Genomic DNA, 115343 nt, shown 5'->3' on the forward strand with positions numbered 1-115343 from the left:
GCGCAACTGCACTACTGCTAGCAACCGGCATACACTAACCTCTTTCCTTGGTTAATGTCAAATCAAGTTTTAACTATTACACATCAACAAAGTCGCGCGGCACACCGAAGAACCTCGCGTGCCCAGATTGAAAGGTGTAAGCCACACCGTACGAAAGAACTGTTCCGACGGGAATCAGAAGCAGCTTTGCGATGTCTCGGTTGCTGTCAGCCATTGGCGATATCTGCTTATTACACTGCACAGCGCAGCTTTAACGCCGCCCAGTTCACACAAACAGCCAACCACTAGCCATCGCTGTACAGTTTCGCGGCTGCTGAAATCATGTGGTCCCGATGCTTATCCAAATGCCCGTATACGCGGCTCACCATCGTCACATCTGAATGGCCAAGCAGCTCTGCAACCTCGGCGATCGACAATCCTTTCAACAGCCCATTCGTCGCAAACGTATGCCGATACGAATAGGCAACTACTGTCGACGGCAAGCCCAGATTTGTTCGCAGTCTCCTAATTTGACCAGACACGGAATCTTTTGTCCACGCACCGCCACGGGTATTTCGGAACAGCGGCCCTTTCGCATGCCTCGCAATCATCATCTTTGTTAAAGATTGTAGGCAGGGCGACAAATACACCACCAAGGGGCGGTTCGTCTTGGCTTTGGTCTTATGATCCTTGAAAATCCAGCAGCGACCATCAGCCGACACCTCCCTGGCGGTGACCTCTCGAATCTGCCTTGGCCGAGCCCCGCAGCGAGACGCGATCAAATACATCCGCAGCGCTGGACTGGCCGCCTGAACTAACATCTTGTGCTGTTCATCCGAAATCGTTTCGGTGCGAACATTAGCCGCCGGGCACTTCAGGTCATCCAATGGATTCGTTGCGATCTTCCCGCGTTTCTTTGCCCAATTGAACACAGTCTTAACCGCACGAATAGCATCCTTGCGAGTCGTTGGAGACCACTGCTTGACCTTCGTTTTTTCCTCTTCTGACCACTTCACCACGTCGACCGGCAACAAATGCTGAACCTGCTTACCCCCTAGCGCTGCCGAGAACTGATTCAAATACGACCAGTTGATCTTAAACTTAGCCTCAGCCTTTCGATGTTCATGTGACTGCAAGTACACCCTGACCAGCGTCCGTACATTTACCATTGGGCCTTCAGCAAACTTGCCGCCAAGCATTTGTCGCCAAATCTCAAATGCCGTTTTCTTGACTGAATCGAGGCGAATGAATTGCCCGTGATCGCCCTTCACATACCAGCACTTGCACGACTTTCTGTAGAACGGTTGGCGCATGAATCGACTCACCGAGACACTCTTGGGCAACGTGAGCCAGTGACTAAACCAGCTCGAATTGCCAGACTGTATTGAGTCCGATTCAGGTATTCAACGGAGTCGACTTCCGAAGAAACGGTGCAATTTTGGTGCAAACAACCCGCCAGGGGTGTTTTTCTCAAAACGCGATGTCGCCCTAACTCCTTACCTCCAAAAGAATTAGAAAATCGGGCCGGCGGGATTCGAACCCACGACCTCTACCACCCCAAGGTAGCGCGCTAGCCAGGCTGCGCTACGGCCCGATTTTTTATTCGTTCGAGGTTAATTCTCAAACGACGATACAAACGGTAGACAAATTGTGTGGCCTCGGACGACTAGCTGGAACACTCAGTTTTGCTGACGCAGTAGATGTGACTACACTACGGGCGACAGCCTGTCATACCAACCAAAATCGCTTCCGTTGCCGAAGAGCCTGTATTTTACTGGCAATAATTACCCTGGATAGTGCCCTGGCGATGGCCGACCGCGATCTTGGATAGCGATGGACGGCATAGTAGAATGCTTCTGAATAATCGACCGCGCTCGGCCGTAGCGTTAATTCTCGGTTGTTCTCACTTGTTTGTCCTGCTACTTGGCCGTCCCATTTGAGGTACTTCGTTATGCTTGCGTCAGGCTTTAAGCTACTGGCTGCGTTTGTCGGCGCAACCTGCTTTTCGTGCTTTGCCGTTGCTCAGGAGAGACAAGTGGACAACTTTAGCGATTCATCAACTCGCTCGGCCGAAGATGGCACCGCCGCTGACAGCCAGGGCGAGTTGGCTCGGGCTACCTTTGGCAATGGATGTTTCTGGTGCACGGAGGCCGTCTTCCAGAGAGTCAAAGGCGTTTCCGAGGTCGTCAGCGGATATATGGGTGGCAAGGTACCCAACCCTACCTATGAGCAGGTATCCACTAAAAAGACAGGCCATGCCGAGGTGCTTCACTTGCGCTATGACCCTAAAGTTGTGTCCTACGAAAAGCTGCTGGAGATTTTCTGGAAGACGCACGACCCGACGACTCCCAATCGCCAGGGGAACGACGTGGGGCCGCAATACCGAAGCGTCATTTTTTACCACGACGACAGTCAGCGCGAATTGGCCGAAAAATACAAAAAGCTACTGGACCAATCCAAGGCGTTTTCAAAACCGATCGTTACCGAAATCTCCCCTGCAGCGACCTTTTATCCTGCCGAAGACTATCACCAGAACTACTACAACTTGAACAAGAACGCCAATCCGTATTGCCGTATGATCCAGTACAAGCTGGAAAAGTTTCGCGAAGTCTTTCCAGATCAGGTAGATCCGGAAAAGGATCGCGTCAAATAGTCGATTCATGGCGCTGGAGAGAGACTTATTGTGGCTTGACGTCTAGCCACAAAGTGTCGTGCACCACGAATTGCCACTCGCCCTTGTAGACTTGCAACTCGCCGATAAAGTTCATAGCGTCGCCGACTTGGAACTTGCGGTACATTTTCAAGCGCAAGTCTTTGTCATGAGACCAGACGTCATATTGGTGATCAAACAGTCTGACTCGAAACGGCTTCTCGCCCGAAACTGTCGCTTGCACCAACAAAATCTGACCTAGGTAGTCTGCTGTTTGCAAAGCTGCATCCGAGCCAAGACTGTTGGCTAATTTCAATCCGTTGACGGTAACGGCTTGGTAGTTGACAGGCAGTGGCTGCGACGGGTTACCCTCGGTGGGACTGCCAGGGTTCTCCAGCTTCATGAACTGCTCAGTTGCACCTGGGGGAACAATTCGAAACCTGGCGTAGATTGGCAAGTGATCGGAAAAACCTCCGGCGGTACCATCCATCATCCGCCAGGGCAGGGGCGCCCGGGTGCCTGGCTGAGCATTTAAGTTCTCGAAAGCCGCGACCGTGAAGCTATTGTCGACGTACTGTAATCCCGTCGAGTCGTACATGCCGGATGAAATAATCATCTGCATCAGGGTTCCCCAATAGCCGCGATAGACATCGCTGCCGCGCCGATCTGTGGGTAGCTCGTACCACAAATTGTATAGCTTGGGAGCCGACCGCGATTGAACGGCCAACTCATCGCCCTGGCTACCCAGAACATCGTTCATTGCGGTTTGTGGCATGTCGTGGTAGCGTTCCGATTGATTGTAGTGACTGTTAAAGTCACCGCCGATGATCACGTCAGCCAGCGGTTCAGAAACAAATACTTGATCCAATCTCCGACGCAATACTTGGGCATTGTTCACACGAATTTTCTCGGACTCGGGGTCATCGGCACCCGACTTCCAGTGGTTGTTGAAGGTGTGCAGAAGCTGTGGACCAACCTGATGAACAGCCTCAAGAATCCCTCGAGCGCCATCGGTGTGATGCGTCTGTGAATGGACGATGGGAAATCGCGAAAAAGTCGCATTGACATGGGCGACGGTTCGTCCGGTGGGATCAGGACGATACTGGCCTACAACGACATGATACGGCCCGAGGCCAGCATCATGTAGCGTTTTAAGCAGGAAGGCCTCAACCGGCAAATCGCGGATTTCCTTGCCGGCCGATTCAGTCAGTACTTGGCGGATATTCTGGTTGGCAAACTGCTTGAGTACTGCTTGATAATCTGTTGGTTGGGACGAAGGTGTTTGGTCCGCCTCCAGCTCTTGAAACAGAATGATATCCGGTCCGCGCCCAGCCTGCACCTTAGACAGTACCTGCGCAATGTTTTCCAGCTTCTTCAGCAGGTGCTTGGGACCGTAACTCTCAGGTTTGTAGTCATCAAATAGTGCGACGCCATCGATGTCGAATAGATTCTCCACGTTGTAGCACAGGACCGTGAAGGTATCGTCCTGGGCTACCAGCAGACTCGTGCTGCCACCGAGTGTCACCATCGATGCTAGAAAAGCTAGCCAAGTACGTCGAATCATTTTGTTTTGTTTCCGTAAAGCACGCCAAGAATCGATCAGCCGCTGTGCGCTCGCACGCGGCTAGTGCAAACACGATCCCAGAATCGAAGGCTAACGCGTACCGGCTGATACGGCCTCCACAGCGCCTGCCGATTCCAACTTGGGATGTAGCCTATTGGACTCCAGAAATTTCAGCAGCACGGTTCTGAACTGTGGGTTGACAAAGGCACTCATGTGATCGGCACCTTCGATGGGCACTAATTGCAGCTTAGGCAGTACACCGACTAACGGATCGACGCTGGTTTTCAGCGGGTCTTGATCGCCGATCAAGGCCAGGACCGGCAAACGGCTTTTGCGCAAATCTGTTTCCGGTACCAGCAATCCATCGCGCCCGCGCATCAAGGCCGCCAAAGCCAAGTGATCGTTGACCATCATCGTTACGAAACTGGTCGACCGAAGTTGCTCGTCGGTAGGAACGGGTTTCCCTGGCGGCGTTAGCGCCTTGAGCAGCGGACCAACGCTGCGATCCTTTTCCAGCGCTTCCGCCAATTCATCCAAGGTAGCTTGGCGAGGATCCTCGGCACGCGGCCAGCCAGCACCACCCAGCGTTACGGAGATTAAACGCTCGGGTGCCGTGGTCAAAAGTTTGCAGGTAATAAAAGCTCCCATTGAATACCCGACGACATGAGCGCGAGCAATCTGCAAGTGATCCATCAGTCGTGTGACATCATGAACCAGCTCGATGCCGTATTGATTGGAATCGTGAGGCTTGTCGCTGCGGCCATGTCCGCGCATATCCAGCGCGATCACGCGAAAGTTATCGTCCAAAGCGTCGACAACTCCCGGCAATACCCAATTTAGCCGAGAGTTCGCGGTAAAGCCGTGGATCAAGATCACCGGCTCACCCTGACCCTGCTCGAGGTAGCATATTCGAACGCCATTGGAGTCGAAAAATCTCTCCTCTGCCGCGCACGCCGCACCGGTTGCAAGAATCACAAACATCAACATCAACCAGCGCGAAAGCATTTTTAATTCTCCTGTTGGGTCGCAATACGACGAACGGTCCAGAGCCACTTCAAGCAAGCTGACTATCAAGGCTCGCGTACGAGAATGAGTCATGATCGTTGACGCGACGCGCAATGTCAACAAGCGAATAAGGCGAGAGTTGTAGTCGTAGACGAAACTATCCACCGCTGAAGTTGATGACATTGGGCGGGGGAGTCGCAGGGAGTCTACCTGGATTCGTGACTCTGGACGCCGACGGCTGTGACTGCCGTCGGCTGCGCCTCTACTTGTCAGCATTTCCGGCCTCTATGGGATACTACGGCTTGCCGTTCAAGAAGTTGGGGAGCCAGAGACTGATTTGAGGTAAGTATGTAATCAACAGCAGCGTGATGGTTAGCGGGATCCAAAATCTGAATGTTCCGCGAATCACCACAGCTAGTGGGGCTCCGCAGACGGAACTGAGTACATACAGTACCAGACCCACTGGCGGCGTTAGAAGTCCGATGACGAGATTCAATATCATAATCATGCCCAGGTGCAGTGGACTGATTCCGTATTGTACGGCGGTTGGCAACAGGATGGGGACGGTAATCAGCAAGGCCGAAACGGGCTCGAGCAACATGCCGACGACTAGCAGTATCAAGTTCAGCAGTAGCAAGAAAACCCAGCGGTCGTCGGTTAGACTGGTTAAAGCAGCAGCAACCAGTTGCGGACCCTGCTCGCGTGCAATTACCCACCCGAATAATCCAGCGGCAGCGACAATCAGCATGATGGTGCCAGTGGTTTGTGTCGTGCGGTGCATGATTTCCAGTAAGCTGGCAAATGTCAGCGTGCGGTAACATAATCCGAGCAACATCACATATAGCACGGCAGCGGCAGCTGCCTCGGTGGGCGTAAAGACTCCACCCAAGATGCCTCCAAGAATAATCACTGGCGTCAGCAACACGGGGAGCGCTTGCAGCACCGCTGACCCGGTCGCAATCGAGTCTTCTGGTAACCGATCACATTCGGGATGTCTACGAGCGTAGCGAAAGACCGAAAGACATAATATGGCAGCTAACAACAGAGCTGGAATGATGCCGGCAACGAACAGAGCACCAACGGGGACTCCAGCCGTGACGGCGTAAATAATGGCTGGAATGCTGGGCGGCATGATTGGACCGATTAGCGACGAGGCTCCGGTTAGCCCCAGCGAGAACCCTTCGTCGTAACCGCGTTTCTTCATGGCTGGGACCATCACGCTGCCCAGTCCAGCGGCATCCGCTACTGCAGCGCCGCTCATCCACGAGAACATCACGCTGCTGAGCACGTTGACATAGGCCAAACTACCTGGCAGCCCGCGCAATACCGCTTGCAGCAAGCGAAATAGTCGGTCGGCCAGTCCGGCTGCGTTGCTGACGTAGCCCGTCATGATAAACAACGGCACAGACAACAATGGAAAGGAATTTATAGCCGCCAACGTCCGCTGCAAGGCGACTCCCAAGGTGATGTCCGGCGAAATCACGACATACAAGAGGCAAGGCAGCAGCATGCTGATCGCCACGGGAACGCGAATCAAGAGTAGCAGCAAAACGCAGCCCACCAACAAAGTCAAAGTCATGTCGGCTTGGCTCCAGTCGTCCGAGTGTGGATGTCCGTCCGCGTTTGGATGTCTACTGTGGCGGAAATCTGACGGTCTCTGCTTGACCGATCCGCCGACGCGCCAAGTTGATCCAGCGGTTGGCGAACACAAGAGAGCCACACCAAATTGAGGATATTATGCAACGTCATCAATAGCAGTCCGACACTTAAGGCACCGTACCAGATGCTCTTGGGAATCCCCAGGGCTGGTGAGGCAACCGGATGCACATACCACACAAAGCGCAAGCCACCTACACATAACGCTCCGCACGTTGCAGCCACAACAATGCAGGCCAATGCGTCCCACCATTGCCGGGCGTTTTGACGTAGACGACTGGACCAAAGATCGACGGTAATATGCCGGCCCTCGGCCATGACTCTTGAGGCTGCTAAGAATGTGAGCCAAATCATGCTCAGCCGGGCAGCTTCTTCACTCCACGAAAACGGCGCACGAAACATATAGCGAGCGATCACTTGAGACCCCATCACTATGAGCAAGACTCCCAGCATGGTTGTAGCCAGCCACCTTTCGACATCCATCACAATTTGCGTTACCCGCCGCAGCTGCTTCGCCATCCCGGCTCGTTTAATCTGGTCATCAGCCACGGCCGTTCGATTTCCTGAAAGCTGACTCCCTAGCCGAGTGTCGTTGGGGTCATGAGGATTTGCGCGTGGTTCGGATGGCTGGTTCATCGCGGTCTCCCTTGGGCAGTTGCCGATGTTTCCTTCTTTATCGGCTCGATACCCGCAATTTGGCAGTACAGCTCACTAAATGGAAAGCCCGTGGCGAAATGTCGATGTGCAAGCTGCCGGAAAGCGTCTACATCAACATCTTCGATAATCTGCATTGTGCCTTCACGGCGCCATTGGTCCATCAGCTCCTGTTCCCGTGCCTCGGAGCCGCGATAAACATCCCGTCCCAACTGAGAAATGCTCTCCTGCAGAGTTGTCTGCTGAGCAGCCGTTAATCGCTGCCAGACACGTTCGTTGACTAGTATCTGGATGGAGGATTGAATATGGCCGGTCAGACACAAACATTTTTGAACTTCGTGAAAGCCCATCGCCTGGATCACCGGCACCGGATTTTCTTGACCGTCGGCGATCCCTTGCTGTAAAGCCAGATAAACTTCTGCGAAAGGAATCGGCAGCGGGCTGGCCCCGAGTGCTCGACCGGACTCTTGCCACACCCGGGCGCCTGGCAGCCGCAGTCGGAAGCCTTGCAAATCCTGTGGCGTGCGGATGGGACGATTGGCGGTAATGTGCCGAGCGCCGTAGATCCAGGTATCGAGCACACGCACGCCATATTTCAGCTTCAGTTGTTGCCAGTGTTGCGCCAATAGCGGACCGCGCGCCACCTCCAGCATGTGATCCAAGTCGCGAAAGACATAGGCCGCGTCAAACACACCTAGCGGCGGATGCCACATCGCCAAGAACGACGGCCCGGCAATGGCCAATTCCAGTTCACCGGCTACCAATTGCTCTAGCAACTCTTCTTCGTTGCCCAATTGAGCTGACGGGAATACGGCCACACGTAAATCGCTACCAGCTGTTCGCAGTCGCTGCTCTAATTGAGCGGCCCCGAAGTGATGCGTGGGCGAGAGTACTTCGTATACATGCGCCATTTGCAATCGCGGCGGTACTTCAGACGCAACGTTCGCCCCGCACCCGCTCACATGACCTAGCAACAGGAGAAAACCCAGCAGGCGAGCTGTATCGAACACAATCGCAGATGCGCTCATTAGTTCACCGCGCCGCTGAGTTCTGAATTCTTAGTTGACGTAGTATGATGACGGTCTACGCGACCACCAGCCAACAACAGAGCCAGAGCCAATCCGCTGGAGCACATACAGGCCACCAACATAGATGCCGCCGAGTAGTGTTCAATCAACCAACCACCAACGGCTCCACCCACGATGACCGTAAAGCTCAAGAACACCGCATCCATGACTGTCATTGCCGATGTTTGCACATGGGTATCAACAACCGTAAAGATGTAATTTCTAAGCGCGGTCAGTAGCAATCCAAAGGCCAAGCCCTCGAGAATCGCCGTTGCCATGATAATCCCTGGCGTCTGAAAATAGATGATCAGGCCGTATCGCAACATGTATAGACAGCCGGAGATTACCATCAATTTGCGCGGGGCCATTCGCGACAGTAACCATACCGACGCAAACATCGCGGGAATTTCCGCCATCACTCCGACAAAAAACGTCCACCCCAAATCGCGGACTCCCCCACCAGTGTCTTTGATTAGTAAGCCTTGGAAATTGAAAGTCGTCTGCACTCCCAAATACATGAAGAAGATAACGATCAGGATATACAGGTATGCACCGTTGCCGAACAGGTATTTGATCGCCCGAATGATCGTCAAACGCGGCACTACCGCAGATGATGTGGGTGATGTTGCCTCCGGCTGAGACTCGATCGCATCGGGGATGATCAGTGACGTCAGACACAGCAGGATGGCGGCAACTTGAGCGACGATGAACATCATATTCCATGACACAAATTCGACCAAATAGGCAGTCATGAGTGCGGTCGAGGCCCAGCCCAACGATCCAAATCCGCGAATGCGCCCAAACAACGGCTGCTGGTGGTGATGGCCTAAGTGCTTGAGCGTCCACGAATCCAGCATCGGGCCGATGGGTTGTTGCAAGAACCCGACGACAGCCATGCAGGGATAGACCCAGCGCAAACTATCGACTAATGGAAAACTGCCCAGCACGATGACCAGCAAGCCCGCAGCGATAGCTACAGGAATGCGTAGGCTGGTGAGCTTGTCCGACAGGTATCCAAATACGTTCTGACCAATCAGAGCTGACAGCGTGTAGACCGACATCATCAGACCGATATTCGATTCCGAGATAGCGCGCTGGTCCTGAAAATAGAGAGTCCAGTACCCTAAAAAGGCCGCAGACATCGCCCAGTACAGGTAGATCGCCAAGCGAAATCGCCAAAATATCTGCGACAGACTCAGCATATTATGCAGCTTGATGCGAGTAGTCAGGGTCGAATTCACTACGCAGCGTCTCGATTGCCTGTTGAATGAAATCCTCTGTAATCGGACGCTCGTTCAAAATGGAATAGCTGTACCCTTTTTCTTCGACGTAGGCATTGCAGGCCCGCAACGCCCGGCAAACATCATCGTAGCTGATATCCATCGAGGCGGGATGGATGGGGACACCAGCTTGTTTAATCAGCGATTTTATGGCGGCGACATCGTTGTCTTGCAGGAGGCTCATCAGCAAAATCCCGAGGTTAATCACCTTGCCGTGCAGAAAGTGTTTGCGCGTGAGTGCCTCCAGGCAATAGTAGAAGAAGTGCTCAGACCCTTCTTCGTATTGACAGTGACCGACGCGATAATTTTCGACGGCTACGAAACGAAAACCCTCCATCAACATGCGGATGCCGCGCTGGCTGACAGCGTAGACTTCTGGCATGTTATTTTTGACATCCTGTAGGATGCCGGCTGTCTGCTGATACAACGTTTCGTCCATTTGGCTGCGCCCCTGGGCTACCGCCAATCGCCAATCAAATAACGCGGTATGGCAACTAAGTAGATCGCATACTCCAGAGCGATTCATGACAGGTGGGGCTGACTGAAGGATGTCAAAGTCACAGTAAATCTTGTGCGGAAACATCTGACCCACATACTGCACTTTGCCGTCGATGCGCAACGCGATGGGATACGAGAACATTGCATCTACCGAAATCGCCGTGGGAACTTGGAAAAGCGGGCGCTGCGATTTCCAGGCATGGTACTTGGCAATGTCCATGGCCATGCCACCCCCCAGGCCGATAGCCACGTCAAAAGGTTCTAACGCAGCGTGCTCGTTCTCCAGTTTGCTGGCTTCCATCGTTTGAGCCATAACTAACTGAGGCTGCAAGGGTTCCATACGGCTGCCGTACAGTTCCCACAATCTTGGGTCGGTAACCAACAATACACGCTTACCCCGGGCAAGTTCGAGCAGCTCACCTGAGCAGTTTTGCCCATACACCACGTCGTACTCAATTGAGTTCTTGCTTGTCATCTGTGAGCCTGTACGGTAATTCTTGGGGGGCTAGTCGCCAGTCGCCTGCCGCCAGTGGCGTGCTCTGCTATGATTGAGCAAGTTACTCAGGCACGCAACCGTCCGCGAATGAAATCCGCCTGATTTTTCGAGAGGTCTCTATGGAAATCAGCTCATCTTTCGTTGGAACCCAGCTTCGACCGCTGTCGATCGAAATCACTTCGCGCCAAGCCATGAATTATGCGGCCAGCGTTTTCGACGATAATCGAGTCTATTTTGATGATGTTCATGCCAGTGGAATTGTGGCGCATCCCATGATCGCCTGCGCGATCACCTGGGCTATCTCGCGCGACTTCGAGCAGTTTCTAACGTCGGGCAGCTTTCCGCACCACGTTCGCCGCCAACAAGTTCATTACAGTGAGAGCTTGACTTGGCATCGCCCGCTGCGTCCAGGAGATCGCCTGGAGGTGACAGGAGATATTGTAGCCATCGTACCGCACCGCGCGGGAACGCATTTTGTCGTGCGCTATCGGGCGGTAGACCAGCAGGGGCAACCGGTATTTACCGAGTACGCCGGAGCAATCTTGCGCGGCGTGCAGTGCTGTGATGAAGGTCGTGGAGAGGAAAATTTGCCGGCAGTTCCCCGATTTGCCAAGTCTCCAGAGATGTGGTCGGCTGAACTGAAGATTCACCCTCTGGCTGCGCATATCTACGATGGCTGTGCCGACATGCACTTTCCTATCCACAGTTCCCAGGCGTTTGCATTGTCGGTCGGTTTGCCAGGTATCATCCTGCACGGGACCGCCACATTGTCCTATGCCGTTAGCGAGTTGCTGCGACGTGAAGTTGGCAATGACCCAACACGGCTGCAACAACTGGATTGTCGATTTACAGGCATGGTAGCGCCCGGCTCAAGCGTATATTTGCAGTTGCTAGGCAACGAACCGAATCAGAAACACGCCGATTTGTTTTGGCAGGTTGTAGGAACTGATGGTCGACCGGTGATTAGCAACGGCAGATTGCGTGTTCAAATCGACTAGTTGGCGAACACTCACTATTGACAACCAAAGCAAAAGAATGGGGGCTCAATGATTGATCAGTCGACCGCTGTACTGCCGTCGGTAACCCGGATTTTTGAGTGTGTCCAGCATTGGGCGCGCGTTACACCGGATTCGGAAGCTATTGTTTTCCAAGACCGGCGGCTGACCTATGCCGAACTGCAAGCAGCCATCGATAGAGCAGCTCGAGCGTTGCTGGCCGCCGGCACTCGGCCTGGCGATCGGGTGGCCATGCTGGCAATGGCATGTCCAGAATTCATGATTACGTTTTTGGCCGCCAGTCAAGTCGGTGCGATGTGGTTGGGATTGAATCCCAAGCTGAGCGCTCGCGAGTTGAGTTACATCCTGAACGATTGTCGCCCCAAGCTGTTGTTCACAGTGGATAGCTATGGCGGCAAGTCCATGGCGGAGGAGTTGGCGCGAGTCGATTTGAAAGGCGCTGGCGTCGACGCGACAGTTGTCATGGGCCAGCCGTGGGCAGGTGTTCGGTCGTATCATGAATTCACAGCCGCAAGTGTCCACGACCTGACGTCTGAACTGGCAGCACGTGCTGCCCAGGTACAACCAGACGATGATGTGTTACTGATGTATACGTCGGGCTCGACGGGACAACCCAAAGGTGTAATTCAGACGCATCACAGTATTTTGGTTAATGTTCAACAACAGGCGCGCTGCTTTTACATGGATCGCTCCACGCGGTCTCTGCTGCACTTTCCCATCAATCACGTGGCCGCCGATGTTGAAATTGGCTATGCGACGATGTTCATCGGCGAGCGCTGGTCATGATGGATCGCTTTGATCCGGCGGCGACCTGAAATACTGGGCCGTGAAAGACACGATGCTGGGCAGATTCCGGCCATGTTCTTGATGCAGCCACTTTTGCCCCAGTTTCGCGAACACGGACTTCAGTGGCCTGAAAGGCAATTATGTGGGGAGGTGCGCAGCCCCCATGAAACTGTTGCCCGGACTCAAGCAAATCAGTCAAGCGACGGTGCTATGCTGATGACTGGGTATGGTTCGACTGAGGCGTGCGGTTTCATTACCTATACAACCAACTGACGATTTGGAGCAGTTGGCTACCAGCGTGGGCCGCGCCTGAAGTTTGAGCTGGCAGTTGACGACCAGCGACAGCCACTGCCAACCGGACACTGGAGCTCGCGATTCGCGGACCGTTTCTGTTTAGGAGTATCTCAATAAACCCGAAGCGACAGCTCAGGGCCAAAAAGATGCCGATGGCTGGTTTTTACACTGGCGACCTGGGCTATCTGGACGGCGCGGTGCTGTATCTAAACGGCCGCAAATCAGAGATGTATAAGACAGGTGGCGAGAATGTCTTTCCGCGCGAGATCGAAGATGTATTGTGTGAACATCCAGCGGTGGCATTGGCAGCCGTGATCGGCGTGTCCGACCCGTTGTATCAGGAGGTTGGTTATGCACTGGTTATGCTGCGTCCTGGCGCGTCCATTACGCCTGACCAGCTCAAAGAGCATTGCCAGTCGCACCTAGTGAACTTCAAAGTCCCCAAGACGATTGAAATCCGCCCGATGTTGCCGCTGCTGGCCAATGGCAAAGTGAACAAGTTAGAACTCAAACGCGAAATTGCAGCCACGACTACGAGCCATGGTGCTACGCCGTAGGGGTGGGACGCGCCACGCTGCTGCACTGTATAATATTTGAATCACAACAGTTATCAAGACAGGACAGCACGATGACACCCATGTTAATTTATGGTGCCAATGGTTACACCGGTGAACTCATTACGCGACTGTCCGTCGAGCGCGGCATGCGTCCGCTGCTAGAGCAGACCTCGAATTGATGTAGCGTCGGATGTAGCGGATTTGCTTTAATACATTTTGCCCAAGGAGGTGGCCAAATGCGTGCTTATTCGATGGATTTGAGAATTCGTGTACTCAAGGCCTGTGATTCAGGGTTGGGAACGACGGAAGTTGCCGAATTGTTTGACGTGTCGACCGCTTGGATTCGAAGGCTCAAGCAACGCCGTCGTGAAACAGGTCAAATCGGTGCTCGTGAGCAAAGACACGGCCCGCTTCCCAAACTACACGGACACGAAGAGGAGCTCGTGAGAATTGTCGAGGAACAGCCGGATCGAACGGCCAAAGGAAATCGCGGCATTACTTCCGCTTTGCATCGCATCAAACCGTCGACCGCTTTGTTCGTCGTTTGAACTATCGATTTAAAAAAAGACATTGACGGCGGCCGAGCAGCAGCGGCCTGATGTAGCAGAGAAGCGGCTGCGATGGCGTCGTTGGTGCCACACCTGGACGCAAGGCGATTTGTCTTTCTCGATGAGATCTTGGCAAAAACAAATATGTCACGCTTAGAGGTAGAGCCCTCCCGGGCAAGCGAATCATCGGAAATGATCCCCCACGGCCATTGGAAAACCACGACTGTATTGATGGGACTACGATCCGAAGGAATCGTATCTCCATTGGTCATTGATGGGCCGGTGAACGGTTTCGGTCTTTCTAGCTTGGATAAAACAGCAGTTCTGCAAAGAGCTTCGCTATAAAGACATTGTCGTCATGGACAATCTCTCGGGCACTTTCAAAGTCGCCGGAGTCGTCGAAAGCCTTATCGAGTCGGTTGGCGTTCGCTACCTTCCCTGCCCGCCCGACCCTGGGAACCCGATCGAAAATCTCTGCAGTAAACTAAAGTGGCTGATTCGAAGCGAGGCGACCCGGACCGTCCAAGCCCTCTGGAACGCAGTTGGCAAACTGGTCGACCGATTCCATCCGAAGGAATGCCTCAACTACATTATCCATGCCGGATATCGCCTGAAGAATACAGCCGCTACAACTACTTGAGGTCTGCTCTAGGTTGGTATTGAAGAGGTGGCGGAACGAACGCCGGTATCTCAATGGCCTCGTTGCAGGTTGGGCAGTTGCCTGACATGCCCGAATGAGACTGCTCTACAAGTATGTGTTGCCCACAGTGGGCGCACTCAAGTTTAAGAGTTTGATTGGTAGCTTCCATTTTTAGTGTGCGCGTGAAATGTCGCCGAACGACCCGGATCACCGGGCCGGGAGTTATCTATCCATTGTCAACTCGGCTTTTCCGGCTCCGGTGCATCCGTTGGTTAGGACTTCTTTCTGCGGATCCGTTGGATTTGGTTCCGGCGTGAAATTCATCCGCACCTTCCTTGACCGAATCATGACCTTCTTTACCGGTCTCGATTTTGTCGGCGCGTCGATTTTGATCGGTGTGAGCTTTTGGATCGTGGTTTTCATTTGGGGGCTCAGTTTTTGGTTTGGGTAGGGCGAACTTGATTTTAACGAGCAAATCAGTCTGCGTGAAGTCTCTCAAAAAATCTCCACCGAGCGTTTTGGCGTTACCGGATAGTAGGTTCTCAAAGAGTTTTTCTTCGATTGGATGTGGTCTGCGTACGCATTTGAACAGCTTATCCGCCTCACGGTAATCGATTACGAAGGAGTGTGACGGATACTCTTCAATTAATGATCGCAAAGACGATTCCGACATTCCTAGTCGAATTCCGTATTGCATTGCAATATCTATCGACCGTTGAAGCTCGCCGATCCAAATCGGGTCGATTTTCTCAGTAATGGGTGCAAATAGTCCAATTGCTAGCTGATTCGCGATCTCAGACGCGGTTTTTGTCGTGATGATACCACCACTGCTAGTTCGCACTCTCAAAAAGTTCTCTTCCCACGCTTCAAATGCTTGCTTTGATACAAACTTGATGGCCTGAGAAATCGATAGTCCTGAACTTCGGCGAACAAATTCATCTGGGCTAAATACTTGAACATCCAGAGGCCCTAATTCACCGCATGGAGCTATCACCAATTCGGTGGCTCCAATTGCCATAAGAGTCCCAGCGCTCTTGCAAGCTCCCCACACGCCAACGACGAAGTCGTCATACGATACTTGAAAATGTCTCGCGACCCGATACGCAGCATCGGCGTCGCCACCGGGAGTCGTGAGCAGCAGGAAAGCGCGTTTATTTCCAGAAACGCCGATATGTGGTCGCAGAAGTTTGTGCAGTACGGGGTGTATGTCACCGTTGTAGATGAACACGTCGCTATTGAGCAATTTGGCATCTGCCAACTGGTCTAGTTCGTCTTGGTCGTCGTCGGCAAAGGCTACTTCGACTTCGGCGAAATTCATGTTCATGGTCTTTCAATGTCCTAACACCTGAATTAAGCCGCGCCGCGAAGCGGCGTCGGCTTGAATGAATTGTTAGATGCCAGCCCGATCAATGTGCGCTGACCTTGGATAGCAGATTTAGAACGGCGACGCCACTAACGATAAGTCCCATGCCAACGAACGCCCACAAGTCTAGTTTCTGGCCATGGAAGATCCAAGCGATAGCTGCCACAAGTACGATGCCGAGGCCAGCCCAAACAGCATAAGCAATGCCGACCGGGATGGACTTGAGTGCGAGAGAGAGGAAATAGAACGCAAGCCCGTAGCCAGCCACAACTACAACAGAAGGAACTAACTTGGTGAATCCATGGCTGGACTTCAGTGCGGAAGTTGCGACGACCTCACCAAATATTGCAATAGCCAGAAAGAGCCAGTTCTTCACGTGCAATCTCCTCTACGGTATGAAGGAGAAATAGTGGTGGCTATGAGTTGCCAAAAACAGTCTTGCGGCTGTCGATTTTCTGTGAGCATACGCAACGCCAAATCTGGCATCTAACTTATTATTAGGCTGATCAGCCTACTACCTGTAGGCCGCAAATTTGCAGCCTACCACACAGGCGTTGTTGTTTTGTAAGTCATATTGTAACAATCACTTAAGTATTTGTCACGCTAGTCTGTGCGTGATAGGCTGTTTCAGCCTAGCGCTCAGCGGGCCGGCGAACCAGAACGTCGGCGGGGCTACGAACGCCTCGCCCACCTCGGTTCAAGACATGGGTGTAAATCATGGTCGTACGAACGTCGCTATGGCCAAGCAACTCCTGCACGGTGCGAATGTCATAGCCGTCTGCGAGCAGGTGTGTGGCGAATGAATGCCGGAATGTGTGGCTGGTGACCCGCTTGGTGAGTCCCGCCTGTCGGACAGCGGACGCCACCGCCCTCTGAACCAGAGACTCATCGACGTGATGACGGCCCTGTTCGCCAGTCTGACGATTGCGCCAGCGATGCTCCTGCGGGAACACGAACTGCCAGCGCCACTCGCGATTGGCGTTCGGGTACTTGCGAGCGAGGGCATGCGGCAACTCCACACGACCGAATCCATCGGCCGCGTCCTGCCGGTGAACCGCCTCGACGCGCCGGAGATGCTCCTGCAAGGGGTGGATGATCGCATGCGGCAACATCGTGATACGATCTTTATCGCCTTTTCCCTCGCGAACGGTGATTTCACCGCGTTCAAAATCCAGATCCTTTACTCGCAAGCGGAGTGCTTCAAGCAGTCGCAGCCCGCCGCCATACAGCAGCATCGCGATCAACCATTTGTCTCCTCTAAAGTACATCATCACCCGCGACACTTCGTCCACCGTCAGCACGACCGGTAGTCGCCTCGGCCGACGGGCTCGAACGACGCCTTCGATGCGGTCGAGCGGCTTTTCCAGGGCATGCTGGTAGAGAAACAAAACGGCGGACAGAGCTTGGTTCTGCGTCGAGGCGGCAACGTGTTCCTTGACGGCCAGATGGGTCAGGAAGCGGTTGACATCACCCTCCGCCAGTAGTCGGGGATGATTGTGATCATGGAACTCGATGTAGCGGCGAATCCAGTGGAGGTAGGCCTCTTCAGTGCGGCGGCTGTAATGGCGAACTCGCAAAACTTCGACGATGCGGTCGTAGAGACGAGGCACGGGCTTATCGGCATACAAACCCAAGGGCGTTCGGTGTTGCTCCGTTGCTGTCGTCATGGTTCAATCCTCGCCAGAAAGCCAGTACTCACCAATAATTAGAGCGGCCACGAGACGTGAAAACAATCCTCGGATTCCGTCTGAGACACTTTTTTCAGGAAGTTCTTACGAATCGTCCCTGCCGCAGGATATAAGGGGTAAGACGGGCATGATACTTTCCAATGGATTCAAGATACGAGGGAGAAACGAATGGCGATTGGACTGACTTTCGAAGAGTACGTTGAACTCAAACTGATGCCGCCTAAGTATGCGGATCGGGCGTTTGTAACGGCTGCCGAGCACATGCGGGATGAAGCGTTCCCAATGTCGCTCTCCCAGGCGGCTTGGCATGTGCGGACGCGTGGCTACGACTGCCGACCGGAAAGCCTCGAACTGCTGGTCAACCAGCAAACGGTTGAACCAGTGGATGTGGACGCCTGGACGCGAACCGATGTCGATGCCGTCTGCGACTACTTCGAACAGCACGGCTTCTACGTGCCCTACGCCGAAGAGTGTCGCGTTCTTGGATGCAGCTATGCATCTTTCCTGCGAGCGTTGAAGGACGCCGCAGAACGCGAGACTGCGAAGTATGGCATCCAAGTACGGGCAGACGACCAACAGTTTGTGATGCATCGTGTTCCGCCTCGCGACGACAAGGAAGCAGTCATCACAGCATTTTGGTTAATGTTCAACAACAGGCGCGCTGCTTTTACATGGATCGCTCCACGCGGTCTCTGCTGCACTTTCCCATCAATCACGTGGCCGCCGATGTTGAAATTGGCTATGCGACGATGTTCATCGGCGGTGCGCTGGTTATGATGGATCGCTTTGATCCGGCGGCGACCCTGGAAATACTGGGCCGTGAAAAGATCACGATGCTGGGCCAGATTCCGGCCATGTTCTTGATGCAAGCCACTTTGCCCAGTTTCGCGAACACGGACTTCAGTGGCCTGAAGGCAATTATGTGGGGAGGTGCAGCAGCCCCCATGAAACTGTTGCGCGGACTCAAGCAAATCAGTCAAGCGACCGGTGCTATGCTGATGACTGGGTATGGTTCGACTGAGGCGTGCGGTTTCATTACCTATACACAACCGACTGACGATTTGGAGCAGTTGGCTACCAGCGTGGGCCGTGCGCCTGAAGGATTTGAGCTGCGCATAGTTGACGACCAGCGACAGCCACTGCCAACCGGACAATTGGGCGAGCTCGCGATTCGCGGACCGTTTCTGTTTAAGGAGTATCTCAATAAACCCGAAGCGACAGCTCAGGCCAAAGATGCCGATGGCTGGTTTTACACTGGCGACCTGGGCTATCTCGACGAGCGCGGGGTGCTGTATCTAAACGGCCGCAAATCAGAGATGTATAAGACAGGTGGCGAGAATGTCTTTCCGCGCGAGATCGAAGATGTATTGTGTGAACATCCAGCGGTGGCATTGGCAGCCGTGATCGGCGTGTCCGACCCGTTGTATCAGGAGGTTGGTTATGCACTGGTTATGCTGCGTCCTGGCGCGTCCATTACGCCTGACCAGCTCAAAGAGCATTGCCAGTCGCACCTAGTGAACTTCAAAGTCCCCAAGACGATTGAAATCCGCCCGATGTTGCCGCTGCTAGCCAATGGCAAAGTGAACAAGTTAGAACTCAAACGCGAAATTGCAGCCACGACGACGAGCCATGGTGCTGCGCCGTAGGGGTGGGACGTCCCAGCCTGCTGCACTGTATAATATTTGAATCACAACAGTTATCAAGACAGGACAGCACGATGACACCCATGTTAATTTATGGTGCCAATGGTTACACCGGTGAACTCATTACGCGACTGTCCGTCGAGCGCGGCATGCGTCCGCTGCTCGCGGGCCGCAATGAAGCGGCGGTTGGAGCTTTGGCGAAGCGATTCGACCTGCCGTATCGCGTTTGCGGCTTGGACATACCACAGAAGCTGGACGCGGTCCTGAACGAAGTTGCCATGGTCATACACTGTGCCGGTCCATTTAGTGTGACCTGGAAGTCTATGGTCGATGCCTGCCTGAGGACGCGCAAGCACTATACTGATATTACCGGAGAGATCGCTGTGTTCGAGTCCTGTGCGCAGACCGATGCCAAGGCGTGCCAGGCCGGAATCATGGTCATGCCAGGCGTTGGCTTTGACGTGGTGCCCAGCGACTGTTTAGCCTTGCATCTGAAAAACCGCTTGCCGTCGGCTACCGAACTGTGGCTGGCGTTTCATGGCATCGGACGACTTTCGCACGGAACACAAGCCACGATGACCAAGAATATTGGGCACGGGGGAGCCGTTCGTCGAGACGGAAAAATCACCCCGGTGCCTGCCGCCTGGAAGTTTCGAAATATCGACTTTGGCACTGGTAGCCAGTCAGCGGTCACAATTCCTTGGGGGGACGTTTCTACCGCCTATTATTCGACAGGCATTCCAAACATCGAAGTCTATTCAGTAATGCCCAGGTCGGTCGTCCAGGGCATGAAACTGACACGTTACCTGGGATGGCTGCTGGCCAGCGGCCCGGTGCAAAAGTACTTGCAGAAGCAGATCCCGGCCGGAGGACCTTCAGACAAGCAGCGTAGCGAAGGAAAATCGCTTCTCTGGGGCTTGGCTCGTGATGCGAGTGGCCGCGAGGTAGAATCGCGACTTCAAGGACCGGAAGGATATACTCTGACTGCGCTGACGGCGTTGCTGGTTGCCGAAAAAATTCTAGCCGGGCAATTTCAAGCTGGTTTTCGCACACCAGCACAGGCTTACGGTGCCGACTTGATTATGGAGATTGATTCTGTGCAACGCCAGGATGTACGCTAGTGGCAGGCAGGACGAGTGACTCAGTGGAACAAGCCCATTGCCGCCGACTGGCGGCGGCAGCTACCCAAGCGCAGCTTGACTTAGTGAATGGTGGGCTTCAGCAGTTGTGACCGGGCGGCAACCTCTGCCGCCAGCGGACTATCTGCCGAAGACACCGCGATAGAAAACCAGCCGTCACGCAATTCCAACTGCGAAACAGCCAGTCCCGCGGCGCGTGGATCATCACTCCATTGCTGGGCGATCAGCGACATCTCTGGATTGGAAACGAAGACCTTGGCGAAGATCACTCGCAGTGCCAAACGGTCGCGCATCGGCAAGTGCTTGCCTTGAATCTCGATCGCTGCTTCTGGATGGCGCACAAAACCGGCGCTCAAACCATCGGCGATTGGAACATAGGTTGATGTGACTGCAAAGTTCTTGATATGCATACCTTCAGTCCGGCGAAATTCAGCGAACCTCAGGTGAAGCCGCAACTGTCCATCTCTCAGTTCCACCGTGATCGGGTTACGGGCTGCAAAGCGCAGGCTGATATCATTGGGCACATCCTCGGGTGGCGTCAGCGATGTCTGAAAAATGTCGCCTAGGCGCTGATACAGTTCAGCTAACGTCCAGCTTCGCTCGCTCAAGCCCGTTTTTTCGATAGTATTGTTGATGACCGATTGGTGGACTTGGAAACTAGTCAGGCATTCAGTCGGTGCGCGCGGCCGGGGAGTGTGAGCAGTTAGCTGCGACTGTGCCGCCAGGCGATAGCGAATGGTCAGGCGATCCTGCGTCGTGCTCATCGATACCACCATTGGCTCGAGTGTTAACCGCTCCAACGGACCCAAAATCCGCTGGCGCAAATCGCGTTCTAAACTGGTAAGACTGTCTTCAATTCTCTTGTCGATCCCCTGGTCGACTTCCTGCGCGATTTTGCGCTGGGTAATGCGTTTCGCCAAGCCGCGCTTTTGATTGAATTGTTCACGAACGATTAAGCGCGCGAAATCGCCGATTACGGGCAGCCCATCAAAGTCGGTACTCATTTTGTGCAAATAGTCCTGCGAGGCGACTTGAGTGGGTTGCTTGGTTGAGACGTCATAACCGGTTGGCCCCATGCGCAGATACCGCTGGCTGTGTATCTGTGCCGTACTTGTATTGTGAAATACCGCCGGACCTTTGCTGCTCTGCGTTTTGCTGGCCATATCGCCATCGACACCCAGTTCGATATTCCAAGCCTGAGGATCAGGCTGCAGCCGCACTGACAAGCGCGTCTGAATGGCGCTGTCACCTGAGGTCTGGGCTCCCAGGATATTCTGGCGAACGGGACGAACTTCGTGCTGGTCTTCAGGCAAAAACCGCTGGATCATGTCTTGTGAAATCGTTAGTCGTAAATTGGCGTTGCGATAGTGGGTGTTAAGTGTATCTGCCAATTGTCGTTGATTGATGCTGGGTGAGTTTCTCAATATTTGAATGGTCTCCGCCACATTTGCAGCCAACCGTGAGTTTTCATCGATCTCCGATTGTTCGACCGAAGTTAGCAGATGTCGGTAATCCACGGGACTGCGGCTCCACGAGGTCAGGCTATCGGCAACTTCGCGCACGGCGTCTTGCTCCAGGAATTTACTTTGACGGCTGTCCAATCGCACCCAGCTGATGCGCGACAGAAAATTCTTGGCAATTCGATGGCCGTCGCGCCAGTCGTCACTGCTTTCGTTTGTCCAAGCCGTCAATTCATCCAGCAGCAAATAGCGACGCCAAGCATCTCGGTCGGTAGTTTCAGAAAGCAGCGCTTCGAGTTTCGCCACGCTCAGGGCAATTTGACTCCTGGCGACTTGAGACGCTTGTGGGCTGGAAAGCTGGATTGAAGTTTCGTCAAGGCAACTACGAATGGCGCTCCACGTGTCGACTCGTCGCTTGAGCGAATAGCCGGTGCGAATTAGCATTTGAGCCAAGTTGTAGTCTGTGCACTGTTGTCCAAGCTGTTCGCCGGCAAGACTGAGTTCTGTCAGTTCGTCCAAGATGGGACGACACTCGGGATGTTCCAGTCCGCGCTGCGAAATGAGCAGACGCACTTGAGTCTGCACGGCATCAGACCACTGTGACATCACAGCCATTCCGACGGATTCAGCCCCAGAGTTTGTCGAGACGTATTTTTGTCCGGTCGGTGGAAAAGCTGCTCCAGATTGCTCAGTGGATACGGCATCTGATCTTTGATTGGAACCGCGTGCAGCGAAATCCAGGGGCGCGCCATCGCCATTTTCAGCCAGATATTTGTTCAGTTCAGCAAGCTCGCCTAGCAGACTGGTGGGCTCCGGAATCATGTTGGCGGTTGCCGCTGGCGATCGCGAAGCTTCCAGGCGTTGACTGTCGTTGCTATCCAATGACTCGTACACGGGCGCCGAGGCCAATGACACGGTTTGAATCGGGGCCTGCAGCGCTCGATCCATACTGTGCATCAATAGTTCAGCACTTGAGTGTCCACGTGTTAGCGGAAGACTCACAAAATCATCAGACGTCAGCGGTTCTCGCAACACAGCATTGGCTGCCGGATCGGGTGGGCGGCGCAGTAGACTAGCCGGTCCAGCGCTGATCTGTTGGCGGCGATGCAGGCCTGCGCTGCGATTGGGAGTCCAGCGTTGGCTTGACTCCAGATTCGTGTCTACTCGCAGAACGATGCTAGAACCTCCCAAGGATTCGGGTTCAACCGACCGACTGGCAAACCGCCATAGCTTGGAACTGGTCAGTTGCAAATGTTTTTCGACTACCAAGCAAGTGACGGTCAGCATGACGGCCAAGGTGCCAGCAGCTAGCCAACCTCGGGTATTGATTACACGATTCATTTTGCGGTTCATTCCAATGCCTTGCCCGACGCCTACGACTTCTGCCAATGAGATTTCGTCGCCCGATGTACCTTGCGTTGCGACACCCTCACAGATGTCAATCGGTTGAATTACGCTGCCACCGGCAGATACTTTGTGGCGAACGACTGCAATAGAACTGTCGGCGATTGGAAAGTTTAGTCTACGCTGACTCTAGGGCCGCAGCTTTGCCAGCATTGAGGCGGCAGTTGACCATCTGCGGGGAGCCTAAACGTACGTTTTAATTCAGTGGGTTGACAGCGAAACCAACTGGCAATCAGCGCTAGCGTTTCCGGGCGAGCGGAAAAGACCGAACCCACTAAATTGGGCTCGGTCCACCATCGCTGTAGCAGGGGAGCCAACTGGCTGGCCTCGGCCTCGCTTCTGGGAGCTGTGACGGCGCCCTCGATCATGCCGCGACGAATCAAATACCAGATTCCGTGCGCCCCTTTTACTGATGGCGGCAGGGCATACACAAACGTATATCGCTGGCTCGCTCGAGCGATTTCCGCAGCTCGATGCGACAACCACTTGACAGCCCGCAGGTCCTCTCGAATTCTGGCAGCTTGTTCAAACTGATGGTTTTGGGCAGCTCGCAGCATCTGCGTTTCCATTTCCGCCAGAACCGAATCATCTCGACCAGCCAAGAACTGGCTGGCAGCGGAGACTTGTTTGCTGTATTGACCTCGCGAGCAGGCCGAGATGCATGGACCGAGGCACGAACCAATCTCCAGCCGAATACATCCTGGCCGCAATTCGATGTCAAACAGTTGCATCTGTTCGCTGAAGCTGCATGGCTGCGATGTCGAGCAGTCGCGCAATCGGAAATGGCGGTTCAGCACTTCGACCGCGCGAGCGGCTCGTTGCGCACCGAACAGAGGCCCCAACTGCACAACTGCGGAACTCTCTGAGCGGCGTGACACAAACAGCTGTTCTGCTGGCGGACGCCCCAAGCCAACGAACACCGGTTGTTGACGGCGAGGCATGCCCTGCACGTTCAGCCGTGGTTGGAATTGGCGAATCAGGGCCTGCTCGCGAATGAGCGCCGCGAATTCGCTGGGCTGCGTCTCCCAGACGATTGCCCGAGTCGATTGAACGATTCGCCCCGATTTATCCTCTTCGTTGCCTGGCAGAAAATAGCTCAGCAGGCGATTGCGAAGTGCCTTGGATTTCCCGACATAGATCAGTCGTCCCAAAACATCGACCATGCCGTAGACACCCGGCAGACGCGGCACCAGTCGGCGTACTTGGTCACGCAGTTCCGGTGCATGCTCGGCTTCAATCCGGCGCAGCACCACAGGCTGAAGCGGATTCAGCGCGTCGGCACCAAAATCGGCAAAGCAATGCTCAATCATACCTTGCGGTCGTGTTTTCCGCATTGAGTGAACTCAGGGCAGGAATGGTCGAGGCCACACTATGCGCTGAACTGCTTCAAGCTACTGGACATCATGTTACCCAACTCCGCCGACCGGCGGCCCACTAGCATCCATCGAGCTGCGTTCGAGCGCTCACTTCGCAACTTCGTGGATGAATCCGTGATATCGCCCCATATAGTAAGGTAACAAAAAGACCGTACCGCTGGCTAACTGTCGCCCATCGCCGGAATAGTCCAGCCGCCATGGGTCGGTGTTCCAATGATTGAAGTGGCGATTCTCCACCGGCAGCACTTTGCCATCAACCAAGTAACCGCGGCCACGGCGAGGCCGCTCACCAGGTTCAACGCGACTTTGGATGGGCAGATCGACCAAATCCAGTCGATGGCTGTTGCGGTGCGACCAATTCAATCGATCCAGCGAGAACCCGGTCAACGTTTGCATTGAATCCTCCAGCCAACCACCCCACGGATTCAAGTCAAGCCGGCCGTGGGTGCCTTGAAACGACTGCCCCAATCCGTGGGCCGCGTACGCAAAGTTAAAAAACGGATTGCGCTCGGGTTGCATTAGCCGCCAGTAGGTGTACATCGACAGCAACATCGTCTGGCGCAGTTGTGGATTGGGCGTGTACTTGATCAACGAGTAAAAGCTCATGAAGGCCATCTCATCGTCCGACTGGTTCCCGGAACCGATACCATATTGGACCTTGGCATTCATAGCGTTGGCATCGTAGCTGTGCTTCTTGCATAATTCCTCCAGCGCCTGGCCGTACTTTTTATCGCCGGTGACGTGCTGAGCTACGGTCAAATAGGCCAGCATGCTCAAGCTATTCAGGCCGCGACCAATCCACCAATCGGGGTTTTGATTTAAGTTTTCTGGATTAAAAATGGCCCAGCGCGTGGCGGTCCCGTCGACGTCGATCATTTGATAGTTGTGGTGCATTAGGTGGTCAGTCATGTCGCGCACCACCTCACGCACGCGCTCGCGTTCAGCGTCCGTATCGGCCACTAGGTCATAATACAACGGCAGGAAAAAATAGTGGCCATCAAGTTCGTCGGAGCTGGTATCGCTCTTCCAATACCACTTGCCGTCGGCGCTGGTGGGCCAGCGCGGCTCGTAGACTTTCCACAGCCGATCATTTCGGGCTTGAAACCGTCGATCACTTTCCAAACGGCCAACGTTCGGATCGTGACCCGAAGTTGGCAGGATCGTGCGCGCGATGTAGCCAACAGGTGGTGAAGGCGACCCACCTTGGGTGACCTTTTGCAAGAACCGAATAGCCTCAAAAGCCTGTCGGGCAGCGGCCTTATGCTGATCGGAACCAGTGACTGCCACTGCGAAACATTGCGAGGCACCGTACATGGCCGTCCACAGACCGTCGTTGTCGCTATCGCTGTAAATGATATGCGAAAAATCACCAGGTGCCTTTAATGTTACTTCGGACGTGTATCCATATTCGGTGCGTTTAATGTATTGGTCAATCTGCTGTTCATAAAATCGTGCCTTGTCCGACAATGTCATCGGCTGGCTGCCCAGTCCGGCGACACCGCCGTCGGTAGCCATCCACACCGTGCCATCTGCTGTAACAGCGATGCTTCGTACGTGGTCACCAGGAATGTACCTTGGACCTTGGCGGTACAGCCACTGATTGTCGCGATATCCCACGCAGCCAAGCTTGGTGCCGAACCAGACGCTGCCATCTGAACCTGCAGCGGCACAGGTAAAGTCGGCGTACGGCACGCCATCGCGACCTTCGTAAAATCGCCAGCCATCGAGTTCGCGACAGGCAATGCCGGCGGGTTGACCTACCCACAATCGTCCACGCGTATCGTACACTGCGGCGCGCACGTCGCGAGCAGCCCACTGACGGCCGCCGGGATCATGAACGTCCACTTTGTTCCATTGCATCAAATCATGCGACTCGAACAGCCCTTCAGCTGAGGCCGCGACCCAAACACCAGTGGAGGAACGGCACAGACTGTTGACTTTGATGCCCTCGAGTCCCAGCGGCTGAGTCTGGCCGAACTGAAATCCTGCAACTCCAGCATCCGTGGCCAAGACTTTCCGGTCGCCATCCTGGAGCATTTGATTGGCCAGAGGGAATTGATTCACACTTGCGACTTGCCAACTGCCATTCGCATCCATGACCAGATGATTTTCGGCAGTACGCACATGCAAGGCCCCCTTGTCATCAACCAACAGGCCGCGAGCATCAACCAGCGAAATACCGGCGGCCTCAGTTAGTTGCCGGGAGACCTCTTGCGGATATCGCCCGATTTCTATGCTAGACACTTCTGCCCAACATGTACTGGTTAGCACACCGCTGAACCACAATGCAGTGCTCATAAGAGTCACATTCGTCCGCCCCGTCACATTACCCGCCAGCGCGCACCAAATGGCATAAAGTATCGAAATCGGGCGTCTTGAACCCTCAATTTGTAGTGTCGGTGTTGTCATCGGTGTATTCCGCAAGAATTGATCGTGCCAGACATTGGGCCGTCCCCAAAAATCGTGCGTCACTGTGCGCACTAGGCAATGGTTACCTTACCATAGAATTGTCGAAGTACCACCGGACGTCAGGTAATTCAAGAATACGTACTCACAGTGCTGTCGTCCCCAAAAGATGACCGCAGGCTTTCGCAATACCCTAAGACATGCGGTCCAATTTGATCATTCCGATAAAACTTGCGACACTGACTAGCATCGCAGGCCCCCGAACGATGCGTAATCGCGCCGACTTCGTCAAGCCAATTACGGACTGGTTGTTGGAGGCAATGCCTTTTCCGCTTCAATGCGTTGGATGGCCACTTGTTGCTCTTGCGCTTGAATCTCGTTACCTAATGCACGGTGCAAATGCATCAGCTTCTGTCGACCGCTGACACGCGCGGGATCAACGCTCAACAGCCGGTTTAGCACCTCCACCGCTTTCGTCTGGCGATTCGTTTGTTCGTAGATTTCAGCCAGCAATTCCAGCAAGTCGCCGCAATAACGTTCTGTGAGTAGTTTTTTGGCTTCCAGCAGATCGAGTGTCACGGTGGCAACTTGTTCGGCCTCCTCCCAGCGGAACTCTTTAGCGTATGATCGTGTCAGCAACCAAGCGTATTTAATGGCCGAGGGAAATAGCGCATGTACTTGCTCCAAATGCACCGTGGCATCTTTTTCGCGATCCAGAAACAGATGCAGTTCTGCCATCAGTGTATGTGTGACCATCGTCGCCTCGCCAGATATCAATATGCGGTCGAGGGAGGACTTGAATTGAGGCGAGGACTTGTTGGCTTTGACGACGAGATCACTCATCACGTCTGCCACAAGTGGATTGGTTGGATCAGCCGCAAACGCCTTGTCTAGAATCTTGAGGTTGATGACCTTGGTTTGTGGATTGGTCATCTGTTGCAAGAAGTCAATACGGTGAACCTCTGACAGTGCCCGAGAAAGAATTCTGCTAGGGCCAATTTTGAGGCCTTCGCGCAATAATTGTTCAGCTCGCTTGAGCTCCTCTGGATCGGTCCCCATCAACATGGCTGCCTCGGCGCGCAGCAGCGCGTTTTTAGGATTGTCGGCTAGCAATCTGAGTAGCGTTTGTAGTGCCGTATTGCGAGCTGTGGACACCAATCGAGGATCGCCGATGTCAGCGGCTCGCTTTACCAAGCGGAGACTGGCCGCTGCAGACTTCTGAGAGGCAACTTCCAGGAGTTCCATGGCCGTCTGCCGACGCCCGGCCTTCCAGTGCAATTCACTGGCGATCAACATCACTTCGGCAGGCGTGTTTGGCATCAGCGCCGAAATATTGGCGTGATGTTCAAACAGCGGCAGCAGTCTCTGATCATACGTCACCAAGTACTCCTCCAAATAACTGGCGGCCAGCATCGCGTGCCCTTTGTCCATTCCAACCGCATTGTCCGGCGAAACCCGGCGCAACATTCGGCGACCAGCATCAACAGATCCATTCTGAATCAGCGCCGCGCCGATAATGTAGGTGCTTTGTTTTTGAGGCATCAACAATTGTGCTCGACGAAAAAGCAATTCAGCGTACGGCGAAATCTTTCTGTTCTGCGTGCTTCGAATCGCCGGATGATCGACTGACGCTAAGTTCTCCCCGCCTATCTCAAACGCATTTGGAGGGGACGATGAGCCTGCAGAGCTATTGGAGTTGCTGATGCCAACCGCTATTTGCCGGGCCTGAGGCGATAGTTCAAATGCCTGCTCCCAGTCGGCCAGCTCACTCAATCCCAAATCAATGTAGCGGCGAGCTAGCCGGGTGCGATCGGCATCACCGGCAAACGCAATAATCATCGCAGCCAAGGCTACAATGAATGAGGGTACTGCCCACGCAGAAAGCCGTAACCAAGGCCGCGACACGAACCAGATGTGAATCGCCCCAGCCAACTCCAATGTCAGTCGAATCGGCTCAAACCAGGAGGGATCCTCGCTGGCTTTCTCCGTCACGCCGGTAGCGTCCTGGGAACTTGTCGCTGGCACCGGCGGGTGTAGTTCATCCTCGGTTGGAACCGACTCCTCGATCGTTGGCACTAGCCCGGTGAAAAATTCGTACACCCATTCCCATACCGCATCGATAGCTCCAATTGTTACCCAGAATGGCACTTTTACAGCCCAGCCCAGCCAATGCAGGCCGTCGACCAGACGATTCCATAGTTTCTGGAGTTCAAAATCGCGCATGTCAGTCCTGGAGGCGTGTCGTTGAAGCTCAAGTGGCATTAGCGTCGGCGCATCAAATAGTACCAATTCATGTTAGCCGAGTCATGCTGTTCTTGTGTAGATTTCCATCGATTGCAGGTTGGAAAGTCATATTCGCTTGGGTCGATAAGCGTAAAATGTAGTTTTATTGAGTTTGTAACAAGCCGGTATTGTGCTGTGTCCCCGTTGCCCCTTTGGATATTTTCTCGATGACACATCTTCCAGCCATCGCATTAACTATGGGGGATCCCGCTGGCGTCGGGCCTGAATTGGTTCTACGAGCCCTGGCGGAGGAGCAGATTGGGCGGTGCTGTAGATTGATTGTGTTTGGCGACAGGGCTGTATTGCGACGCTGTTGTGAGATTACGGGACTACCCCTGCCGAATTGCCTGGTAATTCCCCTGCGGCAGTTCCGCCAATCGGGACCAGGTGCGCCATCAAGTCCAGTGACCATCGTAGACGATCCTCACATCGACCTAAGCAGCTTTCAGCCAGGACGACTTGATCGCACATGTGGTCAGGCTGCTTTTGAGTTCATCCAGACTTCGATCGATGCGGCACTGGCGGGTCAAGTCGATGCGGTGGTGACGCTGCCGATCAACAAGGAGGCTTTGCAATTGGCCGGGCACAATTATCCGGGACATACCGAGATGTTTGCCGAGCGGTCGGCGGCCAGCGATCGTTGGTGCATGATGCAGTATTCAGAAAAGATCACCTGCACCTTTGTGACCGTGCATTGCGGATACAGCCAAGTCCCCCAGCTACTGTCGGTACAGCGGATACTGGACACGATCATGCTGACCGACCAGGCGCTGCGGCAGATTCGCAATAGGCCACCGCGTCTGTTGGTCTGTGGTTTGAATCCACACGCTGGCGAACATGGACTATTCGGCAATGGCGAAGAAGAACAGTTGATTGTGCCCGCCATTGAGCTGGCTCGACAACAGGGCGTAATCCTGGAAGGTCCCTTGCCGCCCGATACTGCGTTCTTGCCTAACAAACTGGCTGGCTGCGATGCGGTGGTCTGCATGTATCACGATCAAGGACACATACCGGTCAAGGCTCTGGCCTTCGATTCTGCCGTCAATACTACCCTCGGACTGTCAATTGTCCGAACATCGGTCGATCATGGAACCGCCTTCGATATCGCTTGGCAGGGACAGGCGCAGCCCAACAGCCTGTTTGCAGCGATACGACTGGCCGCACAATTGTCAAAGCCGGCAGTGGAGAGTGAAATATGACAGTTCGCCAACATGCACCGTTAGTTGTGTTATGGATCGGAATCATGGTCTCACAGGCGATGACCTTTGGGGCTTACGAGCAGGGTGAAACCGGCGAACGTCGTCCGCACTTTCTGATCATTGTTGCCGACGATCAGTCGCCGCTGGACCTGAAGGTTTATGATCCCAAGTCGCAGCTAGATACACCACACATCGATCGCATCGCCACAACTGGCATGGTGATCGACGCTGCTTATCACCTGGGTTCATATAGCGGTGCCGTGTGCTTGCCATCGCGGTACATGATTATGAGTGGTCGTAGCCTCTGGCGACTGCCGGGCGCGCCTGGAGGTAAAGACCGCTGCCCGCCAGACCTTCATGAGCATACGCTACCCGCTGTATTGAATCGTGCCGGCTACATCACCATGCGGACCTGTAAGCAGGGCAACAGTTACGAAGCGGCCAACCGGCAGTTTGCGGTGCGGCATGATCAAACCAAACGCGGCAGCACACACTCAACGGGCAGCCCCTGGCACGTTGATCGCGTGATTGAGTTCTTACAGTCGCGAGCCGCCGAGGCGGATATGCGCCCATTTTTGATCTACTTGGGGTTTTCGCATCCGCACGACCCTCGCGACGGGCCGAAGGATCTGCTGAACAAGTACGGTGCGATCAATCATACCGATCCCCATCATCCACCGGCCGCCAATACACAGGCTCCGCGATTGCCCGTGAATTATCTTCCCGCACATCCGTTCAGCACCACCCACGACGATGTGCGCGATGAAATCGACGTGAGCGGTGTCTGGCGTCGGCGAGACCAGGCCACGGTTCGTAACGAGATTGGCCGTCAGTTCGCTTGCTGCGAGTATCTCGACCAGCAAGTGGGGCGCGTGCTTGACCATTTGGAGTCCATGGGCGAATTGGACAATACCTACGTGGTTTATACGGCTGACCACGGCATCGCCATTGGCCGGCACGGCCTGATGGGCAAGCAGAATCTGTACCAACACACCTGGCGGGTGCCAATGATCGTATCGGGTCCGGGCATTGCCCCTGGCAGTCGCGCGACGGGCAATGTCTATCTCATGGACCTGCTGGCCACGGTTTGCGACTGGGCCGGCATCGCCGCGCCAGAGTCCAACGAAGGGCAGAGCTTTCGCGCTGTCGTCGAGGGCCAAGCACCACAGTTGCGCGACGTCATGTATGGTGCCTACAGCGGTGGCGCCAAGCCTGGCATTCGCTGTGTTCAACACGGAGATTGGAAGTTGATCCAGTACGCCGCAAGCGACCACAACCAGCATCAGCTACAACTGTTCAATTTAGCAGAAAATCCCTATGAATTGCTCGTCGAACATCACGACTCGCAATTCGCCAAGTTGCTCGACTCAGCTGTCGATTCACAACACCGCAATTTGGCCAATGATCCGCAGTATGCCAGGCAGCTTGAAGCCATGCGGCAGTTGTTAGACGCACAGATGCAAACTTGGGACGATCCTTACCGTACACAGTATTAAAGTTCCGTGAGGGGCTTGAGCAGTGCGCGGACACTGCCGCTGGATCGTTTTTTCCAAGGCAGGACCATCCACAGGGTTACGTTGCCAGTTTCTTGTACCGAAACTTTTGCACTTCGCCTTCGGATAGTCCCAAGCGTTCGCGGCGCTGTTGTTCGTAGGTATCGAAATTGCCTTCGCACCAATGCACGTAACCATCGCCTTCAAAGGCCAAGATGTGCGTGGCGATTCGATCCAGGAACCAGCGATCGTGCGTAATGACCACGACGCAGCCAGCGTAATTGAGTATGGCCTCCTCCAGCGCGCGCAACGTGTCAACATCCAAATCATTGGTGGGCTCGTCCAGCAGCAAGACATTCGAGCCCCGTCGCAGCAATTTGGCTAGGTGCACACGATTTCGCTCACCGCCTGACAACACTCCGACTTTCTTTTCCTGGTCGGTTCCGCGAAAATTGAACTTGGAAACGTAAGCCCGAGAATTCATTTTTCGCTTGCCCATTTCCAAGATTTCATGGCCACCACTGATCTCTTGATACACAGTATTGTCTGCATTCAGAGCATCGCGATTCTGGTCGACGTAGCCAAGTTCAACTGTCGGACCGACTCGTAAACTGCCGCCATCGGGTTGTTCTTGTCCGGTCAACATGCGAAACAGGGTGGTCTTACCGGCACCGTTAGGGCCGATCACTCCTACAATGCCACCTGGCGGCAGGCTAAAGTTCAGTTTGTCGATCAACAGGCGATCCCCGTAGGCTTTGGAAAGGTTCTTGGCTTCGATAACCAATTCGCCCAGATGCTTACCCGGTGGAATCTGAATTTCCAATTCGTCTGGCCGATCTTCAAAGTCTTCTGCGGCCAGCTTTTCGTATGCCGCAATGCGTGCCTTGCTCTTGGTTTGACGAGCGCGCGGTGAGGATCGAATCCATTCTAACTCGCGAGCCAACGTTTTTTGACGGCTGAGCTGTTGTCGCTGTTCGCGTTCCAGCCGGGCCTGCTTTTGCTCCAACCAGGCGGTATAATTGCCCTCGAAGGGGTGCCCTTCACCGCGATCCAATTCCAGTATCCATTTGGCGACGTTGTCCAAAAAATAGCGATCGTGCGTTACCGCCACGACCGTGCCTGGATATTGATCCAAGTGGTGTTCCAACCAGTGAATGGACTCGGCGTCTAAGTGGTTGGTCGGCTCATCCAGTAGCAGCAAATCGGGCTGTTCAATCAACAGTTTGCACAGGGCCACGCGCCGTCGCTCGCCACCGGACAATTTGGTAACGTCGGCATCGCCGGGCGGCAGATTCATCACGGTCATCGACAGTTCCACTTGGCGATCCAATTCCCACAGGTTGTTCGCATCGATCACATCCTGCAAACGCTCCATTTCGTCGTACAGCTTTTGCAGCTTGTCGTCATCGGTCACTTCGCCCAACATTCCGGTGATCTCGTTGTAGCGATCGAGAATCGCTCGCCGTTTGGCAACCGCTTCTTCGACGTTGCCCTGTACGTCCTTGTTCGGGTTGAGTTGCGGTTCTTGAGGCAAGTATCCAGCCGTGAATCCATCGGTCAGCCGGGCCTCGCCATCGATTTCTCGATCAACACCCGCCATGATTTTCAGCAGCGTGCTCTTGCCTGCGCCGTTGGAGCCCAACACCCCAATTTTGGCACCCGGATAGAAAGACAGCCAAATGTCCTTCAGAACCTCCTTAGTCCCGTGCTTCTTGGTCATCGACTTCATGGTGAAAATGTACTGGCGACCCATGGCTAACTAAACGACTTCATTCTCGAGTAATAGAATACGACCAGCCTGGACTTGGCAGGCAGAATTCTAACGCTGGTCACGACTAGCGACCAGCCACAGTTTGGCGCAGAATTTGACGGACGAGCGGAACAGATTGAAGTACCAGCTGTGATATGATGGCGTTTTGGGGTTTCAATCCGACACCCTGCCGGATTGTGAGAGCCGAAGAACATGGAGACAGATAGACCATGAGCGATGCGGTGGTCATGCGCGTCATCGAGCTTCTAACAGCGTCCAATATCCAATTCAAGCACCTTCAGCACGAGCCAACTTTGACGTCGGAAGATTCGGCGCGCGAGCGCGGTGAGTCTCTGGAAGTGGGGGCCAAAGCATTGCTATTGAAGGCGGAGACCGATTATCTGATCGCAGTTCTTCCCGCGCATCGCAAGTTGGATTCGGGCCTGTTCAAACGGTGGCTGGGGATTAAGAATCTACGGTTTGCATCGGCGGAGGAACTGTGGCAATTGGCAGGTGTGCTGCCGGGGGCGCTGCCACCATTTGGCGAACCCATTTTCCCGGTCCCCTTATATGCAGATTCAACCGTGGGAGCTGTGGAAAATCGTGTTGCCTTTAACGCAGGCTGCCGTACGCAGTCGATCATCATGGCACTGGGCGATTGGCTAAGCGTCGCCAAGCCTATCGTGTCTAATATTTGTGCGGAAGGCCAATAGTGCATGGGCAGACTGGTGTGGTTCCTGAACATCTTGTTAACACTGTCAATCGGCGCAGCGGCATGGGCCGGCGAGCCATTGCCCGAAGGATTAACGTTGATTCCCGGCGGACAACATGCCAGAATCATTACCGATTTGCCACTGGACAACGAACTGCGACAATTGCCCGAACTGTTTGATCAGGCAATGCCGCAGTGGTGTCAGGCTTTCGATGTCAAATCCGAACAGGCACGCCACTGGCAAGTGACGGTCTACATCATGCTGGATCGCGGGCGTTTTCGGCAAGCGGGGCTGATTGCAGATGACTTGCCACAGTTCAATCACGGTTGGCAAGCGGGAGATAAGATATGGGTCGTCGATCAACCCAGCCCGTACTACCGGCGGCATTTGTTATTGCATGAGGGAACTCACTGGTTCATGTTTCGGCGCTACGGCCAGTACCACGCTCCGTGGCTGATGGAGGGGCTAGCCGAATTCCACGGTACTCACCGAATTGTCGATGCAAGACTAACTCTAGGCATCATTCCCCAAACGCGCGATGAGGTACCATTTTGGGGGCGCGTCAAACTAATTCGCCAACAGTCTGAGCAATACCCTGCGCCGTCGCTGGATGCAATTCTGCGTTACAGTTCCTCGGCGCATCAACAGGTCGAAGCCTATGCTTGGAGCTGGGCGCTGGTTTTGTTCTTGAAGCAGCACCCTGAAACAAGCCAGCTATTTGCCACCATGCTCAAACAACCGGCCATGGATAGTACCCAGCTTCAACGTTGGCTGCGCTCTCGCTTGGCCGCTAAATTGCCTCGCTTGCGCGCGGAGTGGATCGCCTTCATCGATGAACTCGACTACGGTTTTACAGACTCCAATGGATGGCTAACCCTTTCGGAGCAGACGCGACAGGTCAGCGCTCCGGAACAGATACTGGTGCGGGCCGATCGTAACTGGCAGGCAACAGGCTTAAGCGTCGAGGCCGGCCAGCAATTGACGTTTTCGGCCACCGGAGAATTCGTCGTGGGACAGCAGCCCGGACCATGGATCTGCCAGCCACAAGGCGTCACGCTGGAATATCATCGTGGTCAGCCACTAGGCACGCTAATGCTGGCCGTGGCTGGGCCGATCGACTCTGAACCGGAACACACGGATGGGTTGGCGCAATGGCCAGTTGGCAGACAGGCAACGATCACCGTCCCGCATTCCGGCGAGTTGTTCTTGCGAATCAACGAAGCCGTAGCGGGACTGGGTGATAATTCTGGATCGTTGCAGGTAACAATTATTCCGTAATGGGAGCTTGAGTTACAGGGGTCGCGGCCGACTCCACAGCATCTTGCGGTGAGTTCCCCAAGAAGAAGATGCTAGCTGGATTAAAGGCTGCTTGAGGCTGGTTGTAGATATATTGAGCCTCCAATGCCTTGCCCATGCGCTTGCTGGACTCCAACAAGTGAGCCTTAGAATAGGTATCCAGGTTGTCACCGGCCACCAAGAGCTGCTTCTCGATCCTGCCCTTCAGTTCTTGCAACTGCAGCACCGCCAAATTGGTAATTGCTTTGGCAGCCGCCGACTTGCTTGAACTTGGCAATATCAGGTCGATTAAGCGTTCCATGTGTTCGTGCTGTAAATTGCGGCGCAGGCTACTGATCTTAGGTGCACGATCTGAAGCTTTTTCACCCGCTTCGCCACTTAATTCGCTCCAGATTTCAGTGCTCACTGAGCCCAACAGTTCAGGCAGCGTCAATGCATCTTGGTCGGCTGGCACGCGGAATTCATTGTCGTAAACCCTGCGCAGCGTAGTTGGATTCATCAATTGCGTCAATGCAGACGATTGCATTGACAGGATGCGATCGTGCACGGGCCAGGTAGGATCGGTGCCAAAGTTGACATCCATAAAATCTTTAGTCAGCCGCGAAAGCAGATCGGGAGATAGCGCGTACGCCGAGTCGCGGAAAGTCGATTCCAAGACGAATTTCAGCGCGTCACGTTGATCTTGAGCGGGAACAACGGTGATAGGCAAGCGTTCGTTGGGATCGCCCTTCTTGTCGCGATTGACAAAGGCACCGCCCAGCCAATTACTCATCATGCTGGTGTTGCGAATCTGCAAGCCTAGCGTCAGCTCGTAGCCTTCGCGAGCCTTAGTCCAACTGTCGCCCTTTTTAACATAGTTCTCCATCAGTCGCTTGCGGAAACGCTCAATCAGCAGCGCTTGCTCCTTGGCATATTCCAGCGGATTACGACTAAAGTCGTATCGTCGCGCCAGTGGGTCTGGTCCAAGGGTGTCTTCGTCGGTCGCATACTGCAATTCAGGCTCAATCGAACGCGCCAGGATCGGCTCTAAGTTCTTCTCGAAGGTATAGCCATATTCAATTGCCCAGAAATCGTATGGTCCGATACCGATCATGCCGTAATCACCCTGTAGCTCGCCAGATTCCATCCGCAGGTTGATCGGCAGATAGTCCATCACCGAGCTAGCTAGCGACTTTTTGTTTTTGATCGCATCGCTGTTGATTTCGCTGAGCGTATATAAGCTACTGGCTTTGAAATTGTGGCGCAATCCAAGCGTATGGCCAACTTCGTGCGCAACTAAGTCAGACAGCAAGGGACCGACGAAGCTCTCAGGCATGCCATCCAACAATGATTCTTCAGATTGCTTGGGTTCGTCCTTCTTGGGTTCATCCGACTTTGGCTCGCCAGACTTCGGATCTTTCGGTTCTTCTGTGGCCTCAGGTTTTTCGGATGGCTTGCCAGAGTCAACTGCCGGTTGATCGCTCTTGGAAGTTGGCTTGCTGGTTCGAGTTCCTGAGAAGGTCCCCGACATTTGAGCGCTGTCGACTGAAATGGCCCATTGTCCACTAATCGACTCTCCATCAACCACGCCTGCTAGAGTGCCCTTGCTGCCAGGGGGAGCCGTGGGCGGCGCGAATTCCAGTTCTAGCTTGCGGTTCTTTGCATCCCAGGTACCCGATCGTATGTCTACGTCTTGTCCGACGACAGTCAGTTTGCCGGACACGCTGCCGTTGGATTCTGCTTGAATATTCATGGTTCCATCGGCATCGCCAAGTTCCGGAACGCCTGAAATCTTCAGATCCCAAGCGCCGCTCACGCCATCGTCTGCATCAGCAGCACCCTCCTGTAGTTCAGCCTGCATCGCATGTTGGCCGATTTCCAGATACATCTGCATCAGGGCCGTGTCGATTCGTTTACCTTCAGGGGCCATGCAAAACCCATTGACCTGACTGGTTCGACCCACTAGGCCATCCAGCACGTCAGCTCCCATCAGTCGCGATCGCATTTGATTGGGATCCTGGGCAGACTTGGATTGAATTTCGGCCACCAACTGCTTACGACGATTGGCCTCCGCGAATCGAACGCGCGGGTCCCAGCGCGGATTATCGGCCAGCCAAGCCAGCGTCTCACTGTCCATACCTTCCATGGCCAACAGTGGAATGAAATTGTCAAAGCTACTGTGGTAGTGCCGTATCCAACCGTCGGTCAAGATGATGTCGGCGTCCAAAATCTGTCCGGTCTCGGGATGTACGCGACTAGGTCCAATCGCCGTACCGACGTTATTGTTCAGCCAGCGAACGAAATTGTAACGTACATCTTCGGGGTCTTTCTCCATGTGCGCACCGGTGGATTTATCCTGATAATGAACCACGATGGCATCCGACAAGCCAATCTTCTCAAAGGCCTTATTCCAATTCTCGATGCCCTGTTTGACCCACCGCCGATATCGTACCGGCGTAGTGTGCTCGATGTAGAACGTAATTGGCTCAACAGGCGGTGACACCTTCAGCGACGAATCGCGCTTCTTCAAGTGCCAGCGATTGACGTAATTCACGACAATTTCATCACGTTTGTACTTGCCATAGTCCGAATACCGCGTGGTAAAGTAACCGACGCGCTGGTCGGCGACGCGCGGATGATAATCGCTGGCTTCTGGAATTTCACTTATCGAGTAATACAGCGTTTGCAAATTGCCGAAGGAGTTGGGCAGCTCGAACGCTAGTTCAATGTTCTTGGGGAAGACTTTGGTCTTAACAATCTTGGCTAGTGCCGGATTTTTGCTGCGCCCTGAGGAACCAAAAAAGACGCTGGCGTTGTTGACCAGCAAGGCTCGACCATCAATCACTGGGCCACCTGAAGGCGACAGCGTGATAATCGGCAAATCCAAGAGCACGCTGCCGGTAAACAAACGATTAACCGAGTCCTTAGACTCGTTGTCACCGCCGGAGCGAATGGTAACATTCGGTTCGATCAGCGCTAGTCGCTTGTTATACTCGCGCCACTGAACGTAGAAATCTCCAGCCTGCAAGCCGGCAAAAATCTGTCCGCTGGCTACCGTTAGCCCGATAAAGTACTTCTTGGTTGCAAAGTTCTTAGGCAACTCCAACAACAGTTCACTCGTATCCGCTTTGACATGGACGGTGTACATCGATCCGGGTTCGCTCGAGGGTGGTTCGATCTTCTTGAACCCTTCAGTGACCTTGTCGTACGGCGGATATTCGGCTGCCAACAGTCCACCGGAGAAAAATCCGCTCAGGAAGAGAACTAGAAGGTGCCACCTAGTTTGAGACAATTTCATTGCGCAACCCGTTTTCTGTGATGGTTTCTGGATAGTCTTCGCATGGCCTGAAGTTCAAACGCTGGCTGCCGACGTCGTTCCAACGGCGCTCGATGTCTGAACCACTCGTCGTGTAAAAGCTACCGCTTGCTTATGGAGTGTGACGCGCCAATGAGCGCCCGCAATCCATAGCCTAAATCTGACAGCCCAATTATCTTAACCAAATCCCCAGAATGGAAGGATGGGTGAGTCGGGCAGACTTATCTGATTTTGACGACCAGTTAGGATTATAACATTTGAGCGGTTGGCGTGTGTGCGACAGGGAGTCGGCGTTCACTCACTCACTCATCAACCCAGTCCACTTCAATATCCGCTATTAGCTGCCAGCGACCAGGCGGTTTTCTGAGTGGTGGGGACTTGGGCTCAAGCGCGGCCCAAAATGCCTGGCGATGGTCGGCAATTGGCCAAAGGGCTAGTTTTCTAAGCGGTCTTGCCGAACGCTCGGGATTAGTCGCCGATGTCGTGCTGCAACTGTTTACCCAGGACGTTGTCAATCAGCACCCTGTAGTTCGGACAGCGGCGGTAATCCTTTTCGGCGTGAGTCTTGCCGATCGCGCGACAGTCAACTTGCAGCCAGTGGCAGCTTTCCTGGCATCGACCATCCAGTCCCTTTAGCCCAGCGTAGCCTGCAGCCACAGGATGCACTTGGTCGAATAGTCGAAAGTGTTTTAGAATGGGATCTTGCGAGTTGTACAGATTAACCAGGTATTCGATCGCTACCGGCGCCGCCTCGTATCGACCTCCTGAGCAGTAGGCGTTGCAATCGAAGGCCGGCACAACAAACCCTAGACGCACCGCCGAGGGCGGGCGGAGAGCGGCAGCTAACTGGCATCCATCCAGGGAGCCACCGGCTAGCAAATGCAGGGCACCGCTAATGACGGAACATCCAAAGCTAAAGCCGATTATGCCGCGTACTTCATCGCTGGGCAGCCGGCGCAGAAAATTGGCTAAATGGAAACTCGTAGCCGTAATAGTCGATTGCTTCTGAGACACCAATTGTTTGGGCAACACAGCAGGCGGTCGTTCACTAGGCCAGTTCAGGCTGATTACGCGGATAGGACCGTCTGCCCGCGACACCAATAACTGATACACCACACCTGCGCGGACTCGAGCATCTGCCCAGTCGGTCCGATTGCCGTGAACGTAGATTATGGTCCTGGCTGGATTGGCAGCTATGTCGGCTAAGAGTTCAAGGTGAGCTGAATTCTGCCAGTGTCCTGCGTTACAGCGTGCCACTGGAAGGCTGTCTGAACAGGCAGCGTTTCGCACATCGGTGGCTGAGTTTCGCGAATTGATTTCCCACAATGAGTGCTGGCTGGTGCTCTCCGATTCGAGAGCCGCTCTTGGTGTGCTGACCTGAGATAACTCTACTAATTCGCCCCGATCCTGACCGGTTGCCAGCGACGACGGGCCAGCTGCTGCCAGCAGGCAAGCCAGGGAATATGCCATTAATGAAGTAAACGCGAGTCTCACGTGGTTCTACTTGAGCTATCTGGCCGCCATCGAATTGCACGCCAGAATTCGTTTGTGCTACCTGTATGGAATGTGCGGCTTCAGTACCAGTGGTCGAGTGAGATGTTGAATCTTTCCATCGGTTAGATTCCACTGAATTCCGCTGAATGTTGCTAAATTTCATCATGTTTCGTTTGCACACCGTGTAACAAGAGGTAAGTTTCTCCGGGTCAACATCAAGTCTACCGATTGTCGAAAATGTGCCTGAGGAGCAGATGATGAAAAAGCTAATATTGCTAGGGATCGTATTTACGACAACTTCAGGTTGCGGTCATGGCTGGCTGCCATTTCGACCGTTCCGCGGCGCAATGTGCCGTTCTAGTGGCTGTCAGACCGGAACGCCCGACGCTTATGCAGCACCGGGTTGCGGTGACTGCGGCAATGCCGCAGGATATCCAGGTTACGAGGGCGCGGCCATAGGTGACTCTGGTTACTACGGAGGAGAAGTCGTTGGCGGGAACTACTCCTATGGTGGAACTGTTGTACCGCCCATGAGCAATACTTTGCCCCCACCAGTGGCAAACCCATCGCGGCAGTAATTAAAATGGACGAGTCCGCGTCCGTTGTCTCCCGCACCAATCATTGACATTGACTATGTCTCCCATTCGCCAAGCGCTGGCCGTTCATCTACTGCTGTGGCTAGGCGCTGGAGGCCTAAACCCGATCGCGGCCCAGCAAATCGCGGCTATTGAGTCACCGCTCAAGTATGTTGCGCCCAAGACCTTCGAGATGGTGATTGGCGTGCGCATCACGGCCAGCGAAGGCAGTCTCTTTGAAACATCAGCCCAGACTGTCTTTCCGACTGATTGGCCCGAGCAGACCGTCGAGGTTCTGGATATTCACGTCCCGCGCGGCATGCAGCATTCGTTCCGCGATCTACCCGGCGGCAATCGACAATGGCTATTGGTCGCTCCGCTGATTCAAGCTCCACAGCCCGTTGAAGCCACCATCAAGGTTCGCTTTACCAAGAGCCAAATTGCAGGTCCCGAGGAGACCGCAGAGCTGGTCGCACCGAAACGACCTGACAAGACAATCCGCCAATTCTTATTGCCGAGCCCGCAGATCGATCCCAACTTAGGCGAGATCAAGAAGATCGTCAAACAGATCGACTCGCAGCAGCCCTCCACGGATTGGCGGCGCGTTGAACAACTGTACGACTGGGTTCGCGACAATATTGTTTACACCGAAGGGGATCTCAAGACATTAGCCAAAGCGCTTCGTGAACGCAAAGGTGACTGCGAGGAGATGACTGGAATTTTTGTAGCGCTGTGCCGCGCAGCGCGAGTACCGGCGCGCTGCGTTTGGATTCCCAACCATTGTTACCCGGAGTTCTACCTGGAAGCCTCGGATGGGCGGGGTTACTGGTTCCCATGTCAAGTCGCTGGCACGCGTGCCTTTGGCAGTATGCCCGACTATCTTCCGATCCTGCAAAAGGGCGATCGCTTCAAAATCCCTGAACGCCCGGAGACGCTGCGATATTTGTCCGACTACTTGACGTCCAAGAAGGTTACTAGCAAGCGTGATCCCAAAGTCGAGTTCATTCGGCAGCTGTTGGGGGACGCCGCCAATCTGCCTGCACCCGATCAGGCTGGGCAGGCAAATCTACAACCTCAGTTTTCCACGCCCTAACACGTATGCCTGCAACGCCTCACTAGCACACCAGGCGCATGGCAAACTGCCGATCAAAGTGCCACGGGTTCCGAATTGGCAAATTCATCGTTGATCTTCTGCAAAACCTGCTGGTCTGAAATACCTCGGTGCAGCAAGACTCGGTAGCGCAGCTTGAGTGCTTCAGAGTCTTTGAGTACTACGCCCGAACCCGATTCGGAGCCGCCCACAAACTGCTGCTCACCAAACGGATTGGCGGCGAACAGCCCATACGTACGCACGTGCCAGCGATGCGGGAAGTTGAACGAGCTGGGGTGGCAAAACATGGCCACGCCGTAGGTCTTCTCGCCGACGGGGCCGGTGTAATTGACCCAGGCCGCCCGCTGTCCCCAGGCCAGCAGATTGCTTTTACCTTCGCTATTGACGATTCGGCCGCCCTTACCTGCATCGACCTTCATCGTCTCCGCCACCCGTACTGCAAAGGAGCCCTCTTTGGTATCGCCAAAGTGCACCTCCCCAAACTCAGCGTCCAATACGATATCGAAGTCGATCCAGCGCATGTCCTCGTCGGCATGGAAGGTCATCCTGCGTCGTTCCGTGAGTACCTTTTCGCCATCATTCTTGATCCACAAGTTCACGCTGCCGATTACCGCCTGCGGGCCGGATTCGAGAGTGGTAAACTCCTGATGGACAACTGTACCTCCTTTGTGCCAAAAATCGCTGCCATTGACGGCACCGTGCGTGAACCACAGCGAGCGATGGTGGGGATGATCCCGCTTTTCCCCGGCAGTGTCGGGAAGCATTGGATAGTCTCGTGTCAGCTTTACATTATCTGGCCCCAACAATGGCCACAGAATGGGGCTAGGGCGGGCGGTCAAGTATTGAGTGATGAGTTGACCATTCCACAGCACGCGAACTCCAGCGTCCTCTTTCTCCAATTGAAACTGTGCCCTGGCTGCTGGCATCCAAGTCAACAACCACATCAGCGACGCCAAGCACAACGGAAGTCTCATCACATTACTCCAGCAACAACACAACACTATAGGTATCTTTTTCGAATTCCCCGACGATGACGCATTATAATCCAGTCCACTTTGAAAACCCAGTGCAGACCAACCCGCAATTAATTTCGCTGATTACTGGCCTAGCCATACCAAGAGCCCTTAGAATAGTGTAGAACCGAAGCCTAGCAGGTGAAGCAATCGCTGGCAGGCTGACAAGTAGGAAGTGGCCGTCAGCGAGGAGCATTTATGGCTCGACTGTTCAACAAACTGCGTCCATCGTTCGCTCGCCGCCGTGCGAACGCCGAGGTTAGGTACCGAACGGCAGTGCCTTGTGGCAGCGCTGCATTGTCGGACGACAAGCTGCAATTCCATCAACAACAGTTATTGCATTTGGTTACGCACCGCCAACTGAGTGACCATCAGCGCCGCGGCTTGAGCTTTCTGGTCGGCCATCAAACCATCGCCTGCTCGCGGCTGATGAAAGGCGTCAATTTCGTGCGCTCATCAGCGGCTGACTTGCAGACCATGGCCGAGTTGTACGACCAGCATTTCTTAGGCGGCCATTGCTTGGCGCTAGCCCGGAATTGCGGATTGCATTTTCGCTGGTCCTCGCGAATGACGAGCAATGGCGGCAAGACGGTGCGGACCGTTCGCATGGATCATCGACTAGGACGGCGCGTCATCAACTACGAAATCGTTCTGTCTGGTCCGCTGTTGTTTCAGACGTTTAGCGATTTAGAACGGCCAATCCGGGTCACTGGCGCTTTATGCAGCAATCGCCTTCAAGCCATGCAACGAATCATGGAACACGAGTTGGTCCATCTGATCGAAATGCTATTATGGAACGAGAGTTGTTGCGCTGCACCCAGATTCCAAGCAATCGCTGGCCGGCTATTCGGACACTCGGAACACAAGCACGATTTAATCACCCAACAAGAGCGGGCAGATCGCAAGTTTAACGTGCGAGTGGGTACCCGAGTCTGCTTTCAATTCGATGGTCGGCTGCATACCGGCACGGTCAATCGTATTACTCGCCGCGCCACAGTCCTGGTGGTCGATCCTGCGGGACAGCTTTACGAAGATGGACAGCGATATAGCAAGTACTATGTGCCACTTGCTCAGTTGGCGCCAGCGGTAACGCGGTGAGCTGTGAGATGGCTTTCGTAGCGCTGCGGGCTAGACTGTTAGATCTCGGGGCTGTCCAGGCTCTGGCGCGCGTCGCTGCCTGCATATCTGCCCATGCTCTGGCGCGTGTCGCTAGTCGGATTCTTGGTCGCTGACCACGCATACGCGGGCGTGTGGCAAGCTAAGCGTGCGCTGGGCGATGCTGCGGATGTCATCGAGGGTTACAGCGGCGTAACGTGCCAAGACAACATCCAACGGTTCGTAGCCCCGATGGTTAAGCCAGCTTTGGCCCACAGCGAATAGGCGATTGCCCGGCCGTTCATCGGCTAAAATCAGGCTACTGGAAATCTTGCTGCGAGCCAACTCCAGCTCGCGCTCGCTGACACCATCGAGCGCTACCTTCTGCAGAACATTAGCAAAGATTGCTTGGTTAGCAGCCATATCATCCGGTGCACAGCACAGGTAGCTCAACACACAGCCGCATTCGTCGAAGAAGTGCGGCCAAAGCGCGGCCGATTCTGCCCGACCAGTGTCAATCAATTCCCAAAACAGGCGACTGCCGGATTCATCGCCGATTATCGAACACAACAGCCGCAGGGCATATCGTTGAGAATCGTTGCTGTCCAATCCCGGCCAGCCGCAGATGCTATACTGCTGATGCGCAGCTTGGCGACGAATGGTCACCTGATTGGGTTGATAACGCGGCTTGCCATGTTTGCGCATTACCGGCCTGTTGGGCCAGTGGGCGGTGGCTCGCAGGGTATATTCAATCAGCGCATCGCAATCGACTTGGCCACTGGCCACCAGGAACATATTGTCAGCCGAATAGTGTTGCGCATGGTATTCCCGCATCTGATCGGCCGTCAGATCCGAGACCGATTCGGTTGTTCCCAAAACGCGAGTCGCCAGCGGATGCAAGCCGAACAGTTGTTCCAACACAACTTCAAACGCTCCGTAAGGTGGCTGATCGTCATACATGGCGATCTCTTCTAAGATGACCTGTTTTTCCGTCTCGAATTCCGCAGCGTCCAGCGCGGGCTGCATCAGGTCGGTCAGTAAATCCAAACAAGGCTGTTGGCACTCGGGCAGCACACTGGCGTAATACACTGTCGATTCTTCAGATGTAAAGGCGTTAGACTGCGCGCCCATGTCGTCCAATTCACGATTGACGTCCTCGGCAGACCGCCGGGCTGTCCCTTTGAACACCATGTGCTCCAGGAAGTGGCTTACGCCTGCCAATTCCGCCGTCTCATCGCGGGCGCCGGTGCGAACGAACCAACCCAGCGAGGTTGTCAGGGCCGTGGGATCGCGCAGGATCACGATTTGCGGCGCACCGTCAGTCTTATGAGTGATCAATTCCATTGGGCAAATCCAAAGGTTGCGAACCGACGGTGACTAGCGAGAAATTCTGCGGTATGTGTTGATGGAAGTATTGCACCAGACCATCGGTCGTCAACGCGTCGATGCGGTCGCAAACTTCCTGACGATCGGGCACGCGGCCCAGATAGTACCAATCGCTGGCGATTTGGCTGCTGCGTGCCACCGACGACTCCTGCTCGAATACCAGCGAACTCTTGATGCGTGTCTTCAATCTTAGCAGTTCGTCGTGGCCGATGCCGGATCCCAACGAATGAATGCAGTCTAGCAACACCTGCAATGTCTCCTCGGCGCGGCTGGTGGTGGTACCCGCATAGCACAACACGCTGCCTTGACCTGCCAATGAAAAGCAGCTTGCAAATACGGAATACACCAACCCGCGTTTGTCTCGCAGTTGAGTAAACAGACGGCAACTCATGCCATCACTCAGAATGCCCACCAGCGCGCGAGCGTCGTAGTACTGGGGATCGTCGTAGGCTGCGCATTGGTACGCTAAGGCAATGTGCGTCTGACTGGAACCATGATCAACATGTCGGCTGCCAAATTTGGGCTGAAGGCCCGGAAGCTGAGGCGGTTCAGGACCTCGCCAGGCCGCCAACTCACGCTCCACGTTATCACACAGTTCGTGCCAATCGAAGCGTCCAGCCACCGCCAATATACTGCCGGACGGAGTATAGTGCGAACGAACGTAGGCCTGGACGGCAGCTTGATCGGCGGCTGCCAATCCCGCATGTGTCCCCTGAGCAATCCGCCCATAGGGCACAGGAAATCGAAAACGCTTTAGTTCGCTAAAACATCGATGCGATGGCTCATCTTCCAATGCCCGTAGGTCTTGCAGACACAGGCTGCGCGCGTCCTCCAACTGTGGTTCTGGCAAGTGAGGCTGCTGAACCAACTGGCCATACAGCTGAAGCACCTGCGGCAGCACTTGGCTAGGCATGGCGCAGCTGAAGCTGGTATGCGAGCTAGTGATGGCGCTCGACCGCTCGGTGCCCAATGCATCCAACTGCTCCATGAACTGGCGACTATTCCAGGGACCACAACCGCGCTGCGCCATTTCGGCGGTCAATGCCGCCAGACCTTCGCAATGATTCGGCTCGAAGCACGTTCCGGCTGGCACCATGAATGTAAATGCCGCCGAACGCAGCCATGGCATCGGCTCAGCCAGCAGAATCAAGCCGTTGTCAAATTGTCGATGCAAGAGTGCCATTAAACATTTAATCTGTAGCTGTGTGTGCGAATCGTGGGGTGGGTGCAGCGAGGCTTGCGTGAACGGTGCGGCTAGAAGCCATGTACTTCAGGGGCAATAAAGATCGTTCAAATGCAAATCACCTCGTCCCCCAAGCAGCCGACCGGTCACGTGAAAGACCACCTATTTTTGGGCTGAACTTCCGCCGTCGCTTCCGCGCCGCTTGGATTTTCCTTCCTTGGAAGCCGCACTGTTACCAGACGAGCTTGCGATTGCTTGGCCGCTGGACGGACTCGATTTCGCAGTGTCGCCGGCGGTGGACTTGTCGCCGGACTTTGCTGAATCGCCGGATTTTCCGGCGGAAGTTTCAGAACTGGACTGCTCGGCAGCGGCCGCTTTCTTGTAGCCTTCGCTGCGATAGTCGGTTTGGTAAAAACCTGATCCCTTGAAGACGATGGCTGCGCCTGTCCCCAACAAGCGCCGCAGCTTGAGCTGCCCGCACTGTGGACATTTTTTTTTCTTGGGATCATTGATGCCTTGGTACAGTTCGAACTTATGATCGCAAGCGTCACATTGATAATCGTAAGTTGGCATTACAGCTACTCTGAGATAGGCCGGTATAAGTTGTTCTTGAGCAATCCGAGTTGGCTTAAGCTCTCTGTGAAGTCTAGGGCAAAATCTGCATGAGCATTAGCCGGGGCCAGGGCCAGTACTAACGATGACGCTACTGGGGCGCACAACGCGGTCATGCAGTATGTAACCTACGGCCACTTCATGAGCTACCACACCTGAGGCGTGCTCTTGACTGGGCATCTGAGAAATGGCCTCATGATAGTTGGGATCAAAGTCTCGACCGAGCGATCGGATGGGTTGGCAGCCATACTTGGCCAGGACGCTTTCAAACTGCCGCAGCACTAACTGCACGCCTTCTAACAGTGCCTGCCCGCCGGCGGCATTGGATTGCGCATCTTGACCAGCTGCCTGTGTCGCGCGATTGAGGTTATCAATTACATCCAACAGATCGCGAACCAGCGGCAGGTTGGCATATTTGAGCTGTTGATCTGACTCACGCCGCATCCGCTGTCGAAAATTTTCCAATTCGGCTTGGGCCAGCAAGACTTGATGCTCGGCGTCGGCCAACCGGGTTTCCAACGACAGTTTGCCGTCACTCAATTCTTCGATGACGCTCTCCACACCATCGTGGAGGGCTTGATCGATCGACGCAGATTCTACGTCGCTACCGCGTGGCTGGTGCTTGCTGTCCTCAGGTACAACCTCATGGGACTGTGATTGTTTGTGATGAGACATACGATGCTCCTAGGTCGACTGTGCGGACTGGCCTTCTTCGTCAGTCCGGAAATATTGCATCACGCGATCGAAAAACGATCGACGCTGAGGTGTTACATGCTCTTCGTCCAGCGAAGCCAATTTGCGAAGCAGTTCTTCCTGCTGCGGGCTTACCTTCTTGGGAATCTCCACAAAGGTATGCACCAACAAGTCGCCACGCATTCTGGAACGTGGATCGGGCATCCCCAAACCGCGCAGCCGAAAGACTTCGCCACTCTGCGTACCAGCCGGGATGTCAATCGCCCTTGGACCACTCAACGAGGGTATCTCGATGACCGTCCCCAGCACGGCCTGACTGTAGCTGAGCGGCAACTGGACGATCAGATCGTGGCCTTCGCGCTTGAAAATACGATGTGGTCGAATTTGAATAAAACAGTAAGCATCACCTGCTGGTCCGCCGTTCGGGCTTGGCTGCCCCTCGCCGTTGAGGCGGACACGCATTCCATCATCGACTCCAGCAGGTATCTGCACTTCCAACGCAACTTCGTCGGGTAGCGCGCCATCGCCGCCGCACTCCTGGCAGGGCGTGGTGATAACTCGACCGTTGCCGTGACATTGTGGGCAAGTGGTCTGCACACGCAGAATCCCTGTGGCCTGAACGATCTGCCCCGCCCCTTTACAGCGGGCGCACGTCTGAGGCTGAGAACCGGGGGCCGCCCCGGAACCGCTGCAAGTTGCACACTTGGTATGCCGAGTCAACTTGATCTGCTTACTGCAACCAGTCGCGGCCTCTTCCAATTCCAAGGTCACATCACACCGCAAATCGGCACCGCGTCGTGGCCTACTCCGCGAGCGGCCGCCACCGCCGCCAAACAGATCTTCAAAGATCGTGCCCCCGAACATGTCGCCGAAAGCTTCGAAGATGTCGCCTACATCGCGAAAGCCTCGGGCCTGGCCATCCACGCCCGAATGTCCATACTGGTCGTAGGCCGCTCGCTTCTGAGCATCCGACAGCACTTCGTAGGCTTCAGCGCATTCTTTGAATTTGTCGATGGCATCTTGATCATCGGGATTGCTATCCGGATGATACTTGATGGCCAATCGTCGATACGATTTGGATATTTCAGCCGCCGTGGCGGTGCGGCTGACTTGCAGCACTTCGTAATAATCGCGTTTGGTGCTGGTCATAACAGTGCCGACTGAGTTTCAGAACTGCAGAGGTATCGTTGTTAACTCAAGAGGCCACTCCTTGGGGAAGTGGCCTCATGGAATTGCGGCAAGGAAACTGAGACTGCTAAGATTAAGCAATCGCGCCCTCAACTCGCTTGCCCTTATCTTCTTTGTCAAAGTTGGTCACGAGTGCCTCGGTTGTCAACAGCAGTCCAGCGATGCTGGCTGCGTTGGCGAGAGCTGTGCGTGTTACCTTGACGGGATCGATGATGCCCGACTTCAGCATATCAACGTACTCGCCCCGGTTGGCATCGTAGCCAATGTTCAGCGCCTTTTGGCTAACTTCGTCAACCACCACAGAGCCATCAATGCCCGCGTTGTCGGCGATTTGCCGCATGGGGGCAGACAGGCTTCGCAGCACGATATCGGCACCGATTTTTTCATCACCCTTGCACTTGCCAATCGCTGCTTGGACAGCTTCCAGACAGCGCACCAGCGCTACGCCACCACCGGGTACAATCCCCTCTTCCATGGCAGCTCGCGTGGCATGCAGAGCGTCTTCGACACGTGCCTTTTTCTGCTTCATGTCAGCTTCTGTCTCGGCACCGACACTGATGACCGCAACGCCTCCGGCTAACTTAGCCAGCCGCTCTTGCAGCTTCTCCCGATCGTACTCGCTGTCGGTTTGCTCGATCTGCGCACGAATCTGAGCGACGCGCTGGTCAATAGTGGCCCGCGTTCCGCCACCTTCCACAATGGTGGTATTGCTCTTATCCACCGTCACCTTCTTAGCACGTCCAAGCTGCTCCAGCGTCACGTTCTCAAGCTGAATACCCAGGTCTTGACTGATGAACGTACCGCCGGTTAGTGTAGCGATGTCGCCCATCATCGCCTTGCGACGATCTCCAAAACCTGGTGCCTTGACCGCACAGACCTTCAGCGTGCCACGCAGCTTGTTGACAACCAGCAGGGTCAACGCTTCAGCATCGACATCTTCGGCAATAATTAACAGCGGACGTCCGCTCTGGCTGACCTTCTCCAGGATCGGTACCAGTTCACGAATGTTGCTGATCTTCTTTTCATACAGCAAAATCAATGCGTTATCAAAGGTGCAGGTCATCGTACTAGGCTCGTTGATGAAGTACGGCGACGTGAAGCCCTTATCGAACTGCATCCCGTCTACGTACTGGACGGTCGTTTCTGCAGTCTTGCCTTCTTCAACGGTGATAACGCCATCTTTACCAACCCGCTCCAGCGCATCGGCAATCAACTCGCCGATTTGCATGTCGTTGTTGGCGCTGATTGCACCCACATGAGCCACCTGTTTGTGGTCTGCAACTGGCTTGCCCAGCTCATGCAGTCTTTCGACTGCTGCTTCTACGGCTTTCTCAATGCCGCGACGAATAGCCGTCGGATTGCTGCCGGCCACAATGTTTCTCAAGCCCTCCTTGAAAATCGCTCGGGCCAGAATCGTAGCCGTGGTGGTTCCATCGCCGGCCAGATCACTGGTCTTCTGGGCGACCTCGACCACCAACTTGGCCCCCATATTTTCAAAACGATCCTCCAATTCGATCTCCTTGGCCACGGTGACCCCGTCTTTGGTAACCGAGGGACCGCCAAAGCTCTTATCGATAATTACGTTGCGTCCAGTCGGCCCCATCGTGACCGCGACTGCGTCCGCCAACTTCTCCACGCCCCGCAGCATCCGGGCGCGAGCGTGATCTTCAAACATAAGCTGCTTAGCCACGCGTTTGATCCTTATCTGAAATTGTTTCGAAATTCTATTTTTTGTTCACTGCAGCTACTGCCGATTGGCTGTCAGCCGCCTACCCTAAGTTCACAGCTGAACATTCTTAATCGTCGAGACCGGAGTCGCCAGCGATCAGAACCTTCAGCGATCGCAGCACTAGGCCAGAACCTTGGCCAAAATATCGCTTTCCCGCAATATCTTGACTTCTTGGCCATCGATCTCGATATCGCTTCCACCATACTTACCGTAAATCACGACATCACCAACCGCTACCGATAACGTACCGCGATTGCCGTTATCCAGCAGCTTGCCAGGACCAACCGCCACGACTTCGCCGCGCTGCGGCTTTTCCTTGGCAGAATCAGGCAGCACAATGCCACCGGCAGTGGTCTCTTCGGCGTCCTGAGGGCGCACAACAACACGATCATCTAGCGGACGAAGCTTGATTTTAGACATAGTCAGGAGTTCCCCTAAAAGTTGAGTTTGTTTAGTTAGTTGTCTTCAGTGATTGACTCGCTTGAAAATCCGCTGTCGCCAACGATGGCCGACGACAGCGACCGACTTGACCCCAGGCGGCCTACATCATGCCGCCCATGTCCATGCCGCCCATGCCGCCCATACCACCCATGCCACCACCCATACCATGGTCGTGGTGACCTCCCGCTTCAGGCTCTTCTTCCTTAGGAATTTCGGTGATCAGCGATTCGGTGGTCAGCAATAGCGAAGCCACGCTGGCAGCGTTTTGAAGCGCGGTGCGAACAACCTTAGCGGGGTCAATCACGCCAGCCGCAACCAGATCGGTATAGCAGTCGGAGTTGGCGTCATAGCCTTCGGTCTTGGTCTTTTGCTGACGAACTCGATTAACAACAACCGCACCATCAGCGCCAGCATTGTTCGCAATGGCTCGCAGCGGGCAATCCAGCACGTTCTGAATGATGGTGGCCCCCATCTTTTCGTCGCCCTCCAGGGCCAGCTTCTTGAGCGTCGCCTCACAGCGAATCAATGCCACACCACCTCCGGGCACGATACCTTCTTGCAATGCCGCCTGCGTGGCAGACTTGGCATCGTCCAATAGCGCCTTACGCTCCTTCATCTCGGTTTCGGTTGCGGCACCGACCGAAATCTGAGCCACCCCTCCAGCCAGCTTAGCCAAACGCTCTTGCAATTTCTCGCGATCGTAGTCGCTATCAGTCAGCTCAATCTCGCGCCGAATTTGCGCCGCACGACCTTCGATAGCATCTTTCTTACCAGCACCACCGACCAAGACGGTCTCTTCGCTAGTAATACGCACCTTCTTAGCACGCCCCAGATCGCTCAGCTTGACACTCTCCAAGTCGATGCCCAAGTCCTTGAAAATTACCTGACCACCGGTCAACACGCCCAAGTCGCCCAGGATTGCCTTGCGACGATCGCCGTAACCAGGGGCCTTAACGGCACACACGCTCAGAATTCCGCGCATCTTATTGACCACCAACGTAGCCAGCGCTTCACCGTCAACGTCTTCGGCAATGATCAGCAACGGCTTTTTGGACTTACTGATAGCTTCGAGCAGCGGAATCAATTTCTTATTAGCACTGATCTTTTCCTCAAACAACAGAACATAGCAATCCTCCAACTCGACCGCCACCTGATCTGCGTTGGTCACAAAGTGCGGAGACAGAAAACCACGATCGAACTGCATGCCCTCAACGACCTCGACGGTCGTTTCACTGCCGCGGCCCTCCTCAACGGTGATGACCCCATCCTTACCAACCTTCAGGAAGGCATCGGCCAACACATCCCCAATGGTTGGATCGTTGTTACCAGCGATCGTAGCGACCTGCTTGATCTCCTTCTTACTCTTCTCGTCGATCTTCTGGGACATTTTGGTGAGCGCTTCAGACACTTCAGCCACGGCCTTGCTCATACCGCGCGACAGCGCCATCGGGTCGGCACCAGCTGCGATCATCTTCAGGCCCTCACGAAAGATGGCCTCTGCTAACACCGTAGCGGTGGTAGTGCCGTCGCCGGCCACATCGTTCGTCTTACTGGCCGCTTCCTTGACTAGTTGCGCACCCAGATTCTCATAGGGGTCATCCAAGTCGATATCTTCAGCAACGGTCACACCATCTTTAGTGACCTTCGGGGACCCCCAACCCTTATCCAAAACCGCGTTTCGGCCCCTCGGACCGAGAGTGCTACGCACTGCCCGCGCTAGCTTCGACACACCGGCCAACAGCGATTGCCGGGCCTCATCGTCAAACACCATTTGCTTTGCCACGTTCAATTTCCTCCAACAGTGAATCTCAATCTCGCCAGCGCACGACTCTCTGTAGGCGCAGCGCCAGACTGGCAGTTACCCAAGAACTTCCGCCTCTAATGCAAAGCCCGTGCCAAGACTGGCCTGAAGCAACATCATCCTGTACCCACCAAGCATTTCTCGACCAAAATCGCTTGCTACCCCAAGCCAGATCAGTTGCTTGCCAAATTGACAGGCTGAATTGATGTGCGAATAGGCTTTCAGCTTTTCGGCCGAAGCAGATCGCGAGAAATACTGCGCAACGCTGCGGCCTGGCCAAGCAGACAGACACTCATTCTGGGTGGCACGCTTCGACTCCACGTTGATATGAGGCGAATGCCAACCCTAGGAAACTTTCCAAGGCAAGAATTTGGCAGAGCTGCAGGCTTCGGCGCTCCCTGAGAGTCTAGGCCAAGTCATTTTCCGAGATTTCTCGTGTACCCTGACGTTGGGTTATTTGACGGCTGACGAGCTACAACTTGCTAAACCAGGGGCCGTCCAGATGGGGTCGAATCAGGCGACTCGGGATCAAATACACTTGCATATTGATTGAGGGCTCGCAGCAGCCACTGATGAGCCTTGAATGACACGACCAGTCCAACCAGGGTCAGCACCACCAACAGCAATTGCAATCCGCGAGTTGCGACTGAACCCACCATGGTCAACAGCCCCAAAGCAATTAACGGCACAACAGCCGAAAGCACCAGATAGACGCTCGCCCGACGGCGCAACCATTCGGCTCGAATTTCAAACGACGCATCGCGCATCGTCGGCGAGATAATCTGGGGGTAGTAGACCAGCGTAGTGAGTAGTGAAACTCCAAAAAACGGATAGATCAGGGCCATGCCTCCACAAACCGCTAGGCTCATAAAAAAGTGCATGAAATCGCCCCAACCGAAGTCTGGCTGGTAGAGCTGCATGGTGATCGGAAAGATCAGCCCGAACACGAGCCACATGCCACCACTGATGACCGCCGCGCGATGACCAAATTTCCACACCCAGTCAATATCCGAGTCACGCGCAGCCAGGTTCTGCGACGCGCGTTGGAGAGCCTGTCGTACTTTCCAGCAAAAACAAACTAACAGGATGCCACCGGTAGAAAAGGCGATGATGTTCAGCAGTGTTGAACTAGCCGCAAAGAAAGGCAGCAGGCGTTCGAACTTGCTTATAATCGCCTGCTCATTGTAACTGTAGTTCAATGCACCGGCCGGGCCATTGGTTGCAAAAATGATTACCGCCGTTACCAGTAAAACCGGCAGTTGCAACAATCGCTTCTGAAGGGTTCCGTCTTCTGGCGCAAATCGTCCGACCAATTCAGGATGCTGCGCAAGTTGCAGACGAGTCGAAAATTCGCGGCAGTTGACCGGACGCTGCTGAGGATCTTGATGGAGCGCATGTCGCAGGACGCGCTCGAGCCACTGGCCTGCCGCGCTGTTGTCGGCGCGGTACGAGGAGAGTGGCTGCATTCGCGCCTCGACCTGCTGCTGGACTGCAGACCGTCGCGTATCCGAACCCTCTACAGACCAAGGACGTGTCCCCTGCCAAAATTCCCAAAGCACGATGGCCAAGGAATAAAGATCGGAACGTTGATCGAGCTTGGGCCCGGGCGATTCCAGGCTGGCTGCCAGCAACTGTTCCGGCGACATATAGGCTAGCGTGCCGCCAACGCGTGTATCAATCTCATCGCCGACTCGTAGCACGCTTACATTGAAGTCGGCTAACTTGGGCTGACCTTCTGGCGAAAGCAGAATGTTGGCCGGTTTGACATCGTAATGATAGACTCCCCGATCATGCGCAGCCTGTAATCCATTGGCCAGTTGAGCCCCTAACCAAGCTGTGGTGGCTGCCCAATTCATTTGTTTCAAGGGTGACTTGCCACGCTCGGGTGGAATTTGCTGGACTTCCACCAATGCTTCATCGATGACTCTCAGTAGTTCCGCGCCGTTTAATTGTTGGATCGGACATGCGCGCGTTTCCCGGATGACTCGAGCCAACGTGCCACCCAGAATGACCTGCATATACAACAGGTGAATATCTAGTTCCGCGATGCGCCGCTGATCGTACACCCGCACGATGTTTGGATGGTCCAGCTGCGACAACAATTGCGACTCATCGGTAACTCGCGAAGAAACTTTGAGCGCTACCAGACGTTGCATCGACTCTTGGCGCGCCAAATAGACCTGCGCAAAGGCACCCCGACCCAGCGTGCGAATAATATGGAAATCGTCCAACGTCTGTCCGGCTTCCAACCCGGGTATGTATGATCCAACGCTCCAGTGCCGCGTACTCTGCTGTTCCCAGCGAAAGTCAGCCAGTGCATCAGCCCACCGTGGAAACCTGTGTTGATACTCCATCAGCGTTGGCGACTGGCCACTGTCGCGACGCACTTGCAGCTCCTCCAGGACCAAGTCGATTGGAATTCTGTCTGGCCCCAGCCATTTGCCGCAGCTCGGCAAATAAAAATCCAACAAGCGAACTTGGCCATTTTCAGCGGCCGAATTCATATCCCGCTTGACCAGCTCAATCAGCACAAATCGCTGCACCTCAATGCCGCCGGTGGGTAGCAAATCCAGAAGCTGCTCAGCCTGAGCTACCGGGAGAATGGCTTGCGCTCGTCCTACACACGTCTCAAGCTGCTGAAACGTGGTTAATAGCGTGTGTTCAAGCGACAGCAGCTCGGTGCGATCCATGACAACGCTGAAGGCCTTGAAATACTCAAATTACTACGGAACAAGCAGCCTCCGCGAGGCTGCTCGAGCGGCATCTAAAGTATACCAAATCTGCCGCTGGTGCTTAATGAATTCCCCTTGGGAATCCTGAACATTTTCGCGACTCAGTCGACATGCCAAACTCCGAGCCGACACCTGCCGCAGCGCCGTCAGCCAATCATCTATATCATGGACCCTCAGCCTGCGTGACTTGCAGCGTTGATCATGCCCCGGAGCGTCGCCTGAGCTGGCCGTAGCGTCAATGGTGACATGTGACGACGGTGATGGTCAGTCAGGAGTCTCGAATTAGCGGATTGTAGAGCACACCGAAGATGCGAGGTAGCTGCAGCTTTGCATCGCTAACTGAGCGAGATAGGGAAAATCGCTTGTAGCCCAAGCCAACCGCCTGATCGGTCTGGTTGTGGCACGGTCAAGCCTTATAATCATCCGTTTCTGAAAACTCATACGACCAGCGTGGCGCATGAGTTGTCCCGCAATATGGAAGCGTCAGGGGAACTAATGAGTGACATCGAGAAGACCGTAATTATTGGCAGTGGACCAGCCGGATTTGCTGCAGCCATCTATGCGGCACGTGCGAACCTCAGGCCGCTGCTGTTCGAGGGAACGGTCAAGCCAGAAATGATTCCGCTCGGCCAACTGGCGTTCACCACCGAAGTAGAGAATTATCCAGGTTTTCCGGCCGGCAACGTCCGGGCTTATGTTGAAAGTGCGGTGGATGCGGATCGTCACTGGAATCTGCCACCGGTTCCCACAGGTCACCAGCGCGATGGCGTGCCGCATTATGCCGTGCAAGGCGTCGAGTTGATGGAGTTGATGAAGCAGCAAGCCTTGAACTTTGGCACGCGCATCGTCGGCGACGATATCGTGGATGTCGATTTCTCTGGCCCAACGCATCAGCTCGTGCCTGCTAATGGCCCGCCGGTCTTAAGCCACACGGTGATCGTGGCTACCGGCGCTCGAGCCAATTGGCTGGGCTTGGAGTCAGAAGAAAAATACAAGAACCGTGGAGTTAGCGCTTGCGCGGTGTGCGACGGTGCGATTCCCATTTATCGCCGTAAGCCACTGGCTGTGATTGGCGGAGGCGATACAGCGGTGGAAGAAGCCAGCTACCTGGCCAATTTGGACGGTGCTGACACGATCTACTTGGTGCATCGCCGTGACCAATTGCGTGCCTCGAAAGTCATGCAGGATCGGGCACTGAACCATCCGAAAATCAAGTTGGTGTGGAACAGTACGGTGGATGAGGTTCTGGGCGACGATAAGCAAGTTACGGGCATTCGGTTGCGCTCAACTGTTGATCATACGACCAGCATTCTGCCAGTGGCAGGAATGTTTGTGGCCATTGGCCACACACCCAACACCGCTTTTCTGAAAGGCAAATTGGAAATGCAACCTAACGGGTATATTAAATGGAGTCGTCCGTTTCGCACCAATACAAGCGTACCGGGTGTATTCGCAGCCGGTGACGTGGCCGACGATTACTATCGTCAAGCCATCACCAGCGCCGGTACCGGCTGTATGGCGGCGCTCGATGCCGATCGCTACTTGGCCGAGCAGCACTAAGCAGCGCGGAATTTCGTACGTCTCTCCAGGAAGGTTGGCTCGTTATGAATGCTGCGGCAAATATTTATCCATGGTCCAGCGTGACTTCAGTTCGTCAGACCTCGGCCATCGGTCGCCAAGTGGAAGTGCGCGGCTGGGTGCGAACGCGCCGCGATAGCAAGGCTGGTTTCAGTTTTATTGAGCTGAATGACGGCAGTTGCTTTGGTAACCTGCAAATTGTGGCCCAGGCCGATTTGGATAACTACGATTCAGTGATTTCGAGTTTGGCCGTAGGCAGTTCGATCGTGGCCCAGGGTACTATCCAGGCAAGCCAGGGCGGTGGTCAGGCCACCGAGTTGCTGGCCAGTGCTGTGCGGCTGATCGGTGATGCACCCAGCGATTTTCCGCTGCAGAAAAAGCGGCACTCGTTTGAAAAGCTTCGCGAATGGGCGCACCTCCGCCCACGCACCAACTCGTTTGGCGCCTTAACGCGTGTCCGCAATCAATTGGCATTCAGCGTACATCAATTCTTTCAAGAAGAGGGTTTTTATTACGTCCACACGCCCATCATTACCGCCAGCGATTGCGAGGGAGCTGGGCAGATGTTCCGCGTGACGACGCTGCCGATGGATCGCCTGCCGATCAAGGATGGCAAGGTAGACTACGCCCGAGATTTCTTCGGCAAGCCAGCCTTCCTGACGGTGTCTGGACAATTGGAAGGCGAATGCTACGCAACCTCCGTGGGACGCTGCTATACATTTGGGCCTACGTTTCGTGCCGAGAACAGCAATACTACTCGACATCTGGCCGAGTTCTGGATGGTGGAGCCCGAAGCGGCCTTCTTCGAGCTAGCCGACAACATGGCGCTGGCAGAAAGGTTTATCAAACGCTTGCTGGCCGACGTCATGCAACATTGCTCCGAAGACATGGCGTTCTTCGAAGAACGCGTGCAGCCAGGAATTTCCCAGGCACTACAGTTGGTGATGGACAAGCCGTTTGAACATTTGACATACACTCAGGCAATCGACATTCTTTTGAAGTCCGGTCAGCAGTTTGAGTTTCCGGTCACGTGGGGGGCCGACTTGCAAGCCGAGCATGAGCGCTATCTGACGGAAAAACATGTCCAAGGACCGCTGATCCTGCACGATTACCCCAAAACCATCAAACCGTTTTACATGCGTTGTAACGCGGATGACAAGACCGTGGCGGCCATGGATGTGTTGGTGCCGCACGTGGGAGAGATCATCGGCGGCAGTCAGCGCGAAGAACGTTTAGATGTTTTACTGCAGCGTATGGACCAGATGAATTTGCGTCCCGAAGACTATTGGTGGTACGTCGATCTGCGCAAATACGGATCGGTGCCTCACAGCGGCTTCGGTCTTGGTTTGGAACGAGTGGTCCAGTGGGTCACAGGTATGTCGAACATCCGCGACTGCATTCCGTTTCCGCGCACGCCTGGCTGGGCGGAGTTTTGATGGCGATGCTCACGCATTGGCGAAAAAAGTTTCGCTGCGCCTTTCACGGTTTGTGGCTGGGAGTTTCCGGCCACAGCAGTTTTTGGGTTCACCTACCCGCCACGGCAGCGGTTGTATTGGCCGCTTGGTGGCTGGAATGCAGCGGCTGGCAATGGTCGGTCTTGGCTGTGTGCATCGGGCTGATTTGGAGCCTGGAATTGCTCAATAGCTCGATCGAGCATCTGGCTCGTGGATTGTGCACTCAGCAGAATGTCGAAGTTGGCAAAGCGCTCGACACCGCCAGCGCCGCAGTATTGATAGCATCCATGATCTCCGCCGGCATCGGCCTGAGCATCCTCGGTTCTCGGCTGGCAGAGTATTTAGGCTATTGGGGCGGGTAGCTGCGTTTTCCCAGACGCGGGTTGCCATCTTGGTCTCCACCCTCAGACGAGCCTGGCCACCGTCGAGGCTCTCGCCGGTCAGGCGATATCGCGACGGGGCCCAGGGAAGAATGCGTTGGTGCGACGTTGGTAGGCGGCGTACGCTGGTCGTCGAGTCGTGATGGTTCTTTCGAGCAGCGTGACGCCCGAGACCTTCAGCAGAAAGTAAGACATGAGTAGCGGACTGGCGATAGTCCAGGCAGCTCCGCCGGCAGCAGCAATCAAGTAGATTCCCCACCAGATACAGAAGTCGCCGAAGTAATTGGGATGCCGAGTGTAACGCCATAATCCGCGATCCATGACTTGTCCACGATTGGCGGGGTCTCGCTGGAATCGAGCCATCTGCCAGTCGCCTAGCGCTTCAAAGAACAGCCCGATACACCACAAACTCGCGGCAAACCAGTCAAGTCCAGAGAGGAACGATGCCTGTGAAGCGGCAACCTGTGAGGCACCTACATCTTGCGAGATGGCCGCAGCGCCGGCGACATGGATTGCAACCAGTATTGGCATGGCTACGAACCATAGAATTACGCTCTGCAACCAAAAAACGGTCAACAAGCTCAGCCACCAGAAATGGGGTCCGTGATGCTGGCGCATGGCCTGATAGCGTCGGTCTTCGCCGTGCCCCAAATTTCGCCACAACAAGTATGCCGATAGCCGTAGTCCCCAGACTGTCGTCAGCGTCACCAACAACCAGACACGGGCCGTTGAGCTAGCTTCCGGGACAGACCACACCGCGAACCAAGCCAGAACCACGAAACCGCTTCCCCAAAAAGGATCTACGATACTCGCGTCGCGCCTCACAACGCTCAATAGCCACAGCCCAGTCATCATTGCCAGCACAACAGCCAGCGATGCCAACAACAGATGGTGCAATGGAATCATTTCAGGACTGCCTCACAATTTCTTCAGACGTTAGTCGCGCCGCCACGATGGTGTACCAGGCGCCACCATCGGCAGACGGTGGAACTCAGATCGCCATCGACTGGCGACGGTAGTTACCCTTGGACTCCACGCTTTACTGGGTTTGATTAGGCTGGAGTACCACTTGTGTTACGAACCATTGCGATCCATGGTCATAACCAAACAGTTCCGCGACCGACATGAAAAACATGCGCCATCGATGAAACCAACGCGCGGCGGATTGACGACCGTACGTGTTCACCAAAATTGGCCAGACCTCGCTTCGCCGAGCGTCTAGGTTAGCCAGCCAAGCGTTGGCCGTCCGTTGGTAGTGACTGCCAGGCCAATTCAATTGACTGACCACGTGCATGTGCTCACCAAAGTTCCGCAACAGATTCTCGGAGGGCATAATTCCTCCGGTAAAGAAATATCGCCCCATCCAGTTGGCTTCCCCCTCGCTCTCAAATGGATAAGCGAATTCGCGATGGCAAAAGTGATGGACGAACAACTTGCCTTCCGGCTTGAGCCACCCGCTGATGCGTTTCAGTAGAAGCTGGTAGTTACGCATGTGCTCGAACATTTCGATGGACACGACACGCTCAAACTGATTCGATTCTGTATCGAATTCGTTCATGTCGGCTGTGATGACTTGCAAATTCTGGTATCCACGCAGGGCTGCCTGGCTTTGGATGTATTGTCGCTGCGAGGCCGAATTGGAAACGGCCGTGATTTGACTACGTGGATGAAAATGAGCCAGCCACAATGAAAGCGAACCCCAGCCGCAGCCGAGCTCTAATACCCGCTGGCCATCTCTCAGATCAGCCAGTTGACAAGTATCCTGAATGGCTTTGGACTCGGCATCATCCAGCGACATTGTTTCGCTGGTAAACAAACAGGAGCTGTATTTTCGATGACGACCGAGTACTGCCGCAAAAAACTCGGATGGCAATTCATAGTGTTGCTGGTTAGCCTTTTCGGGTACCGGCGCTATGGGCCCAACGCACATGGTAGCCACAAAGTCCCGTAACGATCGCTGATTAGCCGTCGGGCTGCCATGATCACACTCCCTCAATCGCTGTCGGCATAGCCGTCGAATGGCAGCCCGAACTACTCGGTCCGGTACCACTCCACGTTCAACGGCGTCGATACTGAACGACAGAACACTCATGTTTCCAGCGCTCCTATTCGGCAACTGGGTTTGTCAAATCGCACCTGTACGACTCCAATATAGCGTTCCTCAAACGCGGCTTCGCAGTAGCACAAATAATAATTCCACAGTCGAATAAAGCGTTCGGAGTAGCCCAGCCTGCGAACTTCTTCGAGCTGTGCTTGGAACCGCTCTCGCCAGTGGCGCAACGTTCTGGCGTAATGCAGACCGAAATCTTCTGCCTGACTGAAGCGAAAGTCGGTGACGCTGGCGACAGACTTCAGCATGGCAGCCATCGATGGTAGGCAGCCTCCAGGAAACACGTACTTTTGTATAAAGTCCACTGATTTCAAATACTGAGAGTATCGGCGATCCGGCATCACAATTGCCTGCAAGATACACGAACCATCGGGCTTGAGCAGCTCGGCACACTTGCGAAAAAACATGTCCAAATAGCGATAGCCTACGGCTTCGATCATTTCCACCGAAGCCAGTTTGTCGAACTTGCCTGTCAAATCGCGATAATCCTGCAATCGCACTTGAACGCGATCCCTCAGACCCGCTTGGTCGATGCGCTGACTGGCCACTTCAAACTGCTGCTGCGAAATCGTAACGGACGTCACCCGACAGCCGTACTGCGACGCAGCGTGGATTGCTAACCCCCCCCAGCCTGTACCAATCTCAAGTAGGTGATCACTCTGCCGTAGTTGAAGACTGTGACAAAGTCGGTCCATCTTCTCGATCGAGGCTTCATAAAGGGTACTGGTTGGCGTAGGAAATATACCGCTGGAATAAGACAGAGTGTCGTCCAGCATCAGCCGAAACAAATCATTACCCAAATCATAGTGTGCGTGAATATTGCGACGGCTGCCGGAGCGGCTATTGGCGTGCCACCAGTGATAAACGCGGTTGACCCACTGCGACATTCGCGAAACTCCTCGATCCAGCCGATCGGCGGCATCGATGTTTCGTACAAAAATACGAAAGAACTCAGTTAAATTGTCACAATCCCATTCACCGCACAGATAGGATTCGGCAACCGATAGACTGCCACCCAGTAGCGCATGTTGAAAAAACTCGGGGCGGTGAACATGTACGGCCGCCGACAGGTCTCCGGGCTCTCCCAGTTGTTGTGTTTCCAGACCATCTCGAAGGTCGACAGTTCCGCCACGCAGTGCCCGCAACTTGTGACACAACAGCCGCTTGGCAACCCGCCCGGCCAGCGAAATTCGGTTGGGTTGAGTTCCGCTGCAGTCTACACCCTCGTGCGGAACTGCTATCTTTTCAATGCCAATGCTATTCATAGACTGGGTTTCACCGATTAGAGGCTCGAAAGGAACTATTTGGGCCTGTGCCTGGATGCGGCACGAATGGGACTCGCTTGAGCCACAGTCGCAATGCCTGCCAGTAGATGCCGACTAGTATCTGCAAGGTCATCAGCGGATATCTGAGCAGCGCTCGAGCCAAATGCCAACGTGTCAATGCAACTCGGCTCAGCATCAGTGTCGCATCAAACACTGTTGTTTGGGTGTCGCTGCTTTGCAGATTCTCAATGTGAATGCTCAGTCGCTCACCAAGCTCCGATATTCGCCAGCGGTACATCATCTCCATTGGCATGAAGGGAGAGACGTGAAATTGTTTAGGCTGCTGGAGGAAGTTGGAAGCCAGGTGATCTGAAAAATCGAGCACATAGCAATACTTTTCGTTCCAGGGCGTATTGTTCACTTCGGCGACAACCACTTCGACCTGCTGTCCGGCTTGATCGAAACAGTAGTAAAAGCTGACGGGGTTCATGGCCAAGCCGAAATAGCGAAAGCTGGTTAGCAAACTGATGGGACCACTCGGACGTCGGCCAATCCGCTGCTCGACCAGTTCACGCACAGATTCATCCAACGGCTGTCGCGGATCCCCCAAATAATCGGCTCGTCGAAATCGAGCAACTGCCGGCCAACGTGTTGACCAGATACCGCGTCGGCCAAACAGTCCATCCAACTCAGCCAAGTCGACGCAGATCAGGAACAGCCGATAGGCAAAACTATGGTACACTGGAGCAAACCGCCGATGCCGCACTGTTCCTTCATACAGACAACTTCTCATGGGCGCGAGCTCTTCCGCCTCAATTTGGCAGTATGAGTCAATCGTGAATCGCTAGGACGATTGTGCCTACGGCCGACTAGCGCCGCGCCAGACGCCTGCCGCGACTGCAGTGAACCAAGGTGGTTTGAATGCAACCGGCTGGACGCGGTGATCGCTTCACAAACCCGCAATGCGCTGACCACGCCATCTTCATGGAAGCCGTTACCCCAATACGCCCCACAGTACGATGTTCGGTTGGCCACGAGCAATTCTTGGTGACGCGACTGAGCAATGGCGCGGCGAACCGTAAAGACCGGGTGATGATATTCGATTTGTCGCAGGACTTTCGCTGCCTCAATTAACTCATGGCTATTAAGTGTTACGTTAAAGGTATGCGACGATCGGATATGCTGCAGGATATTCATGCAGTAAGTTACACTTGCCGATTGTGCAATAGCATCCGAAGGTTGGCCAGAGAAATGATAATTCCAGCTCGCCCAAGCCCGTCGCCGCTTGGGCAGAACCCGGCGATCGGTATGCAGCAGTGCGACGTTTCGGGAGTATGGAAACTCTGACAAAACCTCCCGTTCGGTCCGTGTAGGGTCGCTGAGCATACCCAAGGCTTGGTCGCTGTGGCAGGCCAGTATTACGTGATCGAAACGCTCTGGCGGACGATTGGCCGGCGTGACCTCAACGCCATCCTCTGTGCGGCGAATTTGTTGGATCGACCAGCCTAAACGCACTCGATCGGCAAATCGGCTGGCCATCCGCCCGACGTAGGTTCGGGAACCACCGTCGATGACTCGCCATGTCGGCCGGTGACGGACACTCAGCAGTCCGTGGTTCTTGTAGAACTGGACGATGAAGCCAATAGGAAAATTCATGAAAGCTCCGAGCGGGCATGACCAAATGGCTGCTCCCATTGGCAGTAGATAATGCTCGGCGAACTCGCGCGAGTAGTCGTGCCGCGCGAGATACTCGCCGACCGTGGTCTCATCATGGTCACAACCTTGTAGCACTTGCTCGGACGCCTGACGATTGAATCGCACAATGTCAGCCAGCATGCGATAGAAACTGGGTCGCCATAAATTGCGGCGCTGGGCGAACAGACCATTGAGCGATGATCCGTTATATTCAAGATCTGCAGCTTCGCAACGCACGCTAAAGCTCATCGTTGTTGGACGCGACTGAACACCCAACTCATCCAGCAGTTCCATGAAACGCGGGTAGGTCCAGTCGTTGAAGACAATAAAACCAGTGTCGATAGCGTAGTGCCGACCATCCAGTTCGACATCGACCGTGTTGGTATGCCCTCCCAGGTAGTCGTTAGCCTCAAACAGCGTAATGTTATGCTGAAGGCAGAGCCGATAGGCTGCTGTGAGTCCGGAGATTCCGCCTCCAATGATCGCGATCTTCATCGACTACTCTCCACTAGTGGACTGACCCCAGCCATAGACGGTCATGCCCGTTAAGTCTCGAATGAAGATTTCGTTGTCGCAGACCGCCAAGTGAGCCCAGGTGGGCGACTGACTGATGTGCTGCTGACCAATCAGCTCGAACCTGTCTGGGTTGGCGGCGATCAGCAGCAGGTCGCCGCGTTCGTCCAGTGCCAGTATCGTGTTGCCTTGAGCCACCAGACTCCAATATTTTCCGTATGGTGTCGTGGTCCAGCGCTCTTTTCCGGTGGCTAGTTCGATGCAGGTAAACCGTTGATTGCGCAAATGCAGGTAGGCATGTCCGTCGATAACTATTGGTGTGGACATGTAGGCTTGCGCCTTATTCTGCCAGCGCTCGGTCACGGTTAGAGCTGGCCTGTCTGGGCCTGGATTGTCGACCTTGGTGAGGTCAAACATGCGCGACTTGCCCCCATAAGCACTGGTGAAAATTGAATCACCAACGACGATGGGGGTCAGAATGTTCATTCCGCGAAAGGCTTCAATCGGCTGTGACCACAGCTCCTGTCCGGTCTGTTGGTCTACGCCGGCCAGCCGTTCACGAGTTTGCACGACCAATTGCGATTGTCCGGCAATAGTGGCCTTGATGGGAGACGAGAATGCGCTGTCCATCATGCCACCGCTGTCTTGCAGCGATCGCCACAGGACCTCGCCGGTTCGCTTGTCTAGCTTACAAAATGCCGCTCCGGCCTGAACATACACATAATTATCGTCTACCAGTGGTGAGGAGACAAAGCCGAATGAAGGTAGCGAGGTTTTGTAACGTTCGACGAAGTCCACTCGCCATCGCTCTTGACCATTGTCGGCATCCAAACAGACCAGCACATCACGCATGCCGGCAACGAACAGGGATTGGCCATCGAAGGCTGGGGTGGCTCGGATCCAATCGCCGTTTTCCCGAGCGAAGAATGGTACGGTCATTGCGCCAGACCACTCTGCGATCCACAACTGCTGGCCAGTCTCGCGAGACAACGCCCGTACTACTTCAGTCGACTTATCACGAGTCTCGGTTACGAATACTCGGTCGGCTGTGACAATCGGTCCAGAGTAGCTCTGGCCGAGCGGAACGTACCATTTCTTTTCCAACGAATGCTCATCAAATTGCCGAGGCCAAGTGGGGCTGGCTGCAACCTGCCCGTCACGCATGGGCCCCCGCCATTGCGGCCAGCTACTGGCCGGCTCAGCAGACAGGACGCTGGCCGCAGGTAATAAAAGCGCAAACGCAGCTACCAAGCTGTGCAGTGCTTTCCAATTCACCGCAACCGTCTGGTAACAAGCAGCCCCAGCCCATCTTAATCGGACTCTTCGAAACGGGAAATTTACCACCACACACCCCATCATCATGCCACCTAACCCTTTCGTTTTTCACTACCATGTTCGACCACTGCATTGCCAGTCATCGCCAACACATTCTTTGCAAACGCCTCCAGATGCTGCATGGTGTCACAATACGCCGTGTACTTAAGTCGAGCGCGTATTTCAGCATTGAGAGCCCGACCACCCACAACAACTGCCGTCCTCGATGCCGAGGCAGCTTCAAAAACTCGATTGACACCAACCACGAAATCTTCAAGGTCGCTAATATGTGAAACGCTAATCCAAAACAGAGATGGTTGGAGATGCTTGATGGAACGAATCATCGAGTCGAAAGGGATGGAACATCCCAGCAGCCTTGCATCCCAGCCTACCGAACGCAAAACGATCTCTGCCATCGTAACCGGCAATGTATATTGATCTCCCGGGACGGTGGCGCCACAAGCCTTTGGGCGGGATGCTGGAGGAACTTGCCGATCTCGAAGATGATGCAGTATTCTGACCATGATCTGGCAGGAGCACCGCTCTTGATAAATGTCAGCCTGGTGACACTCCCACTTTTCTCCAATCGCGTGAAAGGCAACGGCCACAACTTGGTCGAATATTTGGCTCACACTATAGCCGGCTAAAAACAACTCGAGAACAATGGCTTGACACGTCAGTTCATTGTCGGCCAGCAACGCATCGGTTAGCCGCTGAGCACAGCCCTCAATGCGGCGCGACCGGCGATCGTCCGTAGCCGGCATCGACAATATCAATGGCTCAACTACCGCCTGCCGTTGCTCACGAACAAACCGCAGTGCCTCTTGAACCGAAATCCTTCGATGGCCGCCGGCGGTTTTGACTGTTGCCAATAAGCCCCTGTCACACCAGCGTTTCACAGAAGACTCGCTGGCTCCAATGGCTTCGGCAATTTGTTTTGGGGACAGTAGTTGATCCATGGAGCACAATCTGATCGGCCAACGCTTCACGCGAAGCCATGCTCGGACAATCGAACACGGGCAGCAATCACCAAAGTCTGCCAGAGGTTCCGCGCAACCGCAGGTAGTATATCACTGAACACGTCGGCCTGCAACAGCAAAACGTCCAAAACATTCCTTCGCCAAAACACCCGCCTGGGACCGATAACTCATAAACTCTCGAATATTCGTAGACATACCGCTTGACAGACCTTCTGCTCGCCGATATAAATCGTTCATATCGTTCACATAGGAATGGCAGCTCAGATCGATACGAAGCGATCAGTGGTGTTCAAACGGTCCTTTGGCGGAGCAACAGGTTGTGAGCCTTTTAGAAGCCTTTAACGTCGCAGGTGAAATCGAGCCCGAATCCGCCTGCGGTGTAGCTGCTGCAAGCGACGTTCAAGAGGCTCTCAATCCAGCCGTGGCTGGCATGCGCTTGGGCCTGTGTTGCCAATTTGTCAGCCAGCCGATTCGCTTTCGCAGCACCACAGCGACATCACTGATCAAACTGGATCGGACCTCTAGGCTGCTGAAATTATCCAGAATCTGCCTCGGAAATGCACAGTCGTTGCTGCGGTCGTTGACCTACTGTGCTGAATCGGGAATTGGCTGCTTTCGGGTGATCAGTTCGATCATGCCCTGCAAGACACACCCTATGGTTGGCTACCGTGTCGAAGACCTTCCGGATGCCGATCGGATTTTGGCAGTGCTCAATCGCTGCCGTCTTTTTTCCAGCGAGCACGACATTCGCACCACGTTTCACCCAGATCAGTTCGTGGTTCTGAATTCGACCAATCAGAATGTCGTCGATCGCTCAGTGCAGGACTTGATCTCACACGCGGAAATTGCCGAGTGGGTCGGGGCAGACGTAATCAACATTCACGCTGGCGGTGCCTATGGAGACAAGGCTCGGTCCCTGCAGCGGCTGGCCAAAAACATAGACCGTCTGCCCGAAGCAGTTCGCCGGCGGCTGACTATAGAGAACGATGACAAACTATTCACTCCCGAGGAACTTATTCCATTTTGTCGGTCCATCGGCTTGCCATTGGTTTACGACGTGCATCATCACCGCTGCTGCAGCGCCGGTATGACAATCGCCGAAGCAACGGCAGCCACCATCGGTACCTGGGATCGCGAGCCCCTAATGCACATTTCAAGTCCGATGGAGGGCTGGGTCGGTCCGCGACCCGAAAGGCATCACGACTATATTGACTGCGACGATTTTCCGACCGCATGGCTCGGGATTAAGCTGACCGTCGAAGTGGAAGCCAAGGCCAAGGAGTTAGCGGTGTTAAAGTTGCGGAAGCAACTTGAAGGCAGGTCTCCTGAACAGCACCTGGCGGTCACCCATCGACAGCTGAAGTCTTAGCCCCAGGAATATAAGGATTCCAGAGAATGAAAGTTTACCATGTGGCTCGAGAGCAGTTTCTGCCACTCCCAGTCCCGGATGTATTCAGTTTTTTCTCCGATGCGAGAAATCTGGAAGAGTTGACACCAGCCTGGCTGAACTTTCAGTTTCTTACGCCCGAGCCGATCACGATGCGGGTAGGCACAATCATTCAGTATGCGTTACGAGTTCGAGCACTGCCAATTCGCTGGACGACAGCCATCACCAGTTGGGATCCACCTTTCGAGTTTGTCGATGTTCAACTACAGGGTCCCTATGCGATGTGGCACCATCGACATCGATTTGTGCCAATAGACAAGGGCACGCAGGTGATCGACGAGGTGGCCTACGCACTTCCTTTCGGAAGCCTGGGGCGCTTGTTGCACAAGTTAGTTGTCCACCGGGATGTGCAACAGATCTTTGAGTACCGTAGGCAAGCTTTGGAAACCAAGTTTTCCAAGAACAGGCCACCAATTGGATTTCCAGCGGTGAAACCAATCCCATCAATCCCCATGTCCGGAAAGGAGTCGCTCTGCGAAATCGGCAAGTGAAGCGCATGATGCTATCTCGGGAATGGTTAGGTCACATAGACAATTGGACATCACTGGACCAATTGTCGGTCGCCAACCCCCTAGGCATCGCTGCGTCGAAGTTTGGGTTACGAATCGAAGACTGAGGAAATTTTTTTTGACTTTGAGTGAACGTTTTGCACGATTTAGTCAGTTTGGGGGATGTTCCCTCGGAGGCTTCTATCGTGAAACCTTGTGTTAGGGAGAGTTGCTATGTTTAGTATCAAGTGTCGGGGCTGGCGATTGGCTATGGCTGCTTTGGGTTTGAGTTTGGCGATTTCGCCAACGGCCCGGTGCGCGGACAAAGAGTGCGCAGCGAAAGACATCGTCACGACCGCCGTCGAGGCAGGAACGTTTCAGACTTTGGCGGCTGCCTTGAAGGCCGGAGGGCTGATTGAGACATTGCAAGGGCCGGGCCCGTTTACCGTCTTTGCCCCGAGCGACGAAGCGTTTGCGAAATTGCCGGAGGGCACCGTCGCGTCTTTGCTCAAGCCGGAGAACAAAGGCCGGCTGATCGCGGTTTTAACCTATCATGTGGTCGCTGGAAAAGTTGCGTCCCAAAACGTGGTCAAATTGAAGTCCGCTGCGACCGTCAATGGTCAGCGGGTTGACATTAAAGTTGAAGACGGAAAAGTACTGATCGATCAAGCGACAGTCGCCAAGGCAGATATTCATTGTTCAAATGGCGTGATTCACGTCATAGATCAAGTGATTCTGCCGTCTGAGAAAAATATCGTCGACACGGCTAACAATGCCGGAACGTTTAAAAGCTTAATTGCTGCTGCTGGTGCTGCCGGTTTGGCGGATGTCTTGGCAGGCGAAGATCTGCTGACCGTATTCGCTCCAACCGACGAGGCCTTTGCTAAGCTGCCTGCAGGAACTGTCGAGAGCCTGCTGTTGCCGGAGAACAAAAGTAAGCTGGCAGCAATCCTGAAGTATCATGTCGTAGCGGGCAGAGCCTATTCGGATGAAGCTCTCACCAAGAAGGTTTTGAAAACCGTTCACGGTGGGCAGATTAGAGTTGCTGTGACCGACGGCGTCGCGATGGTTAACGGAGCTAAGTTGGTTGCCACCGATATTGATGCAGCCAACGGCGTCATTCATGTGATTGACTCGGTGTTGCTGCCGCCGACGCAGGATGGAAACGCTGTGCACTTGCGTACTCAGCCGACTTTGGTCTCCCAGAGCTACTCCAGTCCAGTACGGATGGTCCACCACGTTGCATCGCGGCGGTGCACCAAGTAAAGTCGCGTTGCGATTTCCGACTTTGGAAGTCCAGTTGGAAGTTGCTAGGTCTGCGACCACACACCTGAGCTGAACCTCGGCTCAGGTGTGTTCGCTTGCAGATTCAGAATCGTGTCTAGCGATAGGATTCTAAACGAGCATCACCTCACCGACGAAATGCATATTCATGAAGCAAGATCTTAGTGTGCCTGATATGCGGCTGCGGTTGTGCAATCACGCGCCTTTGCAACCCAATGCTGAGTATGTCCTGTACTGGATGATTGCCTGCCGGCGAACAACTTGGAATTTTGCGTTGCAGCGTGCAGCTCAATGGGCTACACAGTTGCGCAAACCGCTAGTCATTTTTGAACCGCTACGTGTCGGTTACCAATGGGCTAGCGATCGCATGCACCGCTTCGTCCTGGACGGAATGGCAGACAATGCAGTGCGAATTGATCTACGACAGCAGCCAGGCGTGAGCTATTTTCCGTACGTCGAGTCAGATCATGGTGCGGGTCAAGGACTGTTGGAATCGTTGGCGCAGCAGGCCTGTTGCGTGGTCACGGATGATTATCCATGTTTTTTCCTACCGCGGATGGTCGCCAAGGCAGCTTCGCGTCTGCCGCTGCAAGTTGAGGCCGTCGATAGCAATGGACTATTACCGCTGCGAGCCACCGACCGAGTGTTCACCACCGCCTTTTCGTTTCGAGCCTACCTGCAGAAACAGTTGCCAGCCCACTTAGACCAATTGCCGCTGATGGATCCGCTTGCTGATTTACAACTGCCACCGCTGAAATCGCTGCCTACTGAGGTCTTACGGCGTTGGCCGGCAGCTTCACCGGAAATGCTAAGTGGCGATGTGCACCGGTTGGCGGCATTGCCCATTGACCATGCCGTTCAGATCGCTCCCCTACGAGGCGGCACGGTGGCGGCCAACGGTAAGTTGGCGTCGTTTTTAGATCAATGTTTGGCTGGTTACGCAGCTGGGGCCAACGATCCCGACGCTGATAATCGCAGCGGTCTCTCTCCGTATTTGCATTTTGGCCATATCTCTGTGCATCAGGTGTTCGACGAGTTGATGCAACGCCAGAACTGGACGCCACTGCAACTAGGTAGCCAAACTGGCGGCAAGCGTGAGGGGTGGTGGGGTGTCACGCCCGGAGCCGAAGCCTGGCTGGATGAACTGGTGACATGGCGCGAGCTAGGTTTCAACATGGCGTCGCACCGCGCTGACTATGATCAATACGAATCGCTGCCTGACTGGGCGCAAGCCACCCTCGCCAAACACGCTAAGGATATTCGACCTTACCTGTATTCTCCCGATGAATTCGCTACGGCGGCGACTCACGATCCAGTGTGGAATGCGGCGCAACGACAACTTGCCCGCGAGGGACGCATGCACAACTACATGCGCATGCTGTGGGGCAAGAAAATTCTGGAATGGAGCCCCACCCCGCGTGATGCTTTGGAAACGATGGTTGAACTGAACAATCGTTATGCTTTAGACGGTCGCGATCCGAACTCTTACTCCGGTATCTTCTGGACGCTTGGCCGCTACGATCGCCCCTGGGGCCCCGAGCGCCCCATCTTCGGCACCATCCGCTATATGAGTTCCGACAACACACGTAAAAAGCTGAAGCTAAACCGGTACTTGGAGACCTATAAGTGCTGACGCAATAGCCGACCTTCTGAATCGCTTGATCTGTCAAGCTGTCGAATTCACGCGTCGTCTACCTGCGTCTTATCCCAGAAGGTCAACCCGAACAGAATCAGAACGCCAGCGGCCATGATGGCGGGAAACATCCAGAAGTTCTTCCACTGCTCCATGGTCTGAGTTAGCAGGCCTGGGTCGATCGACTCGGGTAAAGCCCGCGAGAACATCTTGCCGAAGGTCTCCAAGAATCCAAGCTGCTGCTGGCCACGAGCCGCATCGATGGCTGCGGTCAGTTGCGGCCCCTGAGTAACTTGCTGACCATATTGGCCAATTGTAAAGTTGAGTGGAATGCCAAATAAACCTCCTGCGGCCATAATGCGGTAGCCAAAGAACATGCCCACACCTTGCGTGAGGAAGACTAGCAATCCTTGAGCTTGGCCGCGAATCTCTTTGGGCGCCTTCTGGTCGGTGTACATGAACCCGGTAACGAAAAAGAAGTCGTAACAAATGCCGTGTAGGGCAACCGCCAGCAATAGGATCCAGGTGGTTTGTGCAGAGGCGCCGTACGAGAAGAGCAGATAGCGAATAACCCAACAGGCCATGCCCACCAAGATCATCATCTTGACGCCCAGGCGGCGGAAGAAGACAGGAATCAACAGCATAAAGAAGATTTCTGACATCTGCCCCAACGTCATGGTCGCCCCGGTAGCGACGAATCCGGTCTGACCCAAGAACTGAGAAGTGCTGCCGTAATAGTAGGCCAGTGGGATACAGATCAGCGTGCTGCAGATCGCAAAGACTAGAAAATTCCAATTCGCCAGCAGTCCAAAGGCATCTACCATCAGCAGCGAGCGAGCATCGATGGGCCGATCTTTGAGTGGCGGTGGGGTGTTCGGCAGAAAAAAACAGAACAGCCCCAGCAGCAGAGCGCTGATGCCTCCCAAGGTAAAAATCTTCAGCGTGCCATCCCAGCCTGTGATGCCCACCAGCAGCCCAGCCACAATCCAACCGATGGTTCCCCATACGCGAATCATCGGGAATTTGTCTTGGCTGGGGATGTGCGTAAAGGCGATCGTATTGCTTAGCCCCAGCGTAGGCATGTAGCACAGCATGTGGGCCAGAATCAGCCATACCAACAAGTTGGCATTCTCTGGCTGAGTTGCCACGCTGGGAACGGCCAGCAGAATGGCACCGCCCACCAACATCAAGACTCCCATAACCTTTTGTGATGCGAAGAAGCGATCTGCTACCAGACCCAAGAACAGTGGTGCAAGAATTGCCGCCAGCGGAGCTGCCCCGTAGCCACCGCCTATCGCCTGACTCATCCCCGACTTGGTTAACGCCAATCCCAGCGTTGCAAACCAAGCGCCCCACGTGAAGAATTGAAGGAACATCATAACCGACAGCATCAGCGTCATATTGCTCGAGCGATTTACGGCGGAATGAGTCATTATGCCTCGGTCCTTATGCCCAAATGAATTCGTATCGGGTGGTAAGTGCCATCAACCAAAAAACGGGAGCATCAGTCTAAGCGACACCCTGCTTTCCGCCAACATGCCTTGGAATTGCAAGCGGTACCGCACAGAGTTTTCGCCTGAAGGATGATACAACCCGCTGGATTAGCGAGGGACCTACTTGATTCCTCGCCAGCGTAGCGTGTTGTGTTTTGCCCAGTCACCCTAGGCAACTAGAAGGCCAACGCGTCTCCAATGCGGTCTCGTTCGACCTGGGTGATGCGATACATATCGTGCAAGAGTTGCATGTCGCACGGTCGTTGTTGAACTTTGCGGCGTGAAAACATGCGCTGCTGCGAAGCGATCATGACGTCCGGCGGAAGCGTTGTCATCTGGCCGAACAGCCTGGCATAGTTCACAAAGCTAGGTACATTGCTGGTTACGAAACCGTAGATCATGCTGCATGTCCCGACGACTTTGCCAGTGAAGATACCGGTGTTGATGGCGGTCTTGCTGTAGTCCCCCATCACGCAACCGAGAAACTGCATTCCCGTGGCGGCTTTGCCGTGTGGGTATTCCATGTTGACCGTACCGTAGGTGTTCTTCAGGTCGCTGTTGCACGTTCCAGCGCCCAAATTGATCCAACTGCCAAGGTAGCTGTGGCCCAAGAAGCCATGATGTTGCTTGTTGGAGTACGGTTCCACCACAGCCGCCTCGACTTCACCGCCAATTTTTGTCGTGTGTCCCAAGCTGACCTGATCCTTGATGGCGGCGTGTTCCAGGATGCGCGAACCGGGACCGATATAGATGGGACCGCGCAGCAGCGTGTAGGGACCGACTTGCGCGTTGGCGTCGATGACTATCGGACCGTTGGCCGTCTCGGTCAAAACGAACTGGCCCAATTGGGCTCCGGGAGCCACGAAGACTCCGTCGGCCTGCTGTTGGTACCCACCTTGGGCGATGCGATACTGCAAATTGTCCCCGATGTAACGCATGTTGGCTGCGATGACTTCGTGGGGATAAGTCATCAACGGTAACGGCACATCCAGCCGATTAAAGCTGTGCGCCGCCAGCAATAGCGACTCTACACTGGTGTCGGCGTGCTCGCGAATCCAAGTCCATGTCCATCCCGGATTAATGATGGCTGCAACTTGATCACCATCCCAAACGATACCCGCCGGCGAGGTGCCTTGTGCGCGCAGTAGTTGCCTCACCGCCTCTAACGAAGTCCGCGTTGGAACTAGGCGCGCATTGAGAATTACAGTTGGGCCAGCCGCAGCATCCAGAGACTCGCTGGCCAGTGGCAGAACATCTGGCTGATCCAATTCCATGATGGCGCGCAAGTGCTGACGAAACAGTCCTACTAGCGGCTGCCGAGTCTGTCTTAGCAACTCCAGCAGCGTGTAGGAGCCCACCGTGATGCAACATGCGGCTCGCCCCGTAGTGATCGGAAAGAGTTGGGCAACCGTCGAGTCTTCAAATAGTAGGATCGACACGATCAAATTCCGTGGGTCAGCGCTTGGTTGGTAAATTAGAGTTCGTGAACTGAGCCAGTTCCAGAGTTGGATATTGCTCCAACATCTGCCGAAAGGCTTCGATTTGTTTGCCGTCTTCTGTTGAAAGTCGCCAATTGATATGTAGCCGACTTTTCAATTCCTCGTGTGGCTTGCTGGAAAATTTGGTGGTCCGCGTAAGTTCAATGGGAACGCCGCGATGCTCTCGAATCAATTGATTCAGTTGCAAACGAGCAAACGGCGGTGGGTTTCGATCTGGTGCTCGCCAAGCGTTCAACAGCGCACTAGCATCGGCAAAGTCTGCATATAAATCCGCGGCGCTGCTGGTCGATGACTGCAGCGTGGCTTGGTAACACACGAATTGGCGACCAACTGTCACTATCGATCCGTTTACACTGACCTGTTGTGAGTCAGCGATCGCCGGTGCCAACGACGATTCTGGGATGCGCTGCTGAGCCTGATCGATGAACTGCTTGAGTTCCTGGAGGTTAACCCGAGTTTGCACTTGGCGCTGCGAATCCATCAGTGCGATTCGATTATGGGCTGCTTCAATCACAATAACACTGTGAGGATTGTCGCGAGAGAAGTCATAGGCCACTGCATTGTGAAACAGGGTCACCGATTGTTGAATCGGCTGTGCCTGTCCCGTCAGCATGACATCGGTCTCGATGCGAAAGCTGGAGCCATTGTCCTGAGCCTGGCAGTTGGCCAGCGCGGCGCACAAGAGCAGCTTCATGCAACTGACTGCCAAAATATGCGAGGCAGGCCGAGTCGAACGCATTGTGCTGAGCAAAGTGCGGTTTTTAACGTCGTGCATGACTATTCGTGGTCGGAGATTTTTTTTGGCAAACGGCGAGAACCAAGCGTGCTGCTTAATATGCGTAGCATTGCAAGCAATTGCTTGCAGCGCTGGGCAATCTATCAACCCCCAGGCCTACAAGTCCAGGGCAACCCGGCCGGGATGATACGAAACTAATCAAAGTAAATGGAAATAACGAGCTGACGCCGGCAGTCGTCCTACCGAACCAGAGCCGGACAATTGACGAGCAATTGCCCAATCAACTGACGGTCGGGCCAATACCCCATGACATAGCTGTTACAGGCGTCCAGCACTTCGACGTAGCAAGTTTTGGCGGCAGCTACTGGTCGGCCAGCGGTTGTTGGCTCGAGCGTCACTTGGTGTTTGCCCACGGGTAATTCCAGTCGCAAGAGTTGAATCTCACCAGGCAACAGCCCCCAACTGCGCGTATCGGCGGACTCGGTGGCTTCCCATGCTACGCCAGCGACATCCATGGCAATCGAAGCTAGTTGGTTGGCCTGCATCTGGCTCTTGACTGCGTAGACGGCACCCTTTTTGGCAATACGGCGAGCAACCGTGCGAGCCATCAGCTTGGGCAGCTGTGCTTGAAAGGTATTCTGAGCAATGTGGCGAATGTCAGTCATTGGCAATGTGGTCGAGATTGGTTGTCCGTTCACTTGAACGCCAATCAAATCAAATTGCTTCGGGGGACACACCAATTCAGGTACCTTGATCGGTGCCAGCGTCGGCGGCACGCTGTACTTTCCAAAGATGGAAAACAACTGGTCGGCTTGTAACATTACGGCTTGTGTTACCGGAGCAGTGGTTTCTTCTTTGTATGGACCACGGCCAACTAAGGCGATCACGTACACCACGCCGTGTCCAGGTTGGCTGTGATTACCATAGGCTGCTCGCTGAATATCTTGCGCCACTTGAGGATGTTGGGGCAGCAATGCGGCAGTCAATTGGTACATTCGGGCAGCGTCATCGTAATCGTGCAGCGTTGCTTCTCTCAGCATTCCACGCAGGTAGGGTGCTAAGGGAGGAATGCCCAATAGATCGGGCACCTCAGTCTGATTGTCAGCCGTGGCTTGTTCGACAAACTGCTGTTGCTTCATCAGCGTTTGCAAAGTGTAGCTCTCGGCATCGCTGCCATCATGCATTAGGCTGGCCAATGCCAAAAATACGCCAATCAGCAGCTTTTCGTGAACATCGCCCGAATACGCACGCCTTTGATCGTCGGTAAGCAGGGCCTGAGCTTCATCGGCCAGTACCTGCTGTTCGGCCTCGTACCACTGATCACGCACTTGCCTTAATCGCAGCTCAGCTGAGGCCGGCTGTCCCTGAAATAGTTCGATCAGGGCCAAATCCAGTTCTGCGACGGTGTGATCGGAACGAATACCCTGACTGAGTTCTGTTAGCGACCGATGCGCAGCTGGCAGATTGTTGCTGTAAAAGTCTTGGCGAGAAGTTCGCAGCCGTTTTGAGTGGGAACTACAGCCCAGGCTGCCAGCCAGAAGCAGGCCGCCAAGCAGAGCGACCAAGAGTAGTGGCGATGCGGCTGAGTTGTGAAGTGGCATCACCGTTCACTGTATCCTAAGTCGATGCGCGTATTCCGCCGGCTAACGCCCGGTGGGCCACAGACTGTAGTTGGCCAGTCGTCCTAGAGGACTACGATGGTAGCCCTTGCGAATTTCGGCTTGTTCCTTTTGATAGGCTCCGGTTCGCGTGTCAACCATTTCCAACGTGAGCAGGTAGTTGCGCTGCGTCGATGAATTCCGTTCGGTAGTCCCGCTGGTCAGTGTGGCGTACAGCAGATAGTCGATCGGCTGTCCTTGGCGTTGCAGCACCGACGCGAACAGTTGCATGTTGCCGGGAACGAGCAGCGAGTCGGGGCGCAGGCGAGTTTCAATCAGCGCGGCGTCTACCATCCTGCGGCTAACTGCCTGAAAATTTCCATCGCGGTTAATTTGAGTATCGATCAGCTGGTAGATTTGATCCTTAAAATCAGCCAACTCTTCAGCGCTCTTGTTTTCAACACCTACGAAACAGACTTTGCATGGCTGCGTTCCTTCTGGAGCTGGCCCTGTACTGGCCAATTGGCCATTAACGGTTTGCACTTGGCAATGGGCTAACATGCGACCGACGGCCTCTTCCACCAACGGATTATAGACCTCGGCCCCGGCAGTATGGCTGCCAACGATGTCTTTCTGGTCGCCTTTGATGAGGTGTCCATAGCGATAGCTGCGGCAGCCCGTCCCCGCCGTATAAACCATGAACAACAGTAGCACTGCAGCCGAACGACGAATGTAGCGTCCATGCGACATCATTGTGAACTCACCTGCATTGAGTCGGTTTGAAAAGCCTGTTGATTGAAAACGGTCGTTTGTCGCCAAGCCGACGGATGGTAGCGACTGTACCTAACAGTCCGTCCTGGCGGAACCTCGGCCCAGAATACTTATCATGGCCACCGCCCAGAAGGCTAGAGACATAATCGGCCATCGGGCGGCCTGATCCGCTTATTCGTTTCAAACTAACGGGCAACCGCCAACTTTTCACCTGCTGGGTTGACAAATTTCTTGCCAATTCAATTACAATGTGATGAGCCGGTCACCCCAGCCGGATGGGTAGCAAGCGGCAGATTGCTGGCCGGATGAATTGCTAGCTACCGGGTTCTTTCACTGGGTGGCCGAAACCGTGTTGAACGCATTGCTGAGGCGCTGACTATGGAAGGCGAATGGTGATTCGATCAAAGCTCCCCCTGCTTCTCATTGTGTTACTGTTGGGTAGTGTGCTGCTACTGACCAGCGGTTGTCAGTGCTGCGAATCCACCGCCGCCTGCTACAGGTCCCTAACGGGGCAAGCTCTGGACAATTCACCACAGTCAGCATCGGACAAGCAGTCCGAGCGAATTCCGCAGCTTCTGCCGCCACGCGACCAGAAAGTGTCCACTGGCGATGTATTGGTCCAGGAACCAGCGCAGCGTTCGGCATTGCGTCCCAATTTTTCCAGTGGACTAAGACACTCGAATCATCGCAATAACTTTTTCATGCTGGAAGCTTTCAAGGAAGCAACCGGCAAGTCGTGGAGATCGACAGTTCAATTAAGCCAGGACGGCCAATTAATAGCGTTGGGCGCAATCGTGGATGCGGAGGGCTGGATTGTCACGAAGTCCAGCGAACTGGATCGTGACCGGGAAATCGAATGCCTGCTTTTCGACCAGCGAACCTACTCGGCAAGAGTTGTTAGCACTGTCCCGGATGTCGATTTGGCACTCGTGCGTATCGATGCAAACGGCTTGATGGCGGTGGAATGGGAATCGTCTATTCCGGCACAAGGCAAATGGTTGGCAACTACCGACGCTCGATCGAGCACACCAGCGGCGATTGGCGTGGTCAGTGCAGGGCCTTCACGAGTTCCCAGCCAAAAAGCGGTACTAGGTGTCGAACTGGCAATCGACAACAATCGAACACAAAAGGGCGTGTTAGTCAAACGAGTTCTGGCTGGCAGTGGCGCTCATCAAGCGGGCTTAAAACAACAAGATAGTATCAGCGGGGTGAATGGGAATGCGGTTCAATCGCGGACCGAGTTACTGTCGTTGCTCAGTAACGGAGAGGGCGGCCAGTTCTTAAACCTAACCGTCCACCGCGATGACAGCACCTTTGACACGCGCGTGCGGCTGATGGATTTGACTCAGGAACTGTTGGGCGACGAAACAGAAATGGAAGTTAACGGACCGATCAGCGCTCGCGCCACCGGATTTAGCCGCGTATTTATGCACGACACAGTGTTACAGCCGAATCAATGCGGCGGGCCATTGTTCAACTTGGATGGCAAGGCAGTGGGCATCAACATCGCGCGCGCGGGACGAGTTTCCAGTTATGCGTTACCTGCCGAAACTGTCCGGTCCGTGGTCAGCAGTCTGCTGGAACAGGCCAAGTTGATTTCACACTCCACGCCTGCAACCACTACCAAAGCCAGTGCAGTGTCAGCGCCGTTGAGCACGGCTCCGTAGAATTCGACTTCGCGCCGCCTGCAATGCCATCCTTGCGCAGCTCGAAATCAACTTCGATAGGACCTTGAAACAAGCCGGCAGCGCCAAGAAGTCAGGGGTCCCCCGGGGGAGACTCGCCAGCCGAATTGAGCCTCGTATTTTCTATATGGGTCTAGATCATTTCCCCACTAGCCCACAGGCCTGTTGAGCACGATCCAATACTTGCCGGGCACGTTGCCGAGCGCGTTGCGCTCCATCTTTCAAGATATCGCTGAGCGTGTCAGGTCGATTTGCCAATTGTTGCCGACGTTGACGAGCCTCTGCAAAGTAATTCTCGGCCGCGTCTGCCAACTGTTTTTTTACTTGACCATATCCAAAACCCCCGCGACGATACATCGCCGCCATTTCCTCTATTGCGGTTGGTTGGCTAAAGAGTTGAAAGAGCTGAAACAGATGATCTGATTCAGGGGGCTTGGGTTGTTCCAGTGGGCGGCTGTCGGTTGCGATGCGCATGATCTTTTTGCGCATTGCCTGGGGCTCCTCAAACAATTCGATGGTGTTGTTGTAGCTCTTGGACATTTTTTCACCATCTAATCCAGGAACTTTAGCGCTGGTTAACAGCAATCTGGCTTCCGGCAAGACAAACACTTCACCATACAGATGGTTGAAGCTGTTGGCCAAGTCGCGACAGACTTCGATATGCTGAACTTGATCTTGGCCGACCGGCACCCAGTTCGAATCGTAGGCCAAGATATCGGCAGCCATGAGCACAGGGTAGGTAAACAGCCCAGCATCGGCGGTCAGACCACGCTCTTTTTTGTCTTTGTATGCATGACAGCGTTCCAGTAGCCCCATGGGCGTGCAGGTCATCAATATCCACATCAGCTCGGAGACTTCGGGAACATCGGATTGCATAAACAGGACCGCTTTAGCAGGGTCCAGCCCCAGAGCTAACAAATCCAGAGCGGCGTCCCGTTTGTAGGATCGCAACAACTCGGGATCGCGAACCGTAGTCAGTGCATGCAAATCGGCGATGAAATAGTAGCCCTCATGTTCTTCTTGCAAGTGGATGTACTGCTGGATGGCGCCGAAGTAGTTGCCCCAATGGAAGCGACCTGTGGGTTGAACACCAGATAAAACTCGCATGACCTGCCGTGATCTGTGAAGGTGAACGGACGTAAACTCAAAAAGTGCGCACCGCCTGGCTGACCGAACATACGCCAAGCTCAGCCAGCGCGCCTGGCAACTGTTCGACTAACTGCTGGCTCACAGTGGGTGCGTAATAATTGGCAGTGCCTACTTGAACAGCGCTGGCACCAGCCGCCATAAATTCCATAACGTCGTCGATGGAAGCAATTCCACCAATACCAATCACAGGGATGGCAACTGCACCGGCCACCTGATAGACGCAGCGCAGCGCCACAGGTTTGATGGCCGGCCCGCTCAGGCCCCCCATCACGTTTCCAAGGATGGGCCGGCGACGGCGCCAGTCGATGGCCATACCCAATAATGTATTGATACAACAAACGGCATCCGCTCCCCCCGCCTCCGCCGCTCGAGCAATGTCGGCGATGCGCGAAACGTTGGGTGTCAATTTCGCCAGAACTGGGAGGGCACAGGCGTCGCGTACCGCCTGCACGACGCGTTGGCACATTTCGGGATCGGTACCAAAATCCACTCCACCGCTCACATTGGGACAACTGATATTTAATTCGAGCGCCGCTGCACCGCCAGCAGCATCCACGCACCGAGCCAGTTCGACAAATTCAGCGCAATTCTTTCCAGCAATGCTGACCACAATTGCCGTGTCCAAAGTCCGCAAATAACTCAAGTGCTCGCGCGTAAAGTACTCGACGCCATCATTATCCAGTCCAATCGAATTCAGCAGCCCAGCGGCTGTTTCCACGGTTCGCCACGGGGCGTTCCCCACGCGTGGCTGTAGCGTAATCGTCTTGGGCAGTATTCCTCCCAAGCAGCTTAGATCGATCAAGCCCTGCATCTCGCGGGCGTAGCCAAAGGTACCAGACGCAACCAGTATTGGATTACGCAGCGTAAGCCTACCCAGGCGCGTCTTCAGGTCGATGTCATTTGGGCTGGTCATGCGATGTTTTAATGCTGCTTTTGAAGTGGCGAGTCCATAATTCCTGCGACTCAATGTTTGCCGCTGGCTGGCAGGATCAATGATTGAACCGCCATAATGATCGCATCAGCCACATCTGACTTGGATCCAGCTACTTGAGCCAACGTGCTGCCATCGGCGGCAAGAATCTCGACATCGTTCCACTCCGAATCAATCGCTGATGGACCGTTGCTGACCATCAAGTCGCAGCACTTGCGTTGCATTTTCACGATCGCTCGAAAATGTTGATCTTCTGTTTCGAGTGCAAATCCCACTACCCATTGATTAGAGCGTTTGCTGGCTGCCGCCGTGGCAACCACGTCTGGAGTTTCAATCAATTCCAATTGTAATGGACGCCCGTCTTTTGCAATCTTCTCGGTGCGAATATGTTGCGGCATGTAGTCACATGGTGCAGCCGCACCGATCAAGCCGTCATACTCTGGGAACAACCGCTGTACGGCATCCAGCATTTCTTGAGTCGTGCGGATAGTGACGACGTGTGCTTCATCGGGATAGGAGATGCTGACTGGGCCAGAGACAACCGTAACTTGATGTCCTGCACGCAGCGCGCTGGCAGCCAATGCACTACCCATGCGACCGCTACTGGCGTTGGTCAAATAGCGCACCGGATCAAGATATTGACGCGTGGGACCGGAGGTGATCAGAATGCGAGCCATGCTGGGAACTGCCGCCATCTGCAACAGCTAGTAGGGTGCGTGTAGCGGTCTAAAATAATCAATAGGGAGTTTGCATAATCGGTCGCCAATGCAATTGCAAGTTCGATGAATTCGACGGCTCGAGAATCACACCAACGCCGTCTGCCGTAACGCTCCAATTATCCAATCAACCCAATTAACCAATCAACTTGCCGATGGCCTGCAAAATCTGCTCGGGTTCGGCCATGCGACCATAGCCAAGCTTGCGACAACTGAGCCACCCCTGTTCGGGGCCAACGAACTGCACGCCGTCATCCCGCAATCGCTGTACGTTCCGTTGTACGGCAGGTTTGTCCCACATCGGACTGCTCATGGCCGGTGCCATCAGTACTGGACATTGGCAGGCCAAATATAACGTCGCTAGCAGATCATCGGCCAAGCCGTGCGCGCACGAGGCCAGCAGCCGGGCCGTAGCTGGAGCGATCACCAGCAAATCGGTTCCTTCAGCCAGTTCAATGTGCGGTCCCAGCGGAAACCGTGGATCGTAGGTATCCACAATGGCAGGTCGCCCGCACAGCGCGGTAAGCGTAGCAGCACCGATGAATTCGGTCGCCCCCGCCGTCAATACACTGTCCAAGTTGTGACCCTGCTGGACCAAGCGGCTGACCAATCCGGCTACTTTGAAAGCTGCGATTCCGCCACCAATTCCTACGACAATCCGCGCGGCCATGGGCTACAGCTCGATACTGTCCATGTCCAATAAATCGCCTCCATCACGCTCGCCAACAATTGCCATTTCGCCGGCGGCGCTGAGGAAGATTTTGTCCTGCATAATTTCCTGCAAAACGATCTCCATCTTGTCGGTTGACGTGGTATCGACCAAAGGCCGGCTGCCACGATTCAGCTGTACCAGCCGCTTCTGGATTAGTGTAGATAGCTTAAAACGACCGCCAACTTTGTTGACGATTTCTTCTTCTTTAAGTGCTTCGAGCATGTGTCGTCTCCTGACTGAGTTGCTGTAATAGCTGACAAATTTGTGTAACCGACTGTTCGACTTGGTGATTCACGATTTCATAGCGATATCTGGGAAGCGCTAGCAGCTCTTGGGCGGCAACCTCTAGCCGTCGAGCGATAGCTTGCTCGCTGTCTGTGCCTCGGCCACGTAGCCGTTGCTCTAACTCGCTTAACGATCCGGGGTGAATAAAAATACTAATCGCTTGTGGGTACTGCTCCAGGACCGACAACGCGCCTTGCACGTCGATTTCCAATAAAACCCAGTTGCCGACGGCCAACCCGTCGGTCACCGTGCTGCGCAGCGTACCGTACCAATCGCCGCAACCAAACACCTCTTTGCACTCCAAAAAAGCATCCTCGGCACGCAATTGTTGAAATTTTTCACGGGACACAAAATGGTATTCTCGGCCTGAAACTTCACCGGGTCTGGGCGAACGAGTTGTCACCGACACACTCAGTTGGATTGGTAATGGGCAGTGCTGCAATAGCCCGCGAACCACGGTGCTCTTGCCAGCCCCCGACGGCCCAGACATGATGATGAGGCGACCTGGCTGCGTCACAATCACTCCACGTTCTGAACTAATTCTCGGGCCTGCTCCATCAAGGTCTTCAGCTCGACGACCTGCCGCGCAATGTGTGCGTCGGCGGCCTTCGATCCGATGGTGTTGGACTCGCGAAACATTTCCTGAATCAAAAAGTCTAGTCGGCGGCCCTGGCTTTCGGAACTCACCAGCAGATCGGAAAACTGCTGAAAGTGGCTGCGGAGCCTGACAATCTCTTCGCGAATATCCGATTTGTCACTGATTAGAACCAGTTCTCGTAGTAAATCGCTGTCGGAAACGGTCACAGCGGCTGCTGTGTCACCCGCCGCTGCGTCACTCCCGACGGCTGCATCGGCCAGAACTTTAATCACTCTTTGCTTAAGGCGCTGGCGGTATTCGGCTAACACGTGCGGAGCGCGTTGTTGAATGTTGTCGAGTGCCTGCTCCATCGCACCGATCAATCGTTGAAGCTCTCGAGCCATGGCACCGCCTTCGCTGGCGCGCATGCGCTGCAAGTCGTTGAGCGCCTCGGACACCGCATGCAAGACACATTGCTCAAGCTCTGGGCACTCTTCGCGATGCTCCATGGCCTCAGTGATTACACCCGGCAGATTAACCAGTTCGGACCATTGAATCGTTGGTTCGAAACCCAATTGCTCGCCCACGTTTTGGCATTGGCGAATGTAACTTTGTACGACTGGCAATTGGATATGATACAAGTCTAACGTCGTGCGACCAATCCAGTGAACATTCACTTGAACTGAACCACGATGGAGTTGCGATCGAATTTGTGATTCAATAGCGGGTTCAATTCCGCCCAGTCCGGCAGCGGTGCGCAGACTGATCTTTAAGTGACGATGGTTGACCGATCGCACTTCGACCGCAATTGTCCCGCCGCCTGGGTACTGCGCGCGACCTTCGCCTTGTCCGGTCATGCTAAGCAAACGTTACTACCCGTCCAAAAATGTAGCGGTTCACACACCTATCGATCATTCGTTGCCCTCGGTAGCCGCAGCAGGAGCGGCCTGGGCCGCTGGGCTCGTTGCACCTTCCACTGCGGCCGCTGGTTCACTTTCCGTTGTCTGGCCGCTGGTAGTTGTATCATCATCGGCGTTCTGGTCAGTCGCAGCTGTGGCATCGGTGGGCGTTTGTGCTGCAGCAGGCGAATCCGCCGGTTGATTGATGGACGGGGCGGCGGGCTGCACCGACGCTGCCTCACCAATCCCGCTGAGGCTGCCCGCAGCTGCCGACGTCTCTTTGACGCCTGTTGTAAATGCCTGACCTTTAAGGAAAAAGATGGCCGCACAGCACAGGACGATCCATACGGTAGCTGCTCCGACTGTGATTCGCGTAAACAGGTCACCGGCCTTGGTACCAAAGGCGCTTTGACCACCGGCACCTCCTAAAGCCCCTGCAATTCCACCGCCGCGACCTCGCTGAACCAACACCAGCAGAATCAAAAACAGTGACGTCAAGAAGATGGAAATACCAAAAAAGTAGTGCGACAAGAGACCCAATAACATGCTACGCTTTCCTGAACAACTGAAATATTCTTGTGAAAGGTTCAAACCCCCGACGACCGGACTAACCAGCGGCCACCGTCATTCTGCACCCGGCAGCGCAAATTGCTGCGAACGAGTCGGCCTTCAGCGAAGCCCCGCCTACCAGCGCTCCATCGATGTTAGGTTGGCCCAGCAACAGTGAGGCGTTGTCAGCCTTGACGCTACCGCCGTACAATATTCCAACAGTGTTGGCAGTGCCAACGCCCCAGAGTTCGGTAAGCAGCGAGCGAATTTGAGCGTGCACTTCTTCGGCCTGCTCTGGTGTGGCAGTTCGGCCTGTGCCAATTGCCCATACCGGCTCGTAAGCAATCACCAAGTTCCCAGCCTGCTGACTGGTCAAGCCGGCCAGCGAGCCGCGAGTTTGTGTCTCAATGGTCTGTGCGGTCTGTCCGCTCTCGCGTTGCTCGAGCGTTTCGCCAACGCACACGATTGGGGTCAAGCCGATGCTCAGCGCCGCAATCGTTTTTTGATTGACCGTGACATCTGTATCGCCGAAGAACTGGCGCCGTTCGCTATGACCAACGATCACATAGCGACAGCCGACGTCTAGCAGCATCTGCCCGCTGACCTCGCCGGTAAACGCGCCCTCGGACTCGTGGTACATATTCTGGGCACCCAGAGCGATACTACTGCCGCGCAGGGCCGACGCGATGTCACTTAAATAGACGTTGGGGGGACATACCGCGACCGCGACCTGTTCAGGAGGTGGGAGCTGCTCAGCTAACGCACGCACCAATTTCAGGCCGCTATCTCGCAGCAGATTCATCTTCCAATTTCCGGCAATCAGCGGTTTTCTCAAGACCGGGCCTCCACACTCAAATTTCGCCAAAGGAGGGGGTGTCGCGTGCCGCACGACTGGCGGTGTATTAGCGATTCTGTTAACCCCAGATTCAAGGAAATAGTAATCTAGCCTTCGAGCCGGATTTCGTCGAGGTCCAAACTGACGACAAACGACAGCCTTCTGACCCATACGCCTAGAAAACTCCTTTCCGACACCTCAATTACCCGCCAAATTTGGCCTATAAACCACAGAGATTACCGGGTGGCCCCGCGGTGAACCCATTGCTTGGTAAAGAGAATCCGCCATCCAAAGTTCCCGCAATGCTGCAAGATAGGCCTGATTGAACCATGCGAATGTAGCGTATGGTTTCACCGTTGCTCCCGAATGTACTTTTGAACTTAAATCCGATGACATACGAGGTCCAGTACGTGCGGGCTGTCGGCAGCATAGGTCACGCGTCGTACAAGCGTGACAGCGCGACATCTGGATACTGTTCAAAGCGGTATCACAACGTCCACCTGCCACGAGCGGAGGCCACTTTGTGATATGATGAACCAGTTTAGCGACTACTAGCAATACGGCTTTGCGCTGTGGCCGAAACATCGCCATCGGCTTGGAACAGTACCGAATGAAACACCGTGACAAACCGAGGCACGCGCCCACCGAAGTTTCGAGTTCCAAACGAAACTGGACATGGCGTCAGGCGGCGTTCCTGCTAACAACTTTTGTGGGTTCTTTCCTGCTCTTTCAGATTCAACCGTTGATTGGCAAGCTGATCTTGCCATGGTTCGGTGGCACCGCTTCGGTATGGACGATGTGCCTACTGTTTTTTCAGACGGTGTTGTTTGCCGGATATCTTTACGCTCACTTAACGAGTGTGTATCTCAAGCCGCGAGTTCAAGTTGTCATGCACTGCATGGTGGTCGTGGCGGCGATAGGTACGCTGCCTATTTTGCCGTCTGACACTTGGCGAGCCACGGCGACCGTCGATCCCTCATTTGGAGTTCTGCAAGTATTGGCATTCAGCGTAGGGCTGCCCTACTTCTTATTAGCAACCAACGCCCCCCTAGTACAGCGTTGGTGGGCGATGGTTGTAGGAGCCTCTGCCTATCAGCTCTACTCACTTTCCAACGCTGGTTCACTGTTGGCACTGTTAACTTACACGTTGATCGCAGAAAGACTGCTTGGAACCAGAATGATCTCGTTCGTCTGGACTGTGCTGTTCGTGTTCTTGGGCGTTTTGCTGTTCCGATGCCTGCTGTGGGTCTGGCAAACACCGCAGACAAAAGCCTCGCCAGCAGTGCCCCTCGCGGACAACACTCGTCACCAGCGCCAATGGACCACAGGCTCCCAAGAGGTTGCGGTGACTGTCGCTGGGCCAACGTGGACGCGGCGGGCCATTTGGTTGTTTCTGGCAGCCACGGGCACTACCGTGCTTATGTCCATGACCACCTACCTGTGTCAAGACATTGCCAGCGTGCCGATTATGTGGTTAGCTCCGCTGACGCTTTACCTTCTCAGTTTCATCCTCTGCTTTGGGGCCAGCAATTGGTACCGCAGACTCTGGTTCATGCCAATCCTGACGATACTCAGTTTCGTGGCGGCAATGATCTATGGCCAGCTTTTCTCCAGCGTACCAACGTCATTTTTGCTGACCATTAATCTACTGGCGCTGTTCTGTGCTTTCATGGTCGTTCATGGGGAATTGGAGCGATCCAAACCGGCAGTCGAGCATTTGACACAGTACTTCCTGTACATTTCTGGCGGTGGAATGTTAGGAGGCTTCTACGTTGGATTGGTAGCACCACTGCTCTATCCCGATTACTACGAACTACCATTGGTGATGATCGTTATTGGCCTGATTCCAATAGCCATTCTGCATTTAGAGGCTCAATCGCCACTGCATCGTGGCCGCCGCGCATGGGCCTGGGCAATTATTGTCGCTATCTTTGGCTGCCACGGATTGGTTTGGTCCTATGGATATTTGCAACGCTACCAGATGGTATGGAGTACGGGGCGCAATTTCTACGGAGTCCTGAAAGTCGCCGTTCGTCCCCTCTCTACGACGCCGCCGTTGCTGTACGTTTCCTTGATGAACGGACACATCACGCACGGTGGTCAACTAGCCAAGATATCTGTAGAGGGCGACCTGTCGAACATCGAAATGCTCCCCACGCCGACTACGTACTACGGTGAGACATCGGGGATTGGCCGAGTTTTCCGGGCTACTCAGGGCGGCCGGCCTCGACGGATCGCGGCGGTAGGTCTGGGTGTTGGAACCCTTGGAGCTTATGCGCAAAAAAATGATCAGTTTCGGTTTTACGAAATCAATCACAAAGTTGTAGAATTGGCTGAAGATCCATTCACTTACTTAGCAGAAATCAAAAAATCCCAAGCTGAGTATGAAGTGGTGATGGGCGATGCTCGACTTTCGCTCGAGTCCGAAACGCCGCAGAACTTTGACATCATTGCAGTCGATGCGTTCTCCGGTGATTCCATTCCCGTCCACTTGATCACGCGCGAGGCTGCCGACGTTTATCTCAGACATCTGGCTTCGGATGGCATTCTGGCTTTTCACATTTCCAACCGATACGTAGATCTGACGGGTGTACTATACGATATTGCCATACACAATCGGCTGGAGCTAGCGTACCACCTGGATACTGCCGATGTCAGCCTACAGCAATACATGAGTGAATGGGTGCTGATCCGACGTCCCTCAAAACAACAGAATATTCCCGAACTCCAGTTCTACCCGACATCCATGCTGAATGGTAAACAGATTGTATGGACTGATGATCGTAGCAGTCTGTTAGAGGCTATGAAATGATAACTTGAAGAGAATCCGGAACTGACACGCAGGAGAATTTCCTGGGCGCAGCCAGCTGGTGGACGACAAATTTCGATCAATCTTAGAGAATGCAATTGGATGCCCAAATCAGCCATAACAATTAGTTTGGTTCCCGAGGCCCGAGGTGGGCCGTTTGTATTTTGGGATGATTTCGAACGAGCTTGCAGTGAAGCATCTCGGATCGGTTTGGACGCGGTTGAAGTTTTCGCACCCGACGGTGAGACGATTCGGCAATTGCCAATCAAGACAGTGCTGGAATATCCATTGCAAATCGCTGCGTTCGGGACGGGAGCAGGCATGGTTAAGTATGGGTTGTCGTTGAGCCACTCAGATACCTCGCATCGTCAGCGGGCACAGCAGTTTGTTCGTTCAATGATCCATGCAGCGGCAACCTGGAACGCTCCGGTCATTGTCGGTTCTATGCAAGGGCGGTGGACTGCAGAGTGCGATTGCGCCCGAGCACTGGCTTTTTTGCGAGATTCACTTAACCAGCTCGGACAGGCGGCCTATGACCTGGGTATTAGTCTGTTTTTCGAACCACTGAATCGATATGAAACCAATATGGTGAACACGATTGACGACGCAGTAGCGCTGATTCAGTCATTGGATGTGCGGAATGTCAAACTGCTAGTGGATTTATTCCACGCCAACATCGAAGAGCCGAACATAGCCGGTTCGTTAATCGAAGCGCTGCCGTATATTGGCCATATTCATTTGGCAGATTCCAATCGACGGGCTGCAGGGTATGGACACATCGACTATCAACCGATTGCCGATGCGATTTGCGCTGGAGGCTACCAGGGCTATCTGTCGGCTGAAGTCTTGCCACTGCCAGATTCGGTTTCCGCCGCTGAAATGACGATGCAAACCTTCCGAAAGTTTTTTTCAACCACCTAGCGACGCCATGCTCAAAACTCCACTGTTGCATCCTCAAATACTGTCGGCAATCGCCAAAGCGGGACATCATGCCAAGATACTGATCGCCGACGGCAACTATCCAGCTTCAACCAAGAAGGGACCGAACGCGGAACTCGTATCCTTGCAGTTAACTCCAGGGGTGCCAACCGTTGCCCAAGTGCTGGCGCCGCTGCTAAAAGCCTTGCCGATCGATCACATTCACACAATGGGAATCGACCCCGGCGATCCATACGCGCTGACAGATGATCCGGCGGTATGGACGACCTATCGTTCGATCTTAAAGCAATCAGGATTTGCAGGAGACCTTGAGCCAATTATGAAGTGGGACTTTTATGACGCCGTCATGTCGCCCGATCACGTGCTGACAATTCAGACTGCGGATCAAGCAACGTGGGCCAACTTACTGTTGCTGGTTGGAGTTCGCAGCTGATGCGTATTGATGCTCATCAGCACTTTTGGACCTACGATTCGCTGGACTATCCCTGGATTCCACGGAATCAGGTCAGCCGCGCCCGCCAGCCGACTGGACTGGACACCCATTTCGACTCTAACCGCACTTTGGATCGAGATTTCCTTCCACTAGATTTGTGGCCGCTGCTGAGTGCCGCTGGCCTGGATGGCTGCATTGCCGTTCAGGCCCGTCAATCGCTACGGGAAAACGATTTTCTAATATCGCTAGCAGATGAGCATGATTTTATACTGGGTGTCGTCGGCTGGATTGACTTGCGTTCGGATCAGGCCGGCAAGCAGGCACAGGAATTCGCCAAGCATCCCAAGGCCGTTGGCGTTCGTCATGTCGTTCAAGATGAACTTCAGCCGATGTTCATGGCCGGGGAAGCGTTCCGGCGAGGCATCGCTTCCCTGAAGCATTTCGATTTGATCTACGACATTCTGATCTATGAACATCAGCTCCCAGACGCGATTGCTCTGGCGGCAGCGTTTCCGGACCAGCAGTTTGTGGTTGACCATATCGCAAAACCGAAGATCAAGTGGGCAACACTCGATCCTTGGCGATCCCTGATTAAAAAGTTGGCCGGGTTTTCCAATGTAGTTGTTAAATTATCGGGGATGGTAACAGAAGCCGATCATGCGCATTGGAGCGTTGAGCAGCTGGATCCATACTGGCAAGTGATTCTGGAGGCGTTCACACCCAGTCGCATACTGTTTGGCTCCGACTGGCCGGTGGCCCGCCTGGCCTCCAGTTATCAGCGCTGGATCACCGTCGTCCGAGAGTGGCTTGTTGCTCTCAGCGACTCAGAACGTGCGGCTATCTGGGGACAGAACGCGCACAGGGTTTACTTCCAATAACACTAGAACATTACGGTCCATATCAGTGCTACTAGCCAAATACTCATTCGGCATCGGTGATCGCTTTGCACATCAGGCCTCGGCTCAACTGGCTGCATTTCAGCAGTTGTCCCGACTTGGACCGCGAGTTATCCCGGTGTGGAACAAATCCAACCGCGAGCATTCGTTAGTGGGTTCAGAACCGGCCAGCGTTCAGATGGCTGCCGAAGAAGCAGTGCGCGAGCTTGGCTGGTACGATCAGTGGCATGTTGATGCCGACCATGTTCAACTGGCAACTGTGGATCGCTACCTGAACTGCTCTGACTTTTTTACCATCGATGTGGCCGATTCGATTGGCAAGCCGAGCGCGACGACGGAGATCGACGATTTCATTTCACGACATCCTGAACTGATGGGAACGTTTGAGCTGACGGGTTTCAACAAACCGTACATGATTCAGCGTGAATTCGTGGAGCGAGTGGCACTGAAGTTCTTGAAAGCTTGCCAGACTGCGGGAGCCATCTATAACCACATAAAGGCCGCCAAGGGCTCAGACAGTTTTATAGCTGAGGTGTCGATGGATGAGACCGACCTTCCACAAACGCCTCCGGAGTTAATGATTATTCTGGCCGCACTTGCCGACGCTGGGGTCAAGCTGCAGACGATCGCTCCCAAATTTACCGGGCGGTTTAATAAGGGAGTCGATTACGTCGGTGACGTGCACCAATTTGAAGTCGAATTCAACGAGGACATCGCGGTGATTGCCGAAGCGGTCAAGCGCTATGGACTGCCGGAGAACCTGAAGCTGAGCGTTCACAGTGGAAGCGACAAATTCAGCCTCTACCCCATCATTCGCCAGTCAATTGAGCAGACCGGTGCCGGGGTTCATGTGAAGACGGCCGGCACCACTTGGCTGGAAGAATTGATTGGCTTGTCCGAAGCGGGCGGGGATGGCTTGTGTTTGACCAAGGAAATCTACGCTTACGCCTTTGAGCATGTCGAAGAATTATGTGCACCCTACGCGTCAGTCGTTGACATCCAGGTGCGGTCTCTGCCACATCCGCATGAAGTGAACCAATGGGATGCAGCCAAATTGGCCTCGACCATCCGGCATATTCCAAACAACGCGAGCTTCAATGCGAACGTTCGACAACTGCTACATGTATCATTCAAGCTGGCCGCCAAAGCCGGCAGTCGATTTACTGATCTGTTGAAGGCCAATCGTGAAATCGTCGGCCAGAATGTCACAACAAACCTCCTGGAACGGCATTTGAAGCCTGTATTTTTAGGTTGACCATGAGCTATACCATCCCTACCAGACCCCTCGGAAAAACCGGGCTGGAACTGCCCATCTTGAGCTTCGGCGCGTCGTCGCTGGGGGCCGAGTTTCGCAGCGTAGACCTGAACGAAGTTTTCGCCAGCGTGCGCGTTGCACTGGAGCTTGGTATGAATTTCATTGATACCTCACCCTACTATGGTCGCGGCATGTCTGAGATTCTGCTGGGCATCGCCCTCAAGGATGTTCCACGAGATTCTTATTTGCTGTGTACGAAACTTGGACGCTATGACGCAGGACACTTCGACTTTTCACCTCGGCGCGTTGCGGAAAGTGTCGATGTGAGTCTGCATCGGCTCCGCACCGACCATGTGGATATCATTTTGTGTCACGACATCGAATTCGTGCCGCTGCCACAGATTGTTAATGAGACGTTGCCGGCCTTGCGTAAATTGCAACAGTCTGGCAAGGTTCGCTATGTAGGAATCAGTGGTTATCCCATGAAAATCTTTAGTACCATCGCGGCGCAGGCCGAGCTGGACTGCATCCTGTCGTACAACCAATACACGCTGCAGAATACTCGGCTGGTCGACGACATCGTGCCGCTGATGAAGCTTAAGAATATTGGAGTTATGAACGCAGGTCCGTTCGCTGCCCGACTGCTGACCAATGCACCGCTGCCGATTTGGCATCGCGACTCGAAGACGGTTCAGCAGACAGCGAGATTGGCCGCCGAGCATTGCCAAAGCCGAGGAGTTGACATTGCGCAATTGGCGCTGCAGTACGCGTGTAGCCATCCCGATTTGGCGACGACAATTACCGGTAGCGCCAACCCCAACAATATCCGCAAGTGGGCTCAGTGGCTTGAGCAGCCGATCGACACAGAGTTGCTGGGAGAGGTTCTGGGCATCCTGGAGCCGGTACACAATGTGAGTCATCAAGAAGGGCTGGCAGAGAACAACTGACGATGAAGGCCTTGCAAATCAGCGCCGCAAAATCATGGTCGTTCGTCGACATCCCCGAGCCCGGGAGACCCGAGCCCAGCCAGGCGCTGGTGCGTGTCCATCGCATGGGGGTCTGTGGCACGGATATCGCCTGCTATCTCGGCAAGTTTCCCTACTTTGCATTTCCGAGGATTCCTGGCCATGAATTGGGCGTGGAGGTTTTGGAAGTAGGCCAGGCAGTTGGCCACCTGCGCCCCGGCATGCGTTGTTGTGTCGAACCCTATCTGAATTGTGGACAATGCGACGCCTGCTTGCGAGGACACACCAACTGTTGCGAGCACAATCAGACCTACGGCGTGATGTGCGATGGAGGGTTAACAGATCAAGTCATCCTGCCCGCCAACAAACTACATCCGGTGGGAGAGCTGAGCTATTCTCAGGCCGCGCTGATTGAGACGCTGGCCATCGGTTGTCATGCGGTGAATCGCGCCGCCCCGCAGCTAGGTGAAAACGTGTTGGTGATTGGAGCTGGGCCGATTGGTTTGTCGGTCATTGAATTTGCCAAGCTCACCGGTGCCAATGTCATGGTAGCCGATGTTAACCCAAGTCGCCTGGAATTTGTCCAGCAGTCGATGAAGCTTCCCAATGTGATTCGCTTCCAGGGAGACCAAACCGACGAAATCGCAGTTCGACAGCGTGGCGGCGGAAGACTAGCAGACATCGTCATCGACGCCACAGGCAACGCCCGCAGCATGGTCCGCGCCTTTGAGTTCGCTGTGTTTGCGGGGCGAGTCGTATATGTGGGCATCACCCAGGAGCGGCTTGAATTTGCACATTCGCCAATCTTACACCGTCGCGAGCTTACACTGCTCGCCAGCCGCAACGCATTACCGTCAGACTTTTCGCGGATTATCGGTTTGATTCAGAATCGCACCATCGACACTCAGCCTTGGATGACTCACCAAGCCGACTTCGATGACGTCCCCAAAGTATTCGACTCTTGGCTTGATCCCGAGTCGAAAGTCATCAAAGCCATTATCCGAGTGAACACGTAGCGGTGTTCCATCGGACGCCTCGCCTGCGACTACATGCTTCTTCGCGAAGGTCTCGTCGGTTTTCCACAGACGATTCGAACATCCAGGTCAGATTGCTAAGGCAATATGCGTTTCTGACTGCAGTGGCAAAACATGGACCACCATCGGCACTCAGACCCAAATTTTCAGGCTATCCAAGTCATTGCCATGAACGTCCCTGCCTCCCGAGAAACCTGAAGTTCCCGCCACCCTGAATTCCACCCAAGCTTGGTTGGCAGAAGAGCTTCCATACGCCCTTGCCTTGATTCTGTATTGGCATAAACTCTTGGACGCGTCAACTGGACGGTTTAGACCACAACGACACTATCGCACATTCAATAAGAGGAATCCTTATGGCTAAGATTACACTCAAAGGTAACGCGATCGAAACGGTTGGCGATCTACCAGCGGTGGGCTCACAAGCACCTGCATTTACGCTGGTCAAGCAAGATTTGTCCGAGTTAACACTGGCGTCCCTGGCGGGTAGCCGCGTGGTGCTGAATATCTTCCCCAGCATCGATACGGGCACATGTGCGACGAGCGTGCGCAAGTTCAATGAAAAAGCGGCAGCGCTGAGCAATACTAAAATCGTGTGCGTGTCGGCGGATCTACCGTTTGCGCTGGGCAGATTCTGTGGAGCTGAAGGCATCGACAAAGTCAGCGTGGGGTCGGTCTTCCGCAATCCAGAATTTGGACAGCAGTATGGCGTGCGATTCAATAGCGGCCCGCTCACTGGTCTGCTTTCGCGGAGCATCGTGGTCATCGACGAACGCGGTAAAGTGCTGTATACCGAACAAGTTGCCGAGACGGTCAACGAACCGAACTACGATGCGGCGTTGGCGGCGTTGAAGTAGCGATTCACGACTGTGTTATGGGCGTACTGTACTATGCGCGTACGTTGTGCTCGCCAGAGCGTAGATATGGGCAAAGACAACATAGCACCCTCTAAGCGACGGTGGTTAGCATTTGACCGTCCAGGCGACGGTGGCTACACTGCACGAGCGTTGGCTACTGATTGCTCGGATGAATGGGCAGTCTGCCCGACGTCGCAGAGGGGCGCTGAACAGCAAGCTCCGCGATTTGTGGGGCTGGCAGTGGACGATTGTAAAGCCGCAAGTCGACGATTTGCCCTGCCAGCGGCGCATTCATGCCGCTAGCGATTGTCAACGGAGCCGAGTTGCTGAGGTCGTATTCCGGCAAGCCGTCGATGGTACGCCTGACCGCCAGTTGGCCGTCAATCCAAAGCTCAAGTTCTTGCCGGCTGCGAATGGCCACCACGTGATGCCAGTCCGTCGATAGCGACTGACCACTGGCCACTTGGGCACCTTGACTCCATGCATACACCTGTCCCGAAGGGAGCGTACTGCAGAACAAGCGACCGTCATACTCGGCCATCGTCCAGGCTCGACGGTAGCGCACGTCGGGGGTTTGGTCCAATTGTTGGAGCAAGCTCCACTGTTGTTGGCCGTCGTAGGCGTACACCTGAGCCAGCGGCAGCGTGCCTGCGAACAGCCGCCCGTTGTGGACCATGAGTCCCATCACTTCCAGTTCTTCCCCCAAGCGCCCCAGATCGTTCCAGTTATTGGGACCAACAAATTGATAGACCCGTCCGCTAGGCCAGGTGGAAACCAGCAACTTGCCTTGGTAAACGGTGAAGCCATATGTCTGCGTGTTGTCACCTACCATTCCGCAGTTTTCCCAAGCTGCGCCATCCCAGCGATACACATGACCGCTATCGTAACTGGTAGCGTATAACAACCCCTCAAAGTTACACAACGAAACGACGCGCGCCGGTTGCTCGGTGACTGAAGAGTTAGATTCGCCAATGACTGCCAGCGTCGGAACGGGCAACGATTCCCATCGGCGCTCACCAGCATAGCGAAACAATCCAGCTGGCTTGTAGAGTGACGAGGCGTATAGTCGATCTTGAAAGACGACCAAGCCACCTACAGCTTGGGTGTCTGGCAACTGGCCACAGTCGATCCAGATCTGCCCAGTCGCATCGTAACGATAGACTCGACCTCCCAATTGTTCGTTGGGCGATTCCGGCAAGGATGACCCAGCAACACGGTACTTGCCCGTGCCAGCATAGAGTGCGTGGTCATAAACAGCCAGCGCGGTCACGCTATTGGAACCGTCGAGCGAACCACAGTCGGTCCAGCCACTCTGGCCATTGTAGCGGAAGACGTGGCCACACTGGCCCGCGCCAGGCTCACAGGTGCCCGCATACAACTGTCCATCGTGAACGGCCAAGGCAAAGGCCAGCAACGCATTGCCAGGGCGACCACAATTGACAAACGACGACAAGCGATTGTCGTCGAGTCCAAATTGCAGATGACGCCAATTGGCTTGGTTGGAGGTAGCACCGGAATTGCTTTTGAGCGTCAGATGAAATCCGCGCCGCAGTTTGGGGTCGTACTGGCTAATTAAGTCTGCAGATTGTCCTGAGCGATCAGGGTCGGAATTGAACCACAGGCTGATCGAAAAATCCCCCCGTCCAAATCGTGGTGTCTGCCCTTCGGCAATTGCCTGATTGCCGCAGACAACTGGCCAATGTGATATCAATCCGTGGTTCAAAGACAACGAATTCTTGCCACTGAATCCAGAAGAAGTTGGATCGCCTTGTTCGCCTGCCACATGTGACAAAGTAGACTGCTGTGCCCGTAGCGCCCTGGTACCATCACCGAGTATCGGCAGCAAAATCAGTAGCAGGCATCCAGTTACCGGCAGTAGGGTTGATCGCATGCATATTGGCAGACTATACGATAATGAGGTCATGACATGTAGATTCCTGGAGCGGGGCTACGTGTTAATCATGGGGCTGGATTGTCGCGGTTGGGAATAACCTCGAAAGATCAGCAAGGACTATTACGGAGCATCAACTCTACTAATCCCATTCGTTCCATGGGTGCTATTGCCATCCTGTTGGCGATCACTTGTATTCTGGTGAATTCGATGGTTGTTCGAGAATCTCCAGATTGTAGTCTTTGACTTTGGTGCGCAGCGTATTGCGGTTAATTCCTAGCCGATGTGCGGCTTTGGTTTGCACGTTCCCGCATTCAGTTAACACCTGTGCGATCAATTCCCGTTCAACGCGATTGACGACATATTCGTGCAGCAACTCTTGCTCTTGGTCGGCTCGCAAAACACCGTGTTTCACTAAGGCATAGGTTAGCGATTCGATGTCGGGCGGTTCAGCGGCGGCGACCAAGTCATGGCGGCTTTCAGACGGTGAAGGCGGAACGCTGAAGTGTTGCAGTAGCCATCCCCAATCAGCTTGTCCAAGTCTACCCAGCGCCATCGCCCGCTGAATGCAACATTGAAGCTGGCGAACATTTCCAGGCCAACTGTGATTGAGTAGTTTATCCATCTCCGATGGCGTCAGGCAATGATCGGAATTCGGTTGGCCGCACTTCTGCCAACGTCGGACGAAATGTTCTATCAACAGCGGGATATCTTCGCGACGTTGACTGAGTGGCGGCAAGCCAATATGGGCAATGTTTAGTAGCCAGAACAGATCCTCACGAAACTTGCCTAACTGTACCTGGCTGGCCAAATCACAACTACTGGTAGCCAGAATCCGCCACGCCCGATGTGACGTCATCTGGCCATTTTCGTGACCCGACTGCGATACACTTTCCAGCAGCTCCAGCAGTCGCACTTGCACCTCATCGCTGGCTCGATCAACATCGCACAACAGCAACGCACGAGCTGGCGATTGCCGAAGCAAGCTGTCCAAGCGCTCAAGCTGAAGTCCAGCGCAATAGGCTGTCGGCAACGGACTATCACCCTCTGAACTCAAGGCGTGGATGAGTCGTGCGGCGTGCCGTTTTCCGCTGCCATTAGGGCCGGTTAGTAGCACGCTGCATCGCGTATCAGCGAATCGTTGACAGTCGCGAATTGCACTCTTGATGGCGGGGCTATTGCCAATCAAACAATGCTGTACACCAGAATGCTCGCGACGCTGCTGCACGCCTTCGCGCCCGCTGGATGACAATTCCTGTGTCAGTAACATCGCACACAAACTCCTTTCGCATGTCAAATTCGGACGTGCGATTGGTCGGCCGGTGTTGGGCCCAACCAACGGCATTCATTGGTTCTTTGACTCTTTTCGCATACAACGGGATTGTACCATTACACCAGCACAAACTTGGCTTATCCCAGCCTACAAATCCGTGAACGGATGTGCAACACGAGACAGGCCTGTGGCTTGGGCGGATGTGTCATCCGCAATTACAGCGCGTCGGGCCAGGCTCGAGTACCTGCCTGAGCTTCGATGACATCCAGTACAAAGCCGAGCACCTTGGCCAGGGCTGGATCACCTGGACCTTTCTGATTATACAGATCATAGATGTCTTGGGTTTGTTGCTTGCTCAACAATAAGCCAAACTGCCGAACTGATTTTTCCCAAGCCTGAGTAGCCGTAATTCGCTGCTGCTGTGTGGCAGTTTCTGCCGAACACAAATGTGCCAGACGCCACTGGCTTTCGCCGGTCCCAATGTTTGCCAAGGCTTGCGTCCGCAAATCCAGAGGAATGACCGAGGTAGCTTGAATTAGCGAGTGACGCCAAACATCTAAGGGATAGAAAGAGTATTTTTCCGGCTCAGACGCAATTTGACCCATGAATTTAGCTGCAGTCTGAGCAAGCTGTTCACGGTCGCTGGCGGTCAGCATCCCGGTTTCCAGCGCCTGCCTCATTCCCTGGATGACGGTGGCCATTTGCTCAGGTTGGTGCGTTAAAAGCGAAGCCTGGAAGCCGGGGGTCTGTTCGATATAACGACTTTCGTGGGCTTGCAGTTGATCGGTCAGCACAGCCACCGGCAGCGATCCACCTCCTGGAGTTCGTCGAAGTCGCTGCATTAACTCATACAGACTCATGTCTTCGACCCGATCGACGATCATGAGTAACTCGATAGGGGTGTTTTGAGATAATCGCAGCAGCGCGTCGCGGCCCGTGTTGACCGTCAGTGCCGGCCCGCTGGTCTGCTGCTGGACTTGGGCGGCAGCGCTCAAACACAATTCCTGCGATCCTCCCACAACCAACGCGGTCGGTCCTCGCCCCAGTTGAGACATCTCCAGAGCCACCGCCAGGGCCTGTTCGGCACCCGGATAATTGTCCTGCGGTTCCAACGCTGCAATGGCGGATAATGCCCAGTAGCGCACGATTGGTCGGGCGTCGCGGAGCAAATTGCCCAGGAACTCAATGGGCGCTGAAAACTTTTGTTGGCGAGAGCGGTACGCCAAAGCTTCTAGGCTGCCGAGTGCCGCACCATGCATCTGCCATGTTCCCGCCTGCTCAAAGATACTGATCCAATACTGCGGTTCGACGTACAGCTCAGCAGGCAGCCAACCGGCCAGCAATCCATCCACGACCTTGGGCAGATCCTGTGACAGATGGAGATGATAGGCCCGCTGAAGCCAGATGGTTCCCGCCGCCACGCAATCGTCTGAACTGGCCGAAGGCAATTGAACAAGCATCCAAGCGAGCTGCGCAACACGCTCCAATGCCAGCAGCTGTGGCGGCTCTTCAGTCCGCACGATTCTTAAATCCTTAACATCCGTCCGCCACACGGAGACCGGCAATCTATTCGGCTCAAGGCGCAACTCTTGGTATTCAGTCAATGCTTGGGCGAATTGGCGCCGCAAATGATCTTGAACCGACTGTAGCTGCGGCAGACTCGGGTATCTTTTTGCCAAGCGCTCGGCGAGGGCAGCTTGTGATTGCGGATCGATCTGGTCGCTATGCAGCGCGGTGGCTAGTTCAGCAGCAAAGTTTTGGCTAGGCACATCCACCAGTGCCAATAGTACTCGACTGCGCCGCTGAGCATCACCAAGTCGGCAGGCCGCGCGCAAGGCGTCAATACCCTCCTGGCCAAACTGTACGATAGTATCAGCCAGCATATCAGCCGGGATTCTTGAATTCAGATTGAGCAGTTCATCTAGCAGACGTTCGATGGCCGGCGACCCTCCATCTTGGAGTCGCAACTGCGCTAGACGACGCTGCCCGGGCTGCGCATCGGCTAACTTTGCAATCCAGCCATCCATCAATTTCGGATCGCGCGCGGCTTGCGAGGGGGCTTGCATGAGTGATTTGACCAATTCGCTCTGCGCGGGGTTAAGAACAACGTCATCGCGGCGCAGTCGAATCCAGGTTTGTCTGCCAGCCGCTTGAGAGACTTGGACCTTGACTGACAGCGGCCAGTTCTTGGCGGCGACTTGATCCAGCAGTTTGGCAACTTCAGGCCACAATTCCAACTGCGTCATCCAGTTGATCGTTTTACCGAAATCTTGAGGTGACTTTGGAGGTCGCTCGCGGAGGATAGCAACTAATGGATCTTCGGTCGTTGAGATTCGATCCGATTGTGGAGTGGCGGGTCGCCCCGCAGCTGCGTCTCTGACAGGCTGGTCGCCTGTGTCCACTGCTCCAAATGGCAACTGGCTATCATCAGCATCCATCTCTGAACTGTCGAACGACGTATCCGAGCCAAACGGGTCATCGTCGGCAAATGTATCGTCCTGACCTGGCGCTAGTGATGCGAACGCGAGCCAAAGCACTGCCCACAGACAGGAGCGTATCGTCCAATAATCAGCGCGACGGTTGAGTAGACGGAGTTTCATCGCTGCTGTGGAAACATGACTTGGAGACAGAGGGGAAAAGTGGCGAGCAAGCACTGGACGCCTACTACTTATAGTAACTGCTGGCGCCACAATTGTACTTGCTGGCGAACCAGGTCGGGATTGCTAGACCCGTAGCTTTGGTAGGCTTGTACCGCTTTTTCCACTCCTAACACCTGACGTATCGAGCCATCTAGTCCGGGATCGACCTGGCGAAGCTGTTCATCCGTCAGCTGATCCAGTCCCACCGCGTGTTCTTGGGCCAGTCGAACCAAGCTGCCGACTAGATGATGGGCAATCCGTTGAGGGTAGCCACGAACGATCAAATGCTCCATCAGTGTGGTAGCATCCAGGAATCCTTGTCCTAGCCGGGCGGAAATCGTATCCCGCAGCAATTCGGACTGCTCGACAATGGGTATGGCCATTCCCAAGCAAGCCTCCACAGTATCGAACGAATCAAACAGTGGTGGCTTGTCCTCTTGCAGGTCGCGATTGTACGCCAGCGGCAATCCTTTAACGAGCACCAGCAGAGTCTGCAAGTTGCCGATGACGCGAGCTGACTTGCCACGGGTCAATTCCAGCGTGTCTGGATTGACCTTCTGGGGCATAATCGACGATCCGGTGCAGAACGCATGTGGTAAGCGAATCCACTGGAATTCAATGGTCGACCATAGTATCCATTCTTCTGCCCAACCGCTGAGATGTTCAGCGATCATTGCCAGGACAAATGCCGATTCAAGTACGAAATCGCGGTCGCTACTGACATCGATGCTGTTGGCAGCTACTTGCTCAAAGCCCAACTCGGCTGCAGTTGCTTGGCGATCGATGGGCAGGGACGTGCCGGCACAGGCGGCGGCCCCCAGGCCACACACATTGACCCGGCGACGGCCGTCGGCCACTCGTTGGCGATCGCGGGCAAACTTTTCAATGTAGGCTAACCAGTAATGCGCGGCCAGCACCGGTTGTGCGCGTTGCAGGTGTGTGTAGGCCGGTAGAATCACATCTTGATCGCGGTCACAACGCCTCAGGAACGCCTGTTGCAACTGCAGCAACAAACCGTCGACTCGATCCAGCGCGTCGCGAACCCATAGCCGTGTATCGGTATTGACTTGGTCATTACGACTACGGGCAGTGTGCAGTTTACGGCCGATATCTCCCAGTCGCTCAATCAGCGCACTTTCAATGTGCATGTGAATGTCTTCCAGCTCGTGCCGGAACTGCATTTTGCCATGCTCAATCTCGATTTCGATTTCGCGCAATGCACCTTCGATCTGCTGAAATTCATCAGTGGTGATGATGCCCTGGCGGCTGAGCATCCGCGCATGGGCGATGGAGCCTTGAATGTCATGACGATACAGCCGGCGATCGAAGCTGATACTTTCTCCAAACGCCTCCAAGCGACGATCGCTGGCGGTATTGAAGACTCCGCTACGTGATGGTGACGAAGACAAAGCTGAAGATCCGTTGCGGCCGAGAGATTGGTTTTCAGAAATATGGGATAGGATCGCCGGGGCTCTGAGGGTAAACCGACACTGACCGGGCGTCAATCGTCGCTGGGGGACGAACAGGAAAAACCGGGTTGCTGAGTCCGCCGTTAGGCTCTATTCGTGCGGCGGGATCGCGATACAATGGGGACCGTGATAGTGAGTGGGCGGTTCGGACCCTATTAGGTTGCCGGTCCAGGACGGTTCGACCGGTGCGCGTAGCTACGGGGTATTCTTAGTGGCTATCGTTACGTAGACGCTGGACTGCGTGGCCTAGCGAGCTGCACGCTCTGAGGTGTGTAGTTGCCCCGAAACCCACGGACTTGCACGTTTTAAACAGGGAGTGTCTCAGGATGCTGGATAGTGAATTGAGCAATCGCGCGCAGGCGATTCGCAGTCGATTGACCCAGCTCCGGGACAGTCTTTGACTTCGACCACAAGCAGGCGGAAATTCAAGCCATCGAACAACAGATGGCATCGTCTAACTTTTGGGACAGCCAAGAGCGTGCCCAAGCCACAGTGGCTCAGCTGAAAAGCCTCAGGTCCATCGTCGGTCCGTTACATGAAGCCCTGACGGCAGCTAGTGATCTGGGGGGGCTTCTGGAAATACTGGCCGAAGACGAGTCGGCTCGCGACGAGGTGACTACTGAAATCCAACGGCTTGAGAAGCTCGTCGAGCAACTGGAACTCAAGGCGCTGCTGGACGGCCCGCACGACGCTGATGGTGCCTTGTTGAGCGTGCATGCGCGAGATGGTGGAGTGGATGCTAACGACTGGGCTGAAATGTTGTTGCAAATGTATATCAACTGGGCCGGCCGAAATGACTATCAAGTCGAACTGCTAGATCGCCAAGACAACGAAGAAGCCGGAATTACTCAGGCAACGATCGCGGTTCGCGGGCCGATGGCTTACGGCTACTTGAAGGGCGAAGAAGGTATTCATCGCTTAGTCAGGATTAGCCCCTTCAATGCTGAAGGCAAACGTCAAACCAGTTTTGCAGCTGTGGATGTGTCTCCCGAAATCAACGACACCGTGGAGCTTGAAATAGAAGACAAGGACGTTCGGGAGGACACCTACCGCGCCAGCGGTGCGGGCGGCCAGCATGTCAACAAGACCGACAGCGCCGTGAGGCTGACTCACCTTCCCACCGGCGTCGTGGCGCAATGCCAAAGCGAACGCAGCCAACACAAGAATCGAGCTATGGCCTGGAAGATGCTTCGCGCCCGGTTGGCACGTATTGAGGAAGAACGCCGCGAAGAGCAGCAGATGGCCAAGTACAAGAACAAAGTTCGCCAGAAGGGGTTTGGCTCGCAGATTCGCAACTACTTCTTGCACCCAGAACAGCGTGTTAAAGATTCGCGAACCGAACATCTGAAGAACAATTTTCAGGTGGTGATGAGCGGTGATATTCAAGAATTCTTGGACGCCTATTTGCGCTGGCGAATGGTGCAGAATTCCCCAACCTAGTCAATTCTGTGGCCATTCAGGGCGAGGGCGAATCATGACCGCTATTCACACCGGCAGCGACTATGCAGAATTGGATGGGAAAGCGCTGGGGCAATTGTCGTTTCGCTGGACGGGCGATCGCTTCCAACATGGCTGGCGATTCGCTCACACCGGGCCGGACCGCGACGCATGTGAAATAGAGTCGGTGGAATCGGACCACTCAGTTCACTGGCCGGTCAGTCCGCCGATACAGCAAGTCTACCGTCAGCACTTTGTCGATGGTCGCGAGGTGATGTTTGCCGTGGGCATGTCGGGACGCAGTCACTGGTCGGTCAGTTTTACGCTGGTGCCCGACCTACACAGCTGGATTGTGGAACTAGCCTGCTGCAGCCCGACTGAGCCACCATTATTGGCCAGCAGCTATCGACTGCACGGGCGGTGGCAATTGGACTCTAGTCCCAGCGGCAGTGGCCAGGTGCTCGAATGCCAAACGTCTGGGGTCAAAATCGAGAGCCTCAGTCCGCTCACGACCTTGCAATTGGATGGCGATCAACTGGTTATCCGCCCCGAGAGCATAGTTCACGAAGCAACTACCATCCAATGGGGCTTTCGAATTCGAGTGGCTCGGTAGCGGATAGAACCGATGGACTATAACGCAGAGCAGATAGCTGCGATTGGCTGCACAAACCAGCACATTCTGGTCTTAGCGGGTGCAGGTACAGGTAAGACGCGAACAATTATTGGTCGGGCTGCCAGATTGCTGCGCGAGGGCTGTCCGGCCTCGCGTATGGCCATCATAACCTTTACGCGACGAGCGGCCGCAGAAATCCGCAGGCGCCTGGAATCGGACGTGGGAACGCCGGCCAGTTCCGTGGTCACCGGCACGTTTCACAATTTCTGCTTGCGTGAGATGTCAGCCCATCGCAACTGGTTTGGTCTGGGCGAACTGACCATCATGGACCGCGACGATCAGGTACACCTGATGAAACTTGTCCGCGGTGACATCCTGAACAACGCTCGCCGCTCGCAGGCACCACAAGCTGCCGAGCTAGTAAACTATTATTCGTACGCGCGGAACACCAACCAGCCTCCGGCCGACTATCTGGAAAAATTCACCGAACATGATCCGTCCACAATCGCCCTGATTTTGCAGGTATTCGAGGCCTACAAGCAACGCAAGCGGCGGTCGGGCTATCTGGATTTTGACGACATTCTACATCGCTTTGCCAAAGTAATGCGCGAGGACGCCCAGATCCGGTCGCACATTGCCAAGCGTTACGATCACGTGTTGGTTGACGAAATGCAAGATACAAATCCGCTGCAGTGGCTGATCCTGGAAAGTCTGGCTCCGCAGGTTCAACTGTTCTGTGTGGGGGATGACGCACAGAGTATCTACGCCTTCCGAGGCGCCGATTTTCGCAACGTGCATTCATTCAGTCAGCGGTTGCCCGGTGCCGAGACGCTGAAATTGGAAATGAATTACCGTTCGACCCAGGAGATTTTGGATTTGTCTAATTGGCTATTGGCACAGTCCAGCCTCAAGTACAACAAGCGTCTTCGCGCGGTGCGAGGTACAGGAGTCAGGCCAATGCTGGTTGAACTGGATTCAGAACTGGACGAGGCAGAATTTGTCGTCGACCAGGCCATCGCTCGGCAGGCTCAAGGGTTGCGTTGGCAAGATCAGATGATTCTGTGTCGCACAGCTTTCTCTGCACGCCCCGTGGAAGGCGAACTGATCCGCAAAAAAATTCCGTATCGGCTGATTGGTGGGGTAGGTTTATTGCAAGCCGCACATGTCAAGGATCTGTTAGCAGTTCTGAGAATCGCGGTCAATCATCGCGATGAATTGAGCTGGATTCGCTACCTGACGATGTGGCCGCGAATCGGTGAAGCAACGGCCGCCCGCTATATCGCTCAGTTAAGCGACATGCCAGATACTACCAGGGCTGTCGAGCATTTAGGGACGCTATCTGCCAACCCTGAGATGCTCCAACCCCTGCGCACCGCAGTCACGCTCCTCGGTGCACCTGCCACCAGCATCGAGCACTTGGCGGAGTTGATGGATGATCTCATGGAATCGCGTTACGACAATTGGAGCGTTCGTCGGCGCGAATTTAAGTTACTGCATAAATTGGCCGAGCGTTATGAGCACACTAAAGATTTCCTGGACACCTATACTCTGGATCCGGTTACGCCCAGTCAGGCCGAGGCGGGCGACAACGACGATTTACTAACCATCATCACTGTGCATAGCGCGAAGGGCACCGAAGCCAAGGTGTGTTATGTGATTGCTGCTCAACCGGGCAATTACCCTCATTCGCGCAGTCGAGACAAAGCCGCCATCGAAGAGGAACGCCGGGTCCTCTATGTGGCGCTGACCCGGGCACAAGACGAGCTCATCATCAGTCGCAATTTTAGCCAGCCGAGCTACCAGTCCACTTGGCGAAATCCAGTTGCAAGCGAATATCTTCTGCAAGGCCTTCCGCACTCGCTGGTCAACGTCAAGCAACAGGTCAAGCTCCACCGGCGCAGCCGTAGCGAAGCGTATTGGGACGAGGATTTGATTTCGTAGAGCGACTGGAAATGGGTAGATCCGATGCACTCACTGTGTGGTTGATTATTCGAGGAACTTCAGTGAACGCAGAAAGGCTTCCATCTCCTGGCAGGTCGCTTCAAAGTAGTCTTCTTGGCCGCGACCAGGATTAAAGAAACCATGCCCTGCGCCTTCGTAGGACACCACTTGGCACTGTGTCCCCAATTGAGTAGCTCGCTCCGCATACCACCTGACCGAAGCGTGCGGGACGACACGATCATCGGTACCGTGAAGGACTAATGTGGGAGGCGCATCTTGGTGCAGACGATGATAGGGCGACAGGTCGCGTGGGGCTGTGCCCAGAAGCTTCCGCAGGCTCTGCATGCGACTCTCCGGTAGCTCGCTGACGCCTTCGATGGAATCCAATACCAGCGCTGGATTGAAGAGCACCAGGGCGTTAGGGACGCAACTTACCGTTTGGTTTTCTGCAGATTCTGATGAAGCAATCAAGGCGATGGCGGCAGCCAAGTGTCCGCCAGCAGAGCCGCCTCCGGCTGCGATACGCTGTGGATCAACGCCTTGACGTTCAGCGTTGGCCCGCAGCCAGCGGAGTGCTTGCCGCGCATCTGCGACACAGTCTTTGGCAGTAACTTTGTGACGCGAAGAAACTCGATAGTCGACGGTCATGGCGACCATGCCCTGCTTGGCCAACCGCTGGCACTGTGGAACGAACTGCGCCGGTGTACCACTGACCCAGCCACCGCCGAAGAAGAACACGATTGCCGAGCGGCGATCGCCTGGCTGCCAATCGGCCGGACGAAAGACATATGCCTTGAGATCAACCCCTGCTACCGTTGCATACACCTCCACTGCCGAAGCCTGTTGCGCTGGGTCAGTTGCCGGCCTTCGCGGCTGCGACTCCTGGCCCAACAAACATTGACCAGCGCTAAGGCTCACTAGCACTACCAACATGACGATGATGAACCGCTGTAACATGCTTACTCTCCAACTGTCATTGCCTGAGGTCCTGCCAGCGACGAGCTTTGGCGTCAGATCGAGGCAGCGTGCCACGTGCGACCGAATGAATCGGTATGCGCAAGCCAAGTTTGACCAACAGCAACTTCTGCAACGCTGCGACGCAATCGGGATCGGCCTCGACCGTTAATTTCAATTCATCAAGTTGACGATGTCGAGTTACCTGTACTTGATACTCTCCGATTTCAGGTAGCTTGCGGATCAAACTCTCCAGGCTACTCGGGAAGATATTAACGCCGCGAATCGTCAGCATGTCGTCGACGCGGCCGATGACTCCATCGGGCAGCCACATAAATCTACAGCGATCGGAAGCCGCATTGTGCGGGGCGACTCGCACCACATCTCCGGTGCGATAGCGAATGACCGGCGCCCCGAAACGCCCAAGTGAGGTCAATACCAGTTCGCCAAATTTCGACGGCGCTGGCGACTCGACATCGGCAGTTTCTGGCGCAGCAGGATTGATCGGCAGAGGCAGGATTTCCGCAATGAAGCTGGTTTCGATCACGTGCAATCCACAGCCATCGCGCCAACCGAAGCCCCATGGTCCGATCTCAGTCGCACCAGCATGGTCAACGACATCAGCCTGCCAGGCCGACTCGATCCGCTGGCGCACGGCGGGCAAGCTACCGCCAATCTCGCCAGCTACAATCAATCTGTCCACTGCCAAATCAGCCAGTGGGAAATTTTCGTCGGCTGCCACCTCCGCCAGATGCAACGCATAGGTGGGTGTGCAGCACACGATGTTGGCCTGCGACTGACGGAGGAATTCCAACCTGGCCAGGGCGGACATGCCACCGCCGGGAATAACCAAAGCTCCCAGGTCGATACAAGCTTGGTGAGCACTCCAGAATCCGATGAACGGTCCAAAAGAAAACGCCAGGAAGACTCGATCTTCAGCCGACATTTCCGCAGCCTGCAGCACGTGGCTCCAGGTATCAGACCACCACCTCCAATCGTCAGACGTATCCAGGATCGACAACGGCTGACCGCGAGTCCCGCTGGTGCGATGCAGTCGTGAATACGCGCTGCGCGAATAGGTGTGATGTAAACTTAGCCCACTCTCGCTGCTCAGGGCACTGTCGACCAACTCTTGTTTAGTCGTCAGCGGCCATTCTGCCAATTGATTCAGATCACCCAACCGAATGCAACCAGCCGACGCCAGTTTCTGTTGGTAAAAGCGATTGCTGGGGAGAATCTGGTCGAGTTGCAGGTTGAATAATTCAAGCTGGTGGGCCTGCAACTGTTCCTGGTCCCACAGCCAGAATTGATGGGCGTGAGGACGAGTAGTGAGGTGCGACTCGGGCTGGTTGGAAGGCATCTAGAAACCGCGAAAAATGTTAGCCGGTGGAATTTGATCCCATAACTTTCGACGCGAGTCAGTCAATTCTACACGACGCGGACTGTGCGCGGTACGAACATAGACGATAATGCCAAACGTAGTGGACTGTGACTGGGGGATGGTCGGATTTCACAACAGGCCTAGCTGTGCGGAAACATTTGCAACTTCCATGAGCATCGACTTACCAATTGGCTATCTGACCTGCGCACGAACGACATGAGCACCACCGAGCCGACAGCGCTGAACGAAAACCTGGGAGGATTGCGAGCCTGCCACTGCTGTGGACTGGTGCACCGTGTTCCTCAATTGAACCGCTCCCAACATGCAACTTGCGTCCGTTGCGGCAGTGTGATCGACTCGGGCAGTCGATCGGGAGGTCGCAGTGCGGCTCGTTGCTTCGCCGCGGCCATGGGCGGGTTGATTCTCTACTTTCCAGCCATGCTCTTGCCCATTCTGGAAATTGAGCGACTAGGACATCACCATACCGCCAGCCTCTTGGGAGGTACGTTGGATTTGATTCGGCAAGGCAGCCTGTTTGTGGGCATGGTCGTCTTGTTGTTCTCCATCGTCCTGCCATTGGTAAAGCTAGCAGCACTCATGGAGCTGAGTTACATGGGCATCACCAGACGAAAGCACCGTGCTTGGACCTATCGCGTGGTCGAGTGGGCAGGGCGGTGGAGCATGATGGATGTGTTGCTGTTGGCGCTGTTGGTTACGCTGGTCAAACTGGGTGACATTGTTAGCTTTCACTTGGGACCTGCGGTGGTCGCATTCGTTGTATGCGTGGTGATGAGCATGATTGCCTCCATCGCTTTTGATCCGCATGCCATCTGGGAAGAAAGCGCTGGTGAACTGTGACGGACATGCCTCCCAATGATGTGTCGCAGGTCGGGTCACACGGTTCGGGCTCGTCGTCGCTGAAGTCGGCACAACCTCCCACCGCCACAATACAGAATCGCCAGGTGCGGACTGGTTGGCGATTGAGAACTCGACTGTGGTGGCTGACGGCGCTGTGTGCAGCACTGGCCATTGGCTTGTGGGCTTCTGCGTATCGTGCACGCGGCACAACGATTCAGGTGACCTTCAAAGATGGTTACGGCCTCAAGCCGGGCGACGGGGTGCGTTATCGAGGCATCGAAGTGGGTCGAGTTACTGGGGTCGTGTTGTCAGACGACCGGAAGAGCGTAGATGTGGAGATTCTGCTTGACAATCGCAACCAATCGCTGGCGGTCGAGGGCAGCCGGTTTTGGATTCAGCGCGCACGACTTAGCCTGGGCCAGATAACCGGCCTTGATACGGTGTTGGGAGCAAAATATGTGGGACTGCTGCCCGGAGACAGCGACAACCCGAGAAGTCGCTTTGAAGGGCTTGAAACGCCATTGGCGATGACCGACGGCGAGAGTGCAGAACTGTTGATTCAGTTTGCCGGCGGCGAGGGGCTGGAGGTTGGCCAAGCGGTCCGTTTTCGGGGAATCAAAGTTGGAGAAGTGACGTTCGTTCAGTTGCGTTCCGATTTGCAGTCGATTGAGGTGTCGGTCCGGCTTGTGGGATCGGCGAGTCAACTGGCACGAGTTGGCACGCAGTTCTGGATCGAACGGCCACGGTTAGAACTGACCGAGATCCGCGGCTTGGATACGTTGATCGCAGGCAGCTACGTTGCGATGGAACCTGGGACAGCAAATGCCGCACCATCTGTCGAATTCGTCGGGCTGACCGAGCCTCCGCCGCTGGCGGTACGCCCCGGCTCGCTGGAAATTGAATTGGATGCAGGGCAGCGAATGGGCATCGTTCGCGGCGCACCCATCACCTATCGCGGTTTGGAAGTTGGGCGAGTCTCTCAAGTGGGCCTAGCTCGCGACGCTGCCAGCGTAAAAATCTCGGCAGTCATAGACGCCCAGTACGCCGAATTAGTTCGTGAAGATTCCAAATGGTGGGTCGTAGGCGGAATTCAATTCTCTGCAGGACTGAGCGGCATTTCAGTCTCAGTCGACTCTCTGTCAGCTTGGATTCGCGGTGGTATCGCCTTCGCTACCCCACCAGCGCCTGGCAAGCAAGTCGTGACTGGGCATCGATTTACTTTGGAGCCGCAGGCGCAAAGCCAGTGGCAATCATGGCAACCACGCATTGCCATCGGTGCCGACAATCAAACCCTCGATGGCCTTGCGCTGCCTGCCCCCGTCCGCGTGGTAGCCAGTTGGAAGTCCTCTGTATTAGGCATCACGCGGCGCAATAGTGATCAATGTTGGGGATTGGTGCTGGACGATGGTAAGTTGCTGATCCCCAACAACCTGCTAAGCACTTCGCGACGAGACGGTCGAGTGGTCACCATCGAGGTTGCAGGCACAAGCTTCCCCTTGGATGAGCAGATTCCCATCGAACTTGGCGGAGAGCTGGCCAAATTGACCTGCCCCGCTGAGCTGTCAGTTGAGCGTTGGCCGACCAACCGCGTCAGTAGTCACTGGAACAGAGACAACGTGTTGTTAGTTGTTAATCCCGAACTGAGCGAACCGCTGGCGATTGACAACACACGATTAGCCCTACATGCCTCAGGGGGATTAAGTATTGCGCCTGGCGTTTCCATTGCCAAGCAATTGTTGGGATCGCCTGTTATCGACGCTTCAACTGGAATGGTATTTGGATTACTGGTTCTATCGGAGAACGGCTGGATTGTTGGTGCACTACCGTAGTAGCGTCTAATGACATGTTGCTACGCCAGCCATTGCCCTCACAAACCACCCATAAGTTGTGTTTGCACCCGATTGGTAGTCACGGTCTATCTCCCCTTTTCCTGGCGTAGATTCGTCATCGGTTCAGCTGGCGTGATGATCCGTTGTGATACACCGGGGCGATTCCAAAGTTGCGTTAAGTGAGGTTTATAGGACTTGTTTTTGCGTTGTTTGCTTGTGAAAATCCGTGAACTTGACCGTCCTCACGGAACATTTGGGTTGTTCAGCGGTTAGAACTGTAACTGGTCCGGTGGCGCGCAGTCCGCGACGCCCGCTAACACATAGGGAGTTTAGTCGTGAATCTTCGAAAGCTGTTGGTACTGGCGCTCATTACATCCACAATTCAGCCGATCGTATTTGCCCAAGAGCAGGGCGGGCGACGGCGTGGCGGAGGTGGTCAGGGCGAGGCACGCCCAGAGGGTGCCCAGCGTGGCCCAGGAGGTCCCGGAGGAGGCTTCGGTGGCCCTGGCGGGATGATGGGCATGATGGGTGGCATGATGGGGGCAATGGGTGGCATGGGCGGTGGTGGGCCAACTCAGCTACTTGGCATGCTGGGAATCGATGAGGTTCGGAAGGAACTTGGTCTAACAGACGACGTTTACCAGGCGGTTCAAGCTTCGCAAGGCGAGATTTTCGGCAAGATGCGCGGCATGCGTGACGCCAGCGAGGGTGAACGCGCTAAGATGCGAGAAGAAGCCAACACCGCCTCGCAAGAACTGCTGGATGAGGTGCTGACGCCCGAAAAACAGAAGCGTCTGCTCGGGATAATGGTGCAAATTGTCGGACCTCCTGCGGTCATGAATCCATCGGTTGCCAAGGAGATTGGACTGTCGGAAAGCGCGATCGAGGCTATTCGAAAAGAGATGGAATCGTTCGGTGAAAAAGCTCGCGAGCAGTTCACAGCACTGCGCAGTGGTGGCGAATTTCCGGATATCGCGAAGATACAAGAGATGATCACCACGATGCGAGAAGAGGTCAATGCTGCAGTTGAATCCAAGTTGACTGATGCTAACAAGAAATCGCTGGAAGCACTGAAGGGCGAGAAGTTTGAATTGCCCGACAATGGACCTTTTGGCATGTTTGGCAGGGGTGCTGGCGGCTTTGGCGGACCTCCTCGTGATGGAGCGGGAACGCGACAAGGCCGTGGCAGACAGCCTGGTCGTGGCGCTAACGCAGACTAGAGATATCGAATTTCAGTTGATGTTCGCTGGATTGATGGCCACTGGGGGTATCTTCCGAATGGGATTCACACGGCTCCTGCATGAAACCCTGCGGCATTCCAGCCTGCGACGCTGGGCCTGTACCCTGATGGGACTGAAGTTGTGTCTGTGGTCCATCATCGGCAGGTCTCAGGCTGAAGAAAGTCAACTGGATTCGCAAGCCGAGCCGGCCGTCACGGATTCCACCAGTAGCAGTCCGACCAATTTCTGGTCTGTAATGCACGACGTTCAAAAGCGTTGTTCCAGTAGTCGCGTCGAGTGGCTGGGGCTGCTCAGCCACCAGTCGATTCGCGATGAAATTGGCTTAGACGACCAGGAGTACGCGCTTATTCGCGAACTCGACAGACAGCTTTTGATCAGCCTGAAGGATATTCATCAATCTCAATTCCAACAGGCGTTGTCTCACGAAAAATTGGTGGAAACCGTTGCTCAAAAGTTGCACGATAACGATCTGGCTTTCACCAATCGCCTACGGGAATCGGCAGATTTTGAACGATTGATCGGGATTTTGGTTCAGGCCCGCGGCGATCGCGCGGTGATATACAGCGATGTGGCCGAGCGAATTCAACTGCCGGACGACAAGTTGGACGAGGTTCGCTCGGTGTATCATCGTGCCTGGCGCGAGCAGATGGATTTGATGGGCGACAAAATGCGAGATTTATTGCGTCGCGGCCAATTGCAACAATTGCTGGTGCAGAGCCAGCGTCAAGAGGTGCGACAATTGTTTAAGCGAGCTGAAGACAAAGTTAATCATGCCGTTGCCCTTCGCTTGACCTCCGAACAGTTGGCGGCTTTGCGGCGATTGGAGGGAAAGAAGATTGAATTGCCAGCAGACTTTATCGACTTTAGCCGCGGGCCTGGCCGGGTTCCGCGGACTCCCTCTTCAAAATCCCGCGATCGCGCGGCTGTCGACTTGCAAGCCCAGTGACTATTCGGCCAATTGAATGTGTGCCGAAATTCGATAGACTACACTAGGTCGGCTGTTAGATTAGTTTAGGTTGTACCGCGTGGGCAGTGGCTTAAGCGGATGCAGCCTGGCAATCTGATGAGTTACGAACCAAGCGATCGATGCAGGAGTTGGAGGCGGCATGGCTTCACGGGATGGAGATGGGATCGAGTCGGTCTCGTCGATCGAAAAACTACAAGCAGCTCGACAGAGTATCCTACAGCAGCTCGGCAAGGTCATTGTCGGCCAACAAGAGGTTGTCGACCAACTGCTCATTAGCGTCTTTAGTCGTGGTCACTGTCTGCTGGAAGGCGTGCCCGGGTTAGCCAAGACGTTGCTAATTAGCAGCCTAGCGCGCACGCTGTCGCTGTCTTTCAGCCGCATACAGTTTACTCCCGACCTGATGCCAGCGGACATCACCGGTACAGAGGTCATTGAAGAGCAGCCCGCTGGCGGCTTGCAGCGCAGGTTCTTGGAAGGACCACTGTTTGCCAATGTGATTTTGGCCGACGAGATCAACCGCACGCCCCCCAAGACGCAAGCCGCATTGCTGGAAGCTATGCAGGAGCGGCAAGTGACTGTGGGCCGCGCCCGACATCCGCTGGGAAATCCATTTTTCGTCTTAGCAACGCAAAACCCCATCGAGCAAGAGGGAACGTATCCGCTACCAGAAGCACAGCAGGACCGCTTCATGTTTAAGGTGCTGGTAGATTACCCTAATTTCAACGACGAGTTGGAGGTCGTGCGCCGGACTACGTCACAGGCAGATCAAGTCATCCAACCAGTGCTGAACGGCCCCGAGATTCTGGAGCTTCAGGATATGGTTCGCAGTGTGCCTGTG

At 54.6% G+C, this 115343-nt stretch carries 93 protein-coding genes and 1 tRNA gene (1 of these 94 running past the window's edge); 38 read left to right on the forward strand and 56 right to left on the reverse strand.

What is annotated here, in order from left to right; translation table 11 throughout:
* Window positions 1–284: 284 nt before the first annotated feature.
* A complete protein-coding gene (locus tag KF752_00005; GenBank protein ID MBX3419913.1) occupies window positions 285–1304 on the reverse strand; it encodes a tyrosine-type recombinase/integrase in 1020 nt (339 codons plus the stop codon).
* Between the two features lie 194 nt (window positions 1305–1498).
* Window positions 1499–1573 (reverse strand) — tRNA-Pro (locus KF752_00010).
* A gap of 357 nt (window positions 1574–1930) precedes the next feature.
* Here KF752_00010 and msrA point away from each other — a divergent pair.
* Window positions 1931–2632 carry a peptide-methionine (S)-S-oxide reductase MsrA gene (gene msrA / locus KF752_00015; protein ID MBX3419914.1) on the forward strand — a complete coding sequence of 234 codons (702 nt, stop codon included), beginning with the start codon at window positions 1931–1933 and terminating at the stop codon, window positions 2630–2632.
* A gap of 25 nt (window positions 2633–2657) precedes the next feature.
* On the opposite strand, the gene KF752_00020 is transcribed toward msrA, so the two are convergent.
* The 7 genes from KF752_00020 to KF752_00050 all read right to left on the reverse strand — a co-directional run bounded on the left by KF752_00020 (window position 2658) and on the right by KF752_00050 (window position 10828).
* Window positions 2658–4193: a hypothetical protein gene (locus KF752_00020; GenBank protein ID MBX3419915.1), complete on the reverse strand. Its 1536-nt coding sequence runs from the start codon at window positions 4191–4193 to the stop codon at window positions 2658–2660.
* 90 nt (window positions 4194–4283) lie between these two features.
* Window positions 4284–5381, reverse strand: a complete 1098-nt coding sequence (locus KF752_00025) for an alpha/beta hydrolase (protein ID MBX3419916.1) — start codon at window positions 5379–5381, stop codon at window positions 4284–4286.
* A gap of 112 nt (window positions 5382–5493) precedes the next feature.
* Window positions 5494–6777: a TRAP transporter large permease gene (locus KF752_00030; protein MBX3419917.1), complete on the reverse strand. Its 1284-nt coding sequence runs from the start codon at window positions 6775–6777 to the stop codon at window positions 5494–5496.
* Window positions 6774–7490: a TRAP transporter small permease gene (locus KF752_00035; protein MBX3419918.1), complete on the reverse strand. Its 717-nt coding sequence runs from the start codon at window positions 7488–7490 to the stop codon at window positions 6774–6776. Before KF752_00035 ends, KF752_00030 begins: the two co-directional genes overlap by 4 nt.
* Complete coding sequence (locus tag KF752_00040) at window positions 7487–8536, reverse strand: DctP family TRAP transporter solute-binding subunit (GenBank protein ID MBX3419919.1); 1050 nt, start codon at window positions 8534–8536, stop codon at window positions 7487–7489. The genes KF752_00035 and KF752_00040 overlap by 4 nt, the downstream gene beginning before the upstream one ends.
* Window positions 8536–9816 carry an MFS transporter gene (locus KF752_00045; protein ID MBX3419920.1) on the reverse strand — a complete coding sequence of 427 codons (1281 nt, stop codon included), beginning with the start codon at window positions 9814–9816 and terminating at the stop codon, window positions 8536–8538. Before KF752_00045 ends, KF752_00040 begins: the two co-directional genes overlap by 1 nt.
* The gene (locus tag KF752_00050) at window positions 9779–10828 is read right to left on the reverse strand and encodes an iron-containing alcohol dehydrogenase (GenBank protein MBX3419921.1); all 1050 of its coding nucleotides are present in this window, start codon (window positions 10826–10828) and stop codon (window positions 9779–9781) included. Before KF752_00050 ends, KF752_00045 begins: the two co-directional genes overlap by 38 nt.
* Before the next feature lie 140 nt (window positions 10829–10968).
* Between KF752_00050 and KF752_00055 the strand changes: the two genes are divergently transcribed.
* The 5 genes from KF752_00055 (at window position 10969) to KF752_00075 (ending at window position 14690) form a co-directional block, all read left to right on the forward strand.
* The gene (locus tag KF752_00055) at window positions 10969–11847 is read left to right on the forward strand and encodes a MaoC family dehydratase N-terminal domain-containing protein (GenBank protein ID MBX3419922.1); all 879 of its coding nucleotides are present in this window, start codon (window positions 10969–10971) and stop codon (window positions 11845–11847) included.
* A 48-nt stretch (window positions 11848–11895) separates the two neighbouring features.
* Window positions 11896–12651 carry an acyl--CoA ligase gene (locus KF752_00060; protein ID MBX3419923.1) on the forward strand — a complete coding sequence of 252 codons (756 nt, stop codon included), beginning with the start codon at window positions 11896–11898 and terminating at the stop codon, window positions 12649–12651.
* A 446-nt stretch (window positions 12652–13097) separates the two neighbouring features.
* Window positions 13098–13502: a hypothetical protein gene (locus KF752_00065; GenBank protein ID MBX3419924.1), complete on the forward strand. Its 405-nt coding sequence runs from the start codon at window positions 13098–13100 to the stop codon at window positions 13500–13502.
* 236 nt (window positions 13503–13738) lie between these two features.
* Window positions 13739–14050 carry a helix-turn-helix domain-containing protein gene (locus KF752_00070; protein ID MBX3419925.1) on the forward strand — a complete coding sequence of 104 codons (312 nt, stop codon included), beginning with the start codon at window positions 13739–13741 and terminating at the stop codon, window positions 14048–14050.
* Window positions 14051–14408: 358 nt separating this feature from the next.
* Window positions 14409–14690 carry a hypothetical protein gene (locus KF752_00075; protein MBX3419926.1) on the forward strand — a complete coding sequence of 94 codons (282 nt, stop codon included), beginning with the start codon at window positions 14409–14411 and terminating at the stop codon, window positions 14688–14690.
* A 226-nt stretch (window positions 14691–14916) separates the two neighbouring features.
* Here the strand turns inward: KF752_00075 and KF752_00080 are convergent, their stop codons facing one another.
* The 3 genes from KF752_00080 to KF752_00090 all read right to left on the reverse strand — a co-directional run bounded on the left by KF752_00080 (window position 14917) and on the right by KF752_00090 (window position 17720).
* The gene (locus KF752_00080; GenBank protein MBX3419927.1) at window positions 14917–15948 is read right to left on the reverse strand and encodes a hypothetical protein; all 1032 of its coding nucleotides are present in this window, start codon (window positions 15946–15948) and stop codon (window positions 14917–14919) included.
* Between the two features lie 148 nt (window positions 15949–16096).
* Entirely contained in the window at window positions 16097–16429 is a 333-nt protein-coding gene (gene qac, locus KF752_00085; protein MBX3419928.1) for a quaternary ammonium compound efflux SMR transporter QacL, read from the reverse strand.
* A gap of 256 nt (window positions 16430–16685) precedes the next feature.
* The gene (locus tag KF752_00090; GenBank protein MBX3419929.1) at window positions 16686–17720 is read right to left on the reverse strand and encodes an integron integrase; all 1035 of its coding nucleotides are present in this window, start codon (window positions 17718–17720) and stop codon (window positions 16686–16688) included.
* A gap of 656 nt (window positions 17721–18376) precedes the next feature.
* Here KF752_00090 and KF752_00095 point away from each other — a divergent pair.
* Both KF752_00095 and KF752_00100 read left to right on the forward strand, forming a co-directional pair.
* Window positions 18377–19387, forward strand: a complete 1011-nt coding sequence (locus KF752_00095; protein MBX3419930.1) for a long-chain fatty acid--CoA ligase — start codon at window positions 18377–18379, stop codon at window positions 19385–19387.
* A 71-nt stretch (window positions 19388–19458) separates the two neighbouring features.
* Complete coding sequence (locus tag KF752_00100) at window positions 19459–20505, forward strand: saccharopine dehydrogenase NADP-binding domain-containing protein (protein ID MBX3419931.1); 1047 nt, start codon at window positions 19459–19461, stop codon at window positions 20503–20505.
* Window positions 20506–20585: 80 nt separating this feature from the next.
* Here KF752_00100 and KF752_00105 read toward each other — a convergent pair whose 3' ends face one another.
* From KF752_00105 to KF752_00120, 4 genes are all read right to left on the reverse strand, one after another.
* The gene (locus tag KF752_00105) at window positions 20586–23324 is read right to left on the reverse strand and encodes a hypothetical protein (GenBank protein ID MBX3419932.1); all 2739 of its coding nucleotides are present in this window, start codon (window positions 23322–23324) and stop codon (window positions 20586–20588) included.
* A 176-nt stretch (window positions 23325–23500) separates the two neighbouring features.
* Window positions 23501–24721, reverse strand: coding sequence for a GIY-YIG nuclease family protein (locus KF752_00110; GenBank protein MBX3419933.1), 1221 nt, complete (start codon window positions 24719–24721; stop codon window positions 23501–23503).
* 129 nt (window positions 24722–24850) lie between these two features.
* Entirely contained in the window at window positions 24851–27061 is a 2211-nt protein-coding gene (locus KF752_00115; protein ID MBX3419934.1) for a hypothetical protein, read from the reverse strand.
* Between the two features lie 405 nt (window positions 27062–27466).
* Window positions 27467–29392, reverse strand: coding sequence for a hypothetical protein (locus KF752_00120; protein ID MBX3419935.1), 1926 nt, complete (start codon window positions 29390–29392; stop codon window positions 27467–27469).
* 227 nt (window positions 29393–29619) lie between these two features.
* Between KF752_00120 and pdxA the strand changes: the two genes are divergently transcribed.
* Together pdxA and KF752_00130 are read left to right on the forward strand one after the other, a co-directional pair.
* Window positions 29620–30651, forward strand: a complete 1032-nt coding sequence (pdxA, locus tag KF752_00125; protein ID MBX3419936.1) for a 4-hydroxythreonine-4-phosphate dehydrogenase PdxA — start codon at window positions 29620–29622, stop codon at window positions 30649–30651.
* Entirely contained in the window at window positions 30648–32147 is a 1500-nt protein-coding gene (locus tag KF752_00130) for a sulfatase-like hydrolase/transferase (protein ID MBX3419937.1), read from the forward strand. The genes pdxA and KF752_00130 overlap by 4 nt, the downstream gene beginning before the upstream one ends.
* A 76-nt stretch (window positions 32148–32223) precedes the next feature.
* Here KF752_00130 and ettA read toward each other — a convergent pair whose 3' ends face one another.
* On the reverse strand, window positions 32224–33897 hold the full coding sequence (ettA, locus tag KF752_00135; GenBank protein MBX3419938.1) for an energy-dependent translational throttle protein EttA: 1674 nt from the start codon (window positions 33895–33897) through the stop codon (window positions 32224–32226).
* A gap of 227 nt (window positions 33898–34124) precedes the next feature.
* On the opposite strand from ettA, the gene KF752_00140 reads away from it, so the two are divergent.
* Both KF752_00140 and KF752_00145 read left to right on the forward strand, forming a co-directional pair.
* Window positions 34125–34607: a hypothetical protein gene (locus KF752_00140; GenBank protein MBX3419939.1), complete on the forward strand. Its 483-nt coding sequence runs from the start codon at window positions 34125–34127 to the stop codon at window positions 34605–34607.
* 3 nt (window positions 34608–34610) lie between these two features.
* Window positions 34611–35885 carry a hypothetical protein gene (locus KF752_00145; protein ID MBX3419940.1) on the forward strand — a complete coding sequence of 425 codons (1275 nt, stop codon included), beginning with the start codon at window positions 34611–34613 and terminating at the stop codon, window positions 35883–35885.
* On the opposite strand, the gene KF752_00150 is transcribed toward KF752_00145, so the two are convergent.
* Window positions 35875–39180, reverse strand: coding sequence for a zinc-dependent metalloprotease (locus KF752_00150; GenBank protein ID MBX3419941.1), 3306 nt, complete (start codon window positions 39178–39180; stop codon window positions 35875–35877). The two genes, KF752_00145 and KF752_00150, sit on opposite strands and share 11 nt — an antisense overlap.
* A gap of 486 nt (window positions 39181–39666) precedes the next feature.
* On the reverse strand, window positions 39667–40692 hold the full coding sequence (locus tag KF752_00155; protein ID MBX3419942.1) for a hypothetical protein: 1026 nt from the start codon (window positions 40690–40692) through the stop codon (window positions 39667–39669).
* A 633-nt stretch (window positions 40693–41325) separates the two neighbouring features.
* Between KF752_00155 and KF752_00160 the strand changes: the two genes are divergently transcribed.
* Window positions 41326–42360: a transglutaminase domain-containing protein gene (locus KF752_00160; GenBank protein ID MBX3419943.1), complete on the forward strand. Its 1035-nt coding sequence runs from the start codon at window positions 41326–41328 to the stop codon at window positions 42358–42360.
* 53 nt (window positions 42361–42413) lie between these two features.
* Here KF752_00160 and KF752_00165 read toward each other — a convergent pair whose 3' ends face one another.
* On the reverse strand, window positions 42414–43352 hold the full coding sequence (locus tag KF752_00165; GenBank protein MBX3419944.1) for a PmoA family protein: 939 nt from the start codon (window positions 43350–43352) through the stop codon (window positions 42414–42416).
* 237 nt (window positions 43353–43589) lie between these two features.
* Between KF752_00165 and KF752_00170 the strand changes: the two genes are divergently transcribed.
* Window positions 43590–44489 (forward strand): hypothetical protein, encoded by a 900-nt coding sequence (locus KF752_00170; GenBank protein ID MBX3419945.1) that lies wholly within the window; start codon window positions 43590–43592, stop codon window positions 44487–44489.
* 111 nt (window positions 44490–44600) lie between these two features.
* Here the strand turns inward: KF752_00170 and KF752_00175 are convergent, their stop codons facing one another.
* The 9 genes from KF752_00175 to KF752_00215 form a co-directional block, all read right to left on the reverse strand.
* Window positions 44601–45830, reverse strand: coding sequence for an insulinase family protein (locus KF752_00175; protein MBX3419946.1), 1230 nt, complete (start codon window positions 45828–45830; stop codon window positions 44601–44603).
* Window positions 45811–47055: an insulinase family protein gene (locus KF752_00180; GenBank protein ID MBX3419947.1), complete on the reverse strand. Its 1245-nt coding sequence runs from the start codon at window positions 47053–47055 to the stop codon at window positions 45811–45813. The genes KF752_00175 and KF752_00180 overlap by 20 nt, the downstream gene beginning before the upstream one ends.
* A gap of 162 nt (window positions 47056–47217) precedes the next feature.
* Complete coding sequence (locus KF752_00185) at window positions 47218–47628, reverse strand: zinc ribbon domain-containing protein (protein ID MBX3419948.1); 411 nt, start codon at window positions 47626–47628, stop codon at window positions 47218–47220.
* 96 nt (window positions 47629–47724) lie between these two features.
* Window positions 47725–48342: a nucleotide exchange factor GrpE gene (locus KF752_00190; protein MBX3419949.1), complete on the reverse strand. Its 618-nt coding sequence runs from the start codon at window positions 48340–48342 to the stop codon at window positions 47725–47727.
* A gap of 9 nt (window positions 48343–48351) precedes the next feature.
* A complete protein-coding gene (dnaJ, locus tag KF752_00195; protein MBX3419950.1) occupies window positions 48352–49509 on the reverse strand; it encodes a molecular chaperone DnaJ in 1158 nt (385 codons plus the stop codon).
* A gap of 112 nt (window positions 49510–49621) precedes the next feature.
* Entirely contained in the window at window positions 49622–51223 is a 1602-nt protein-coding gene (gene groL, locus KF752_00200; GenBank protein MBX3419951.1) for a chaperonin GroEL, read from the reverse strand.
* Between the two features lie 174 nt (window positions 51224–51397).
* Window positions 51398–51697: a co-chaperone GroES gene (gene groES, locus KF752_00205; protein MBX3419952.1), complete on the reverse strand. Its 300-nt coding sequence runs from the start codon at window positions 51695–51697 to the stop codon at window positions 51398–51400.
* Between the two features lie 121 nt (window positions 51698–51818).
* Window positions 51819–53501, reverse strand: a complete 1683-nt coding sequence (gene groL, locus KF752_00210; protein ID MBX3419953.1) for a chaperonin GroEL — start codon at window positions 53499–53501, stop codon at window positions 51819–51821.
* 500 nt (window positions 53502–54001) lie between these two features.
* A complete protein-coding gene (locus tag KF752_00215) occupies window positions 54002–56209 on the reverse strand; it encodes a serine/threonine protein kinase (GenBank protein ID MBX3419954.1) in 2208 nt (735 codons plus the stop codon).
* A 537-nt stretch (window positions 56210–56746) separates the two neighbouring features.
* Here KF752_00215 and KF752_00220 point away from each other — a divergent pair.
* Genes KF752_00220 through KF752_00230 form a run of 3 tightly spaced genes read left to right on the forward strand, consistent with a single transcriptional unit; the run spans window position 56747 to window position 59645 of the window.
* The gene (locus KF752_00220) at window positions 56747–57811 is read left to right on the forward strand and encodes an FAD-dependent oxidoreductase (GenBank protein ID MBX3419955.1); all 1065 of its coding nucleotides are present in this window, start codon (window positions 56747–56749) and stop codon (window positions 57809–57811) included.
* A 44-nt stretch (window positions 57812–57855) separates the two neighbouring features.
* Complete coding sequence (asnS, locus tag KF752_00225; protein ID MBX3419956.1) at window positions 57856–59265, forward strand: asparagine--tRNA ligase; 1410 nt, start codon at window positions 57856–57858, stop codon at window positions 59263–59265.
* On the forward strand, window positions 59265–59645 hold the full coding sequence (locus KF752_00230; protein MBX3419957.1) for a diacylglycerol kinase: 381 nt from the start codon (window positions 59265–59267) through the stop codon (window positions 59643–59645). Before asnS ends, KF752_00230 begins: the two co-directional genes overlap by 1 nt.
* A gap of 78 nt (window positions 59646–59723) precedes the next feature.
* Here KF752_00230 and KF752_00235 read toward each other — a convergent pair whose 3' ends face one another.
* The 7 genes from KF752_00235 to KF752_00265 all read right to left on the reverse strand — a co-directional run bounded on the left by KF752_00235 (window position 59724) and on the right by KF752_00265 (window position 67519).
* Window positions 59724–60518 carry a DUF1295 domain-containing protein gene (locus KF752_00235; protein ID MBX3419958.1) on the reverse strand — a complete coding sequence of 265 codons (795 nt, stop codon included), beginning with the start codon at window positions 60516–60518 and terminating at the stop codon, window positions 59724–59726.
* Between the two features lie 184 nt (window positions 60519–60702).
* Entirely contained in the window at window positions 60703–61755 is a 1053-nt protein-coding gene (locus KF752_00240; GenBank protein ID MBX3419959.1) for a class I SAM-dependent methyltransferase, read from the reverse strand.
* The gene (locus KF752_00245; GenBank protein MBX3419960.1) at window positions 61752–63038 is read right to left on the reverse strand and encodes a class I SAM-dependent methyltransferase; all 1287 of its coding nucleotides are present in this window, start codon (window positions 63036–63038) and stop codon (window positions 61752–61754) included. Before KF752_00245 ends, KF752_00240 begins: the two co-directional genes overlap by 4 nt.
* Window positions 63039–63048: 10 nt before the next feature.
* Entirely contained in the window at window positions 63049–63831 is a 783-nt protein-coding gene (locus KF752_00250; protein ID MBX3419961.1) for a DUF1365 domain-containing protein, read from the reverse strand.
* The gene (locus KF752_00255) at window positions 63828–65228 is read right to left on the reverse strand and encodes an FAD-dependent oxidoreductase (protein ID MBX3419962.1); all 1401 of its coding nucleotides are present in this window, start codon (window positions 65226–65228) and stop codon (window positions 63828–63830) included. The genes KF752_00250 and KF752_00255 overlap by 4 nt, the downstream gene beginning before the upstream one ends.
* A gap of 3 nt (window positions 65229–65231) precedes the next feature.
* Window positions 65232–66602 (reverse strand): PQQ-like beta-propeller repeat protein, encoded by a 1371-nt coding sequence (locus KF752_00260; protein MBX3419963.1) that lies wholly within the window; start codon window positions 66600–66602, stop codon window positions 65232–65234.
* A gap of 11 nt (window positions 66603–66613) precedes the next feature.
* Entirely contained in the window at window positions 66614–67519 is a 906-nt protein-coding gene (locus KF752_00265) for a cobalamin-dependent protein (GenBank protein MBX3419964.1), read from the reverse strand.
* A 340-nt stretch (window positions 67520–67859) separates the two neighbouring features.
* On the opposite strand from KF752_00265, the gene uvsE reads away from it, so the two are divergent.
* The 4 genes from uvsE (at window position 67860) to KF752_00285 (ending at window position 72392) form a co-directional block, all read left to right on the forward strand.
* Window positions 67860–68909 (forward strand): UV DNA damage repair endonuclease UvsE, encoded by a 1050-nt coding sequence (uvsE, locus tag KF752_00270; GenBank protein ID MBX3419965.1) that lies wholly within the window; start codon window positions 67860–67862, stop codon window positions 68907–68909.
* A gap of 26 nt (window positions 68910–68935) precedes the next feature.
* A complete protein-coding gene (locus KF752_00275) occupies window positions 68936–69478 on the forward strand; it encodes an SRPBCC family protein (GenBank protein ID MBX3419966.1) in 543 nt (180 codons plus the stop codon).
* Window positions 69479–69745: 267 nt separating this feature from the next.
* Window positions 69746–70741 carry a fasciclin domain-containing protein gene (locus KF752_00280; protein MBX3419967.1) on the forward strand — a complete coding sequence of 332 codons (996 nt, stop codon included), beginning with the start codon at window positions 69746–69748 and terminating at the stop codon, window positions 70739–70741.
* A gap of 256 nt (window positions 70742–70997) precedes the next feature.
* Window positions 70998–72392, forward strand: a complete 1395-nt coding sequence (locus KF752_00285; GenBank protein MBX3419968.1) for a deoxyribodipyrimidine photolyase — start codon at window positions 70998–71000, stop codon at window positions 72390–72392.
* Window positions 72393–72439: 47 nt separating this feature from the next.
* Here the strand turns inward: KF752_00285 and KF752_00290 are convergent, their stop codons facing one another.
* The 5 genes from KF752_00290 to KF752_00310 form a co-directional block, all read right to left on the reverse strand.
* Window positions 72440–73825: an MFS transporter gene (locus tag KF752_00290; protein MBX3419969.1), complete on the reverse strand. Its 1386-nt coding sequence runs from the start codon at window positions 73823–73825 to the stop codon at window positions 72440–72442.
* Window positions 73826–74061: 236 nt separating this feature from the next.
* The gene (locus KF752_00295) at window positions 74062–75324 is read right to left on the reverse strand and encodes a glucose-1-phosphate thymidylyltransferase (protein ID MBX3419970.1); all 1263 of its coding nucleotides are present in this window, start codon (window positions 75322–75324) and stop codon (window positions 74062–74064) included.
* Window positions 75325–75340: 16 nt separating this feature from the next.
* Window positions 75341–76159 carry a hypothetical protein gene (locus KF752_00300; GenBank protein MBX3419971.1) on the reverse strand — a complete coding sequence of 273 codons (819 nt, stop codon included), beginning with the start codon at window positions 76157–76159 and terminating at the stop codon, window positions 75341–75343.
* Window positions 76160–76359: 200 nt separating this feature from the next.
* Entirely contained in the window at window positions 76360–77724 is a 1365-nt protein-coding gene (locus KF752_00305; protein MBX3419972.1) for a hypothetical protein, read from the reverse strand.
* A gap of 39 nt (window positions 77725–77763) precedes the next feature.
* A complete protein-coding gene (locus tag KF752_00310) occupies window positions 77764–78471 on the reverse strand; it encodes a penicillin-binding protein activator LpoB (GenBank protein MBX3419973.1) in 708 nt (235 codons plus the stop codon).
* A gap of 407 nt (window positions 78472–78878) precedes the next feature.
* Here KF752_00310 and KF752_00315 point away from each other — a divergent pair, with 407 nt between their 5' ends.
* Window positions 78879–80156, forward strand: coding sequence for a PDZ domain-containing protein (locus KF752_00315; GenBank protein MBX3419974.1), 1278 nt, complete (start codon window positions 78879–78881; stop codon window positions 80154–80156).
* 156 nt (window positions 80157–80312) lie between these two features.
* Here the strand turns inward: KF752_00315 and trpS are convergent, their stop codons facing one another.
* The 9 genes from trpS to tpiA form a co-directional block, all read right to left on the reverse strand.
* A complete protein-coding gene (gene trpS / locus KF752_00320) occupies window positions 80313–81281 on the reverse strand; it encodes a tryptophan--tRNA ligase (GenBank protein ID MBX3419975.1) in 969 nt (322 codons plus the stop codon).
* Window positions 81282–81318: 37 nt separating this feature from the next.
* A complete protein-coding gene (locus KF752_00325) occupies window positions 81319–82236 on the reverse strand; it encodes a dihydroorotate dehydrogenase (GenBank protein ID MBX3419976.1) in 918 nt (305 codons plus the stop codon).
* 50 nt (window positions 82237–82286) lie between these two features.
* Complete coding sequence (locus KF752_00330; protein ID MBX3419977.1) at window positions 82287–82931, reverse strand: phosphopantothenoylcysteine decarboxylase; 645 nt, start codon at window positions 82929–82931, stop codon at window positions 82287–82289.
* A 175-nt stretch (window positions 82932–83106) separates the two neighbouring features.
* Window positions 83107–83640, reverse strand: a complete 534-nt coding sequence (locus KF752_00335) for a phosphopantothenoylcysteine decarboxylase (GenBank protein ID MBX3419978.1) — start codon at window positions 83638–83640, stop codon at window positions 83107–83109.
* A 3-nt stretch (window positions 83641–83643) separates the two neighbouring features.
* Window positions 83644–83904 carry a DNA-directed RNA polymerase subunit omega gene (locus KF752_00340; protein MBX3419979.1) on the reverse strand — a complete coding sequence of 87 codons (261 nt, stop codon included), beginning with the start codon at window positions 83902–83904 and terminating at the stop codon, window positions 83644–83646.
* Window positions 83888–84457 carry a guanylate kinase gene (gene gmk / locus KF752_00345; GenBank protein MBX3419980.1) on the reverse strand — a complete coding sequence of 190 codons (570 nt, stop codon included), beginning with the start codon at window positions 84455–84457 and terminating at the stop codon, window positions 83888–83890. The genes KF752_00340 and gmk overlap by 17 nt, the downstream gene beginning before the upstream one ends.
* 29 nt (window positions 84458–84486) lie before the next feature.
* On the reverse strand, window positions 84487–85401 hold the full coding sequence (locus KF752_00350) for a YicC family protein (GenBank protein ID MBX3419981.1): 915 nt from the start codon (window positions 85399–85401) through the stop codon (window positions 84487–84489).
* A gap of 54 nt (window positions 85402–85455) precedes the next feature.
* Window positions 85456–85989: a preprotein translocase subunit SecG gene (secG, locus tag KF752_00355; protein ID MBX3419982.1), complete on the reverse strand. Its 534-nt coding sequence runs from the start codon at window positions 85987–85989 to the stop codon at window positions 85456–85458.
* A gap of 61 nt (window positions 85990–86050) precedes the next feature.
* Entirely contained in the window at window positions 86051–86998 is a 948-nt protein-coding gene (gene tpiA, locus KF752_00360) for a triose-phosphate isomerase (GenBank protein MBX3419983.1), read from the reverse strand.
* A gap of 439 nt (window positions 86999–87437) precedes the next feature.
* On the opposite strand from tpiA, the gene KF752_00365 reads away from it, so the two are divergent.
* The 8 genes from KF752_00365 (at window position 87438) to tpx (ending at window position 96012) form a co-directional block, all read left to right on the forward strand.
* The gene (locus tag KF752_00365; protein MBX3419984.1) at window positions 87438–89639 is read left to right on the forward strand and encodes a fused MFS/spermidine synthase; all 2202 of its coding nucleotides are present in this window, start codon (window positions 87438–87440) and stop codon (window positions 89637–89639) included.
* A gap of 99 nt (window positions 89640–89738) precedes the next feature.
* Window positions 89739–90557, forward strand: a complete 819-nt coding sequence (locus KF752_00370) for a sugar phosphate isomerase/epimerase (GenBank protein MBX3419985.1) — start codon at window positions 89739–89741, stop codon at window positions 90555–90557.
* A gap of 7 nt (window positions 90558–90564) precedes the next feature.
* Window positions 90565–91008, forward strand: a complete 444-nt coding sequence (locus tag KF752_00375) for an RbsD/FucU family protein (protein MBX3419986.1) — start codon at window positions 90565–90567, stop codon at window positions 91006–91008.
* Window positions 91008–91886, forward strand: a complete 879-nt coding sequence (locus tag KF752_00380) for an amidohydrolase family protein (GenBank protein MBX3419987.1) — start codon at window positions 91008–91010, stop codon at window positions 91884–91886. The genes KF752_00375 and KF752_00380 overlap by 1 nt, the downstream gene beginning before the upstream one ends.
* A gap of 25 nt (window positions 91887–91911) precedes the next feature.
* Complete coding sequence (locus KF752_00385) at window positions 91912–93159, forward strand: hypothetical protein (protein MBX3419988.1); 1248 nt, start codon at window positions 91912–91914, stop codon at window positions 93157–93159.
* A gap of 2 nt (window positions 93160–93161) precedes the next feature.
* Entirely contained in the window at window positions 93162–94106 is a 945-nt protein-coding gene (locus tag KF752_00390) for an aldo/keto reductase (protein ID MBX3419989.1), read from the forward strand.
* 2 nt (window positions 94107–94108) lie between these two features.
* The gene (locus tag KF752_00395; protein MBX3419990.1) at window positions 94109–95140 is read left to right on the forward strand and encodes a zinc-binding alcohol dehydrogenase family protein; all 1032 of its coding nucleotides are present in this window, start codon (window positions 94109–94111) and stop codon (window positions 95138–95140) included.
* A 371-nt stretch (window positions 95141–95511) separates the two neighbouring features.
* Entirely contained in the window at window positions 95512–96012 is a 501-nt protein-coding gene (gene tpx / locus KF752_00400; GenBank protein ID MBX3419991.1) for a thiol peroxidase, read from the forward strand.
* Window positions 96013–96166: 154 nt separating this feature from the next.
* On the opposite strand, the gene KF752_00405 is transcribed toward tpx, so the two are convergent.
* The 4 genes from KF752_00405 to argH all read right to left on the reverse strand — a co-directional run bounded on the left by KF752_00405 (window position 96167) and on the right by argH (window position 103224).
* On the reverse strand, window positions 96167–97936 hold the full coding sequence (locus KF752_00405) for a LamG domain-containing protein (protein MBX3419992.1): 1770 nt from the start codon (window positions 97934–97936) through the stop codon (window positions 96167–96169).
* Window positions 97937–98090: 154 nt separating this feature from the next.
* Window positions 98091–99173, reverse strand: a complete 1083-nt coding sequence (locus tag KF752_00410) for a sigma-54-dependent Fis family transcriptional regulator (GenBank protein ID MBX3419993.1) — start codon at window positions 99171–99173, stop codon at window positions 98091–98093.
* Between the two features lie 218 nt (window positions 99174–99391).
* Window positions 99392–101776, reverse strand: coding sequence for a hypothetical protein (locus tag KF752_00415; protein MBX3419994.1), 2385 nt, complete (start codon window positions 101774–101776; stop codon window positions 99392–99394).
* A gap of 68 nt (window positions 101777–101844) precedes the next feature.
* Window positions 101845–103224 carry an argininosuccinate lyase gene (argH, locus tag KF752_00420; GenBank protein ID MBX3419995.1) on the reverse strand — a complete coding sequence of 460 codons (1380 nt, stop codon included), beginning with the start codon at window positions 103222–103224 and terminating at the stop codon, window positions 101845–101847.
* A 483-nt stretch (window positions 103225–103707) separates the two neighbouring features.
* Between argH and prfB the strand changes: the two genes are divergently transcribed.
* The 3 genes from prfB to KF752_00435 are packed head-to-tail and all read left to right on the forward strand — an operon-like array spanning window position 103708 to window position 107275.
* On the forward strand, window positions 103708–104724 hold the full coding sequence (gene prfB, locus KF752_00425) for a peptide chain release factor 2 (GenBank protein ID MBX3419996.1): 1017 nt from the start codon (window positions 103708–103710) through the stop codon (window positions 104722–104724).
* 34 nt (window positions 104725–104758) lie between these two features.
* Window positions 104759–105334: a hypothetical protein gene (locus tag KF752_00430; protein MBX3419997.1), complete on the forward strand. Its 576-nt coding sequence runs from the start codon at window positions 104759–104761 to the stop codon at window positions 105332–105334.
* 12 nt (window positions 105335–105346) lie between these two features.
* Window positions 105347–107275 carry an ATP-dependent helicase gene (locus KF752_00435; GenBank protein MBX3419998.1) on the forward strand — a complete coding sequence of 643 codons (1929 nt, stop codon included), beginning with the start codon at window positions 105347–105349 and terminating at the stop codon, window positions 107273–107275.
* A 45-nt stretch (window positions 107276–107320) separates the two neighbouring features.
* Here the strand turns inward: KF752_00435 and KF752_00440 are convergent, their stop codons facing one another.
* Window positions 107321–108232: an alpha/beta hydrolase gene (locus tag KF752_00440; GenBank protein MBX3419999.1), complete on the reverse strand. Its 912-nt coding sequence runs from the start codon at window positions 108230–108232 to the stop codon at window positions 107321–107323.
* Window positions 108233–108248: 16 nt separating this feature from the next.
* Window positions 108249–109589: a phenylacetate--CoA ligase family protein gene (locus tag KF752_00445; GenBank protein ID MBX3420000.1), complete on the reverse strand. Its 1341-nt coding sequence runs from the start codon at window positions 109587–109589 to the stop codon at window positions 108249–108251.
* Window positions 109590–109826: 237 nt separating this feature from the next.
* On the opposite strand from KF752_00445, the gene KF752_00450 reads away from it, so the two are divergent.
* The 5 genes from KF752_00450 to KF752_00470 all read left to right on the forward strand — a co-directional run.
* Entirely contained in the window at window positions 109827–110468 is a 642-nt protein-coding gene (locus KF752_00450; protein ID MBX3420001.1) for a paraquat-inducible protein A, read from the forward strand.
* Window positions 110465–112297, forward strand: a complete 1833-nt coding sequence (locus KF752_00455) for an MCE family protein (protein ID MBX3420002.1) — start codon at window positions 110465–110467, stop codon at window positions 112295–112297. The genes KF752_00450 and KF752_00455 overlap by 4 nt, the downstream gene beginning before the upstream one ends.
* Window positions 112298–112632: 335 nt before the next feature.
* Complete coding sequence (locus KF752_00460; protein ID MBX3420003.1) at window positions 112633–113517, forward strand: hypothetical protein; 885 nt, start codon at window positions 112633–112635, stop codon at window positions 113515–113517.
* Window positions 113453–114484, forward strand: coding sequence for a hypothetical protein (locus KF752_00465; GenBank protein MBX3420004.1), 1032 nt, complete (start codon window positions 113453–113455; stop codon window positions 114482–114484). The genes KF752_00460 and KF752_00465 overlap by 65 nt, the downstream gene beginning before the upstream one ends.
* 160 nt (window positions 114485–114644) lie before the next feature.
* Window positions 114645–115343 carry the 5' portion of a MoxR family ATPase gene (locus tag KF752_00470; GenBank protein ID MBX3420005.1) on the forward strand. 357 nt of this gene lie beyond the right edge of the window, so only the first 699 of its 1056 coding nucleotides appear in the window; its start codon is at window positions 114645–114647; its stop codon lies beyond the right edge, outside the window.

This window comes from Pirellulaceae bacterium (genome assembly GCA_019636385.1).
Taxonomy (GTDB): domain Bacteria; phylum Planctomycetota; class Planctomycetia; order Pirellulales; family Pirellulaceae; genus Aureliella.

Coding starts and splice junctions, on each gene's coding strand:
- msrA (MBX3419914.1), top strand. CDS start 1,931: ATGCTTGCGTCAGGCTTTAAGCTACTGGCTGCGTTTGTCGGCGCAACC.
- KF752_00020 (MBX3419915.1), bottom strand. CDS start 4,193: ATGATTCGACGTACTTGGCTAGCTTTTCTAGCATCGATGGTGACACTC.
- KF752_00025 (MBX3419916.1), bottom strand. CDS start 5,381: ATGTCATCAACTTCAGCGGTGGATAGTTTCGTCTACGACTACAACTCT.
- KF752_00030 (MBX3419917.1), bottom strand. CDS start 6,777: ATGACTTTGACTTTGTTGGTGGGCTGCGTTTTGCTGCTACTCTTGATT.
- KF752_00035 (MBX3419918.1), bottom strand. CDS start 7,490: ATGAACCAGCCATCCGAACCACGCGCAAATCCTCATGACCCCAACGAC.
- KF752_00040 (MBX3419919.1), bottom strand. CDS start 8,536: ATGAGCGCATCTGCGATTGTGTTCGATACAGCTCGCCTGCTGGGTTTT.
- KF752_00050 (MBX3419921.1), bottom strand. CDS start 10,828: ATGACAAGCAAGAACTCAATTGAGTACGACGTGGTGTATGGGCAAAAC.
- KF752_00055 (MBX3419922.1), top strand. CDS start 10,969: ATGGAAATCAGCTCATCTTTCGTTGGAACCCAGCTTCGACCGCTGTCG.
- KF752_00060 (MBX3419923.1), top strand. CDS start 11,896: ATGATTGATCAGTCGACCGCTGTACTGCCGTCGGTAACCCGGATTTTT.
- KF752_00065 (MBX3419924.1), top strand. CDS start 13,098: ATGGCTGGTTTTTACACTGGCGACCTGGGCTATCTGGACGGCGCGGTG.
- KF752_00070 (MBX3419925.1), top strand. CDS start 13,739: ATGCGTGCTTATTCGATGGATTTGAGAATTCGTGTACTCAAGGCCTGT.
- KF752_00075 (MBX3419926.1), top strand. CDS start 14,409: ATGGACAATCTCTCGGGCACTTTCAAAGTCGCCGGAGTCGTCGAAAGC.
- KF752_00090 (MBX3419929.1), bottom strand. CDS start 17,720: ATGACGACAGCAACGGAGCAACACCGAACGCCCTTGGGTTTGTATGCC.
- KF752_00100 (MBX3419931.1), top strand. CDS start 19,459: ATGACACCCATGTTAATTTATGGTGCCAATGGTTACACCGGTGAACTC.
- KF752_00105 (MBX3419932.1), bottom strand. CDS start 23,324: ATGAATCGTGTAATCAATACCCGAGGTTGGCTAGCTGCTGGCACCTTG.
- KF752_00110 (MBX3419933.1), bottom strand. CDS start 24,721: ATGCGGAAAACACGACCGCAAGGTATGATTGAGCATTGCTTTGCCGAT.
- KF752_00115 (MBX3419934.1), bottom strand. CDS start 27,061: ATGAGCACTGCATTGTGGTTCAGCGGTGTGCTAACCAGTACATGTTGG.
- KF752_00120 (MBX3419935.1), bottom strand. CDS start 29,392: ATGCGCGATTTTGAACTCCAGAAACTATGGAATCGTCTGGTCGACGGC.
- pdxA (MBX3419936.1), top strand. CDS start 29,620: ATGACACATCTTCCAGCCATCGCATTAACTATGGGGGATCCCGCTGGC.
- KF752_00130 (MBX3419937.1), top strand. CDS start 30,648: ATGACAGTTCGCCAACATGCACCGTTAGTTGTGTTATGGATCGGAATC.
- ettA (MBX3419938.1), bottom strand. CDS start 33,897: ATGGGTCGCCAGTACATTTTCACCATGAAGTCGATGACCAAGAAGCAC.
- KF752_00140 (MBX3419939.1), top strand. CDS start 34,125: ATGAGCGATGCGGTGGTCATGCGCGTCATCGAGCTTCTAACAGCGTCC.
- KF752_00145 (MBX3419940.1), top strand. CDS start 34,611: ATGGGCAGACTGGTGTGGTTCCTGAACATCTTGTTAACACTGTCAATC.
- KF752_00150 (MBX3419941.1), bottom strand. CDS start 39,180: ATGAAATTGTCTCAAACTAGGTGGCACCTTCTAGTTCTCTTCCTGAGC.
- KF752_00160 (MBX3419943.1), top strand. CDS start 41,326: ATGTCTCCCATTCGCCAAGCGCTGGCCGTTCATCTACTGCTGTGGCTA.
- KF752_00165 (MBX3419944.1), bottom strand. CDS start 43,352: ATGAGACTTCCGTTGTGCTTGGCGTCGCTGATGTGGTTGTTGACTTGG.
- KF752_00170 (MBX3419945.1), top strand. CDS start 43,590: ATGGCTCGACTGTTCAACAAACTGCGTCCATCGTTCGCTCGCCGCCGT.
- KF752_00175 (MBX3419946.1), bottom strand. CDS start 45,830: ATGGAATTGATCACTCATAAGACTGACGGTGCGCCGCAAATCGTGATC.
- KF752_00180 (MBX3419947.1), bottom strand. CDS start 47,055: ATGGCACTCTTGCATCGACAATTTGACAACGGCTTGATTCTGCTGGCT.
- KF752_00185 (MBX3419948.1), bottom strand. CDS start 47,628: ATGCCAACTTACGATTATCAATGTGACGCTTGCGATCATAAGTTCGAA.
- KF752_00190 (MBX3419949.1), bottom strand. CDS start 48,342: ATGTCTCATCACAAACAATCACAGTCCCATGAGGTTGTACCTGAGGAC.
- dnaJ (MBX3419950.1), bottom strand. CDS start 49,509: ATGACCAGCACCAAACGCGATTATTACGAAGTGCTGCAAGTCAGCCGC.
- groL (MBX3419951.1), bottom strand. CDS start 51,223: ATGTTTGAAGATCACGCTCGCGCCCGGATGCTGCGGGGCGTGGAGAAG.
- groES (MBX3419952.1), bottom strand. CDS start 51,697: ATGTCTAAAATCAAGCTTCGTCCGCTAGATGATCGTGTTGTTGTGCGC.
- KF752_00215 (MBX3419954.1), bottom strand. CDS start 56,209: ATGGATCGCACCGAGCTGCTGTCGCTTGAACACACGCTATTAACCACG.
- KF752_00220 (MBX3419955.1), top strand. CDS start 56,747: ATGAGTGACATCGAGAAGACCGTAATTATTGGCAGTGGACCAGCCGGA.
- asnS (MBX3419956.1), top strand. CDS start 57,856: ATGAATGCTGCGGCAAATATTTATCCATGGTCCAGCGTGACTTCAGTT.
- KF752_00230 (MBX3419957.1), top strand. CDS start 59,265: ATGGCGATGCTCACGCATTGGCGAAAAAAGTTTCGCTGCGCCTTTCAC.
- KF752_00235 (MBX3419958.1), bottom strand. CDS start 60,518: ATGATGACTGGGCTGTGGCTATTGAGCGTTGTGAGGCGCGACGCGAGT.
- KF752_00240 (MBX3419959.1), bottom strand. CDS start 61,755: ATGAGTGTTCTGTCGTTCAGTATCGACGCCGTTGAACGTGGAGTGGTA.
- KF752_00245 (MBX3419960.1), bottom strand. CDS start 63,038: ATGAATAGCATTGGCATTGAAAAGATAGCAGTTCCGCACGAGGGTGTA.
- KF752_00250 (MBX3419961.1), bottom strand. CDS start 63,831: ATGAGAAGTTGTCTGTATGAAGGAACAGTGCGGCATCGGCGGTTTGCT.
- KF752_00255 (MBX3419962.1), bottom strand. CDS start 65,228: ATGAAGATCGCGATCATTGGAGGCGGAATCTCCGGACTCACAGCAGCC.
- KF752_00260 (MBX3419963.1), bottom strand. CDS start 66,602: ATGGGGTGTGTGGTGGTAAATTTCCCGTTTCGAAGAGTCCGATTAAGA.
- KF752_00265 (MBX3419964.1), bottom strand. CDS start 67,519: ATGGATCAACTACTGTCCCCAAAACAAATTGCCGAAGCCATTGGAGCC.
- KF752_00275 (MBX3419966.1), top strand. CDS start 68,936: ATGAAAGTTTACCATGTGGCTCGAGAGCAGTTTCTGCCACTCCCAGTC.
- KF752_00280 (MBX3419967.1), top strand. CDS start 69,746: ATGGCTGCTTTGGGTTTGAGTTTGGCGATTTCGCCAACGGCCCGGTGC.
- KF752_00285 (MBX3419968.1), top strand. CDS start 70,998: ATGATTGCCTGCCGGCGAACAACTTGGAATTTTGCGTTGCAGCGTGCA.
- KF752_00290 (MBX3419969.1), bottom strand. CDS start 73,825: ATGACTCATTCCGCCGTAAATCGCTCGAGCAATATGACGCTGATGCTG.
- KF752_00300 (MBX3419971.1), bottom strand. CDS start 76,159: ATGCACGACGTTAAAAACCGCACTTTGCTCAGCACAATGCGTTCGACT.
- KF752_00310 (MBX3419973.1), bottom strand. CDS start 78,471: ATGATGTCGCATGGACGCTACATTCGTCGTTCGGCTGCAGTGCTACTG.
- KF752_00315 (MBX3419974.1), top strand. CDS start 78,879: ATGGTGATTCGATCAAAGCTCCCCCTGCTTCTCATTGTGTTACTGTTG.
- trpS (MBX3419975.1), bottom strand. CDS start 81,281: ATGCGAGTTTTATCTGGTGTTCAACCCACAGGTCGCTTCCATTGGGGC.
- KF752_00325 (MBX3419976.1), bottom strand. CDS start 82,236: ATGACCAGCCCAAATGACATCGACCTGAAGACGCGCCTGGGTAGGCTT.
- KF752_00330 (MBX3419977.1), bottom strand. CDS start 82,931: ATGGCTCGCATTCTGATCACCTCCGGTCCCACGCGTCAATATCTTGAT.
- KF752_00335 (MBX3419978.1), bottom strand. CDS start 83,640: ATGGCCGCGCGGATTGTCGTAGGAATTGGTGGCGGAATCGCAGCTTTC.
- KF752_00340 (MBX3419979.1), bottom strand. CDS start 83,904: ATGCTCGAAGCACTTAAAGAAGAAGAAATCGTCAACAAAGTTGGCGGT.
- gmk (MBX3419980.1), bottom strand. CDS start 84,457: ATGTCTGGGCCGTCGGGGGCTGGCAAGAGCACCGTGGTTCGCGGGCTA.
- KF752_00350 (MBX3419981.1), bottom strand. CDS start 85,401: ATGACCGGACAAGGCGAAGGTCGCGCGCAGTACCCAGGCGGCGGGACA.
- secG (MBX3419982.1), bottom strand. CDS start 85,989: ATGTTATTGGGTCTCTTGTCGCACTACTTTTTTGGTATTTCCATCTTC.
- tpiA (MBX3419983.1), bottom strand. CDS start 86,998: ATGGGTCAGAAGGCTGTCGTTTGTCGTCAGTTTGGACCTCGACGAAAT.
- KF752_00365 (MBX3419984.1), top strand. CDS start 87,438: ATGAAACACCGTGACAAACCGAGGCACGCGCCCACCGAAGTTTCGAGT.
- KF752_00370 (MBX3419985.1), top strand. CDS start 89,739: ATGCCCAAATCAGCCATAACAATTAGTTTGGTTCCCGAGGCCCGAGGT.
- KF752_00375 (MBX3419986.1), top strand. CDS start 90,565: ATGCTCAAAACTCCACTGTTGCATCCTCAAATACTGTCGGCAATCGCC.
- KF752_00380 (MBX3419987.1), top strand. CDS start 91,008: ATGCGTATTGATGCTCATCAGCACTTTTGGACCTACGATTCGCTGGAC.
- KF752_00390 (MBX3419989.1), top strand. CDS start 93,162: ATGAGCTATACCATCCCTACCAGACCCCTCGGAAAAACCGGGCTGGAA.
- KF752_00395 (MBX3419990.1), top strand. CDS start 94,109: ATGAAGGCCTTGCAAATCAGCGCCGCAAAATCATGGTCGTTCGTCGAC.
- tpx (MBX3419991.1), top strand. CDS start 95,512: ATGGCTAAGATTACACTCAAAGGTAACGCGATCGAAACGGTTGGCGAT.
- KF752_00405 (MBX3419992.1), bottom strand. CDS start 97,936: ATGACCTCATTATCGTATAGTCTGCCAATATGCATGCGATCAACCCTA.
- KF752_00410 (MBX3419993.1), bottom strand. CDS start 99,173: ATGTTACTGACACAGGAATTGTCATCCAGCGGGCGCGAAGGCGTGCAG.
- KF752_00415 (MBX3419994.1), bottom strand. CDS start 101,776: ATGAAACTCCGTCTACTCAACCGTCGCGCTGATTATTGGACGATACGC.
- KF752_00430 (MBX3419997.1), top strand. CDS start 104,759: ATGACCGCTATTCACACCGGCAGCGACTATGCAGAATTGGATGGGAAA.
- KF752_00435 (MBX3419998.1), top strand. CDS start 105,347: ATGGACTATAACGCAGAGCAGATAGCTGCGATTGGCTGCACAAACCAG.
- KF752_00440 (MBX3419999.1), bottom strand. CDS start 108,232: ATGTTACAGCGGTTCATCATCGTCATGTTGGTAGTGCTAGTGAGCCTT.
- KF752_00445 (MBX3420000.1), bottom strand. CDS start 109,589: ATGCCTTCCAACCAGCCCGAGTCGCACCTCACTACTCGTCCTCACGCC.
- KF752_00450 (MBX3420001.1), top strand. CDS start 109,827: ATGAGCACCACCGAGCCGACAGCGCTGAACGAAAACCTGGGAGGATTG.